General features: G+C 71.9%; 99 protein-coding genes and 1 riboswitch (2 of these 100 cut by a window edge). Of the genes, 35 read left to right on the top strand and 64 right to left on the bottom strand.

Annotation, left to right across the window (positions count from 1 at the left end; all coding sequences use genetic code 11):
- Together cimA and AC27IY_RS46955 are read right to left on the bottom strand one after the other, a co-directional pair.
- Positions 1 to 794, bottom strand: partial view of a citramalate synthase gene (gene cimA / locus AC27IY_RS46960; protein ID WP_344206469.1) — the 5' portion only. 781 nt of this gene lie to the left of the window's left edge; 794 of the gene's 1575 nt are visible here — the first part of the coding sequence; its start codon is at positions 792 to 794; its stop codon lies beyond the left edge, outside the window.
- A gap of 188 nt (positions 795 to 982) precedes the next feature.
- Complete coding sequence (locus AC27IY_RS46955) at positions 983 to 1627, bottom strand: DsbA family protein (protein ID WP_423475415.1); 645 nt, start codon at positions 1625 to 1627, stop codon at positions 983 to 985.
- 58 nt (positions 1628 to 1685) lie between these two features.
- Here AC27IY_RS46955 and AC27IY_RS46950 point away from each other — a divergent pair, with 58 nt between their 5' ends.
- Positions 1686 to 2330, top strand: a complete 645-nt coding sequence (locus AC27IY_RS46950) for an O-methyltransferase (RefSeq protein ID WP_487181897.1) — start codon at positions 1686 to 1688, stop codon at positions 2328 to 2330.
- 21 nt (positions 2331 to 2351) lie between these two features.
- Here AC27IY_RS46950 and AC27IY_RS46945 read toward each other — a convergent pair whose 3' ends face one another.
- Positions 2352 to 3449, bottom strand: coding sequence for a branched-chain amino acid aminotransferase (locus AC27IY_RS46945; RefSeq protein ID WP_344206466.1), 1098 nt, complete (start codon positions 3447 to 3449; stop codon positions 2352 to 2354).
- Positions 3450 to 3672: 223 nt separating this feature from the next.
- Positions 3673 to 4719: a 3-isopropylmalate dehydrogenase gene (locus tag AC27IY_RS46940; protein ID WP_423446441.1), complete on the bottom strand. Its 1047-nt coding sequence runs from the start codon at positions 4717 to 4719 to the stop codon at positions 3673 to 3675.
- A gap of 112 nt (positions 4720 to 4831) precedes the next feature.
- Positions 4832 to 4973, top strand: a riboswitch (cyclic di-AMP (ydaO/yuaA leader).
- 24 nt (positions 4974 to 4997) lie between these two features.
- Here AC27IY_RS46940 and AC27IY_RS46935 point away from each other — a divergent pair.
- Complete coding sequence (locus AC27IY_RS46935; RefSeq protein WP_449953469.1) at positions 4998 to 5597, top strand: C40 family peptidase; 600 nt, start codon at positions 4998 to 5000, stop codon at positions 5595 to 5597.
- Positions 5598 to 6011: 414 nt separating this feature from the next.
- Here AC27IY_RS46935 and serA read toward each other — a convergent pair whose 3' ends face one another.
- Positions 6012 to 7601 carry a phosphoglycerate dehydrogenase gene (gene serA / locus AC27IY_RS46930; protein ID WP_344206463.1) on the bottom strand — a complete coding sequence of 530 codons (1590 nt, stop codon included), beginning with the start codon at positions 7599 to 7601 and terminating at the stop codon, positions 6012 to 6014.
- A gap of 242 nt (positions 7602 to 7843) precedes the next feature.
- Here serA and AC27IY_RS46925 point away from each other — a divergent pair, with 242 nt between their 5' ends.
- The 4 genes from AC27IY_RS46925 to dacB all read left to right on the top strand — a co-directional run bounded on the left by AC27IY_RS46925 (position 7844) and on the right by dacB (position 12512).
- Positions 7844 to 8698, top strand: coding sequence for a hypothetical protein (locus tag AC27IY_RS46925; RefSeq protein WP_344206462.1), 855 nt, complete (start codon positions 7844 to 7846; stop codon positions 8696 to 8698).
- A 188-nt stretch (positions 8699 to 8886) separates the two neighbouring features.
- Entirely contained in the window at positions 8887 to 10236 is a 1350-nt protein-coding gene (locus AC27IY_RS46920) for an MFS transporter (RefSeq protein WP_487181896.1), read from the top strand.
- Positions 10237 to 10303: 67 nt separating this feature from the next.
- The gene (locus AC27IY_RS46915) at positions 10304 to 10855 is read left to right on the top strand and encodes an FHA domain-containing protein (protein WP_423446448.1); all 552 of its coding nucleotides are present in this window, start codon (positions 10304 to 10306) and stop codon (positions 10853 to 10855) included.
- 112 nt (positions 10856 to 10967) lie between these two features.
- Positions 10968 to 12512, top strand: coding sequence for a D-alanyl-D-alanine carboxypeptidase/D-alanyl-D-alanine endopeptidase (dacB, locus tag AC27IY_RS46910; protein ID WP_487181895.1), 1545 nt, complete (start codon positions 10968 to 10970; stop codon positions 12510 to 12512).
- A gap of 312 nt (positions 12513 to 12824) precedes the next feature.
- Here dacB and AC27IY_RS46905 read toward each other — a convergent pair whose 3' ends face one another.
- From AC27IY_RS46905 to AC27IY_RS46885, 5 genes are all read right to left on the bottom strand, one after another.
- Entirely contained in the window at positions 12825 to 13046 is a 222-nt protein-coding gene (locus AC27IY_RS46905) for a hypothetical protein (RefSeq protein ID WP_329590521.1), read from the bottom strand.
- A gap of 202 nt (positions 13047 to 13248) precedes the next feature.
- Positions 13249 to 14016, bottom strand: a complete 768-nt coding sequence (gene map, locus AC27IY_RS46900) for a type I methionyl aminopeptidase (RefSeq protein WP_344206458.1) — start codon at positions 14014 to 14016, stop codon at positions 13249 to 13251.
- Between the two features lie 77 nt (positions 14017 to 14093).
- The gene (locus tag AC27IY_RS46895) at positions 14094 to 14828 is read right to left on the bottom strand and encodes a siderophore-interacting protein (RefSeq protein WP_487181894.1); all 735 of its coding nucleotides are present in this window, start codon (positions 14826 to 14828) and stop codon (positions 14094 to 14096) included.
- Positions 14825 to 15349 (bottom strand): PadR family transcriptional regulator, encoded by a 525-nt coding sequence (locus tag AC27IY_RS46890; protein WP_344206456.1) that lies wholly within the window; start codon positions 15347 to 15349, stop codon positions 14825 to 14827. The genes AC27IY_RS46895 and AC27IY_RS46890 overlap by 4 nt, the downstream gene beginning before the upstream one ends.
- A 60-nt stretch (positions 15350 to 15409) precedes the next feature.
- Positions 15410 to 16345: a LysR family transcriptional regulator gene (locus AC27IY_RS46885; RefSeq protein ID WP_487181893.1), complete on the bottom strand. Its 936-nt coding sequence runs from the start codon at positions 16343 to 16345 to the stop codon at positions 15410 to 15412.
- Between the two features lie 88 nt (positions 16346 to 16433).
- Here AC27IY_RS46885 and AC27IY_RS46880 point away from each other — a divergent pair, with 88 nt between their 5' ends.
- Complete coding sequence (locus tag AC27IY_RS46880; protein WP_487181892.1) at positions 16434 to 17129, top strand: MBL fold metallo-hydrolase; 696 nt, start codon at positions 16434 to 16436, stop codon at positions 17127 to 17129.
- Positions 17130 to 17136: 7 nt separating this feature from the next.
- Here the strand turns inward: AC27IY_RS46880 and AC27IY_RS46875 are convergent, their stop codons facing one another.
- The 7 genes from AC27IY_RS46875 to AC27IY_RS46845 form a co-directional block, all read right to left on the bottom strand.
- A complete protein-coding gene (locus AC27IY_RS46875) occupies positions 17137 to 17976 on the bottom strand; it encodes a hypothetical protein (RefSeq protein ID WP_487181891.1) in 840 nt (279 codons plus the stop codon).
- Between the two features lie 123 nt (positions 17977 to 18099).
- On the bottom strand, positions 18100 to 18474 hold the full coding sequence (locus AC27IY_RS46870; protein WP_364454059.1) for a VOC family protein: 375 nt from the start codon (positions 18472 to 18474) through the stop codon (positions 18100 to 18102).
- 72 nt (positions 18475 to 18546) lie between these two features.
- Positions 18547 to 19530: a ketol-acid reductoisomerase gene (gene ilvC / locus AC27IY_RS46865; RefSeq protein ID WP_344207143.1), complete on the bottom strand. Its 984-nt coding sequence runs from the start codon at positions 19528 to 19530 to the stop codon at positions 18547 to 18549.
- A 34-nt stretch (positions 19531 to 19564) separates the two neighbouring features.
- On the bottom strand, positions 19565 to 20089 hold the full coding sequence (gene ilvN / locus AC27IY_RS46860; RefSeq protein WP_329590504.1) for an acetolactate synthase small subunit: 525 nt from the start codon (positions 20087 to 20089) through the stop codon (positions 19565 to 19567).
- Positions 20082 to 21821 (bottom strand): acetolactate synthase large subunit, encoded by a 1740-nt coding sequence (locus AC27IY_RS46855; protein WP_371251590.1) that lies wholly within the window; start codon positions 21819 to 21821, stop codon positions 20082 to 20084. The genes ilvN and AC27IY_RS46855 overlap by 8 nt, the downstream gene beginning before the upstream one ends.
- A gap of 205 nt (positions 21822 to 22026) precedes the next feature.
- Positions 22027 to 24642: a putative bifunctional diguanylate cyclase/phosphodiesterase gene (locus AC27IY_RS46850; RefSeq protein ID WP_364454065.1), complete on the bottom strand. Its 2616-nt coding sequence runs from the start codon at positions 24640 to 24642 to the stop codon at positions 22027 to 22029.
- 251 nt (positions 24643 to 24893) lie between these two features.
- Complete coding sequence (locus AC27IY_RS46845) at positions 24894 to 25802, bottom strand: 2-hydroxyacid dehydrogenase (protein ID WP_449953439.1); 909 nt, start codon at positions 25800 to 25802, stop codon at positions 24894 to 24896.
- Positions 25803 to 25840: 38 nt separating this feature from the next.
- On the opposite strand from AC27IY_RS46845, the gene AC27IY_RS46840 reads away from it, so the two are divergent.
- Complete coding sequence (locus AC27IY_RS46840; RefSeq protein ID WP_449953436.1) at positions 25841 to 26932, top strand: PQQ-dependent sugar dehydrogenase; 1092 nt, start codon at positions 25841 to 25843, stop codon at positions 26930 to 26932.
- Positions 26933 to 26936: 4 nt separating this feature from the next.
- Here the strand turns inward: AC27IY_RS46840 and AC27IY_RS46835 are convergent, their stop codons facing one another.
- The 3 genes from AC27IY_RS46835 to AC27IY_RS46825 form a co-directional block, all read right to left on the bottom strand.
- Entirely contained in the window at positions 26937 to 28928 is a 1992-nt protein-coding gene (locus AC27IY_RS46835; protein ID WP_423475437.1) for a VanW family protein, read from the bottom strand.
- Between the two features lie 93 nt (positions 28929 to 29021).
- A complete protein-coding gene (locus AC27IY_RS46830; protein WP_487181890.1) occupies positions 29022 to 29684 on the bottom strand; it encodes a response regulator in 663 nt (220 codons plus the stop codon).
- On the bottom strand, positions 29681 to 31270 hold the full coding sequence (locus AC27IY_RS46825; RefSeq protein ID WP_487181889.1) for an ATP-binding protein: 1590 nt from the start codon (positions 31268 to 31270) through the stop codon (positions 29681 to 29683). Before AC27IY_RS46825 ends, AC27IY_RS46830 begins: the two co-directional genes overlap by 4 nt.
- Positions 31271 to 31397: 127 nt before the next feature.
- Here AC27IY_RS46825 and AC27IY_RS46820 point away from each other — a divergent pair, with 127 nt between their 5' ends.
- The 3 genes from AC27IY_RS46820 to AC27IY_RS46810 are packed head-to-tail and all read left to right on the top strand — an operon-like array spanning position 31398 to position 34388.
- The gene (locus AC27IY_RS46820) at positions 31398 to 32369 is read left to right on the top strand and encodes a tripartite tricarboxylate transporter substrate binding protein (protein ID WP_487181888.1); all 972 of its coding nucleotides are present in this window, start codon (positions 31398 to 31400) and stop codon (positions 32367 to 32369) included.
- Entirely contained in the window at positions 32369 to 32863 is a 495-nt protein-coding gene (locus AC27IY_RS46815; protein WP_449953423.1) for a tripartite tricarboxylate transporter TctB family protein, read from the top strand. The genes AC27IY_RS46820 and AC27IY_RS46815 overlap by 1 nt, the downstream gene beginning before the upstream one ends.
- 1 nt (position 32864) lies before the next feature.
- Positions 32865 to 34388, top strand: coding sequence for a tripartite tricarboxylate transporter permease (locus AC27IY_RS46810; protein WP_423446476.1), 1524 nt, complete (start codon positions 32865 to 32867; stop codon positions 34386 to 34388).
- On the opposite strand, the gene AC27IY_RS46805 is transcribed toward AC27IY_RS46810, so the two are convergent.
- From AC27IY_RS46805 to AC27IY_RS46775, 7 genes are all read right to left on the bottom strand, one after another.
- A complete protein-coding gene (locus AC27IY_RS46805; protein ID WP_487181887.1) occupies positions 34361 to 35743 on the bottom strand; it encodes an MFS transporter in 1383 nt (460 codons plus the stop codon). The genes AC27IY_RS46810 and AC27IY_RS46805 overlap by 28 nt on opposite strands.
- Positions 35744 to 35888: 145 nt before the next feature.
- On the bottom strand, positions 35889 to 37394 hold the full coding sequence (gatB, locus tag AC27IY_RS46800; RefSeq protein WP_423446480.1) for an Asp-tRNA(Asn)/Glu-tRNA(Gln) amidotransferase subunit GatB: 1506 nt from the start codon (positions 37392 to 37394) through the stop codon (positions 35889 to 35891).
- Between the two features lie 328 nt (positions 37395 to 37722).
- Positions 37723 to 39213: an Asp-tRNA(Asn)/Glu-tRNA(Gln) amidotransferase subunit GatA gene (gatA, locus tag AC27IY_RS46795; RefSeq protein WP_487181886.1), complete on the bottom strand. Its 1491-nt coding sequence runs from the start codon at positions 39211 to 39213 to the stop codon at positions 37723 to 37725.
- Positions 39210 to 39509, bottom strand: a complete 300-nt coding sequence (gatC, locus tag AC27IY_RS46790) for an Asp-tRNA(Asn)/Glu-tRNA(Gln) amidotransferase subunit GatC (protein WP_242373478.1) — start codon at positions 39507 to 39509, stop codon at positions 39210 to 39212. Before gatC ends, gatA begins: the two co-directional genes overlap by 4 nt.
- Positions 39510 to 39652: 143 nt before the next feature.
- Positions 39653 to 41722 (bottom strand): putative bifunctional diguanylate cyclase/phosphodiesterase, encoded by a 2070-nt coding sequence (locus AC27IY_RS46785; RefSeq protein ID WP_423475446.1) that lies wholly within the window; start codon positions 41720 to 41722, stop codon positions 39653 to 39655.
- A gap of 166 nt (positions 41723 to 41888) precedes the next feature.
- Positions 41889 to 44078, bottom strand: a complete 2190-nt coding sequence (ligA, locus tag AC27IY_RS46780; protein WP_344217458.1) for an NAD-dependent DNA ligase LigA — start codon at positions 44076 to 44078, stop codon at positions 41889 to 41891.
- Between the two features lie 80 nt (positions 44079 to 44158).
- On the bottom strand, positions 44159 to 45145 hold the full coding sequence (locus AC27IY_RS46775; protein WP_487181885.1) for a methionine synthase: 987 nt from the start codon (positions 45143 to 45145) through the stop codon (positions 44159 to 44161).
- A gap of 23 nt (positions 45146 to 45168) precedes the next feature.
- Here AC27IY_RS46775 and AC27IY_RS46770 point away from each other — a divergent pair, with 23 nt between their 5' ends.
- A complete protein-coding gene (locus AC27IY_RS46770) occupies positions 45169 to 45798 on the top strand; it encodes an MBL fold metallo-hydrolase (protein ID WP_487181884.1) in 630 nt (209 codons plus the stop codon).
- Between the two features lie 13 nt (positions 45799 to 45811).
- Here AC27IY_RS46770 and mnmA read toward each other — a convergent pair whose 3' ends face one another.
- Entirely contained in the window at positions 45812 to 46885 is a 1074-nt protein-coding gene (gene mnmA / locus AC27IY_RS46765) for a tRNA 2-thiouridine(34) synthase MnmA (protein WP_344217464.1), read from the bottom strand.
- Positions 46886 to 47042: 157 nt separating this feature from the next.
- On the opposite strand from mnmA, the gene AC27IY_RS46760 reads away from it, so the two are divergent.
- Complete coding sequence (locus AC27IY_RS46760; protein ID WP_344217466.1) at positions 47043 to 48098, top strand: DUF695 domain-containing protein; 1056 nt, start codon at positions 47043 to 47045, stop codon at positions 48096 to 48098.
- 120 nt (positions 48099 to 48218) lie between these two features.
- Here the strand turns inward: AC27IY_RS46760 and AC27IY_RS46755 are convergent, their stop codons facing one another.
- Positions 48219 to 49382 (bottom strand): cysteine desulfurase family protein, encoded by a 1164-nt coding sequence (locus AC27IY_RS46755; RefSeq protein WP_423446490.1) that lies wholly within the window; start codon positions 49380 to 49382, stop codon positions 48219 to 48221.
- 53 nt (positions 49383 to 49435) lie between these two features.
- Between AC27IY_RS46755 and AC27IY_RS46750 the strand changes: the two genes are divergently transcribed.
- Together AC27IY_RS46750 and AC27IY_RS46745 are read left to right on the top strand one after the other, a co-directional pair.
- Positions 49436 to 49945 (top strand): TetR/AcrR family transcriptional regulator, encoded by a 510-nt coding sequence (locus AC27IY_RS46750; RefSeq protein WP_487181883.1) that lies wholly within the window; start codon positions 49436 to 49438, stop codon positions 49943 to 49945.
- A gap of 271 nt (positions 49946 to 50216) precedes the next feature.
- On the top strand, positions 50217 to 51410 hold the full coding sequence (locus tag AC27IY_RS46745) for an MFS transporter (protein WP_487181882.1): 1194 nt from the start codon (positions 50217 to 50219) through the stop codon (positions 51408 to 51410).
- A gap of 9 nt (positions 51411 to 51419) precedes the next feature.
- On the opposite strand, the gene AC27IY_RS46740 is transcribed toward AC27IY_RS46745, so the two are convergent.
- The 12 genes from AC27IY_RS46740 to AC27IY_RS46685 form a co-directional block, all read right to left on the bottom strand.
- Positions 51420 to 51674, bottom strand: a complete 255-nt coding sequence (locus tag AC27IY_RS46740) for a hypothetical protein (protein WP_487181881.1) — start codon at positions 51672 to 51674, stop codon at positions 51420 to 51422.
- Positions 51675 to 51903: 229 nt separating this feature from the next.
- Positions 51904 to 52857, bottom strand: a complete 954-nt coding sequence (locus tag AC27IY_RS46735; RefSeq protein ID WP_344217476.1) for an electron transfer flavoprotein subunit alpha/FixB family protein — start codon at positions 52855 to 52857, stop codon at positions 51904 to 51906.
- An 18-nt stretch (positions 52858 to 52875) separates the two neighbouring features.
- The gene (locus AC27IY_RS46730) at positions 52876 to 53655 is read right to left on the bottom strand and encodes an electron transfer flavoprotein subunit beta/FixA family protein (RefSeq protein ID WP_364454124.1); all 780 of its coding nucleotides are present in this window, start codon (positions 53653 to 53655) and stop codon (positions 52876 to 52878) included.
- A gap of 245 nt (positions 53656 to 53900) precedes the next feature.
- On the bottom strand, positions 53901 to 55109 hold the full coding sequence (locus AC27IY_RS46725; RefSeq protein ID WP_423446500.1) for a serine/threonine-protein kinase: 1209 nt from the start codon (positions 55107 to 55109) through the stop codon (positions 53901 to 53903).
- Between the two features lie 54 nt (positions 55110 to 55163).
- The gene (locus AC27IY_RS46720; protein WP_423446502.1) at positions 55164 to 56984 is read right to left on the bottom strand and encodes a serine/threonine-protein kinase; all 1821 of its coding nucleotides are present in this window, start codon (positions 56982 to 56984) and stop codon (positions 55164 to 55166) included.
- 16 nt (positions 56985 to 57000) lie between these two features.
- Positions 57001 to 59172: a serine/threonine-protein kinase gene (locus tag AC27IY_RS46715; RefSeq protein ID WP_487181880.1), complete on the bottom strand. Its 2172-nt coding sequence runs from the start codon at positions 59170 to 59172 to the stop codon at positions 57001 to 57003.
- A gap of 134 nt (positions 59173 to 59306) precedes the next feature.
- Positions 59307 to 59819, bottom strand: a complete 513-nt coding sequence (locus AC27IY_RS46710; RefSeq protein ID WP_423446506.1) for a YbaK/EbsC family protein — start codon at positions 59817 to 59819, stop codon at positions 59307 to 59309.
- 78 nt (positions 59820 to 59897) lie between these two features.
- Positions 59898 to 61445, bottom strand: a complete 1548-nt coding sequence (locus tag AC27IY_RS46705) for a flavin monoamine oxidase family protein (RefSeq protein ID WP_423446508.1) — start codon at positions 61443 to 61445, stop codon at positions 59898 to 59900.
- A 10-nt stretch (positions 61446 to 61455) separates the two neighbouring features.
- Positions 61456 to 62298: a M55 family metallopeptidase gene (locus AC27IY_RS46700; protein WP_364454142.1), complete on the bottom strand. Its 843-nt coding sequence runs from the start codon at positions 62296 to 62298 to the stop codon at positions 61456 to 61458.
- 2 nt (positions 62299 to 62300) lie between these two features.
- Positions 62301 to 63506, bottom strand: a complete 1206-nt coding sequence (locus tag AC27IY_RS46695) for a DUF6395 domain-containing protein (protein WP_423446510.1) — start codon at positions 63504 to 63506, stop codon at positions 62301 to 62303.
- Entirely contained in the window at positions 63497 to 63895 is a 399-nt protein-coding gene (locus AC27IY_RS46690; RefSeq protein ID WP_487181879.1) for a hypothetical protein, read from the bottom strand. Before AC27IY_RS46690 ends, AC27IY_RS46695 begins: the two co-directional genes overlap by 10 nt.
- Positions 63896 to 64006: 111 nt before the next feature.
- On the bottom strand, positions 64007 to 64780 hold the full coding sequence (locus AC27IY_RS46685) for an enoyl-CoA hydratase/isomerase family protein (protein WP_344217496.1): 774 nt from the start codon (positions 64778 to 64780) through the stop codon (positions 64007 to 64009).
- A gap of 126 nt (positions 64781 to 64906) precedes the next feature.
- Here AC27IY_RS46685 and AC27IY_RS46680 point away from each other — a divergent pair, with 126 nt between their 5' ends.
- From AC27IY_RS46680 to AC27IY_RS46670, 3 genes are all read left to right on the top strand, one after another.
- Positions 64907 to 65191: a HesB/IscA family protein gene (locus tag AC27IY_RS46680; protein ID WP_423475463.1), complete on the top strand. Its 285-nt coding sequence runs from the start codon at positions 64907 to 64909 to the stop codon at positions 65189 to 65191.
- Between the two features lie 97 nt (positions 65192 to 65288).
- On the top strand, positions 65289 to 67307 hold the full coding sequence (locus AC27IY_RS46675; protein WP_487181878.1) for a CehA/McbA family metallohydrolase: 2019 nt from the start codon (positions 65289 to 65291) through the stop codon (positions 67305 to 67307).
- Between the two features lie 89 nt (positions 67308 to 67396).
- Entirely contained in the window at positions 67397 to 69313 is a 1917-nt protein-coding gene (locus tag AC27IY_RS46670) for an N-acetylmuramoyl-L-alanine amidase (RefSeq protein WP_487181877.1), read from the top strand.
- Here AC27IY_RS46670 and AC27IY_RS46665 read toward each other — a convergent pair.
- Together AC27IY_RS46665 and glgP are read right to left on the bottom strand one after the other, a co-directional pair.
- Entirely contained in the window at positions 69276 to 70172 is an 897-nt protein-coding gene (locus AC27IY_RS46665; protein WP_329590423.1) for a MurR/RpiR family transcriptional regulator, read from the bottom strand. The genes AC27IY_RS46670 and AC27IY_RS46665 overlap by 38 nt on opposite strands.
- Positions 70173 to 70192: 20 nt before the next feature.
- Complete coding sequence (gene glgP, locus AC27IY_RS46660; protein ID WP_487181876.1) at positions 70193 to 72781, bottom strand: alpha-glucan family phosphorylase; 2589 nt, start codon at positions 72779 to 72781, stop codon at positions 70193 to 70195.
- A 243-nt stretch (positions 72782 to 73024) separates the two neighbouring features.
- Between glgP and AC27IY_RS46655 the strand changes: the two genes are divergently transcribed.
- From AC27IY_RS46655 to AC27IY_RS46645, 3 genes are all read left to right on the top strand, one after another.
- Positions 73025 to 75127: an alpha-1,4-glucan--maltose-1-phosphate maltosyltransferase gene (locus AC27IY_RS46655; RefSeq protein ID WP_487181875.1), complete on the top strand. Its 2103-nt coding sequence runs from the start codon at positions 73025 to 73027 to the stop codon at positions 75125 to 75127.
- A gap of 71 nt (positions 75128 to 75198) precedes the next feature.
- Positions 75199 to 76899, top strand: coding sequence for a maltose alpha-D-glucosyltransferase (gene treS / locus AC27IY_RS46650; RefSeq protein ID WP_344217509.1), 1701 nt, complete (start codon positions 75199 to 75201; stop codon positions 76897 to 76899).
- A gap of 3 nt (positions 76900 to 76902) precedes the next feature.
- Positions 76903 to 78228, top strand: coding sequence for a maltokinase N-terminal cap-like domain-containing protein (locus AC27IY_RS46645; protein WP_423475472.1), 1326 nt, complete (start codon positions 76903 to 76905; stop codon positions 78226 to 78228).
- 4 nt (positions 78229 to 78232) lie between these two features.
- Here AC27IY_RS46645 and AC27IY_RS46640 read toward each other — a convergent pair whose 3' ends face one another.
- Positions 78233 to 78856: a DUF4328 domain-containing protein gene (locus AC27IY_RS46640; protein WP_487181874.1), complete on the bottom strand. Its 624-nt coding sequence runs from the start codon at positions 78854 to 78856 to the stop codon at positions 78233 to 78235.
- 287 nt (positions 78857 to 79143) lie between these two features.
- Here AC27IY_RS46640 and glgB point away from each other — a divergent pair, with 287 nt between their 5' ends.
- The 3 genes from glgB to AC27IY_RS46625 all read left to right on the top strand — a co-directional run bounded on the left by glgB (position 79144) and on the right by AC27IY_RS46625 (position 84897).
- Positions 79144 to 81309, top strand: a complete 2166-nt coding sequence (gene glgB / locus AC27IY_RS46635) for a 1,4-alpha-glucan branching protein GlgB (protein ID WP_487181873.1) — start codon at positions 79144 to 79146, stop codon at positions 81307 to 81309.
- 108 nt (positions 81310 to 81417) lie between these two features.
- Positions 81418 to 83349 carry a S8 family peptidase gene (locus AC27IY_RS46630; protein ID WP_487181872.1) on the top strand — a complete coding sequence of 644 codons (1932 nt, stop codon included), beginning with the start codon at positions 81418 to 81420 and terminating at the stop codon, positions 83347 to 83349.
- A 72-nt stretch (positions 83350 to 83421) separates the two neighbouring features.
- Positions 83422 to 84897, top strand: a complete 1476-nt coding sequence (locus AC27IY_RS46625; protein WP_487181871.1) for a S8 family peptidase — start codon at positions 83422 to 83424, stop codon at positions 84895 to 84897.
- A gap of 27 nt (positions 84898 to 84924) precedes the next feature.
- On the opposite strand, the gene AC27IY_RS46620 is transcribed toward AC27IY_RS46625, so the two are convergent.
- Both AC27IY_RS46620 and AC27IY_RS46615 read right to left on the bottom strand, forming a co-directional pair.
- Complete coding sequence (locus tag AC27IY_RS46620) at positions 84925 to 86364, bottom strand: ATP-binding protein (RefSeq protein WP_487181870.1); 1440 nt, start codon at positions 86362 to 86364, stop codon at positions 84925 to 84927.
- A gap of 45 nt (positions 86365 to 86409) precedes the next feature.
- Positions 86410 to 87090: a nucleoside/nucleotide kinase family protein gene (locus tag AC27IY_RS46615; protein ID WP_487181869.1), complete on the bottom strand. Its 681-nt coding sequence runs from the start codon at positions 87088 to 87090 to the stop codon at positions 86410 to 86412.
- Between the two features lie 85 nt (positions 87091 to 87175).
- Here AC27IY_RS46615 and sppA point away from each other — a divergent pair, with 85 nt between their 5' ends.
- On the top strand, positions 87176 to 88873 hold the full coding sequence (sppA, locus tag AC27IY_RS46610; protein ID WP_487181868.1) for a signal peptide peptidase SppA: 1698 nt from the start codon (positions 87176 to 87178) through the stop codon (positions 88871 to 88873).
- Between the two features lie 59 nt (positions 88874 to 88932).
- On the opposite strand, the gene AC27IY_RS46605 is transcribed toward sppA, so the two are convergent.
- The 5 genes from AC27IY_RS46605 to AC27IY_RS46585 are packed head-to-tail and all read right to left on the bottom strand — an operon-like array spanning position 88933 to position 92836.
- Positions 88933 to 89388, bottom strand: a complete 456-nt coding sequence (locus AC27IY_RS46605) for a flavin reductase family protein (RefSeq protein ID WP_371251673.1) — start codon at positions 89386 to 89388, stop codon at positions 88933 to 88935.
- A 49-nt stretch (positions 89389 to 89437) separates the two neighbouring features.
- Positions 89438 to 90376 (bottom strand): ABC transporter substrate-binding protein, encoded by a 939-nt coding sequence (locus tag AC27IY_RS46600; RefSeq protein ID WP_364454185.1) that lies wholly within the window; start codon positions 90374 to 90376, stop codon positions 89438 to 89440.
- A gap of 39 nt (positions 90377 to 90415) precedes the next feature.
- Positions 90416 to 91108 (bottom strand): ABC transporter permease, encoded by a 693-nt coding sequence (locus AC27IY_RS46595; RefSeq protein WP_344217531.1) that lies wholly within the window; start codon positions 91106 to 91108, stop codon positions 90416 to 90418.
- Entirely contained in the window at positions 91105 to 91785 is a 681-nt protein-coding gene (locus AC27IY_RS46590) for an ABC transporter permease (RefSeq protein ID WP_487181867.1), read from the bottom strand. Before AC27IY_RS46590 ends, AC27IY_RS46595 begins: the two co-directional genes overlap by 4 nt.
- The gene (locus AC27IY_RS46585; protein WP_487181866.1) at positions 91778 to 92836 is read right to left on the bottom strand and encodes an ABC transporter ATP-binding protein; all 1059 of its coding nucleotides are present in this window, start codon (positions 92834 to 92836) and stop codon (positions 91778 to 91780) included. The genes AC27IY_RS46590 and AC27IY_RS46585 overlap by 8 nt, the downstream gene beginning before the upstream one ends.
- A 259-nt stretch (positions 92837 to 93095) precedes the next feature.
- On the opposite strand from AC27IY_RS46585, the gene AC27IY_RS46580 reads away from it, so the two are divergent.
- Positions 93096 to 94613, top strand: coding sequence for an RNA polymerase sigma factor (locus tag AC27IY_RS46580; RefSeq protein ID WP_487181865.1), 1518 nt, complete (start codon positions 93096 to 93098; stop codon positions 94611 to 94613).
- 11 nt (positions 94614 to 94624) lie between these two features.
- Here AC27IY_RS46580 and AC27IY_RS46575 read toward each other — a convergent pair whose 3' ends face one another.
- On the bottom strand, positions 94625 to 95494 hold the full coding sequence (locus AC27IY_RS46575) for a sigma-70 family RNA polymerase sigma factor (RefSeq protein ID WP_423475486.1): 870 nt from the start codon (positions 95492 to 95494) through the stop codon (positions 94625 to 94627).
- A gap of 326 nt (positions 95495 to 95820) precedes the next feature.
- Between AC27IY_RS46575 and AC27IY_RS46570 the strand changes: the two genes are divergently transcribed.
- Positions 95821 to 97161, top strand: a complete 1341-nt coding sequence (locus AC27IY_RS46570) for an RNA-guided endonuclease InsQ/TnpB family protein (protein ID WP_487181864.1) — start codon at positions 95821 to 95823, stop codon at positions 97159 to 97161.
- A gap of 43 nt (positions 97162 to 97204) precedes the next feature.
- A complete protein-coding gene (locus tag AC27IY_RS46565) occupies positions 97205 to 97372 on the top strand; it encodes a hypothetical protein (RefSeq protein ID WP_487181863.1) in 168 nt (55 codons plus the stop codon).
- A gap of 8 nt (positions 97373 to 97380) precedes the next feature.
- Here the strand turns inward: AC27IY_RS46565 and AC27IY_RS46560 are convergent, their stop codons facing one another.
- Genes AC27IY_RS46560 through AC27IY_RS46535 form a run of 6 tightly spaced genes read right to left on the bottom strand, consistent with a single transcriptional unit; the run spans position 97381 to position 103569 of the window.
- Positions 97381 to 98544 carry a lipid-transfer protein gene (locus tag AC27IY_RS46560; protein ID WP_487181914.1) on the bottom strand — a complete coding sequence of 388 codons (1164 nt, stop codon included), beginning with the start codon at positions 98542 to 98544 and terminating at the stop codon, positions 97381 to 97383.
- A complete protein-coding gene (locus tag AC27IY_RS46555; protein ID WP_487181862.1) occupies positions 98541 to 98942 on the bottom strand; it encodes a MaoC family dehydratase in 402 nt (133 codons plus the stop codon). The genes AC27IY_RS46560 and AC27IY_RS46555 overlap by 4 nt, the downstream gene beginning before the upstream one ends.
- On the bottom strand, positions 98939 to 99850 hold the full coding sequence (locus tag AC27IY_RS46550; RefSeq protein WP_364454201.1) for a Zn-ribbon domain-containing OB-fold protein: 912 nt from the start codon (positions 99848 to 99850) through the stop codon (positions 98939 to 98941). The genes AC27IY_RS46555 and AC27IY_RS46550 overlap by 4 nt, the downstream gene beginning before the upstream one ends.
- A complete protein-coding gene (locus tag AC27IY_RS46545) occupies positions 99847 to 101001 on the bottom strand; it encodes an acyl-CoA dehydrogenase family protein (protein ID WP_449953338.1) in 1155 nt (384 codons plus the stop codon). Before AC27IY_RS46545 ends, AC27IY_RS46550 begins: the two co-directional genes overlap by 4 nt.
- Positions 101001 to 101972, bottom strand: a complete 972-nt coding sequence (locus AC27IY_RS46540; RefSeq protein ID WP_487181861.1) for an acyl-CoA dehydrogenase family protein — start codon at positions 101970 to 101972, stop codon at positions 101001 to 101003. The genes AC27IY_RS46545 and AC27IY_RS46540 overlap by 1 nt, the downstream gene beginning before the upstream one ends.
- 10 nt (positions 101973 to 101982) lie before the next feature.
- Positions 101983 to 103569: an AMP-binding protein gene (locus AC27IY_RS46535; protein WP_487181860.1), complete on the bottom strand. Its 1587-nt coding sequence runs from the start codon at positions 103567 to 103569 to the stop codon at positions 101983 to 101985.
- 188 nt (positions 103570 to 103757) lie between these two features.
- Here AC27IY_RS46535 and AC27IY_RS46530 point away from each other — a divergent pair, with 188 nt between their 5' ends.
- From AC27IY_RS46530 to AC27IY_RS46500, 7 genes are all read left to right on the top strand, one after another.
- Positions 103758 to 104372: a TetR family transcriptional regulator gene (locus AC27IY_RS46530; RefSeq protein ID WP_487181859.1), complete on the top strand. Its 615-nt coding sequence runs from the start codon at positions 103758 to 103760 to the stop codon at positions 104370 to 104372.
- A gap of 44 nt (positions 104373 to 104416) precedes the next feature.
- Positions 104417 to 105412 carry a sigma-70 family RNA polymerase sigma factor gene (locus tag AC27IY_RS46525; RefSeq protein WP_344217557.1) on the top strand — a complete coding sequence of 332 codons (996 nt, stop codon included), beginning with the start codon at positions 104417 to 104419 and terminating at the stop codon, positions 105410 to 105412.
- 42 nt (positions 105413 to 105454) lie between these two features.
- Positions 105455 to 106570 carry a steroid 3-ketoacyl-CoA thiolase gene (locus tag AC27IY_RS46520; RefSeq protein ID WP_487181858.1) on the top strand — a complete coding sequence of 372 codons (1116 nt, stop codon included), beginning with the start codon at positions 105455 to 105457 and terminating at the stop codon, positions 106568 to 106570.
- Between the two features lie 51 nt (positions 106571 to 106621).
- Positions 106622 to 107644: an MBL fold metallo-hydrolase gene (locus AC27IY_RS46515; protein WP_487181857.1), complete on the top strand. Its 1023-nt coding sequence runs from the start codon at positions 106622 to 106624 to the stop codon at positions 107642 to 107644.
- A 25-nt stretch (positions 107645 to 107669) separates the two neighbouring features.
- Positions 107670 to 108350, top strand: a complete 681-nt coding sequence (locus AC27IY_RS46510) for a FadR/GntR family transcriptional regulator (RefSeq protein WP_344217564.1) — start codon at positions 107670 to 107672, stop codon at positions 108348 to 108350.
- 62 nt (positions 108351 to 108412) lie between these two features.
- A complete protein-coding gene (locus AC27IY_RS46505; protein ID WP_364454219.1) occupies positions 108413 to 109360 on the top strand; it encodes a DNA polymerase ligase N-terminal domain-containing protein in 948 nt (315 codons plus the stop codon).
- A gap of 25 nt (positions 109361 to 109385) precedes the next feature.
- A complete protein-coding gene (locus tag AC27IY_RS46500) occupies positions 109386 to 109838 on the top strand; it encodes a GNAT family N-acetyltransferase (protein ID WP_344217568.1) in 453 nt (150 codons plus the stop codon).
- Here the strand turns inward: AC27IY_RS46500 and AC27IY_RS46495 are convergent.
- The 6 genes in view from AC27IY_RS46495 to AC27IY_RS46470 are tightly spaced (at most 33 nt apart) and all read right to left on the bottom strand, a layout consistent with a single transcriptional unit that may run on beyond the window.
- Entirely contained in the window at positions 109831 to 110751 is a 921-nt protein-coding gene (locus AC27IY_RS46495) for an aldo/keto reductase (protein WP_487181856.1), read from the bottom strand. The genes AC27IY_RS46500 and AC27IY_RS46495 overlap by 8 nt on opposite strands.
- 14 nt (positions 110752 to 110765) lie before the next feature.
- Positions 110766 to 111755 (bottom strand): ABC transporter permease, encoded by a 990-nt coding sequence (locus tag AC27IY_RS46490; RefSeq protein ID WP_423446567.1) that lies wholly within the window; start codon positions 111753 to 111755, stop codon positions 110766 to 110768.
- Positions 111752 to 113233, bottom strand: coding sequence for a sugar ABC transporter ATP-binding protein (locus AC27IY_RS46485; protein ID WP_449953317.1), 1482 nt, complete (start codon positions 113231 to 113233; stop codon positions 111752 to 111754). The genes AC27IY_RS46490 and AC27IY_RS46485 overlap by 4 nt, the downstream gene beginning before the upstream one ends.
- Positions 113233 to 114258: a sugar ABC transporter substrate-binding protein gene (locus AC27IY_RS46480; protein ID WP_344217576.1), complete on the bottom strand. Its 1026-nt coding sequence runs from the start codon at positions 114256 to 114258 to the stop codon at positions 113233 to 113235. The genes AC27IY_RS46485 and AC27IY_RS46480 overlap by 1 nt, the downstream gene beginning before the upstream one ends.
- A 33-nt stretch (positions 114259 to 114291) precedes the next feature.
- Positions 114292 to 115044, bottom strand: coding sequence for an SDR family NAD(P)-dependent oxidoreductase (locus tag AC27IY_RS46475; protein ID WP_364454235.1), 753 nt, complete (start codon positions 115042 to 115044; stop codon positions 114292 to 114294).
- Positions 115041 to 115343: the 3' end of an L-fuconate dehydratase gene (locus tag AC27IY_RS46470; protein WP_449953312.1), read on the bottom strand. It continues 1020 nt past the right edge of the window; only the last 303 of its 1323 coding nucleotides appear in the window; the start codon falls outside the window, past its right edge — the gene reads right to left on this strand; it ends in the stop codon at positions 115041 to 115043. The genes AC27IY_RS46475 and AC27IY_RS46470 overlap by 4 nt, the downstream gene beginning before the upstream one ends.

Below are 115343 nucleotides of genomic sequence, written 5' to 3'. Positions count from 1 at the left end.
GCCTGCGGCACCAGGTCGAAGCCGCGCTTGAGCTGCAGGTTGGCGACGACGGTGAAGAGGTTGGCGTTGCCCGAGCGCTCGCCGTAGCCGTTGGCGCAGCCCTGCACGTGGGTGGCGCCGGCGCGGACCGCGGCGAGGGTGTTGGCGACCGCGCAGCCGGTGTCGTCGTGGCAGTGGATGCCGACCCTGGCCCCGGCCTGGACGGCCTCGTGGACGATGTCGGCCAGCTCGTCGGGGAGCATGCCGCCGTTGGTGTCGCACAGCGCGATGACGTCGGCGCCCGCCTCGGCGGCGGTGCGCAGCACCTCCAGCGCGTACGCGGGGTTGGACTTGTAGCCGTCGAAGAAGTGCTCGGCGTCCAGGAAGACCCGCTGGCCCTCCGCACGCAGGTGGGAGACCGTGTCGCGGATCATCGCGAGGTTCTCCTCCAGCGTGGTGCGGAGGGCCAGTTCGACATGCCGGTCGTGACTCTTGGCGACAAGGGTCACGACGGGCGCGCCGGATTCGCGCAATGCGGCCACCAAGGGGTCGTCGGCGGCCTTCACCCCGGCCCGGCGGGTCGCGCCGAACGCGGCGAGCTGCGCGTGCTTCAGGTCGAGCTCGGTGCGAGCACGCCTGAAGAACTCGGTGTCCTTGGGATTGGCTCCGGGCCAGCCGCCCTCGATGAAACCGACGCCCAGTCCGTCCAGGTGACGCGCGACGGCGAGCTTGTCGGCGACGGTCAGGTTGAGCCCTTCCTGCTGCGCGCCGTCACGCAGTGTCGTGTCATATACGTGGAACCGGTCATCGGCCATGAGCTTCTTCCTTCTGGAGATCCCTGGAAAACAAAAAGACCCCTCACGGACGTGAGAGGTCTGCGCGCTGGCGGTGTCCCTGTGTCAGCCAGCGCGCCTGCCGATAATGAGCAGACCGTAGAACATGGTGCTCATCAGTCTGCCATACGTTTCCACCATTCGGCACAAGGATCTCACTGCTCGGACGCCTACACGGTGACGCCGCCACCGCCCGTGACGGCATGCTCCAGGGCCTGCGGGTCGAACGCCTCGCCACCCAGCAGCTTGCCGTCCAGCAGCAGCGTGGGGGTGCCCTCCAACCGGACCTTCGCGGTCTCGGCCAGGTGCGCGTCGGCGTACGACTGGTCGCGTACGCAGCTGTCCACCTGCGCGCCCGCCTTCCTCGCCGCCCCGACCAGCTCCTCGACGGTGAAGCCCGAGGCCACGCCGTGCGGGGCCGGCTGGATCGCGTACAGCTCGTCGCGGAAGGCCAGCCAGCTCGACTCGGGGACGCAGCGCGCGGCCGCGGCGGCGCGGATGGAGTTGGAGCGCATGGGCTCGTCGCGGAAGATGGTCACGGCGTGGAAGACGACCTTGACCTTGCCCTCACGCGCCAGCCGCTGGATCGTCGGATCGACCTTGGCGTGCATGTCCTTGCAGACCGGGCAGTCAAAATCCTCGTAGACATCCAGGACGGGAGCATCGCCGCCGCGGTCCGCCAGCACCATGGACCCGTCGAGCTGACGGGTCAGCCGCACCTCGGCCGAGCTCTCGCCCGGCTCGGAGAACGCCAGCACACCGAGCACCGCGATCACCGCGCACGCGACCGCGACCGCCACCAACCGCTTCATCATTCGCCCACTCTCAGCTTGTCGATCGCGCAGACCCTACCGGAACGGAAACAATGGCCGTATGAAGGCAGACCTCCTGACCCCAGCCGTGGCGCGTTACGTGTACGAGCACTCGACCAAGCCCGACCCCCTGCTGGAGCGACTGGCCCAGGAGACCATGGAGGTCACGGGCGACAGCGCGGGGATGCAGATCTCCCCCGACCAGGGCACGTTCCTCACGATGATCACCCAGCTCATGGCCCCGCAGGTGGCCGTGGAGGTGGGCACGTTCACCGGCTACTCGTCGATCTGCATCGCCCGGGGCCTGCGGGGCGGCCGGCTGCACTGCTTCGACGTGAGCGAGGAGTGGACCTCGATCGCGCGCCGCTACTGGGCGGAGGCCGGGGTGGCCGACCGGGTGACGCTCACCCTGGGCCCGGCGCTGGACACCCTCGCCGCTTTCGACCAGACCGTCGACCTGGCCTTCGTGGACGCCGACAAGGGCAACTACCCCGGCTACTACGAGCTGCTGATCGAGCGCATGCGGCCGGGCGGGCTGCTCATCGCCGACAACACGCTGCGCCGCGGGCACGTGGCCGACCCGTCCCACGACGAGCCGACCACGGTGGAGATCCGCCAGTTCAACGACCTGGTGATCGAGGACCCGCGGGTGAGCGTGCTCATGCTGCCGGTCGCCGACGGCATGACGCTGATCACCAAGCACTGAGACGGGCGCGGGTCCCCGAGGTCAGGCGATCTTGTGGACCCAGCCGTGCGCGTCGGGGCGGGCGCCGTACTGGATGCCGACCAGCTCCTCGCGCACCCGCATGGTCACCGGGCCGGGCGTGCCGTCGGCGACCGTCCAGGCCCGGTCTGCGCCCTTGACCGAGCCGACCGGGGTCACCACGGCGGCCGTGCCGCAGGCGAAGACCTCGGTCAGCTCGCCCGACTCGCACGCCGACTGCCACTCGTCGACCGAGATGAGCCGCTCCTCGGTCTCCAGGCCGAGGTCGCCGGCCAGCTCCAGGATCGACTCGCGGGTGATGCCGGGGAGCAGGGTGCCGGTCAGCGCGGGCGTGACGAGCTTGTTGCCGAAGACGAAGAACAGGTTCATCCCGCCCATCTCCTCGACGTACTCGTGGGACTGGGCGTCCAGCCACACGACCTGGTCGCAGCCGTTCTCGACGGCCTGGCGCTGGGCGACGAAGGCGGCGGCGTAGTTGCCGCCGCACTTGGCGAAGCCGGTGCCGCCGGGGGCGGCCCGGGTGTACTCGGTGGACAGCCACACCGAGACGGGCTTGACGCCGCCGCTGAAGTACGACGCCGCCGGCGAGGCGATGACCATGTACGAGTAGGTCCTGGACGGGTAGTTGACCCCGAGCCCCGCCTGCGTGGCGATCATGAAGGGCCGCAGGTAGAGGCTGTGCCCCTCGGTGGTCGGCACCCACTCCTCGTCGGTGCGGACGAGGAGTTCGAGCGACTCGACGAACGTCTCCTCGGGCAGCTCGGGCATGGCCATGCGGGCGGCCGAGCGGTTGAAGCGGGCGGCGTTGGCGTACGGGCGGAACATCACGATGGAGCCGTTGGCCTGCCGGTACGCCTTCAGGCCCTCGAACAGCTCCTGCGCGTAGTGGAAGACCGCGGTGGCCGGGTCGAGCGAGAGCGGCCCGTACGGCGCCAGCCGGGCGTCGTGCCAGCCGCGACCCTCGGTGTAGTCGATGATGATCATGTGGTCGGTGAAGGACTGCCCGAATCCGGGGTTCGTCAGTACCTGCTCCCGCTCGGCCGCGGTGCGAGCGTGGTCGGATAGCTGCACGTCGAAGCTGAGCTTCTGAGCGATGGTCATGACGATGGTCCTTCTCTCTGCGATTTCGCGAAAATCTACCGAATCCTGAGGGTCCGTGGACCCGCTACAGCGCGGCAGTGCTGCCCGAAGGCAGCTAGTACTTCCTATTGTCTCGCCATATGGGATGACAAGCTGCCGTTGGGCGATTCGGCCACTTCGGACAGCAAAAAGCGCCTGGCGATCCGGGTGCGGACCGCCAGGCGCGTGGGGAGGCTAGGCGGCCCTAGCCGGATACTCGCGCGGTGATGTCGTCGCCGATCTGCGAGGTGGTGCGGCCGGTCCAGCCGGTCAGCCGCTCGACGATGTCGTCGGCGACCGCCTGCTCGACCTTGGCCGCCTCGGCGCTCAGGCCGAGGTGGTCGAGGAGCATGGCGACCGACAGGATGGTGGCGGTCGGGTCGGCCTTGCCCTGGCCCGCGATGTCGGGGGCGCTGCCGTGCACCGGCTCGAACATGCTGGGCGCCGTGCGCTCGGGGTTGATGTTGCCGCTCGCGGCCAGGCCGATGCCGCCCGCGATGGCCGCGCCGAGGTCGGTGATGATGTCGCCGAACAGGTTGTCGGTGACGACGACGTCGAAGCGCCCCGGCTGCGTCACGAAGAACATCGACGCCGCGTCGATGTGGCAGTAGTCGGTGGTGACCTCGGGGTATTCCTCGGCCACCCGGTTGACCGTGCGCTGCCACAGGTCGCCGGCGAAGGTGAGGACGTTGGTCTTGTGGACCAGCGTCAGCTTCTTGCGCGGGCGGCTCTGGGCCTTGTCGAAGGCGTAGCGGACGACGCGCTCGACGCCGTGGGCGGTGTTGAGCGACTCCTGGGTGGCGATCTCGTGCGGCGTGCCGCGCCGCATGGCGCCGCCGGTGCCCGCGTAGAGGCCCTCGGTGCCCTCGCGGACCACGATCATGTCGATGTCCTCGGCCGTGGTGTCGGCCAGCGGGGTCTCGACGCCGGGGAAGAGTTTGACCGGGCGCAGGTTGACGTAGTGGTCGAACTCGAAGCGCAGCCGCAGCAGCAGGTCGCGCTCCAGGATGCCCGGCGGCACGCTGGGGTCGCCCACCGCGCCGAGCAGGATCGCGTCGTAGCCGCGCAGCTCCTGCAGCACCGAGTCGGGCAGCGTCTCGCCGGTGCGGTGGTATCGCGCCGCGCCCAGGTCGTAGTGCGTGGGCTCGATCTTCGTGCCGACGGCTTCGAGGACCTTGAGCCCTTCGGTGACGACCTCGGTGCCGATGCCATCGCCGGGGATGACGGCCAAGCGGATGTTACGCGACTCCATGCCGGTACCTTACCGGCTCGTCTCGCCTGACGAACACCCGGTCTCATTTCTCGGACTGTTCACGAGAAGTCCGATTTGTGAACATTTGCGATCTTTTGACCGATTCGTTAGCGTCCGTGCCCTGCCTAATCCACGCGGCGGTTCGCGTGGAGCCGGGGACCCACTCTCCCCCAGGGGCGAATCGGCATGCGCCGTAGGGCTGCTTCCAAGCCCGAGCCCGTCAGCTAACCCGGTCGGCCGTATGGAAGGACAGTCCCCTGTCTCGCATCGCCATTCTCGTGGCGGCGGGCGCGACCGGCCTCGCCGTGCTCGCCTCCCCCGCCCAGGCCTCCACCCCCGACGAGAACAACCCCGACCGCGCGCCCAAGGCCGAAACCCTCGACCAGCGCGCACTCACCACCACGCTCACCGGTCCGGAACTCAAGAAGATCCGGGACCGGCAGAGCAGGCCCGCCTGGAAGATCGCGCTGAACTTCGCCCTGAAAAAACAGGGCATCCCGTACCTATGGGGCGGGACCGGCAGGGGCGGGTACGACTGCTCGGGCCTCATGCTCCGGGCGTACCAGAAGGCGGGGATCCAGCTGCCCCGCGTCGCCGCCGACCAGTACGCGGCATTCGACAAGAAGGTCTCCTGGAACCACCTCAAGCCCGGCGACCTGGTCTTCTTCAGCAACCTCGGCCACGTCGGGATGATCTCCCGGCCCGGCTACATGGTGCACGCGCCCCGCACCGGCGACGTCATCAAGGAGGAAAAGCTGTCGAGCTGGCGCAGGAGCGTCTTCGTCGGCGGCGTCCGGCCCGACCGCAAGGGCGTACGGGAGTGGGCGGAGCGGCAGGAGGAGCCGGCACCGCCCATGCCCGTCGCGTCGGTGCTCTGACCGACGTCCCTGATGGGTGAGCCGGGGCCCTACCGGCCGGACTCCTGCGGGGCGCCGCCGTTGTCGCGGCGGTCCAGCGCGGTCTGCAGGGCCTCGGCGGCCTCGTCCTTGTGGTCTTCCGCACGGTTCCAGGCGTACATCTCGTACATGATCGTCAACTCGTTTCGCGAGGAGGCGTTACTGACGGGAGGGACTTACCGGCCGACGCGACGCCGTTCACCGCGGCGAGTCGCCGACCTGCCCTAACAGGCCTCGCCGCGGCAGGTAATGAGTACGAGCACCTGGCGCATGTGCTTCCACGTTAACCGAGGAATCTCGTTGGATGTCCTAGCATCCCGCATGCTGAGACAGCTGAGACGACGAAAAGGCCGCCGCCCGATCCGGGCGGCGGCCTTTCGCGCGAGGCGGGGAGTGTCAGTCCTCCAGGTCCACAGAACGGCCGCTCTCTGCGCCGATCTCGGCCACGATCTGGTCGACGATGTCGGCCGGGATCGCCGAGTCGACGGTCAGCGCGATGAGCGCCTTGCCGCCCTTGACGTCGCGGGCCACCTGCATGGAGGCGATGTTGACGCCGTGCTCGCCGAGCAGGCGGCCGACCACGCCGACGATGCCGGGACGGTCGGCGTAGGTGAAGAACGCGAGGTGCGCCGTCGGCTCGATCTCCATCTCGTAGCCGTTGACCTCGACGATCTTGGTGATCTGGCGGGGACCGGACAGCGTGCCCGACACCGAGACCTGGCGGCCGTCGGCCAGCACGCCGCGTACGGTCACCACGTTGCGCCAGTCGGGGCTCTCGGAGCTGGTGATCAGCTCGACGGCGACGCCGCGGTCCTTGGCCAGCAGCGGCGCGTTGACGTAGGTGACCTGCTCCTCGATGACGTCGGCGAAGACGCCCTTGAGCGCGGCCAGCTCGATGACCCGCACGTCCTGGGAGGCGATCTCGCCGCGCACCTCGACGTCGAGCTTGGTGGCGACCTCGCCGGCCAGCGCGGTGAACACCCGGCCCAGCTTCTCGGCCAGCGGCAGGCCCGGCTTGACGTCCTCGGCGACGGCGCCGCCCTGGACGTTGACCGCGTCCGGCACGAACTCGCCCGCGAGCGCCAGCTTCACGCTCCGCGCGACCTGGGTGCCGGCCTTCTCCTGGGCCTCGTGGGTGGAGGCGCCGAGGTGCGGCGTGACGACGACCTGGTCGAGCTCGAACAGCGGGCTGTCGGTGCAGGGCTCCTTGGCGAAGACGTCGAGGCCGGCGCCGGCGACGCGGCCCTCCTTGATCGCGGAGTAGAGCGCGGCCTCGTCCACGATGCCGCCGCGGGCGACGTTGACGATGCGCACGCTCGGCTTGACCTTGTGCAGCGCCTCGTCGCCGATGAGCCCGAGGGTCTCCTTGGTCTTCGGCAGGTGCACGGTGATGAAGTCGGCCTGCTTGAACACCTCGTCGAGGCTCACCAGCTTGACGCCGAGCTGCGCGGCGCGGGCCGGCGGCAGGTAGGGGTCGTAGGCGATGATCTCGACGCCGAACGGCGCCAGCCGCTGCGCCACGAGCTGGCCGATCTTGCCGAAGCCGAGGATGCCGACGACCTTCTCGTCCAGCTCGACGCCGGTGTACTTGGACCGCTTCCACTCCCCGTTCTTCAGCGCGGCGTGCGCCTGGGCGGTGTTGCGCGCGCTGGCCAGGATGAGGGCGACGGTCTGCTCGGCGGCGCTGGTGATGTTGGAGGTCGGCGCGTTGACGACCATGACACCGGCCTTGGTGGCCGCCTCGACGTCGACGTTGTCGAGCCCGACGCCCGCGCGGGCGACCACGCGCAGCTTGGGCGCCGCGGCGATGGCCTCGGCGTCGACCTGCGTCGCGGAGCGCACGATGAGGGCGTCCACGTCGGCGAGGGCGGGCAGGAGCTGGGAACGGTCGGCGCCGTCGGTGTGGCGGACCTCGAAATCGGCGCCGAGAACGGCGAGGCCGGCCTCGGACAGCTCCTCAGCGACCAGTACGACGGGCTTGTTCACAGGTGAATCCTTAGGGGCTTCCGGCGAGTCATGAGGGGGACACGTCCATGGATCCCCCGGCGGTCCTACCGAGTCTAACCGGCGCTTGTGAACGCATTCACGAGAGACCCACCATGTGAGACGGACGGGCGGCTACCCGGTAGAGGACAAAGTCACCCACTCCGGGGCCATCTTCGTCTTGATCGGGAGATTTATTCGCCATTAGCCTGATAAGCCGTGGCCGACTACCTATGGTTCGTCATATGAGCATCGGGAATCCTGCGCTTGCCGACGTTCTCGCCCAGCATGGCACGCCCCACCGGCTGCTGGGCGCCCTCGCCGACGGTGGCGTCCTGGTGGCAGTGCGCCCTGACCGTTCGGTCGTCCTCGGGACGACCCAGGCCGGCGACCGCGTGTTGCTCGGCTACACCAGCGCGACCACCTACGCCCGGCACCGTGGCAGCCATTCCCTGTCGGCGTGCGACGCCGACACCATCCTGGACATCCAGCGCGTCACGGGCGTGCGGGAGATCGTGATCGACGCGGCCGGACCAGCCGCCGCGGCCGTGCCCATCGACGATCTCCAGCGCTTCCTCACCACGACGCGGACCGGGCCCACGCCCGTCCTGTCCGGGGCGGCCCCCGCCGCCTACGCGACGGGCGCGATGGCCACCGTGTCGCGGGGTGCCGCGCTGGCCCAGGTCGCCCCGCCGGCTCCGCAGGCGCCGTCGTTCCCGTGGGTGCCCGCGCCGAGGCCGCACCTGTCGGGCCCGATGCAGCAGGTGGACCCCGGCTACCGCAGGTGCACCCATCCCATCCTGCCCGCGCTGCGGCAGGCGATCGCGCAGCTGCTCATGGACTTCCCGCTCGTGCACCACGTGTGGATCTCCGAGGCGAGCACCGCCTCCGGGGCCACCGGGATCATGCTGCACGTCAAGGTCCACATGTCGGCCGCCGAGGACGTCGTACGCGACCTGCACCGCCTGGTGCGGGCCCGGCTGCCGCAGTTCGCGGCCAGCGGCGCGCCCATCCTCATGGCCCGGGTGGCCGACGCGCGCAGCGAGCGCCGGATGATCGAGATCGGCGCGCACGTGGTGTGCGCCGACGTGCGCGACTGACCTGTGCGCGGCGACGTGCGCGACTGACCTGTGCGCGGCGACGCGCACGACTGACCTGTGCGCGCCGACGCGCACGACTGACCTGTGCGCGCCGACGCGCACGACTGACCTGCGGCGGCGGGATTCTCCTGCCGCCGCCGGCCGAATGGGTCTCCCCAAACAAGCCGTTGCTCGGCTCTAATGTGGGGATGATCACACCGGTCGCGGCCACGGTTCCCCGGGGCGTGCGCCTCGGCTACGGGGTCGGCTCCTTCTGCACGGCCACGGTCAACGCCGTGCCGGGGCTGCTGCTGCTCTACTACATGACCAACTTCCTGGCCGTGCCCGCGTGGCTGGCCGGCGTGGTGGTCACCGCGCCCAAGGTCTGGGACCTGGTCATCAACCCGCTGGTCGGGCGGTGGTCCGACCGGACCGTCTCGCGCTGGGGCCCGCGCCGGCCGTGGCTGCTCGCCGGGGCCTGCACGCTGCCGGTCGCGTTCTTCCTGGTCTTCGCGGGGCCGCCGCTGACGGGGGTGCCCGCCGCCGCCTACGTCGCGGTGTGCTTCCTCGCCACGGCGACGGCGTACGCGCTGTTCGAGGTGCCGTACAAGGCCATGCCCGGCGAGATGACGCACGACTACCACGAGCGCACCTCGCTGCTGCAGTGGCGCATGGTCTTCATCGGCGTGGCCACCGCGATCAGCGGCGTGCTCGCCCCCGCCATCGCCACCGGCGAGGGCGAGCACGGGACGCTGGGCAGCTACCGGACGATGGCGCTCACCATCGCGGTCATCCTGCTGCTCGCCATGCTCGGCTCCTTCTTCGGCACCGCCCGCGCCCCCATGACCGGCGCGCCGGAGGCCGACCGGGGCGACTGGCGCGAACAGCTCGCCGCGATCAAGGGCAATCGGCCGTTCCTCTGGCTGACCGTGCTGGCCTGCACGCAGATGCTGGCGGTGAGCATGATGCTGGCCGCCGCGCCGTACTTCGCCACGTACACGATCGGCGATCCGAAGGCCACGCAGACGCTCTTCGCCGCGCTCGTGGGCCCGATCCTGCTGACCATGCCGCTGTGGGTGCGCCTCGCCAGGCGCTTCGACAAGCGGGGGGCGATGGTGCTGGCGGCCTCGCTGTTCGCCGCGGGGACGGCGGCGGCCATGGCCACGCCGCTGTTCGGGGCGTTGTGGGCGCACGTGACGATCCTGTTCGTCGGCGTCGGGTACGCCGGGCTGCAGCTGCTGCAGTTCTCCATGCTGGCCGACGTCATCGCCGTGGACGCCGCCGAGACCGGCAAGCGGCGCGCGGGCGTGCTCACCGGGCTCTGGACGGCCATCGAGAGCGGCGTCAGCTCGTTCGGCGCGCTGATCTTCGGTGTCGTCCTGTCGATCGGCGGCTTCGTCGAGTCCCAGCCGGACACGCCCGTTCAGCAGCCGGACAGCGCCGTGACGGCCGTGCTGATCGGGCAGACCGCCATCCCCGCGCTGATCATCTTCGCGTCGGTGCTGGTGACGCTGAAGTACCGGCTCACGCCTCCCGTCGCGCCGCCCGCGGACGCGTGAACCCGAGCGCGGCACCCGATTCGGCGTATTCTGGACACGAACCGAGGTTGAGGCCGATACTCGCTACATGAGCTCGACCCATCCACCCTTCCGCGCCTCCGACGGGGAACGCGACCGTGCGATCGACGAGCTCAAGGTCCGCGCGGTGGAGGGCCGCATCTCCCACGACACCTTCGTCGGCCGCGTCGACCAGGCGCTGCGCGCCCGCAGTCAGCACGAGCTCGACGAGCTGGTGGCCGACCTGCCGAAGCGGCCCACGTTACGTCAGCGGCTGACCGACGCGGTGTCGTCGGTGTCGGAGTTCACCACCAAGCTGCAGTCCGCCTGGCGGCGGCCCCGGCTGCCCCGGCTCGCGCTGCCCGACGACGAGCGGGTGCGTTACGTCGTGGGGCGGGGCTCGGCCTGCGACCTCGTGCTGTCCGACCTGACCGTCTCCCGGGTCCACGCCGAGCTGCGGCGCGACGACGAGGGCCGGTGGGTGCTGGTCGACCTCGGGTCGCTGAACGGCACCCGGCTCAACGGCTGGCGGCTGGTGGGGCCGGCGCGGGTGACGCCGGGCGACGAGGTGTCCTTCGGGGACTGCGGTTTCCTGCTGACGTCCGGGGTGCCGAGCAGCTGACCGGCTTCCCGGCCGGCCGAGCCTGATCGATAAATACGGAATTTTGCGGATTACAGGCTGTCTGCGCTGATCCATGCTCTCAGGCGATCCCCCAGTCTTCTTTGGAGACCCCATGCGGCGCACCTCAGCCTCCCTCGTCGCGGGCGCGCTCGTCGCGTCCCTCGCGTGGGCGTCCAGCCCGTCCTCACCCGCCGTCGCCCTGGACCCCACGGCCGGCGTGGCCGACCTCACCCAGGACCTCAACCAGATACTCAGCGACTCCCGGCTCACCATCGCCCGCGCGGGCGTCGTGGTGAAGAGCGCCTCCACCGGCGAGGAGCTGTACGCCACCGACGCCGGCAAGCAGCTCATCCCGGCGTCCAACACCAAGCTGTTCACCTCGGCCGCCGCGGTGGAGACCCTCGGCCTCGACTACCGCTTCCCGACCACCGTGCTGAACACGGGCCGCAAGGCGGGCTCGGTCCTCGCCGGCGACCTCGTGCTGCGCGGCACCGGCGACCCGACCATGCTGGCCGAGGACTACGACGCTCTCGCCGCCAAGGTGGCCGCGGCCGGCGTCAAGGTCGTCACCGGCCGCCTCGTGGCCGACGACACCTGGTTCGACTCCCAGCGGCTCGGCAACGACTGGGCCTGGGACGACGAGACCGCCTACTACGCGGCCCCGATCTCCGCGCTGACCGCCTCGCCCGACCGCGACTACGACGCCGGATCGGTGATCGTCTCCGTGGCCGCCGACGGCGGCAAGGTCAAGGTCTCCACGACGCCCGAGACCGACTACCTGAAGATCGTCAACAAGGCCACGGCGGGCGCCGAGACCGACGTGCTCATCGAGCGCCAGCACGGCACCCGTACGGTCGTCATCACCGGCACGGTGGCGGACCCGTACCAGGAGTGGGTGGCCGTGGACGACCCGACCGCCTACGTCTCGACGCTGTTCCGCGCGTCGCTCGCCAAGCACGGCGTGAAGGTGCTCGGCGCGACCGCCACGGGGGCCGCGCCCGACGGGGCCAAGGAGCTGGCCCGGCACGAGTCGATGACGCTGGGCGAGCTGCTGGTGCCCTTCATGAAGCTGAGCAACAACATCCACGCCGAGATCCTCACCAAGGCCATGGGCCGCAAGGCCGCCGGCCAGGGCACGTGGTCGGCCGGGCTCAAGGTCGCCACCGACTTCGCCAAGGCGAACGGCGTGCAGGTCATCAACATGCGGGACGGCTCCGGGCTGTCGCGCCGCGACGGGTTCTCGCCCGGCTCGATCGTCCAGCTCCTGACCTCCGTACGCGGCAAGCCGTGGTTCCCCACCTGGTACGCGGCCCTGCCCATCGCCGGCGACGCCGACCGCTTCGTGGGCGGCACCCTGCGCAGCCGGATGCGGGGCACCCCCGCCGCGGGCAACGTGCACGCGAAGACCGGCTCCCTGACCGGCGTGACGTCCCTGTCGGGCTACGTCACCAGCGCCGACGGCGAGCCGCTGGTCTTCTCGATCATGCTGAACCAGTACCTGTCGGGCTCGCCGAAGGACATCGAGGACAAGATCGCGGTACGGCTCGCGCAGTTCACCCGCGCGGCCGCCGTCGACGCCCCGGCCCAGCTCCGCTCGGCGGCCGAGGGGCAGGCGGGCGACCTGGAGTGCTCGTGGCTGAAGCCCGTCCAGTGCTGATCCCCTGACGCCCAGGGGGGCGCGCGGGTTTACCTGGAGCTCCAGATATCGGCCGACTTTTCAGGACATGACCGACATCCGAGAACCAGAATCCCTTCTCAGGACAGCCCACCGAGGACCACGGGAGCGCCCGGGCCTTCACCGGCCTCACCCTTGAGCCGGTTACCCACCGCACGCCCACGGCGCTCCCCTCCCTGCGGGCTCGGCCGCGCCTCCCCCCGCATAGGACCGCGGCCGGGCCCGCCCACCGGCCCAGGACAAAGCGAAGGGGCCCATCCTCAGGATGGGCCCCTGCTTACGACTCGTAGGGCGTCAGCTGAGCGCCTGGCCCAGGAGGCCGTTCAGGAGGTCCAGGTCGAGGAGGTCACGGTCGTCGCCGAAGTTGTTGAACTGGCCGCTCTCCCACTCATAACTGGGGCCGTGGCCGGGGCCGTAGCCGCCGGGGCCATAGCCACTGGTTGCCGCCAGCGCGGAGCCGCCGAACACAACCATCCCGCCGACGAGGCCGGCAAGGACAAGTCCTGCTCTGTACATTTGTATCTCCTCTGATGCCTATCGACTACTCTCCGTAGCTGCCGGGAAGAGATCTGCCCTACGGCCTCTTGCACCAAACGCCAGCGATCTCACCCTTGACCAGGGTAAACACCCGCTCCGGGCGAAGCGATGCCGATCCCTGCCGTCCTTGACGCGACCATGCGCGCTACGGAGAGACATCAGGCCCTTCGCTGACCCCCGCTTAGGGAAGGGTCAGGACCACGGGCCCGTCGGCCGTCACGGCCACGGTGTGCTCCACGTGGACGCTGCGGCTGCCGTCCCCCGAGCACACCGACCAGCCGTCCTCGGCCATGTAGTAGTCGTCGCCGCCGCCCGCCATCAGGCTCGGCTCGATCGCGATCACCAGCCCCGGGCGCAGCCGCAGCCCCCGCCCGGCGCGGGCCTCGTTCGGCACGAACGGCGTCTCGTGCATGGCCCGGCCGATGCCGTGGCCGGCGAAGTCGTTCTGCATGCCGTAGCCGGCGCCGCGCCCGACGGTGGACATCGCGTGGCCGATGTCGCCCATCCGGCCGCCGGGCACGGCCGCCCTGATGCCGGCGGCCAGCGTCTCCTCGGCGACCTGGATGAGCTTGAGGTCCTCGGCGCGTGGCGTGCCGACGGTGAAGCTCACGGTGCCGTCGGCGTGCCAGCCGTCCACGATCGCGCCACAGTCCACGCTGATGAGGTCACCGTCGCGCAGCCGGTAGGCCGTCGGCAGCCCGTGCAGCATCGTCCCGTTGACCGAGGTGCAGATGACCCCCGGGTACGGCGTCGCGCCGAACGACGGGTGGTAGCCCAGGAACGACGCCCCGGCCTTGGCCTCCTCGATGACGGTCCGCGCCACCTCGTCGAGTCGCCTGAGCGTCACGCCCACGGCGGCCTGGTCGCGCACCGCCGCGTGCACGGCGGCCACCACCCGTCCCGCCTCGCGCATCGCGTCGATCTCCCCGGCGCTCTTCAGCTCGATCACGGCCCCTCCTCGTCGTTCACCGGTCGGCGTGGCGATAACTATACCGGTATTTTTATCGAGGAGAGCCAGGGGCGCCGTCAGTCGAGGCCGCGGCGGCCCGGCGTCCAGAACGGCTTCGTCCGCACGTCCCTGCGGCTCCAGCCGCGCTCGTCCACCAGATGGGCGCGGACCGCCTGGATCGTGCGGGCCTCCCCCGCCAGGTAGGCGAAGCCCGGCTCGTCCGGCAGGTCCAGCGCCCGTACGGCGTCGACCAGGACCCGCGAGCCGGCCGCAGACGCACCCTCGCGGCACACCCGGGTCAGCTCCCGCGGCAGGCCCAGGTGGTCGCCGGGCCGCTCGGCCTCCACGGCGCCGTACGCGGCCGCCTCCGGCGGCAGGGCCCGCAGCATCGCCCCGAACGCGACCGACGCCGTCTCCTCCCCCGCGAACAGGTGGTAGGGGGCGTCCTCGCGCAGCACGAAGCCGCCCTCGGGGCGCATGAAGACGACCTCCTGTCCCGGCGCGGCGTCGCGCACCCAGACGGCGCCGGGGGCGTCGCCGCCGTGGTCGAGCCCGATCAGGTCCAGGGCCTCCCAGCTCGGGTCGTACCACCACACCGAGTACGTCCGCAGCACCCCGCCCACCAGGCCGCCGCCGTCGCCGATGAGCACGCGCACGTGCTGGCCCGGCACGTACGCGAGGGCGGCCAGGCCCTCGCCGCCGATCCTGATCCGGCGCATGCGCGGGGCCACCTCCTCGACCTCCAGGATCTCGCCCTCCACGAACACGCGGCCGAGCAGCCGCCTGGCCACGCTCTTCCTGGCCGTGGTCATCGCCCCCTCCTCGGGTCCAGCTCCTCGACGCGGTGACGGGCCTCCACGAAGATCTGCTGGATGCGCTCGACCACCTGCGGATCGCCGTGGGTGTGGGCCAGCGCCTTGACCGCGGCCTTCACCAGGCGCAGGGCGGGGGCGACGATCTCGGCGGCCTGGGGGTCGCGGAACATGCCCCACTCGCCCCTGCTGGCCGCCCGGCCCCACAGCCGCTCGATCTCGTCGGCCTGCTCCTCGACGGCCCTGCGGCCGTCGTCGGTGACGTGGTGGACCTTGCGGCCCTCGTCCTGCTCGACGCGGACCAGGCCCTCGTCCTCCAGGAGCTGGAGCGTGGGGTAGATGGAGCCGGCGCTCGGCTCGTAGGTGCCGTTGAAGCGGTCGGACAGGCGGCTCATGACGTCGTAGCCGTGGCCGGGCCGCTCGGCGATCAGCGCGAGCACGGCGAGGCGCAGCTCGCCGGGTCCGAAGAAGCGCCCGGTGGGTCCGTACCCGCCGGAGGCGCGGCGCGCGTTCATCATCATGAGTCGGATGCTATATCGAACGATATATCTTCGTACAGAGAACGCCGGAGCCGACGGGCTTCAGCGCGCCAGGTCCGGCTCCGGCAGCCACACCTCCGGGTCGAGCCGCGCGGGCGGCGCGCACCCGCGCAGCTGCCGCAGCATCGCCCGCAGCAGGGGGCGCGGGTTGCGCCGGTGCCACACCACCGACCAGGGCATGAGCGGCGTCGGCTGGACGATCGGGATCCGGCGCAGCCCGCTGCCCGTCACGTCGATGGCGGCCTCCCCCAGCCCCACCGCCGCCTTCTCGGCCAGGAACTGCTCCACCAGGTGCCGTACGCCGATGGCGGGCGCGTTGAACCGCAGCGGCACGCCGAGCCGCGCGGCCAGCCGCTCCAGGTAGTCGCGCCACTCGGCCGCGCCCGCCGGGTCGGGCATCGCGATGCCGGCCTCCCGCAGATCGGCCGGGCGCAGCACGCCGAGGCCCGCCAGCCGGTGGTCCTCGGGCACGAACGCGTGCAGCGGCTCCAGGTGCACCAGCCGGTACGCCAGCTCCTCCGGCCACGGCCCCGGCGTCCCGTGCACCCGCCCGAACGCCGCGTCGATCTCCTGCCGCCGCAGCGCGGGCAGCGCCATCGAGAGCCCCTGGCGCATGCTCAGCTCGATGCGTACGCGCGGGTCGCGCTCGCTCGCCCCACGCACCAGCCGCAGCGGCGTGAACCGCTCGTCGTAGACGTCCACCCGCAGCGGCTCGTCCTCGGCGCGCACGGAGCGCACCGCCCGGTCGAACGCGGCGACCGCCTCGACCGCCTCCGGCAGCAGCCGCCGCCCCGCCTCGCTCAGCTCCACCGCCCGCGTCGTGCGCCGGAACAGCGGGGTGCCCAGCGCGTCCTCCAGCCGGCGGATCCGCTTCGACAACGCCTGCTGGGTGAGGAACAGCCGCGCGCCGGCCCGCCCGAAGTGCGACTCCTCGGCGGCGACGACGAACGCGCGCAGCCCCTCGATGTCCGGCTCCACGCGCCGAGCCTGCAGCGACAACCAGCAGTTGTCAATGCGCGGGAACCGTTGTTGGACGCCGCCGGCCCTGCCCCGGTTGGCTGGCGTCATGATGAGGATCGAGCGGCTCAGCTCCGAGCTGCACCTGCTGCTGCCGGACTTCGGCCAGGTCTACCTGTGGGACGACGGGGGCGAGCTGACCCTCGTCGACACCGGCGTCGCCACCTCCGCCGCCGCCGTCGCGACCGCGCTCCGCGACCTCGGCCACCGCACGGAGGACGTCAGGCGGGTGGTGCTCACCCACTTCCACGAGGACCACGCCGGAGGGGCGGCCGAGATCAGCGGATGGGGTGAGGTCACCGTGCTGGCCCACCGGCTGGAGGCGCCGGTGATCCGCGGCGAGCGGCCCGCGCCCCCGCCGCGGTTCACGGATCAGGAACGGGTCCTCCACCGGGAGCTGGGAGCCCACCTGCTGCCTCCCGCGCCCGCCTGCCGGGTGGACCGCGAGCTGGAGGACGGCGACGTGATCGACTTCGGCGGCGGCGCGCGGGTGATCCACACCCCGGGGCACACCGACGGCAGCATCGCCGTCCACCTGCCCGGCCCGGGGGTGCTGTTCACCGGCGACACGGTGGCGCACGTCGGCGGTCAGGTCATGCCGGGCGTGTTCAACCTCGACCGCGACGAGATGCTGCGGTCCTTCCGCAGGCTCGCCGAGATCGACGCCCGGCTCGCCTGCGTCGGCCACGGCGCGCCCGTCACGGACGCCCAGGCCGCACTCGCGGCGGCCGCCGCGGCGCTCTGACCGGGGATCAGCTCCAGAGGGCGGGGGCCTGCGCCGGCACCTCGTCCTTGACCTCCGGCTGGTCGATGACCTCGCCGCGCAGCGGCAGCAGGACCGTCACCTGGCGGCCCCACTCGGTGTAGGTCGTGTCCGACTGGACCCGCACCGAGCCCTTGTCGTAGGGCAGCTCACCCGTCACCGACACGCGCTCCACCCGGCCGCCCGCGCTGAGGCGCAGCGCGTAGGAGATCCTGCCGGGACGGCTCTTCATCCACTGCTCGCCGTAGCGGGCGACGAACGAGGCCGACGCCCTGGCCAGCTCGTGCGGCTTGATCGTGCCCTTCACCACGCCGCCGCTCCAGGACGCGCGGTGGTCCATGAGCGCCTTGAGCGTGGCGGGCTCGAAGACGTCGAGCAGCAGGTTGCCGGACGGGACGTCGGTGCCGCCGTAGCGCACCCAGCTCGTCCCCTCGGGCAGGGCGTCCTGGACCACCGCGCCGGAGACGTAGCTGACCCGGCCGGAGGAGAGCACCCGCACCGGCGAGTGCTGCAGCGTCTCGATCTCGCGCGGGCTCACCTTCGCCATCTTGGCGAGCAGGCTCTTGCTGTAGCTCAGGTTCTGGCTCGTGTCGGCCGCCCGCGCGCCGCGCGCGTCGAACTCGACGGTCCCGTCGAGCGTCGAGGAGATGTACTCGCCCGCCGAGTACGTCACCCTCGCCGTGGCCCGTACGTTGACGCCCTTGCCCCGCGCCAGCTCGGACTTGAGCACCTTCACCGGATCGATGTTCTGCGCCGCCTGCGCGGGCGCGGCGACGGCGAGCTGCAGCGCACCGGCGACCACGGCGACACCGACGATGGTTCGCTTCATGGGTTGATGGTTTCCTTGAGGGGGGATTTTCCGGGAACGCGAACAATCTGGTGCATGCAAGATCACCAGTCAAGTCGGTTCACTGCATGGTTATGCAGCTCGCCGGCCCCTTGACCCCGGCCCTCAGCTCAGGCGGGCGCGCAGCAGGCAGAACTCGTTGCCCTCGGGGTCGGCCAGGACGTGCCAGGACTCCTCGCCGGTCTGGCCGACGTCGGCCGGGCGCGCGCCGAGGCTCAGCAGGCGTTCGAGCTCGGCGTCCTGGTCGCGGTCGGTGGCGTTGACGTCGAAGTGCATCCGCAGCGGGCCGGTCTTGGGCTCGGTGGTGGGGCTGAAGATCAGGGTCGGCTGCAGCCCGCCGAACCCTTCCCGCGGGCCGATCTCCACCGAGCCGTCGTCCTCGGTGTCGAGCACCACGAAGTCCAGCACCTCACACCAGAACGCGGCCAGCCCGTTCGCGTCCTGACAAGGAATGATCAATTCGGATATGCGACTTGCCATGATCGGCATCCTACGCACGAGACGCCCCCGGCGAAGACCGCTTCGCCGGGGGCGTCTCACGCCGGAGGGAGCTCAGCCCTTGAGCCAGCTCATCATCGGACGGAGCTTGGCGCCCGTCTTCTCGATGGCGTCCTCGGCCAGCTCGTCGCGGTACTGCTGGAACTTCTTCTGCCCGCTGTCGAACTCCTCGACCAGCTCGCGCGCGAACGACCCGTCCTGGATCTCGCCGAGGATGCGGCGCATCTCCTGCCGGGTCTCCTCGGTGACGACGCGCGGGCCGCGGGTGTAGCCGCCGTACTCGGCGGTGTCGGAGACCGACCAGTACATCTTGGAGACGCCGCCCTCGTACATGAGGTCGACGATGAGCTTCATCTCGTGCAGGCACTCGAAGTAGGCGACCTCGGGCTGGTAGCCCGCCTCGATGAGGGTGTCGAAGCCCGCCTTGATGAGCTCGGACACGCCGCCGCAGAGCACGGCCTGCTCGCCGAACAGGTCGGTCTCCGTCTCCTCCTTGAACGTGGTGCGCAGCGCGCCGGCGCGGGTGCCGCCGATGCCCTTGGCGTACGACAGCGCCAGGTCCAGCGCCTTGCCGGAGGCGTCCTTCTCGACGGCGACGAGACAGGGCACGCCGCGGCCGGCCTCGAACTGGCGGCGCACCAGGTGACCCGGGCCCTTGGGGGCGACCATGCAGACGTCGACGCCCTCGGGGGCCTCGATGAGGCCGTAGCGGATGTTGAGGCCGTGGCCGAAGAAGAGGGCGTCGCCCTCGACCAGGTTGGGGGCCACGTGCTGGGCGTAGAGGTCGCGCTGGATGTGGTCCGGCGCGAGGATCATCGTGAGGTTGGCCTCCTCGACGGCCTCGGCCGGGGTGAGGACGCGCAGGCCGTCGTTCTCCGCCTTCTCGCGGCTCTTGGAGCCCTCGGGCAGGCCGACGCGCACGTCGACGCCGGAGTCACGCAGGGAGAGCGCGTGGGCGTGGCCCTGGCTGCCGTACCCCAGCACGGCCACGTGGCGTCCCTGGATGATCGACAGGTCGGCCTGGTCGTCGTAGTAGATCTCGGTCACTTGCTTAGAACCTTTCAGGCGGAATTCAGGCGGTACGGTCCAGTGCCCTGAGGGACCGGTCGGTGATGGAACGGGCACCGCGGCCAACAGCCACCATGCCCGACTGGACGAGTTCTTTGATCCCGAACGGCTCAAGGACCTTCACGAAGGCGTCGAGCTTGTCGGGAGTGCCGGTGACCTCGATCGTCACCGCGTCGGCGGCCACGTCCACGCAGCGGGCACGGAAGAGCTGGACGAGCTCCAGCACGTGCGAGCGGCTCTCGGCGTCGGCCTTGACCTTGATGAGCGTCAGCTCGCGCTGCACGGACTGCGACGGGTCCAGCTCGACGATCTTGAGCACGTTGACGAGCTTGTTGAGCTGCTTGGTGACCTGTTCGAGCGGCAGCTCCTCGACGCTCACGACGATGGTCATGCGTGAGATGTCGTTGTGCTCGGTGGGCCCGACGGCCAGCGAGTCGATGTTGAAGCCGCGCCGGCTGAACAACGCGGACACGCGCGCCAGCACGCCCGGCTTGTTCTCGACGAGCACGGACAGCGTGTGCCTACTCATCTTCGTTCTCCCACTTCGGCGCCATGTCCCGGGCGATCTTGATGTCGTCGTTGCTGGTGCCCGCAGCGACCATGGGCCAGACCATCGCGTCCTGGTGGACGACGAAGTCGATCACGACGGGCACGTCGTTGATCTCCATGGCCTTCTTGATCACGGCGTCCACGTCCTCCGGACGCTCGCACCTGAGACCAACACAACCATAGGCGTCCGCCAGTTTGACGAAGTCCGGGATGCGGCGCGTCGCCTGCAGGTCGGTGTTGGAGTAACGCTGGTCGTAGAAGAGCGTCTGCCACTGGCGGACCATGCCGAGGTTGCCGTTGTTGATGACGGCGACCTTGATCGGCACACCTTCCAGGGCACAGGTGGCGAGCTCCTGGTTGGTCATCTGGAAGCAGCCGTCGCCGTCGATGGCCCAGACCGTGCTCTCCGGGCGGCCCATCTTCGCGCCCATCGCGGCCGGGACGGCGAAGCCCATCGTGCCGGCGCCGCCGGAGTTGATGAACGTGCCGGGGTTCTCGTAGTCGATGAACTGCGAGGCCCACATCTGGTGCTGGCCGACGCCGGCCACGTAGTAGGCGTCAGGACCGACGATCGCGCTCAGCCGCTCCATGACGTACTGCGGGGCGAGCGAGCCGTCCTCGAACTGCTCGTAACCCAGCGGGTAGGTCCGCTTGTAGCCGTTGAGCAGCCGCCACCACTCGTCGTAGTCGCCCTTCTGCCCGCCGGCCTGGACGGCCGCGATGAGGTCGGTGAGGACCTCCTTGCAGTCACCGACGATCGGCACGTCGGCGTGGCGGTTCTTGGAGATCTCGGCCGGGTCGATGTCGGCGTGCACGATCTTCGCGTACGGCGCGAACGTCGACAGGTCGCCGGTCACCCGGTCGTCGAACCGCACGCCCAGCCCGATGATCAGATCGGACTGCTGCAGCGCGCCGACCGCCGAGACGGTGCCGTGCATGCCGGGCATGCCCATGTGCTGCGGATGGCCGTCGGGGAACGTGCCGCGGGCCATCAGGGTGGTGACGACGGGGATGTTCGTCAGCTCGGCGAGCTGCAGCAGCTCGGCGGAGGCGTGCGCCTTGTGGACGCCGCCCCCCACGTAGAGGACCGGCCGCCGGGACTCGGCGATCAGCTTGGCCGCCTCGCGGATCTGCTTGGAGTGCGGCCGCGTCACCGGGCGGTAGCCGGGCAACTGCATGACCGGCGGCCACGAGAACGTGGTCTCGGCCTGCAGCGCGTCCTTCGAGATGTCGACGAGCACCGGCCCGGGACGCCCGGTCGAGGCGATGTGGAACGCCTCCATGATCGTACGGGCGATGTCGGCGGGATCGGTCACCAGGAAGTTGTGCTTGGTGATCGGCATGGTGATGCCGGAGATGTCCGCCTCCTGGAAGGCGTCCGTGCCGATCATCGGCGAGGCCACCTGCCCCGTGATCGCCACGATCGGCACGGAGTCCATGAACGCGTCGGCCAGCGGCGTCACCAGGTTCGTCGCACCCGGGCCGCTGGTCGCCATGCACACGCCCACCTTGCCGGTGGCCTGCGCGTAACCTTCGGCCGCGTGCCCGGCGCCCTGCTCGTGCCGTACAAGCACGTGCCGCACCTTGACCGAGTCGTAGAGGGGATCGTAGGCGGGCAGGATGGCGCCGCCGGGGATCCCGAACACGGTGTCGACCCCCACGTGCTCCAGCGCCCTGACCAGGGCCTGTGCACCTGTCATGCGTTCGGTCATCGGCTCGTTCCTTGCGTGGCTACTCGCTTAGGACATAAAAAATGCCCCTTCCCACCTGGGACGGCGGGACTGGGGCGGCGCGCAGGTCGTCGTGCTTCGCTATCGGCCTGCGCGCCGGCGAAGTACTACGAGAATCTCACTGCGAAGCATGTCGTCCACGATATCCGCTCCGAGAGCCCTGGTGTCAACTTGGTGGACACAAGTCTCAAACAGTGAGACTTGTCCGCATCAGCGAGTCGACGCCCCGCGCCGCCATCGGCCGGGCCACGAGGAAGCCCTGACCTCGGGTGCAGCCCATCTCGCGGAGGAGTTCGAGCTGCTCGGGACGTTCGATGCCCTCCGCCACCACGATGAGCCCGAGATCGTGGCCGAGCCGCACGATCGTACGGGTGAGCAGCGTCAGGGTGTCGTCCCTGCCGAGCCCCGCCACGAACGACGGATCGATCTTGATCATGTCGACGGGGAGCTGCCGCAGGAACGCCAGCGAGGCGTAGCCGGTGCCGAAGTCGTCGATGGCCAGCCGCACGCCGAGCGCGCGCAGCTCCGACAGCCGCTTGATCGTCTCCTCGGCGTCCTCGACCAGCATCTCCTCGATGACCTCCAGGGTCAGCGCGGAGGCGGGCAACCCGCTCTCGGCCAGCGCCTCCTCGACGGTCTCGACGAAGCGCGGCGCGGTGATCTGGCGGGCCGACAGGTTGAGCGACAGGCCGATGTCCCAGGAGGAGGCCCGCCAGGCGGCCACCTCGCGGCACGCCTCGCGCAGGATCCACTCGCCGAGCGGCACGATCAGGCCGGTGTCCTCGGCCGGGCCGAGGAACTGCTCGGGCGGCACGAACACCGACCCGCGCCACCAGCGCACCAGCGCCTCCACGGCGGTGACGCGCGAGGTGGCGAGGTCCACGACCGGTTGGTACTCGATGGCGAACTGGTGCTCGATGAGCGCCCGCTGCAGGTCGGCGGCGAGCTCCAGGCGTCGTACGACGTCGGCGTGCATCTGCGCCGCGAACACCTCCACGCGCCGCCCGCCCAGCTCCTTCGAGCGGGCCATGGCCACGTCGGCGTTGCGGATGAGGTCGCCGGCGGGGATGTCGTCCTCGGCGAAGGCCACGCCCACGCTCGCGGTGAGCGCCACGTCGCGGTCGGCGACACGGAACGGCTCCTGCGACACCGCGCGGACCAGCCGCTCGGCCAGGTCGACCGCCACCTGCGCGTCGCCGCCCGTCTCCACCAGCACCGCGAACTCGTCGCCGCCCCACCGGGCGAGCGTGTCGTCGGCGCGTACGGCCCCGCGCAGCCGCCGGGCCGCCTGCCCGAGCAGGTAGTCGCCGCTCGCGTGGCCGACCGAGTCGTTGACCGAGGTGAACCCGTCGAGATCGAGGAAGATCACCGCGACGTTGCCCACCGCGCGGCCGGAGAGCACCTCGCGGGTGCGCTCCTCGAAGTAGGCGCGGTTGGGCAGGCCGGTGACGCCGTCGTGGAAGGTCAGGTGGGCGACCTGGTTGCGCAGCGCCTCCTCGTCGCTGACGTCCCTGGTGGTGACCAGCATCAGCTCGTCGCCGCCGACGTGGCGGGTGGCGACGGACTCGGTGGGCCGCCAGGTGCCGTCGGCGGCGCGCACCCGGCAGGCGATGAGGCAGGCGCCGGCGACGGCGGTCTCCTCGTCGAGGCCCATGGCGCGCAGCGCGGCCTGGATGCCGGGGACGTCCTCGGGGTGGATGTAGTCGAAGATCGAGCCGCCGACCACCTCGTCGGGCGCGTAACCGTAGGTGACCTCGACGCCCGCGCCGATCTCGCGCACCACGCCCTCGTAGTCGCACAGGAAGACCACGTCGCCGGTGCTCTCGGCCAGCTCCCTGAGCTGCCGCTCGCCGAGCCTGACCAGGCCGCGCAGGCGTACGTTGACCGCCGACACCACGACCAGCCGGACCAGCAGGAGCAGCACGACGCTGACCGCGACCACCACGACACCGGTCACCGGCCGCCCGGCGTTGCCGCCGGCCACGTGGACCAGCAGTGTGCAGGCGGCCACGGCGACCAGGCCCAGCGGGACCATCGCGACGAGGCTCTTCGCCGTGGGCCCGCCGCCGTGACCGGGCCACTGGATCCAGGGCACGGCGGCCAGCAGCAGGAACACCACCGGGGCCGGCAGCACCGCCCAGGCGGACGGCGCGCCGTCGTCGAGACGGGCCACGGCGACGGCGAGGCCCGCCACGTTCATGGCGACGAGCGCGCCGGCCCCGGCCAGGCTCAGCGTCCACGACCGCGCCCTGCTCATCGCCACCGACGGGAGCACCGCGCAGGTCACCAGCAGGCCCATCATGGGCGGCAGCATGACCAGGGTGAACGTCGGCGGGTCGGCGGTGGCGTCGTAGACGTGCCTGAGCTGCACCACCCATCCGACGAGGAAGATCGAGGCCGCGCACAGGTAGGCGTCGGTGATGTGCCGTAACACCGACCTGGCCGGCAGCTTGCGGTCGGCGGCGATCAGCGCGCCACCCGCGGTGACCACCGTGCCGAGCAGGAGGAACAGGTCGGCGAAGCCGGCGACGAAGCCTCCGTCGACCGGCCGCAGCGCCAGCCCGGCGCCCCAGATGACGGCGCCGCCGCCCATCCAGCGGGCTCCCATCGCGGTGGGGCGGTGCCCGCCCGACCGCAGCGAGGCCACCACCAGGGAGGCGGCGGCCGCGAGCGCGGCGATCCCTCCGATGACCGCTCCGGCGACAAGGACCTGATCGTCGTTCAGGAACGCGGCGGCGAGCACCACCACACCTGCCGCGATCACGGCGGTCAGCGGCGCACGCGGATCACGCCAGCGGATCACAGTCGTTGCCCATCCCGTCTCGAACTCGGCGTCTCGCGACCGCCGAAGCCCGGCGATCACCTCGCCAGTGTGTGCGGTCGCGGGCGCCCGGGTGGTGACAACGCCGATGTCGTCACCGATCTGATAACCACACGGACCAATTGCCGCCAAGAGATCCTTGACAGCGAGTCAGGAGCTCCCTGCAAACGTAACGGTACGCACCCCAGGTCACGGACCAGCCACGTTCCGGAATCCTCTCAGTACGCGTCCCTTCAGTAGGAAGCGGTGATGACGTTGTCCAGCTCCTCGCCCGCGCGGTAGCGCCCGAGCTGGGCCCTGATCAGCCGCAGCATCCGCCGCTCCGAGGCGGGGGTGCTGCCCGCCACGTGCGGGGTGATGAACACGCCCGGCGCGCTCCACAGGGGGTGCCCCTCGGGCAGCGGCTCGGGCGCGGTCACGTCCAGCGCGGCCCGCAGCCTGCCGGTACGCAGCTCCGCGACCAGGGCGTCGGTGTCGACGACGCTGCCGCGCGCGGCGTTGACCAGCACGGCGCCGTCGCGCATCCGGCCGAGGAAGGCGGCGTCCACCATGCCGGCGGTGTCCGGCGTGGACGGGACGAGCAGCACCACGACGTCCGCCTCCGGGAGCAGGGCGGGCAGCTCGGCCATGCCGTGCACGCCCTCGCGGGCCGTGCGCGCCACCCGTACGACCTCGACCTCGAAGCCCTCCAGCCGGCGTTCGAGCGCCGCGCCGATGGAGCCGTAACCGATGATCAGCACGGTGGAGTCGGCCAGCACGCCGGTGTGGTGGTAGGTCCACTCGCCGCGCCGCTGGGCGTCGGCGAACCCGGGGAACTCCCGCAGCACCGCGATCATCGCGCCGACCGCCCACTCGGCGGTGCCGGCGTCGTGCACGCCGCGCGCGTTGCAGAGCAGCGCGCCCGCGGGCATGTGCGGCCGGTACGGGTCCACGCCCGCGGTGACGGTCTGCACCAGCCGCAGCGAGGTCATCTTGGCCAGCGTGCCGGGCACGTCGGGCACCGGGATGAGCGGCGGGACCCAGACCTCCACCTCCTCGATCCCCTCCGGCATGGGGGTCGAGGAGTTGTAGACGGCACATTCCACGCCCGGGAGGTCGGACAGGACTTCGGCTACCGATGCGGACGGAACCCAGGTCTTCATGCCCAGAACCTTACGGCGCGCGGGTAAGTATGGAACACATGAGGAAGCTCTGGACGCTCGTGCTCCTGGCCGCGCTGACCGCCTGCTCCCCCGGCGCCCCCGAGGCCGGTCCCCGGGAGGCCCCGGCAACCCCGCAGGCCGCCGCCACCCCGGCGGCCTCGGTGACCGCCGCCGTCAGCCCCGGCACGCCCAAGGACGTCGCCACGGGCCTCGCCGTGCCCTGGGGCATCGCGTTCCTGCCGGACGGCGGCGCTTTGGTGACCGAGCGGGACACCGCCCGGCTGCTCAGGATCAGCGCGTCCGGGCAGGTCAGCGAGGTGGCGAAGATCGCCGAGGCGCGCCCCGACGGCGAGGGCGGCCTGATGGGCGTGGCGGTCAAGGACGACCGGGTCTTCCTCTACTACACCGCCGAGCGGGACAACCGCGTCGTCGGCTACGCCTTCGACGGCAACCGGCTGGGCGCGGCGAAGGTCCTCGTCGAGGGCATCCCGAAGGGCGGCATCCACAACGGCGGCCGGCTCGCCTTCGGCCCCGACGGCTACCTCTACGCCACCACCGGCGAGACCGGCGACCGCCCGTTGGCGCAGGACCGCGCCTCGCTGGCCGGCAAGATCCTGCGCATGACCACCGAGGGCGCGCCCGCGCCCGGCAACCCGTTCGGCACGCTCGTCTACAGCTACGGCCACCGCAACGTGCAGGGTCTCGCGTGGGACCAGGAGGGCCGCCTGTACGCCAGCGAGTTCGGCCAGAGCACCTGGGACGAGGTCAACCTCATCAAGCCGGGCGGCAACTACGGCTGGCCCGAGGTCGAGGGGCGCGGCGACGACCCCCGCTACGTGAACCCGATCGTCACCTGGCCCACCTCCGACGCCTCGCCGTCCGGCATGGCCTACGCCGGCGGCTCGCTGTGGGTGGGCGCGCTGCGCGGCGAGCGGCTGTGGCAGGTCCCGCTGGCGGCCGACGGCACGGCCGGCGAGCCGGTCGCCCGGTTCGAGGGCCGCTACGGCCGGCTGCGCGCCGTCGCGGCCATGCCGGACGGCTCCGCGCTCTGGGTCGGCACCAGCAACAAGGACGGCCGCGGCTCGCCGCGCGCGGGCGACGACCGCGTGCTGTCCGTCCCGATCTCCTGACCCGCTACTGGCCGCTGCCGGCGCAGGTGATCTGCGCCTGCGGCCGGTACTCGGTGGTCAGCTTCGGGTCCCGCTTGACGACCTTGCCGCCCTGGTGGAAGACCCGGGTGACGTCCACGGTGAAGCCCTCCTGCCCGAGGGTGGGCAGGCAGCCGGGCTCGGAGCTGACCTCCGTGCGGAAGGCGACGACGTCCCGCCGCTCCGACGTGATCGCCTCGATCTTGTCGTAGCGCTTGGTGCTCCAGAGCGTCACCGTCACGGAGGTGTCCGTGGAGGCGGTCTTCACCAGCACCCCGAACTCGGAGTCGTTGCGCCACTTGAGGTCGGTCTCGGGGTAGAGCAGCGCGACGTCGCGGCCGGCCGGGTAGCGCGGCGCGTAGTAGTCCATGGGCTGGTGCTCGACGTCCTCGAAGCCGCCGAAGAAGGCCGCGTTGTACATGGTCGTGGCGAACTGCGAGACGCCGCCGCCGACCAGGCTCACCATGCGTCCGCCGACGATCTGCCCGGCCATGACGTAGCCGTCCTCGACGGTCCGCTCGCCGACGACCTCGTTGATGGAGAACGTCTCCCCCGGCTTCACCACATGGCCGTCGAGCTGCTGCGCCATGCGCCTGATGTTGGTGACGCGGGTCTGGCAGCACTCGAAGGACGTGGTGAAGGTGGCCACCTGCTCCTTGATCCCGAGGCCGCGGATCTGCTGGGTGGTGACGGCCGGCTCGACCGTGCCCAGCCGTACGGGGACGACGCGGGCGCCGCCGGCGTCGAAGACCTTCTCCGCGTCCCTGGCGAGCAGCTTGTCGTTCACGCCCCGGCCGGTGCGCGAGGGCACCAGGACCGGCGCGTCGTTCACGATCTGGTACGTCGCGTCGCGCGGCTGCTGGGCGGCGTCGACCAGGGTGCTCTCCAGCCCGGCGAGCGCCGCCTTGGCGTCGAACTGGGCCACCAGCGTGCCGTCGCCGTCCGGCACGTACGCCAGGTTCGCCGCGATCATCGCGGGCGTGACCTGCGCCTGCCTGCCGTCCGCGGTGAGCGTCAGCGGCGCGGACACGGCCTGGCGCGCCTTGGTCACGGCCGCCTCCACCGCCTCGGGGGTGGTGACGGGCTTGGCGGGCCGCAGGGTGAGGACGACGTTGCCGCCGCCGCGCAGGAAGGTGTCGCCGATGCGGCGTACGGCGTCCTCGCGGTCGAGCACCACGCCGTCGGCGGGCTGACGGGCCTTGGGCTCCAGCCCGGCGAACGTGACGCGCCCTTCGACCGCGGGCTTGTCCACGGTCTCGGCCAGGCCGTCCACGGTCCTGGCGAGCTGGGAGGAGTCGATGTTGATCTTCGGCTGGAGCTCGGTGGTGCCGGTCAGACCCCGCCAGACCTCCACGGGGCTGGGGAAGCCGCTGGGCGCCTGGCCGATGGTGCCGACCACGTCCAGCTCCAGCCCGGCCTCGTCGGCCTGGACGGTGTCCTTCTTGTCGCCGATCTCGACCGTGACCGGCCTGCTGAGCTTGGCGCCCAGCTCGTCGCGGAGCTTGTCGGCCGCCTGCGTGACGGTCAGGCCGCCGATGTCCACCCCCGCCACGCGGGTGCCGCGTAACACCGAGCCGGACATGAAGACGGCGGGCACCACGTACGCCAGGGCGGCGAGCACCACGACGAGCAGCGCGAGGCCGGGCAGCAGGCGGCGGCGCCGGGGCGGCTCGGGGTCGGCGGCGAAGGATGGCCGCTCGCCGGGCCCGGACCCGAACACGGGTGCGGGCTCCTTCTCCTTCATCGGCCACGGCTGGGCCGGCGGCGTCGCGGGCGGCAGCGTGCCGGCCGCGGGACCGCCCGGCGCGCCGGGGCCCTGAGCCGGCCGGCTGTCCTGGCGGTCCGGCGGGCCGAAGATGTCGCGGGAGACGCCCGGCGGCAGTCCTTCGATGCGCGGCTTCCTGGAGACGCTCGACGAGGGCAAAGGCACCGAGGCGAACGGGTCGGTCGGTGATTCGATCGGTCCGGCGTCGCGCACGCCCTCAGTCTCCTCCCGGTCCGCAGCCAAGTCTCAGGCAACAGTAAGGCACGACGATCCGCATATGTCACGGGAAATGGATACGGAAGTGTGTCAACCTAGCCACCGGTAGCGGTGCTCCGGCCGGCCGGCGGTGCCGTACCGTGGCCGCGACTCGGCCCGGCCCACCGTGCTCAGGTGGTCGAGGTAGCGGCGGGCGCTCACCCGCGACAGGCCCGTGAGCTCGGCGGTCTCGGCCGCGGACAGGTCGCGGCCCGCCTCCCTGAGCGTGTCCGCGACCAGCGCGCACGTGGCCGCCGACAGCCCTTTCGGCAGGGGCGTGGTGGCGGCGGGCGCGCCGAAGAGCCGGTCCACGTCGTCCTGGCGGACCTCGGCGCCGATGGCGGTCAGACGGCGGCGGGTGTCGGCGTAGTGCCGGAGGCGTTCGGCCAGGGCGGCGGCGGTGAACGGCTTGATCAGATAGTTCACCGCGCCGCCGCGCATGGCCTCCTGGACCGTGGGCACGTCGCGGGCGGCGCTGATCATGATGACGTCCACGTCGTGGAGCGCCTTCAGCACCTCCAGCCCCGACATGTCGGGCAGGTAGATGTCGAGCAGCACGAGGTCGGGCCGCGACTCGGCCGCCGCGGCGAGGGCGCCCGCCCCCGTGTGGGCCGTGGACACCACCTGGAAGCCGGGCACGCGGGCGACGTAGCCGCCGTGGATGCGGGCCACCATGAAATCGTCGTCCACGACGAGCACCCGTACGTCGTTCATCGCGTCCCACCTTGCGTGAGGGCCGGCAGGAGGGCCGTGAAGACCGCGCCGCCGGCGTTGCCCACGCGCACCCAGCCGCCCCGGCGCAGGCACGCCTGCCGGGTCAGGGCCAGGCCGAGGCCGCGCGGCCCCGAGTGGGCGGCCTTGGTGGTGAAGCCCTCCCTGAACACCTCCTCGACCAGGTCGGGGGCGATGCCGGGGCCGGAGTCGCCGACCCGTACGCGCAGGCCGCCCGCGTCGGAGCGCACCGAGACCTCGATCGTGCCCGGCGCGCCGTCGAGCGCGTCGATCGCGTTGGCCACCAGGTTGCCGACGACGAGGACCGCGTCCTGCGGATCGCCGAGCGTGCCCTCGGGCACCCGGGAGTCCTCCGACAGCACGAGCGTCGCGCCGCGCTCGGCGGCCTCGGCGGACTTGGCCAGCAGCAGCGCGGCCAGCGTGGGGTCCTGGACGCGTTTGCGCAGGTCGCTGGCGTACGTGCCGCGCGTCGTCCGGGTGATGAAGCCGATCGCGGCCTCGTGCTCGCCCAGCTCCAGCAGCCCGACGACGGTGTGCATGCGGTTGGCGAACTCGTGGGCCTGCGCGCGCAGCGCGTCGGTGGCGCTGCTGGCGTCGTCCAGCTCGCGGGCCAGGCGGATCAGCTCGGTGCGGTCCCTGAGGGTGACGACCCAGCCGAGCTGGCGGCCGCGTACGGACACGGGGGTGCGGTTGAGCACCAGCACCCGCTCGCCGTGCAGCACGACGCGGTCCTCGCCGGGGTCGGCGCCGCCGAGCACGTCGCGCAGGCGCTCGGAGACCGGCAGCCTGGTCAGGTCCTCGCCCTCGGCGACCGCGCCGAGCAGGTCGCGGGCGGCGTCGTTGACCAGCGTCACGCGGCCGTCGAGGTCGAGCGCGAGCACGCCCTCCTTCACGCCGTGCAGCACGCCCTCGCGCTGCTCCAGCAGCGCCGCGATCTCCCTCGGCTCCAGGCCGAAGGTCTGCCTGCGCACCCGGGCGGTGACGAGCGCGGCCAGCGCCAGCCCGGCCAGCATGACCGCGAGCGCGGTCCACACCAGCGGCGGCAGCGCCCCGCCGAGCTGGTTCATGACCGTCGTCTCCAGGACGCCGACGGAGACCAGGCCGATGACGGCGCCGTACTCGTCGCGGATCGGGGTCTTGCCGCGGACCGTGGTGCCGAGCGTGCCGGTCTCGGTGCCGACCCAGCTCCGGCCGGTACGCAGCACCACCGTGCCGTCGGTGGACAGCCGCTTGCCGATGAGCGAGGCGTTGGGGTGGGCGTAGCGGCGCTGCTGGGCGTCGGCGATGACGACGTAGTCGGCGCCGGTCTCCTGCTGGACGCCCAGCGCGAGCGGCTGCAGCACGCTCTCCGGATCGGGCCGCCTGAACGCGTCGCGGACCTGCGGGAGCGCGGCCACCGACTGGGCGATGGCGAGCGCCCGCTGCTGGTGCAGCGCGTCGAGCTGCTCGCGGGTGTGCCCCGCCCACACTGCGGCGGTGCCGCCGGCGGCCATCAGCACGATCACCATCTGGAGCACGAAGAGCTGGGTGCCCAGCGGGGCCTCACGCACCCGTCTCGTGAGCCACATACGCCTTCACCCAGGTCACGACCAATACGACCACTATGACGGCAAGCATGCAAAGCCTCGACGCGGATCGGAAGGGGATTCACCATCCCAGTTTCATAACCGTGAACTCTCTTTCCTGGAGTCGATCATGCGTCTGCGCATATTCGCCACGCTCGCGGCGTTCTCCTTGGCCGCCCTGAGCGGCTGCGGCGGGCAGGGCGGCGGGACCAGCGCCTCGGGCACGCTGCGGATCATGGCCCCGGCCGCGCCCGGCGGCGGCTGGGACCAGACCTCCCGCACCGCCGAGCAGGCGTTCAAGAGCGCCGCGCCGGACCGCAAGGTCGAGGTGTACAACGTGCCGGGCGCGGGCGGCACGATCGGCCTGGCGCAGCTGGCCGGCGAGAAGGGCAACGGCAACCTGCTCATGACGATGGGCCTGGTCATGGTGGGCGCCATCGAGCAGAACAAGTCGAAGGTCACGCTGGCGGAGACCACGCCGATCGCCAAGCTGACCGAGGAGTACGAGATCGTCGTGGTCCCGGCCTCCTCGCCGCACAAGACGCTGGCCGACCTGGTGGCGGCGTGGAAGGCCGACCCGGCGAAGGTGTCGATCTCCGGCGGCTCGGCGGGCGGCACCGACCACATCGTGGCCGGGCTCATGGCCAAGGCCGCGGGCGTGGACCCCAAGCAGGTCAACTACATCGCGCACTCCGGCGGCGGCGAGGCGCTGAACGAGCTCCTCGGCGGCAAGGTCACCGCGGGCGTCTCGGGCGTCTCCGAGTTCGCCGAGCACGTCCGGTCGGGCAAGCTGCGCGCCCTCGGCGTCACCTCCGGCGAGCGCCTGGCCGACCTGGACGCGCCCACGCTCAAGGAGGGCGGCCTGGACGTGGAGCTGGCCAACTGGCGCGGCTTCGTCGCCCCCGCCGGCCTGTCCGAGGCCGACAAGACCGCGCTGACCGACCTGGTCACCAAGATGCACGACGCGCAGCCGTGGAAGGACGCCGTGGCCAAGAACGGCTGGATCGACTCCTTCCAGACCGGTCAGCAGTTCGCCGACTTCCTGAGCGCCGAGCAGGCCCGGGTCAAGGGCATCATCGCCGAGATGGGGCTCGTGTCCTGATGACGCGCCTGCGTTCGTGGTGGCGGCCCGAGCTCGGGCTCGCGCTCGTGGTGCTCGGGCTGGGGGTCTTCGTGATCGCCGGGACGCTCGACGTCTCGGCGGCGGCCTCCCGGCTCGGCCCCGGGCCGCGGTTCTTCCCCGTGCTGGTCGGCGGGGCCATGGTGGTGATCGGCCTGTTCTACGTGCTCGACGTGCTGCGCGGCGGGCACGGCGACCCCGAGGAGAGCGAGGACGTGGACGCCGCCGCCCCCGCCGACCTGCGCGGCCTGCTGCTGGTGAGCGGCATCTTCCTGACCTTCGCGGCGCTGCTCGACCTGCTCGGCTGGATCATCGGCGCGAGCCTGCTGTTCTTCGGGCTGTCGGTGGCGCTCGGGGCCGAGCACAAGGCGCGGGCGGCCGTGGTCGCCGTGGTCATGGGCGTGCTCACGTACGTGCTGTTCGTCAACGGGCTCGGCGTGCGGCTGCCGGACGGGCCGCTCGCGGGGGTGCTGTGAGATGACCTCCCTGGAGCTGCTGCTGGACGGCTTCGCCGCCGCGCTCACCCCCGTCAACCTCATGTACGCGCTCATCGGCGTCACCCTCGGCACCCTGGTCGGCGTGCTGCCCGGCATCGGGCCGGCCATGACGGTCGCGCTGCTGCTGCCGGTCACGTTCACGGTGCCGCCGACCGCCGCGTTCATCATGTTCGCCGGCATCTACTACGGCGGCATGTACGGCGGCTCGACCACGTCCATCCTGCTCAACACGCCCGGCGAGTCCTCCTCCATGATCACCGCGCTGGAGGGCAACAAGATGGCCAGGCGCGGGCGGGCGGCGCAGGCCCTCGCCACGGCGGCCATCGGTTCCTTCGTGGCCGGGACCATCGCCACCGCGCTGCTGGTCGTGGCGGCCCCCGCGGTGGTGGCGTTCGCGATCTCGTTCGGGCCGGAGGACTACTTCGCGCTGGCCGTCCTCGCGTTCATCGCGGTGTCGTCGGTGCTGTCGCGCTCGGTCGTACGCGGCCTCGCCTCGCTCGGCCTCGGCCTGGTGATCGGGCTGATCGGCATCGACCAGCAGACCGGGCAGGCGCGGCTCACGCTCGGCGTCCCGCAGCTCCTCGACGGCATCGACGTGGTGATCGTCGCGGTCGGCCTGTTCGCGCTCGGCGAGGCCCTGTACGTGGCCTCTCGGCTGCGCCACTCCCCGCCCTCCGTGGTGCCCGTCGGCCGGGCGTGGATGGGGCGCGCGGACTGGCGGCGCTCCTGGGGGCCGTGGCTGCGCGGCACGGCGCTGGGGTTCCCCTTCGGGGCGCTGCCGGGCGGCGGGGCCGAGATCCCGACGTTCCTGTCGTACGCGGCCGAGCGGCGCCTGGCCCGCGGCGTGGCCCGCGAGGAGTACGGCAAGGGCGCCATCGAGGGCGTCGCCGGGCCGGAGGCGGCCAACAACGCCTCCGCCGCCGGCACCCTGGTGCCCCTGCTCACGCTGGGCCTGCCCACCTCCGCGACCGCCGCGATCATGCTGGCCGCCTTCCAGCAGTACGGCCTGCAGCCCGGCCCGCAGCTCTTCGACCACAACCCGGCGCTGGTCTGGGCCATGATCGCCTCGCTGTTCATCGGCAACGCGATGCTGCTGGTGCTCAACCTGCCACTGGCCCCGGTGTGGGCGCGGGTGCTGCGGGTGCCCAGGCCGTACCTGTACGCCGGGATCGTGCTGTTCGCCGCCCTCGGCGTGTACGCGCTGAACGGCACCGTCGTGGACCTGTTCGTGCTGTACGTCCTCGGCCTGCTCGGCTACGCCATGCGCCGCTTCGGCCTGCCGATCGCCCCCGCGGTGATCGGCATGATCCTGGGGCCGATGGCGGAGATCCAGCTCCGCCGGGCGCTGGCGATCGGCGCGGGCGACGTCAGCGTGCTGGTGCGCAGCCCGGTCGCGGCGGCGCTGCTGGCGCTGGCGGCGCTGGCGCTGCTGACGCCGCTCGCCAGGCGGCTGGCGGCCCGGCGCCGCGCGACTTCTTATGCGGAGCCAGCCGCCGAAGACTGACCCGCCGCCGCCCCGGCCTGGGCCTGGCCGCCCTCGCCGTCCCCGGGTGCTCCGGTGGCCTTCGGGCCGCCGAACGCCCTGGGGGCGACGGCCAGCCCCGCCACCGCCATCACCAGCGTCGCCGCGAACACCACCCAGTACTCCCGCCCCGCCGACAGGAACAGCGCCCCCGTGACCGCCACCGACACCACCGAGAACACCGACTCCCCCACCTGCAGCGCCGAGCTGTTCTCTCCCTGCTCGCCGGGCGCCGACAGCTCCAGCGTGAGCACCGACAGCGTCGGATAGATCAGCCCGATCCCGAACCCGGTGACGATCCACGCCGGATACGCCACCGCCAGCGGCACCGACGGGATCGTGACCGCCCCCATGACCACGATGCCCAGCGCGATCATCGCCGAGCCGAGCCGCAGGTTGGTCCGCTGCCCGAAGACCTCCCGCCCCTGCAGCCACGACGCGAACGACCAGCTCAGCGCGCCACCGGTGAGCACCAGCCCGGCCGCCGTCGTGGACAGCTCCCGCTCCTCGCGCAGCATGAGCGGCACCATGACCTCGGCCGCGAAGAACGCCCCGGCGGCCAGCCCGCGCAGCCCCACCACGGACGGCAGCCCGCGGGCCGCCCGCAGCGTCCCGGCCGGCAGCAGCCTGGGCAGCGCCACGGCCAGCACCACGAGCCCGATGATCAGCAGGGGCAGCCGCCCGTCCGTGCTGCCGTACTGCATGAGCGCGGCCCCGACGGCGGTCACCGCCGCCCACGTGATCTTCGCCGGCAGGCCGGGGGCGGGCCCCCGCTGCCCGCCGCGCACCGGCTGTCCCGCCAGCCCGCGCAGCAGCAGCAACCCGGCGACCACGGTCAGGAACGGCACCAGCAGGAACACCGACCGCCAGCCGAGCGTGTCGGTCAGCACGCCCACGATCACCGGGCCCACCATCGACGGCACCACCCACGCCGTCGCGAACAACGAGAAGATCCGCGGATGCAGCTCCTCGGGATAGACCCGGGCCACCAGCACGTACAGCGCCACGCTGACCAGCGCCCCGCCGAACCCCTGGACGAAGCGGCCCGCGATCAGCACCTCCATGCTCGGCGCGAGACCCGCCACGGCCAGCCCGGCCCCGAACCCGGCCACGCCCGTCCACAGCGGCGCCATGGGCCCGCGCAGGTCGGCCCACCGGCCGCCGAGCACCGTGCCGACCACGCTCGCCGCCATCGCGCCGCTGAAGGCCAGCCCGTACAGCTCCAGCCCGCCCAGTTCCTCGGCCACGACCGGCATCGCGATCGCGACCGCCATGTACTCGAAGGCCACCAGTGACATCAGCGCCACCAGGCCGGCCGTCAACGCTCTTCTCGGCATGCCGCAGAACCTACGGCCTGCCGGCGCGCCGCACCTCCGGCGGGGGTGCCGGTCCGCCTCGGCAATCGGTCCTAGGACCGGCCCTCACCACGTACGAGGGCCCCGCCGCCGTAGCGACGAGGCCCCTGACCACACGTCCGTACGGTTACTCGGACACGCCCAGCTTCTCCAGGATGAGCTGGCGGGCGCGGGCGGCGTCCGCCTTGCCCTTGCTCGCCCGCATGACGCCGCCGACCAGCGCGCCGGCGGCGGCGATCTTTCCTGCGCGTACCTTGTCGGCCGCGTCGGCGTTGTCGGCCAGCACCTGGTCGATGATCGCCGACAGCTCGCCCTCGTCGTTGACGATCTTCAGCCCGCGCGCCTCTACGACCGCGTCAGGGTCGCCCTCGCCGCCGAGCACGCCCTCCAGCACCTCGCGCGCCAGCTTGTCGTTGAGCGCGCCGGAGGCGACCAGCTCGGTCACCCGCGCGACCTGCGCCGGCGTGATGGCCAGCTCGGCCAGCGGCACGCCGGTCTCGTTGGCGCGGCGGGCCAGCTCGCCCATCCACCACTTGCGCGCGTCGGCCGCCGGCGCGCCGGCCGCCACCGTCGCCTCGACCAGGTCGAACGCGTCGGCGTTGTGCATGGCCTGCATGTCGAGGTCGGACAGCCCCCACTCGGCCTGCAGCCGCTTGCGCCGCACCGACGGCAGCTCGGGCAGCGCCGCCTTCAGCTCGGCCACCCACGCGGGGTCGGGCGCGATCGGCACCAGGTCGGGCTCGGGGAAGTAGCGGTAGTCCTGCGCCTCCTCCTTGGAACGGCCGGACGTGGTGGTGCCGGTGTCCTCGTGGAAGTGCCGCGTCTCCTGGACGATCGTGCCGCCGTCGGCGAGGACGGCGGCCTGCCGCTCGATCTCGCTGCGCACGGCCCGCTCGACGCTGCGCAGGGAGTTGACGTTCTTGGTCTCGGTGCGGGTGCCCCACTCCGACGCGCCGCGCGGCATCAGCGAGACGTTGACGTCACAGCGCAGCGAGCCCTCCTCCATGCGCACGTCGGAGACGCCGAGCGAGCGCATGATCTCGCGCAGCTCGGTGACGTACGCGCGGGCGACCTCGGGCGCGAGCCGGTCGGTGCCGGGGATGGGCTTGGTGACGATCTCGACCAGCGGGATGCCCGCCCGGTTGTAGTCGACGATCGAGTGGTCGGCCCCGTGGATGCGCCCGGTCGCGCCGCCCACGTGGGTGGACTTGCCGGTGTCCTCCTCCAGGTGCACCCGCTCGATGCCGATGCGCACGGTCTCCCCGTTCACCTCGACGTCGAGGTAGCCGTCGAAGCAGAGCGGCTCGTCGTACTGGGAGATCTGGTAGTTCTTCGGCATGTCCGGATAGAAGTAGTTCTTCCGGGCGAAGCGGCACCACTCGGCGATCGAGCAGTTGAGCGCCAGGCCGATGCGGATCGTCGACTCGATCGCCATGGCGTTGGCCACCGGCAGCGAGCCCGGCAGCGCCAGGCAGGTCGGGCAGACCTGCGTGTTGGGCGGAGCGCCGAAGGTGGTCTTGCAGCCGCAGAACATCTTCGACCTGGTGCCCAGCTCGACGTGCGTCTCCAGCCCGAGCACCGGCTCGAACCGCTCCAGCGCTTCGTCGTACGGCATGAGCGTACCGGCAGTCATGATGAGGTCCTTAGTTCAGATCGTTGCTTTTCAGCTATCGCGTGGGCGGTCGGAGGAAGCGGCTTCGAGCCGGCACCGGCTCTGCGACGAGCTGCATCGTGAACCGCGGCAGCGGACCCTGTCCCACCGGCCGGTGGGACAACTCCTGCGGTCCGCCTCTCCTCGCAGTGAGCAGCGGGCCCTCTTCGACGAGCGCCATGCTCGCGTGGGGACGGCGGCACGTCGAGGGCGCAGTCCAGGAAGGACGTGAACCCGTCGATCTCGATGCGCGTGAGCATGCCGCCGTCTCCTCCCTCGTCCTGCAGTCCGCGTCTGACAGCCCGCAGTCCTACAGCTCCGGGGCCTGGGCCAGGAGGCTGCCGCCCCAGCGGCTTTCCAGGGCGTGCTCGATGGCGGCGCCGACGCGGTAGCAGCGGTCGTCGGCGAGCACCGGGGCCATGATCTGGAGGCCGACCGGCAGGCCGTCCTCGTCGGCGAGGCCGCACGGCACCGACATGGCGGCGTTGCCCGCGAGGTTGGACGGGATGGTGCACAGGTCGGCGAGGTACATCGCCATCGGGTCGTCGGCGCGCTCGCCGATCGGGAACGCCGTGGTCGGCGTGGTCGGCGAGACCAGGACGTCGACCTGCTGGTAGGCGGCCTCGAACTCGCGCGCGATGACGGTGCGGACCTTCTGCGCCTGGCCGTAGTAGGCGTCGTAGTAGCCGCTGGACAGCGCGTACGTGCCCAGCATGATCCGCCGCTTGACCTCCGGGCCGAAGCCGGCGGCGCGGGTCAGCGCCATGACCTCCTCGGCGCTGCGTCCGCCGTCGTCGCCGACGCGCAGGCCGTAGCGCATGGCGTCGAAGCGGGCCAGGTTGGACGAGCACTCCGACGGCGCGATCAGGTAGTAGGCCGGCAGCGCCGTGGTGAACGACGGGCAGGAGACCTCGACCACGGTGGCGCCCAGCGACTCCAGCAGCTTGACGGCCTCGTGGTAGCGGGCCAGCACGCCGGTCTGGTAGCCCTCGCCGGAGAACTCCTTGACGACGCCGACGCGCAGGCCGGCGATGTCGGGGTTGCGGGCCGCCTCGACCACGCTCGGGACCGGCGCGTCGATGGAGGTGGAGTCCATCGGGTCGTGGCCGGAGAACGCCTCGTGCAGCAGCGCCGCGTCGAGCACGTTGCGGGCGAAGGGGCCCGGCGTGTCGAGCGAGCTGGCGAAGGCGATAAGGCCGTAGCGGGACGAGCCGCCGTAGGTCGGCTTCATGCCCACGATGCCGGTGACCGAGGCCGGCTGCCGGATCGAGCCGCCGGTGTCGGTGCCGGTGGACAGCGGCGCCTCGTAGGCCGCCACCGCGGCGCTGGAGCCGCCGGAGGAGCCGCCGGGCACCCGCGTCAGGTCCCACGGGTTGCGGGTGACGTGGTAGGCGGAGTTCTCCGTCGAGGAGCCCATGGCGAACTCGTCGAGGTTGGTCTTGCCGAGGATGACCAGCCCGGCCTCGCGCAGCCGGGCGGTGACGGTCGCGTCGTAGGGGGGCCGCCAGCCCTCCAGGATCTTGGACGCGGCCGTGGTCGGCATGTCGCGGGTGGTGAAGATGTCCTTGTGCGCGATCGGCACGCCGGCCAGCGGGCCCAGCTTCTCGCCCGCGCGCAGCCGGGCGTCGATGGCCCGCGCCTGCTCCAGCGTCACCTCGCGGTCGACGTGCAGGAACGCCTGGACCTTGGGCTCCACCTCGGCCATGCGGTCGAGGTGCGCCTCGGCCACCTCGACGGCCGACACCTCGCCCGCGGCGATCATCGAGCCCAGCTCGGCGGCGGTCTTGCGGATGAGACTCATGCCTCCTCCCCGAGGATGCGCGGCACCTGGAAGCGGTCGTCCTCGACGGCGGGCGCGCCGGAGAGCGCCTGCTCGGGGGTCAGGGACGGCCGCACCTCGTCGGCACGGAAGACATTGGTGAGCGGAAGCGCGTGCGACGAAGGCGGAACGTCCTCGGCCGCGACCTCGGCCACCTTCGCGACCGACTCGATGATGGCATCGAGCTGGGTGGCGTAGTGGTCGAGCTCGTCGTCCGTGAGCGCCAGCCTGGACAACCGGGCCAGGTGTGCGACCTCGTCGCGGGTTATGGCGGACATGAGTCGTTTAACCCGTTTCGTGGATGGAGTCTTTGGACACTGCCATCCTAGGGGGCTTGACGCAGCGCACCCGAACGATTAACCCCCTGGCAACATCCGCGCGGCGATCCGTGGAAGCGCTCCCACGAAGCACGGCGGCATGGTCAGGCGGTGTGGGTCACCTCGGGCTGGTAGCCGTACTCGGCGGACAGGGCCCCGGCGCGCTCGCGCAGCCAGGCCGTCATCTCCGCGGCCGGCATCGGCTCGCCGAACAGCCACCCCTGCCCCACGTCGCAGCCCATCTCGGCCAGCCGCATGGCGACGTCGTCCGACTCGACGCCCTCGGCGACCGAGCGCAGCCCCAAGGAGCGCACCAGGTCGACGATCGAGCGGACGATCCGGTCGTCGTCCTCGGACTCGGCGATCCTGCGGACGAACGAGGCGTCGATCTTGACCTCGGACACCGCCAGCCGCTGCAGCCGGATGAGCGAGGAGTAGCCGGTGCCGAAGTCGTCCAGCGACAGCGGCACGCCCAGCGTGACGAGCGCCTTGATGGTCTCCTGCGTGTAGGCCTGGTCGCCGGTCAGTATGCGCTCGGTCACCTCCAGCTGGATGGCCGAGGGCGGCAGCCCGTAGCGGGCCAGCCCCACCTCCAGCTGCTCGGGCAGCGCGGAGTCGAGCAGGTCGCGGGCCGAGATGTTGACCGAGACCGGCACCCGCAGCCCGCCGTGCCACCAGCACGCGGCCTGCGCCAGCGCCTGCTCGATCACGTACGCCGTGAGCTGCCGCATCAGGTAGGACTGCTCCGCCAGCGGCACGAACTCCGACGGCGGGATCATCCCGTGCACCGGGTGCCGCCAGCGCAGCAGCGCCTCCACGCCCCGCACCGCGCCGCTGCCCAGCCCGACCTCGGGCTGGTAGTGCAGCCGCAGCTCGCCACCGTCGATGGCGCGTCGCAGGTCACCCAGTAACGTCAGCCGTTCGGGCGAGTTGCGGTCCTTGTCCGGCTGGTAGAGCTCGACGCCGGTGCGTCCCTCCTTGGCGAGGTACATCGCCACGTCGGCGCGCTGGAGCAGCAGCTCGAAGTCGGGGGCGTGGTCCGGGTAGAGCGCGATGCCGACCGAGGCGTCCACGTCGAACGTCATGCCCTCCAGCCGCACCGGCTCGGTCAGCGCCGCGCGCAGCCGGGCCGCGACCTCGCGGGCCGCGTGGATGTCGCGGATCGAGGGCAGCAGCACGGCGAACTCGTCGCCGCCCAGCCGGGCCACCACGTCGCCGGGCCGCACGGAGTGGGTCAGGCGGTGGGCGACCATCTGCAGCAGCCGGTCGCCCACCGGGTGGCCCATCGTGTCGTTGACCTCCTTGAACCGGTCGAGGTCGAGCAGGAACAGGCCGACCCGCTCGTCGTGGCGGGCCTCGGCCAGCGCCTCCTCGGTGCTCACGATGAGCATCTTGCGGTTGGGCAGGCCGGTCAGCTCGTCGTGCATCGCCTGGTGGTCGCGGCGCATGGACAGGGTGGCGGTGAAGTAGACGGCCGCGAGCGGCGCGACGAACAGCGGGACGAGGCCGGGCGTGTGGTTCATGACCACGACGACCAGCGGCGCCATGCCGAGCAGCGCGACGTAGACGAGGCTCTGGGGCCCCACGGTGACCCGCAGCACCCGGACGATCGAACGCCGCTCGTGCAGCGCGACCGCGCCGCAGACGAGGGTGGCGCGGGTGGCGAAGTAGGCGATCCCGGCCAGCGCGATCGGCACCAGGCCGGGCACGTCGGGCTCCCAGGGCACGGACGGACTCGGCGCGATGCCGAACGCCCCGAGGACCACGGCCGCGGCGGTGAGCGCGAGGGTGGACTGCGCGATGTTGAACATGACCCGGTGCCACGCCTTGCGTGTCAGCACGCCGTTGAGCGCGACCGCGACGGCCTGCAGCAGCACCGCGACCGGCAGCCCGTAGTGCAGCAGCACGGCGAAGGTGAACATGGTGGACGGGTAGGTGCCGCCCACCGAGGCGGCGGAGGACACCATCACGGGCCGCAGCTCGCCGAGGATCACGAGGACCACCAGCACCCAGAACAGTGCGGTGCGGGCCAGCGCGGTGAGCCCCGTGGCGTCGAGCCTGAGCATGGCCACGAGCAGAGCGGTGAAGCCGATCACCGTGATGCCGGCGAGGAACGCCCAGAGCGGCGTGCCGACGCGTGGTCCGGTGTCGCGGGTGTCGGTTGGGTCAGTCATCGATAACAGAACCCCCATGAGGTCACTATGGGAGGGTACGACCTTCAGCCCACTTCGCGAAACCAAGCGCGTACGGTCCGTAATTCTCCTTTCCGACATATACCCAAAAACCACCGTACGTAGCAAATCCTGCTCGGTGCGTACCGGCCCTCCCGGTACAGGCAGGTCACTCCTCCGGCTTGACCGCCGCCGCGGCCGCCGCCTCCGGCCCTTCCTCCAGCAGCACCGCGAACCCGGCCCCGTCCAGGATCGGCACCCCGAGCGTCACCGCCTTGTCGTACTTGGACCCCGCGTTGTCCCCCGCGATCAGGAACGACGTCTTCTTCGACACCGACGAGGCCACCTTGCCGCCCCGCGCGGCGATCGCGTCGGAGGCCGAGTCGCGCGTGTAGCCCTCCAGGGTGCCCGTCACCACGAACGTCAGCCCTTCGAGCGTCTGCGGCCCCTTCTCCGGCGCGGGCTCATCCTCCATCCGCACCCCGGCGGCCCGCCACCGCTCGATGATCTCCCGGTGCCAGTCGACCTCGAACCACTCCTTGATCGTCGCCGCCACCCGCGGCCCGATGCCCTCGATCGCGGCCAGCTCCTCCTCGGACGCGTTCATGATCGCGTCGATCGAGCGCAGGGCGCCCGCGAGGTCGCGCGCCGTGGGCGGCCCGACGTGCCGGATCGACAGCGCCACCAGGAGCTGCGCGAGCGGAACCTGCTTGGCCCGCTCCAGCTCCTCGATGAGCAGCCGGGCCCCGGCGCTGGGCTCGCCGTTCTGGTTGGAGAAGAGGGTGACGACCTTCTCCTCGCCGGTCTTCGGGTCGATCTTGGGCAGGCCGGAGTCGGGGTCGCGGACCACGGACCTGATGGGCAGCAGCTGCTCCAGCGTGAGGTCGAACAGGTCGGCCTCGGTGCGCACCACCGGCTCCTGCGGCGGCAGCGGCTGGGAGAGCGCGGTGGCCGCGACGTAGCCGAGCCCGTCGATGTCGAGCGCCCGCCGCCCGGCCGCGAAGTAGACGCGCTCGCGGATCTGCGCGGGGCAGGCCCGCGCGTTGGGGCAGCGCAGGTCGGCGTCGCCCTCCTTCTCGTACGCGAGCCGCGTGCCGCACTCGGGGCAGTGCGTCGGCATGACGAACTCCCGCTCGGACCCGTCGCGCAGCGCCGTCACCGGGCCCACGACCTCGGGGATGACGTCGCCCGCCTTGCGCAGCACGACCGTGTCGCCGATGAGCACGCCCTTCTTCTGCACGATCGCGGCGTTGTGCAGCGTGGCCCGCTCGACCGTGGACCCGGACACCACCACCGGCTCCATCACCGCGAACGGCGTCACCCGCCCGGTGCGCCCCACCCCCACCTGGATGTCGAGGAGCTTGGTGTTGACCTCCTCGGGCGGGTATTTGAAGGCCATCGCCCAGCGCGGCGCCCGGGAGGTCGAGCCCAGCTCGCGCTGCGTGCGCAGGTCGTCGACCTTGACCACGACCCCGTCGATCTCGTACGCCGGGTCGTGCCGGTGCACCCGGTAGTGCTCGATGAACTCGTTGACCTCGGTGAGCGTCGGCACCACCTGGTAGAGGTCGCTGACCGGCAGCCCGAACTCGCGCAGCCGCGCGTAGGTCTCCGACTGCGTGCGCGGCGCGGCCGCCCCCTCCCAGACGCCGACGCCGTGCACCAGCATCCGCAGCGGCCGCTGCGCGGTGACGCGCGGGTCCTTCTGGCGGAGGGTGCCCGCGGCGGAGTTGCGCGGGTTGGCGAAGGGCGGCTTGCCCTGCTCGACGAGCTGCTCGTTGAGCCGTTTGAAGCCCTCGACCGGGATGTAGACCTCGCCGCGCACCTCGACCAGGCTCGGCACGTCGTCGCCGGTGAGCCGGTGGGGCACGCCCTGGATCGTGCGCACGTTGTCGGTCACGTCGTCGCCGGTGCGCCCGTCGCCGCGGGTGGCGCCCCGCTCCAGCCTGCCGTCACGGTAGACCAGCGCGATGGCCAGGCCGTCGATCTTGAGCTCGCAGAGGTAGGGCCCCGGATCGCCCTCGGCCAGCCGCTCGGCGCGGGCCTGCCAGGCCGCCATGTCCTCGGGGGTGAACGCGTTGTCGAGGCTCTCCATCCTGGCCAGGTGCTGGACCTTGGCGAAGTCGCCCGAGGGCGGCGCGCCCACCTTCTGGGTCGGCGAGTCGGGCGTCTGCAACGACGGATGGGCCTCCTCCAGGGCCAGCAGCTCCCTGAACCACGCGTCGAACTGCGCGTCACTGACCGTCGGCTGGTCGAGCACGTAGTAGCGCCAGCGGGCGTCCTCGACCAGATCGCTCAGCTCGGCGTGCCGCTTGAGCGCGGCCACGGGCACGCCCTGGACCTCGGTGCTTGACTCGCTCACGCGGGCTCTCCTTCCGTACGGCAACCTGAGCAAACGCTACCGCTGAGCACCGACAACACCGTGCTCACGAAGGCGTGCCGCTAGCCCTCGCCGCCCGCCGGATCGTCCTTGAGCACCCGGGCGGCCTTGCGGCAGGCGGCCAGCGTCGCCCGCGCGTACGCGGGCGAGGCCCCGGCCAGCCCGCACGCGGGCGTGAGCACGACCCGCCCGGCCAGCTCGTCCGGCGCGAACCCGAGCCGCCGCCACAGCTCCACGGCCGGTCTGGCGATCGCCCCGAGGTCCGGCAGCCGGCTCCCGGCGCCAGGCACGACCCCCAGGAACAGCGTCATCCCGGCCTCGACCAGCTCGCCCAGCTCTTCCTCGTCCCGCCGCCGCAGCAGGGAGGCGTCGACGGAGACCCCGCGCGCCTTGGCCCGCCGCAGCAGCGCGAACGGCACCGCGGGCGCGCAGCAGTGCACCACCGGCTCGCCGAACAGCCCCAGCGACTCCTCCACCCGCCACTCCTCCACGGCGGCCAGCCGCCCGAACCCGGACGCCGTCGGCACCGTGCCCGCCAGCGCCCCCGGCAGGCCGGGCTCGTCGAGCTGCAGCACGATCTCCGTCACGCCGGGCAGCCGCCGCCGCACCTCGGCGCAGTGGTCGGCCACGCCCTGCGCCAGCGAGGCCGTCAGGTCGCGTACGGCCCCCGCGTCGGCGAGCATCTTGTCGCCGTGCCGCAGCTCGATCGCCCCGGCCAGCGTCCACGGCCCGCACACCTGCACCTTGAGCGGCCCCTCGTAGTCGTGGCCGATCTCCTCCAGCCCGTCGAGGTCGCGCCGCAGGTGGTCGACGGCCCGCTGATGGTCGCGGCCGGGCCGGTCGGCGATCCGCCAGCCCGACGGCTGCACCTCGACGGGCATGTCGACCAGCAGCGAGGCCGTCCGGCCGATCAGGTCGGCGCCGACGCCTCGCGCGGGCAGCTCGGGCAGATAGGGCAGTCCGGGCACCTCGCCGAACACGACCCGGATCGCCTCAAGATGATCGTCGCCCGGGTGCGAGCCGACCCCGGTGGCTTCCCACGTTGACATGGCACAAGCGTAGGCTCTTCGCCATGGAGCTCACGAAATACGGTCACGCCTGCGTCCGCCTTGAGAAGGACGGCAAGGTCCTCGTCATCGACCCGGGCTCGTTCACCAGGGACCCGGTGCTGGACGGCGCCGACACCGTGCTGATCACGCATGAGCACTTCGACCACGTGGACGTGGCGAAGCTGCGGGATTCCTCGCCCGGCCTGGAGGTCTTCACGTGCGAGGGCGTGGCGGCCCAGTTGTCCGAGGTGCCGGCCAAGGTGCAGGTGGTGCGCGACGGCGACGCCTTCGAGACGGCCGGTTTCCGGGTCCGGGTGTTCGGCGAGCGGCACGCGCCCAACCATCCCGACATGGAGATCGTCCAGAACGTCGGCTTCCTGGTGGACGACGAGGTCTTCTACCCCGGCGACGCCCTGACCGTGCCCTCGGCCGAGGTGCCCACGCTGCTGGTGCCGACCGGCGGGCCGTGGCTGAGGCTGGCGGAGATGGTGAACTATCTCCGCACGGTGCGGCCGGCGCGGGCGTACTCGACGCACGACGCCCTCTACAGCGACATCGGGCTCGCGCTGGTGGACGGCTGGCTGAAGATGGAGGCCGACAAGCAGGGCGCCGACATCCGCCGCCTCGCGGTCGGCGAGTCGGTGACCCTCTAGGGTCGGTGACCCGCTAGCCGAGCTGGTCCCTGCTCGCCGACCTGATCGTGGCCGAGCCGATGACCGTGTCGCCGGAGTAGAGCACGGCCGCCTGGCCCGCCGCCACCCCGGTGGCCGGGCGGTCGAGGTCGATGCGCAGGCCGCCCGCGACCTCCGCGAACCGGCAGCCGTAGACCTCGCCGTGGGCGCGGAGCTGGACGGTCAGGTCGTCGCGCCGGTCGGGGCCGTTCCAGACGGGCGGGCCGCAGTGGATCGTGGTGACCTCCAGCGCCGAACGCGGCCCGACCGTGACGGTGTTGCTCACCGGCTCGATGGACAGCACGTAGCGCGGCCGGCCGTCGGGCGCGGGCCGGTCGATGCGCAGGCCCTTGCGCTGCCCGACGGTGAACCCGTGGGCGCCCTGGTGGCTGCCGACGACCGCGCCCTCCTCGTCCACGATGGGGCCCTCGGCCGCGCCCAGCCGGTCGGCAAGGAAGCCGCGCGTGTCGCCGTCGGCGATGAAGCAGATGTCGTGGCTGTCGGGCTTGTCGGCGACCGTCAGCCCGCGCCGGGCCGCCTCGGCGCGCACCTCGGCCTTGGTCGAGTCGCCGAGCGGGAAGATCGCGTGGGCGAGCTGCTCGCGGGTGAGCACGCCCAGCACGTACGACTGGTCCTTGCCCTGGTCGGGGCTCCTGGACAGCACGCCGTCGGTCAGCCTGGCGTGGTGGCCGGTGGCCACGGCGTCGAACCCGAGCGCCAGCGCCCGGTCGAGCACCGCCGCGAACTTGATCTTCTCGTTGCAGCGCAGGCACGGGTTGGGCGTGCGGCCGGCGGCGTACTCGGCGACGAAGTCCTCGATCACGTCGCGCTGGAAACGCTCGGCCATGTCCCAGATGTAGAAGGGGATGCCGATCACGTCGGCCGCCCGGCGGGCGTCGCGGGAGTCCTCGATCGTGCAGCAGCCCCGGGCGCCCGTGCGATGGGATTGGGGGTTGGCCGACAGCGCGAGGTGCACACCGGTGACGTCGTGACCGGCCTCGGCGATGCGAGCGGCGGCCACGGCTGAGTCGACGCCGCCCGACATGGCGGCAAGCACACGCAGTCCCATGACCGTTCAAGCGTACTGTCCGGCACGGGGTGCGCGAGCGCGCCCCACGCAGACACAGGGTGCGCGAGCGCGCCCCACGCAGACACAGGGTGCGCGAGCGCGCCCCACGCAGACACAGGGTGCGCGAGCGCGCCCCACGTCTGCGAGGATTCAGCTCATGCGACTGTTCGGGCGCAAGGACGCCGAGGACCACGGCGGCGGGTCATCCGAGGACGGGCTCGCCGGATTCTGGACGTGGTGGGAGGAGACCAGGCCGGCCGTCGACGCGCTGGTGGCCGCGGGCGACACCGCCGGGCTCGAGGACCTGGTGGCGCCCGCCGTGGCGGCCGTGCACCCCGACCTGGTGTGGGAGATCGCGCCCGGCCGCAACGCCATGCACGCCCTGGTGGTGACCTCGGCGGGCGACGCCGAGCTGCGCCCGCTCGCGCATCGCTGGGCCAAGGCCGCGCCGCCGGCCGACCTGTTGTGGGAGTTCCATCCGTCGCGGCAGGCCAACCCGCAGGCGGCCGAGCTGACGCTGGACGTGGGCGGGTTCGACTTCGCGCTGGACAAGCTCGTGCTGGGCCTGCGGGTGCCGCGCAACCAGCCGCGCGTGGACGTCGCCGCCTACCACCCGATCTTCGCCGAGCTCGACGAGGACGTCAGGCTGGACGCCGCGCTGCTCGCCCTCGACTGGCTTCTCGGCGAGGACGAGGTGGCCCGGTGGGTGGGCGAGATCACGGCGGTGACGTTCGAGCCGATCGACGCCGTGGCCGCCCCGCACCTGCCCGCCGTGGTCGCCGACCTCGCCTCCGGCTACGACGAGGAGGAGTGGGTGCTGCTGGAGGGCCAGACGGCCGGCGGCGCGCCGCTGGTGGCCACCGCCCGCTACCCGCTGCGGCCGGTCGATCATCCGCTCTTCGACCAGCACATCGCGATCACGCTCCCGTACGCGCATCGCGACGAGGCCGGGCTGCCGATCGGCGAGTCGCTGGCCGCGCTGCGCGACTTCGAGGAGCGGCTGGCCGCCCGCCTGCTCAAGCTGCGCGACGACGCGGTGCTGGCCGCGCACCTGAGCGCGGAGGGACAACGGACCATCCACGTCTACGCCGATCCGACCGGTGACGCCGCGATCCACGCCAAGGAGCTGATCGTGAGCTGGGAGGAGGGCGAGCCCCGGGTGGACGTCGCCACCGATCCCGCCTGGACGGCCGTCTCGCCGTTCCTCAGCTAGCGCTCGGCAGCCTCCGGACGCGACGCTCAGCTCTCGGACGCGGCTCAGCCTCCGGACGCGGCGCTCAGCTCTCGGGCGCGGCTCAGCCTCCGGACGCGGCGCTCAGCCCTCGGGCGCGGCTCAGCTCAACCCGGCTCGGCGGGCGCGTTCGACGGCGGCGGGCAGCACCTCGATCAGGCGGTCGATGTCCTCCCTGGTCGAGGTGTGTCCGAGGGAGAAGCGCAGCGAGCCCCTGGCCGCGGCGGCGTCGGCCCCCATCGCCAGCAGCACGTGCGACGGCTGGGCCACGCCCGCCGAGCAGGCCGAGCCGGTCGAGCACTCCACTCCCTTGGCGTCGAGCAGCATGAGCAGCGCGTCGCCCTCGCAGCCGGGGAAGGAGAAGTGGGCGTTGCCGGGCAGCCGCTGGGTGGGATGCCCGTTGAGCACGACGCCGGGGACGGCCTGGCGGACGCGTTCGATGAGCTCGTCGCGCAGCGCGGTCAGGTGGCGGCTCGTCTCCTCCTGGTGCGCGACCGCGGTGCGGACCGCCGCCGCGAGCCCGGCGATGGCGGGGGCGTCGAGGGTGCCGGAGCGTACGTCGCGCTCCTGGCCGCCGCCGTGCTGCACCGGCACCGGCGTGAGGCCCCGGGCCAGCAGCAGCGCGCCGGCCCCCATCGGGCCGCCGACCTTGTGCCCGGTGAGCGTGAGCGCGTCGGCTCCCGACGCGGCGAACGACACCGGCAACTGCCCGACGGCCTGCACCGCGTCGGTGTGGAACGGGATGCCGTGGTCGTGGGCGATGGCCGCGAGCACGTGGAGCGGCTGGATGGTGCCGACCTCGTTGTTGGCCCACATCACGCTGATCACGGCGACGTCGTCGGGGTCGCGCTCGACGGCGGCCCGCAGCGTGTCGGGGTGCACCATGCCGTGCTCGTCGACCTCCAGCAGCTCGACCTCGGCGCCCTGGCTCTCGGCCAGCCAGTGGGCGGGGTCGAGCGCGGCGTGGTGCTCGATGGCGCTGAGCAGCACCCGCCGCCGGGGCCGGCGCGACCAGTAGAGGCCCTTGATCGCCAGATTGTCGGCCTCGGTGCCGCCGGAGGTGAACACGACCTCGCTGGGCCGGGCGCCGAGCGCGTCGGCGATGCTCTCGCGCGACTCCTCCACGACCCGGCGCGTCTGCCGGCCGGCCGCGTGCAGGGAGGAAGGGTTTCCGACCCGCCGGAGTTGCTCCGTCATGGCCTCGATCGCCTCGGGCAGCATGGGCGTGGTCGCGGCATGATCGAGATAGGCGGACGGTCTGGTCACCCGCTCAGGGTATCTCGTTTGCGACTGTACCGTCCGGCCGGTACAGTAGAGGCATGCGAAGGGACGAGCTTTTGGACGCGGCGGAGGAGATCCTCTGCGACCAGGGCTCGGCCGCGCTCACCCTCTCCGCGGTGGCCGACCGGGCCGGCGTCAGCAAGGGCGGGCTGCTCTACCACTTCAACTCGAAGGAAGCCCTGATCAAGGGCATGGTCGAGCGGCTGATCGAGGATTTCGACCAGCTCATGGCAGCCCAGCAGGACGACACCTACACCGAGCGCTACCTGAGGGCGACCCTGGCGGCGGTGCGCACGGGCCGGCTGCGACGCTGGGCCGTGGTGACGGGCGCGTCGGGAAACCTGTTCCTGCTCGCCCCGCTGCGCGAGGCGATGGCCCGCTGGCATCGCGAGGACCTGGAGGCCGAGCCCGACCCGGTGACGTCGCAGATCGTCCGGCTCGCCTGTGAAGGGTTGTGGGATGTCGCCAGCCACGCCCCGGAGCTGAACACCGAGTCCGACCTGCGGACCTTGGAGACGCGCCTGCGGGCGCTGCTCGCGCCCGCCTGACGTCCGGCTCCGCCGCCCCTCACGGCTCCCCCTCCAGGCCCCGCCGGTTCCTGGAATTTTCTCCCTCCTCATCCTGTTCCACCCTCCTGTCTCGCCCTTTCCGTCCCATCTGTCCCATACGTCCCGTCGCCAGTGCTCGTCCGGCGTCGGGGGCTTGGTGTGCCCTCTCCCCCTGCGCGAACGTACGCGCGGCACGCCCGCCCTCGCCTCGTCGGCCGCTGCCCGCCCGAAATATCCCCATAAGTAACTGTTCTGTGGAAGGTGTTGCCGTATGACCCGCGCCCTGAGGAGTGCCCGCTACGGGGCGGTCCTCACTTTCGTCCTTGCCGGCCTGATGGTGGGCACGATGACCGTGCGCATCCCGGCGCTGACCGACAAACTCGGGCTGTCCGAGTCCATGGTCGGCACCGTGCTGCTGGTCTGGGGCGTCGGCGCCCTGGTGACCATGCAGAGCATGCGCCGTGTCATGGCCCGGCTGGGCAGCAGGACGGTCCTGCGGGTCGGCGGCCCCCTGACCGCGCTCTCCCTCGTCGCCGTGGCCTTCGCCCCCGACCTGCCGCTGCTCATGGTGGCCGTGGCGTTCTTCGGGATGGCGTTCGGCATGGTGGACGTCGCCATGAACGCCCAGGGCTCCACCGTCGAGCAGGCGTACGGACGGCCGCTCATGAACGGCATGCACGCGGGCTGGTGCGTCGGCGCGATCACGGCGGGCGGCGTCGGCAGCCTGTCCATCGCCGTCGGCCTGTCGTTCACCGCCAACGTGGCGCTGATCGGCCTGGTCGCGCTCCCGCTCATGATCGCGGTCGGCCGTACGCACCTGCCCGAGGCCCCCGCCTCCGAGCGCTCCGTCGCCGCCGGCCGCCGGCGCCTACCGCCGATCATCTACCTGCTCGGCGCGATCATGTTCTTCGCCTTCATGGTGGAGGGCACCGTCGCCGACTGGAACGGCCTCTACATGCGCGACGAGCTCGGCGCCCCCGAGGCCGTGGCCGCGCTCGGCTACCCGGTCTTCGAGGCGGGCATGCTCATCGCCCGGCTGACCGGCGACCGCCTGCGCGTCAGGTACGGCGTGCGCGGCATGCTGACCGTCTCCGGCGTGGCCACGGCCGGTTTCTTCGGGATCGTGCTGCTCGCCCCGGCGGCGCTGGTGGCGGTGGGCGCGATGTTCTTCGTCGGCCTCGGCGTGGCGACGATCTCGCCGCTCACGCTGTCCCTGGCCGGAACGGCGACCGCCACCCCCGGCCCGGCGATCGCCCAGGCGGGCGCGATGGGGTACGCGGGCCTGCTGCTGGGCCCGGTGGTGATCGGCTTCCTGTCGGACGCCACCACGCTGCGTACCGCGCTCGGCATCGGCGTCGTGCTCGGCGTGCTGATCGCGCTGGCCAGCCGCCTGCTCCCGAGCCGCGAACCGGCCGCGGTGAGCACGCTCCCCGTCACCAGGGAGCGCGAGCCCGCCGCCGCCTGACCTCCGCGCCTAGCTGCCCTCCCGGCGTGCCGGGAGGGCGGCGGCGACGCAGTCGAGGACGCGCCGGAGCCCGTGCCGGAGCTGCTCGTCGCGGCTCAGGCGCGGCTGGCGCGCCGCCGTCACGATGCTGGTGAACATCGGGTGGTCCCCGCTCTTCACCAGCCTGTCGACGTACGCGCCGCTCCGCGTCGTGCTGCGGTACGCGCTGAGCCGGGTGGGCGTCCACGTGGGCCTGGCCGTGAAGAACGAGCGGGTCGCTTCCATGAGTCAGAGTGTCGAACGGTCGCCGAAGTCCTGGCGTCGCCGTCTTCGAGGGTCATGCACGCCGTCACCCCACGCGCCGCCGCAGCGGCGAAGCGGGTTTCGAGTGGGGGTTCGGGGGCCGTGCCCCCCGAGGTCACAGCCTGAGCCCTCTGCGCGAAGCGCCCCTAGGGAGGTCCTTTGGGCGGCGGGCGCCGGGATGCGGGTTCATGCCGCATCCCGGCGTCGTACGTCACTTGCGCTTCTTGATCTCCTCGGTGAGCTGCGGCACGACCTGGTGCAGGTCGCCCACCACGCCGTAGTCGGCCAGCTCGAAGATCGGGGCCTCCGGGTCCTTGTTGATCGCGACGATCGTCTTCGCGGTCTGCATGCCCGCCCGGTGCTGGATGGCGCCGGAGATGCCGGCCGCGATGTAGAGCTGCGGCGAGACCGTCTTGCCGGTCTGGCCGACCTGGAACTGGTGCGGGTACCAGCCCGCGTCCGTCGCGGCGCGGGAGGCGCCCACGGCCGCGCCGAGCGCGTCGGCGAGACCCTCGATGACGCTGAAGTTCTCGGCCGAGCCGACGCCGCGGCCGCCGGAGACCACGATCGCGGCCTCCGTCAGCTCGGGGCGGGCGCCCTTCTCCTGCTTGACCCGCTCGACCACGCGCGTGGCCTTGGCGGCGTCGGACAGGGTGACCGCGATCTCCTCCTCGGCGCCGGCGCCGGCGGACGGGGCGGGAGCGGTGGAGTTGGGGCGTACGGCCACGATGGGCGTGCCCCTGCGGACCTTGGCGCGTACGTTGACGCCGCCGCCGAAGATGGACTGGTCGGCCACGAAGCCCTCGCCGAGGCCCACGGCGTCGGTGATGACGCCGGAGTCGGTCTTGACGGCCAGGCGACCGGCGATCTCCTTGCCCTCGGCCGTGGCGGCCACGAGCACGGCGGCGGGCGACTTGTCGGCCACGAGCTGGGCCAGCGCCTCGGCCTTGGGCGCCACCACGTACTGGACGAGCTCCTCGGAGCCGCCGACGTAGATCTTCTCGGCGCCGTACTCGGCCAGCTTGGCCTTGGCGTCGGCGGTGATGCCGGGGCCGAGCCAGACGGCGGCGGGCGTGCCGAGCGAGCGGGCCAGCGTGAGCAGCTCCAGCGTGACCTTCTTGACCTCGCCTTCGACCTGCTCGACGAGAACGAGAATCTCCGACATTTCAGTAAACCCCCGTTCTCAGATGAACTTCTTGGACGCGAGGAAGTCAGCGGCGTTCGCGCCGCCGTCGCCCTCGTCCTTGACGATCGTGCCGGCGGCGCGCGGCGGGGCCGCGGCGAAGTCGACGACCTCGGACCAGGCGGCGTCCAGGCCGACCTGCCCGGCGTCGATGGAGGCGTCGCCGATGGCGAGCGTCTCGACCGGCTTCTTCTTGGCCGCCATGATGCCCTTGAACGACGGGTAGCGCGGCTCGTTGATCTTCTCGACCACGGACACGACGGCGGGCAGCGCGGCCTCGATCTTGTCGAAGCCGTAGTCGGTGATGCGCTGGACGCGGATCGAGGTGCCCTCGACCTCGACCTTGTTGGCCAGCGTGAGCTGCGCGGCGCCGAGGCGCTCGGCCAGCATGGCGGCCAGCACGCCGGTGCGCGCGTCGGTCGACTCCGAGCCGAGGATCACCAGGTCGAAGCCGATCTTCTTGAGCACCTGCGCCATCGCGTACGAGGTGGAGAGCGCGTCGGAGCCGTGGAGCGCGTCGTCGCTCAGGTGCACGGCCTTATCGGCGCCCATGGCGAGGGCCTTGCGGATGGTCTCGGTGGCCTTGCCGGGGCCCATGGTCAGCACGGTGACCTCGCCACCGTGCGCTTCCTTGAGCTTCAGCGCCTCCTCGACCGCGTACTCGTCAAGCTCGTTGACCACGCCGTCGGCGGCGTCGCGGTCGAGCGTCTTGTCATCGGACCGCAGCTTGCGCTCGGTCGCCGTGTCGGGGACCTGCTTCACGCAGACGACGATGTTCATGGCCGGTGGCCGACCTCCCGTTTCGCGTGCGCCACCGCGTCGCTGCGGTGGGCGCCGGATGCAATGCTGTCCAGACTGCCAGGTGCCTGTCCGGCCTCCGGCAGAGGGTGGCTTGTCGCGGTCATGTTACCCATGAGTAGCTTACGCGCAAACCGTGCGGAAGCACGGTCGGCACGCCGGACTCTGCCCCTCCACCATACCGAACTTCATTCTGTTCGTGCCGCCCGCCCCCCGCAGTGGCCGGCTCAGGCCGACAGCAGGAACACGACCCCCACGACCAGCGCCGTTCCGGCGAACAGCGCCAGGGTGAAGGTGCTGAACACCGCCGCCAGCCCGAAGCAGAGGCCGACAACCCCTGCCACAGCGACCATATCGACGATCACACGGGACCGCCGGTACGGGCCACGCGTGAACAGCGCGACCCCGGCGTCCGAGACCACGCCCAGCGCGTACGCCGCCAGCAGGAACAACCCCACCTCCGGCAGCACCTTCCAGGCCGCGGCCGCCAGTAACGACACGAACAGCCCCGACCCGATCACCCACCGCCTGCGCACCTTCTCCCGGTGCCGCGCCCTCGACTCCTCGACCCTGCGGCGCCGCGGGTCCTCGCCCGGCCGCCACTCCATGGTCGCGGTGTCGTCGCCGGGCCGCGCGGGCACGGGACGGACGGCACGGGGAGCGGCGGGCACGTGCTCGACGCCCAGAAGGGCGCAGATCTGCGCCGCCGTCGGCCGCTTGGCGGGGTCGGTGGCCAGGCACTCGCGTAACAACGGCGCCAGCCACCCGGGCACGCCCTCCAGGTCGGGCGGATGGTGCACGACCCGGTAGGCGACCGCGGCGGCCGGGCCCTGCCCGTACGGCTGCCGCCCGGTGGCCGCGTACGCGAGGGTCGCGCCGAAGGAGAACACGTCGGCCTCCATGCCCGCCTGCCGCCCCTCCAGCACCTCGGGGGCCAGGTAGCCGGGCGTGCCCACCACCGCGCCCGAGGCGGTCACCGACAGCGAGTCCAGCGCGCTGGCGATGCCGAAGTCGATGACGACCGGGTCGCCCTCGGTCAGGATGACGTTGGCGGGCTTGAGGTCGCGGTGCACGACCCCGGCCTCGTGCATGGCGACCAGCGCGCCGGCCAGCCCGGCGGCCAGCCGCCGCAGGTCCTCGACCGGCGTGGGGACGGCGCTCAGCGGCCGGCCCTGCACGTAGCGGGTCACCAGATAGGGACGCCCGCCCTCCAGCGAGGCGTCCAGCACCTCGGCCACGTTGGGGCCGCCGACCCTGCGCATGGTCTCCACCTCGCGCGCCAGCCGGGCCAGCGCGGCGGCGTCGGCGGCGACGTGCGGGTGCAGCACCTTGACGGCGACCGTACGGCCCTCCGCGTCGAGCGCCAGGTGCACCTCGCCGAAGCCGCCCGACCCCAGGCGCGAGAGGAGTTCGTACGGGCCGAGGCGCTCGCTCATACCTCTACTCTCCCCAAGGGAGCGGCCGGAGACACGCCGGCACCCGTCGCCGGCTCAGAACCAGTTGGTCAGGAAGCCCAGGCCGAGGTCGTCGAGCAGGCTGCCGATGAGCCCGGTGATCAGCCCGGTCACCGTCTGGCTGGCCTGCGCGCTCAGCTCGTCGATGATCTTGCTGGGCGCGCGCCACGGCGTCCACACCGGGTCCTGCCCCAGCGCGAACATCACCGCGAACAGCGCCGCCGTGCCCACCACCACGACCGCGACCAGGGCCGCGCCCGGCGTGCGCAGGACGCCGGTGAGCGAGCGGGTGACCGCTTGGCGCGGCGCGCCGCCGCCGGGCAGCACGAACAGGCCGGCCGCCATGGCCCCGGCCCCGTACGCCGCCGCCTCGTTGAGATGCATGCCGCCCGCCCAGTGGAGCACGCCCCACACGCACACGCCGAACAGCAGCGCCAGCGGCACGTGCACCGCCGTCACCAGCGCCGACTTGATCAGCGCCCACGGCGTGCCGACCAGCGCGAGCAGCGGGTCGGCCGCGCTGCTGCCGCGCACCTGCCGCCGCTTGACCATGTCGCCGAACAGGTATTCGCCGAGGCGCAGCACCAGCGCCAGCGCGACCGCGATCGCGCCCGCCATGACGGGCAGCATCACGGTCACCGCCACCAGCGTGACCAGCAGCAGCAGCCCCGTGAGCTGGGCGCCGAACAGGTAGCGCTTGCGCTCGGCGGGCGGCTGGGTCTGCTGGCGCGGCGCGGGCGGCGGCGTGTAGGGCCGCACCTGCTGCTGCGGCGGCGGCGCGGGGTAACCGGCCACCCGCTGGTCGCCGTAGGGCGGGCGGGCCGGCACGTAGGGCGGCGGACGCTCGTCCTGCCGGGGCCGCTCCTCGTGGCGCGGACGCGGCGGCGCCTGCTCGCGCCGCTGCCTGGGCGGCGGGGGCGGCGGCGGCTGCGGCTTGGCGTACTCGACCGGCGGCAGCAGGTCGGAGTAGTCGCTCTGGCCCATCACGCGGGTGCCGCTGCCCATGCGCTTGGTGCCGGTCGGCCCGTCGAACGACGTCGTCTCGTTGAACGTCGTCACCGCCGGGTCCAGCGCCCTCGCCATGCGCAGCAGCTCCTGCGCGCTCGGCCGGGAGGCGGCCTCGACGTGCAGCGCGCGGCTCAGCCAGCCGCGCAGCCAGGCGGGCGCCTTGTCGAGCTGCGCCCGCCCTTCCATGATGTTGAAGCAGACCGACTCGAACGTCCCCGTGCCGAACGGCGGCGCCCCCGTGGCCGCGAAGAACACCGTCGAGGCCAGCGCGTGCACGTCGGCCGCCTGGGTGATCTCGGAGTCGCGGATGATCTCGGGCGCGAGGTAGCCGGGCGTGCCGACGAACATGCCGGTCTGCGTCAGCCGGGTCGCGTTGACCAGGTGGGCGATGCCGAAGTCGATGACCAGCGGCTCCCCGTCGACCAGCATGACGTTGGACGGCTTGAAGTCACGGTGGATCACGTCGGCCGCGTGGATGGCGACCAGCGCCTGGCACAGCCCCTGCGCCAGCTTGATCACCTCGCGCGCGGCGAGCGGCCCGTCGGCCAGGACGGTGTCCTCCAGCGTGCGGCCGGGCGCGAAGCGCGTCACCACGTAGGGCTGCCCGCCCACGAGCTCGGCGTCGATGACCTCGGCCACGAACGGGCTCCGCACCCGCCGCATGGTCTCCACCTCGCGGGTGAGCCGGTCGCGCGCCTTGAGGTCGGCGGCCACGTGCGGGTGCAGCACCTTGATCGCGACCTCGCGCCCCTCGCCGTCGAGGCCGAGGTGGACGACGCCCATGCCGCCCTCGCCGATCTTCCTGACCAGCCGGTACGGGCCCAGGCGTTCCGGTGCTTGAATGCTCATCGCCGCCCTTCCCGTGTCATCCCCCGGTGTTCACCCTCAAGCCGTCCAGTTGGTCCGTCACTGGCCCGACGTTCAGCGGAGTCCATCCAGCCCCCCTTGGCTTGTCCCCGAACGTGCTGATGGCGAGGATCAGCGAGAGCGCGGCGACCGCCGCCAGAACTCCCGCCATCACCATCGCCGCTGTCCTCGAGGGTACGAGCGATGCGAGTGTTCTGCGCATCTGCTTGCCGGGGCCCTCGACCCCGGGCCCCGCGCAGACCGTCCAGAGCGCGACCGCCGCGCCCCAGGCCAGGGCGTTCGACGTGGTGGTGTCGGTGACCACCGTGAGCAGCAGCGTCACCGGCAGCCCCAGGATGAGCGCGTAGAGCGTGAGCGCGAGCGTGATGCCCGCCGACTTGGCCAGCGCCGCCGGGTAGGCGAAGACCCGCAGCACGTCGAGCGCCGCCGCCCCGGCCGGGCGCCTTCCGGCGAGCTGCGGCTGCGCGAGGTCGGCCGCGCGCAGCAGCACCGCGAACGGGACGGCCACGACCGCCACGAGCAGGGGCTCCAGCGCCGCCGCCACGACCATGATGACCAGCAGCATCCAGCCGGCCACGCCGTACGCCCTGGACCGCTGCAGCGGGTTGCCCGGGATCACGCCCGGCAGGTAAGGCTCCCGCTGCGTCGGGTCGTGATGGTAGTGCTGCTGCGCCGGGATGTAGGGCGGCGGCTGCATCGGCATGGGGCCGTGGCGGCCGTACTCGGGAACGTCGGGGGCCACGCGGCCCGCCGGGTCGTAGCCCGGGGCCATCCGGCCGGCGTCGGGCACGGGCCCGGCCACGCCGGGGGTGAGCCGCGCCGCGTCGAGCCCCTGCCCGTGCAGGTTGGGCCCGGAGAGATTGGGCCCGGAGAGGTTGGGGCCGGACAGGTTGGAGCGGCCCAGCTCCGGCGAACCGGGACGGACCCGGCGAGTGGGCACGTCCTCCTCGCCGGACGGCACCGGGTGCCCGCCGCTCTGCAGGCCGGGCCAGGGCTGCACGGGCTGCTGCACGGGCTGCTGCGGGGGCGCCGCCGCGGCGTTCTCGCGCTGGATGCGGCGCAGCTCCTCCGGCGTCACCCTGCGGGTGGGCCAGGGGTCGCCGCCGTCGCCGAGCAGGCTCTCCGCGGGCACGTTGGGGTGCGATCCGCCGGGCACGCCGGAACCCGGCGGGTTCGGGGCCTCCTGGCCGGGCAGCAGCGACACGTACGGCTGGTCCTGCGGCGGGATCGTCGGCTGCCGCTCCTGCCCGTCGAGCAGCCGCCGCGGCGTGACCGCCGGCGTGGAGATGTCGTAGGACGGCCGGTCGGCGAGGTGCGGCGGCGGGTTCTCCGGCGGGCGCGGCACCGTCGAGATCTCGTCGGGGACGCTGCCCGGCGGCGGCTGCGGCAGCATCCGGGCGGTCTGCTCGGCCAGCTCGGCCGCCTTGGGCCGCTTGGCCGGGTTGCGCTGGAAGGCCGCCTTGAGCAGCGGCTGCAACGTCGCGGGAGCCGCGCTCACGTCGGCCTTGCCCGCGGTGATGTTGTAGAAGATCATCTCCAGCGTGCCCTTGCCGAAGGGCGGCTGGCCGGTCGCGGCGTAGAGCAGCGTGCCCGCCCAGGCGTGCACGTCGACCTCGGGGCCCGCCTCCTGGCCCTCGATGATCTCGGGGGCGAGGTAGCCGGGCGTACCGATGAACATGCCAGTCTGCGTCAGCCGGGTCGCGTCGACCGCCTGCGCGATGCCGAAGTCGATGAGAACGGGCTCGCCGTCCAGGATCAGCACGTTGCCCGGCTTGAGGTCGCGGTGGATCACGCCCACCGAGTGCACCGAGGCGAGCGCCGCCGCCACGCCGTGCGCCACCCGGACCAGCGCGGGCAGGTCGAGCGGCCCGTCGTCCTTGACGATCTCGTCGAGCGGACGTCCGGGCACGTAACGGGTGACGATGTAGGGGCGATGACCGGTCACATCGGCGTCGACCACTTCGGCGATGTATTTGCTGCGCACCCGGCGCATGGTCTCGACCTCGCGCGAAAGCCGCCGCCTGGCGACCTCGTCGCCCGCGACCTCGCCACGCAGGACCTTGACCGCCACCTGCCGCCCCTGCGGGTCGACAGCGAGGTGGACAACGCCCATCCCGCCTTCACCGAGCCGCCTGAGCAGCCGGTAAGGGCCTAGTCGGTCATCGTTCATGGCATGAAGCACCATACCGGCTTAATCCCCGCCCACGAGATGAACCATGAGGCCACATTCCCACCTCGTACAACGTCCGGAAGGGCCTCTCCGGTTTCCCGGACGTGGGTCTCGAATCGGCCTCGATTTCTCCTTCAGCCCGCCAGCGGCAGGACCTCGGCGCGCTTCAGCCCGGCGAGCGCCGCACCGGGCAGCGCCAGTTTCGAGCGGCGCAGCCCGCTGCCGATCACCACCCTCGCGTGCTCGGCGACGTGCGTGTCCACCAGGATCGGCCACTCCTCGGGCAGGCCGATCGGGGTGATGCCGCCGTATTCCATGCCGGTCAGCTCGACGGCCTCGGCCATCGGCGCGAAGCTCGCCTTGCGGGCTTCGAGATGCCGGCGCACCACGCCGTTGACGTCGGCCCGCATCGTCGCGAGCACCATGCAGGCGGCGTAGCGGGTCTCGCCGCCCCGTTTCGCGGCCACGATCACGCAGTTGGCGGACTCGTCGAGGCGTACGCCGTAACGGTCGCAGAACGCCGCGGTGTCGGCCAGGTCGGGGTCGATCTCGGTCACCTCGACGCCGTCGACCGCCGTCACGGCCCGTGCCACCGGGCCGGCCAGCAGGTCGGCTCGTCCGGTGGCGGGCTCCCAGTGCAAGCTCATGCCATCTCCTTGTTCGCCTCTCCCGGAAACCCTACGGCGGTCCGGGGAGTGGCGGGGTTCAGGGGACGGCCGGTGCCGTCAGGCCGACCGCACCGCGCGCTGGTGCAGCTGGGTGACGGCGGCGCGGGCGGACTCCATGGCCCCCGCCTGCCAGGCGATCAGCTGGGTGAGCCAGTCGCCCGCGAAGTAAACCCTTCCGGCGGGGCGTTGCAGAAGAGTGAAGGACGAATCAAAGACCGGCCAGCGCACCCACGCCCCCTCGATGTGCGGCTGGCGGTGCCAGGCGATCGAGACGTCGGCCAGCACGCCCTGGCGGTACTTCTCGCCGTGGATCTTCTTGCCCTGGGTGAGCGCGCGGCGCCGGCGGTCCTCCGGGGAGAGCGCGCCGTACAGCTCGGCGTCGCGCTCGGTGTTGTAGTAGCCGACGAGCACGCCGCGGCCGGAGTGGTAGCCGTGCGAGGGATACCAGATGTGGGTGATGTCGAGGTCGGTCTCGGTGACGCCGCCGTAGATGCGGTCCTCGCTCTCCCACCAGCGCCGGTCGTACTCCAGGCCGATCTTGCCGGCGGCGACCGGGACCGGGGTCTTCAGCGCGGCCGTGACCTCCGCGCCGAGGTTGTGCGGGATCTTGGCCATGACGTGCGGCGGGAGCGCGGCCACGCAGTAGTCGGCCTTGATCGAGCCGCCGTCCCAGACGACCTCGACGCCGTCGGCCAGCGTCGTGATCCCGGTGACCTTGGCCCCGGTCCTGATCCGGTCGGCGCCGACGGCCTCGACGAGCTTGACGACGATCGCGTCCATGCCGCCGACCGGCTGGAACATGGGGGTGGCCATGTCGTGGCCGAAGTCGTTCAGCACCAGCCGGCCGGTGCCGGCGGCCAGCACGTCGGTGAGGGAGAGGGGCGCGTCGAGCGTGCCCGCGTCGACCCCCGGGTACGTCGCGAAGCCGCGGCGCGCGGAGCCGTCGTACTCCATCTTCGGGCCGAGGTCGCCGAAGCGGCGCAGGAAGTCGAGCAGCCGCTCCCGGTCCTGCGCGGAGACGGCCCGGTCGAGCGCGCCGCGGTCGGTGGCCTTGGCCAGCAGCTCGGCGACGTAGCCGTACAGGTCGGCGCGGGCGGCGCGGACCCGCATGGTCCGCCCGCCGGTGTGGACGTAGGCCATGGCGTTGTGGTTGACGAACACCTCGACGGGGACGCCCAGCTCGCGGCAGTAGTCCAGGGTCAGCATCCAGGGCGCGATGCGGCCGGGGCCGGCGTTGAAGTACTGGCCCTCGCCGAACGCGGCCTGCTGCACCGGGCCGTTCAGCTCCGGCAGGCGGTCGCCGCCGCGCAGCGTCAGGTTCCGGCCGCCCGCCTTCTCCCTGGCCTCCAGCACGGTGCAGTCGTAGCCGGCCTTGCCCAGCTCGTACGCCGCCGTCAGCCCCGCCACCCCGGCCCCCAGGATCACGACCTTGGCCGAGCCCTTGCCGCGCAGCGTGAAGTCGCCCTGCCGGGGTGGGGTGAACGCCTTGTCCTGCTCCGACGGCGCCAGGCCGAGGGCGCCCATGGCCGCGTACATGGCGCCCGCGCCGCCCGCCGCGCCGATCCCGATGAGCAGCCCTCGCCGCGTCAGCGCCGCCCGTTCCACGTCCCGCTCCTCATCCGTACGGGCCGCTGCCGCACGCTATCTGGCCGCCGATCGTGGCGAAGATGCCGAACAGAGCCATGATCTGGGTGAAGTCGTCCGTGGTGAACTCGGTGTGCCGCGAGCCCACCTGCTTCACACCCGGCACGAGCGCCACGGCGGCCGCGATGGCCGTCGAGTTCCACTCCACCCCCAAGGTGTACGGCGCCTCCACCCGGTACGGAGTGAAATCGCCGAGCCGCCCCAGCGCGCGGGCCGCCGCCTCGCGGATGCGGGCCTGGGCCACGCTCGGCGGCAGCAGCTCGGCCGAGAACTTGTCGATGCCCTTCTTGACCGCCACCGTCTCGACGTCGCCGAGGACCTCGCGGGCCTCCTCGCCGACGGCCTCGTCGCCGGTGACCAGCACGACGGGCACCCCGTGGTAGCCGGCGCAGGCCGCCACCAGCCGGGTCTCGCCGCACGGCTCGCCGTTGAGCTGGACGTTCTGGATCTCCTTGCCCATCCACGTGTGGTTGAGCACGCCGTCCTGGACGCCCGCCCGCGCGTGGTAGCCCACGAAGCACGCCGCCGCGAACGACCCGTCGAGGCCCTGCGCCATCCGCTGCGCCTTGCCGGGGCCGCGGATCAGGCTGGCCCGCGGGTCCAGCAGGTCGATGCGGAGGTTCTTGGTGGAGCCGTGGGCGTCGTTGACCAGCACGGTGCCCGCGCCCGCGTCGAACGCGCCCGCGACCGCGGCGTTGGCGTCGGCGGTCATCAGCTCGCAGCCGCGCTCGTAGCCGCGCCCGCCGGTGTGCATCTCCTCGGGATCGGTGAGGCCGGTCACGCCCTCCATGTCCACCGACAGATAAACCTTCACGGTCAGTTCCCCCAGTTCTCCACGCGCCGAGTCTCGGCCTCGGTCATCATCCCGACGTTCTCCGTCATGAACGCGGCCGCCTGCGCCCGCCACGCCTCCGGGATCTCCTCGATCGCGGGCGGGTAGCAGTGGTCGAGCCAGCTCGTGGACTCCTCCGTCGCCTCGAAGAAGTCGAGCGCCGGGCCGAAGAGCGTGTTCTCGATGCCCGGGACGCGGGCCAGGCCGTACTCGATCATCTCCTGGCCGCCGTAGGGCGGCTTGCGCAGCCACTTGCGGGCGAACGGGCGATCGGCGGTGACGGGCGTGTTCAGCGGGCGGCGCTCGACGGCGGCCTGGATGAGCTCCTTGTAGAGGCACTTGCCGCAGTCGCGGCACGGGCCGTCGGTGCCGCGCAGGCACCAGCGGACCTGTTCGCGCAGGTCGGAGTTCAGGGCGAGGCGCATCGTGGTCGCCTCGCTGACGCCGCCGACCGGCAGCACCAGGTGGACGCCGGCGGCGGCGAACAGCCGGCCCCACTTGCCGTGCGGCGACCACATGGGGTTGTCGGGGGTGTAGCGGTGCAGGTAGCGGCCGCCGCCGAGCCAGCGTGAGCCCATCTCGTAGCCGAAGCCGAGGCCGCCGAGGCCGAGCTGGTCGGCGAGGAGCAGCGCCCCGGCGGCGACCGCGTGGTGCTCGGGGTAGCCGGGGCGGGGCTCGGCGAGGGTGTACTCCAGGTCGGAGGTGACGGTGGTGACCTCGCGCCCGGTCTTCGCGGCGAGCTTGGCCAGCACGTCGGAGCGGTAGTGCGGCCACCGGTTGGGAATGCGCCGGTGCGGCACCCGGCGGAAGTGCAGGAAGGGCGACTCGGGGAAGATCGTGGCCGCGGCCACGGAGTCGGCGCCGCCGCTGTAGGAGATCCCGAGCGTCGGCCCCGGCCGCCGCGGCTCGGCGCCGACCGGCCCGGCCTCGACGCCCCAGCCGTCGTGCAGCGCGGCGGCGACCTCGGCCGAGATGGCCCGGTCGAAGAGCACCCGCCTGCGCGTCCAAGGGGCGACGACGGTCCAGGCCGCGACGGCGAACAGGTCGGGATGCGCGTCCCCGGGGACGCCGCCGATCGTGCAGGAGTTGATGGCGAGCTTGACGGGGTGCTCGTCGGAGGCCCTGCCGGTGATCTCGTCCTCGGCGTCGAGGCGGAAGCTCAGGTCGCCGCCGGTCCAGGTCACGCGCATGGGCGTTCCTCTCCGGAGCTCTGGCCGGGCACGGGCGTGCTCTGCCGGGCGCGCAGGTCGTCGATGGCCTGCCAGACCAGGACCTCGTTCTGCAGCACGCCGTCCAGCGCCTTGGCCGTCTCCTGCGCCAGCCGGTGGGCGTCGTCCAGCCGCGCCTTGTCCGTCGCCGCCTTCTTGTCCGCCCCCGCGGGGCGCGGCGCGGGCTTCGCCACGGCCTTGCGCAGCCGCTCGACCTCGGCCTGGAGCCCGGTCACCTCGCGCCGGAGCGTCTGGACCTCCCAGAGCGCGTCCCTGATGTCCTGCCGGTGGTCGGCGACGGAGATGTACCGGGAGTCGAACCATGTGCGCACGGCCTTCCGGAGCCGCGCGGGGACCAGGGTGCGCATCATGAGACGTCACGATACTGCTAAAGGCAGAGTAAAAAGTGCGCCAGCGATAACAGGTACAGCTCTGTATGGACCGCCCCCCGGAGCCGGGGAGCGGCCTGTGTAATCAACTGTTTACCGGCCGGTGAACTTGGGCTTGGCCTTCTCCGCGAACGCGCGCATGCCGATCTTGGCGTCGTCGGTCGCGAACAGGCCGGAGAACTGCAGCCGCTCGATCTCAAGCCCGGTGTCGAGATCGACCTCCAGGCCCTGGTCGACGGCCTGCTTGGCGGCGCGCACCGCGATCGACGGGCCGCCCACGAACGTCGCGGCCCACTCCAGCGCCGCCGTGTAGACCTGCTCGTCCGGCACCACCCGGTCGACCAGGCCGATCTCCAGGGCCTCGGCCGCGGACACGTGCCGGCCGGTGAAGATCAGGTCCTTGGCGCGGGCCGGGCCCACCAGGCGCGGCAGGCGCTGGGTTCCGCCCGCGCCGGGGATGATGCCGAGCAGGATCTCCGGCTGGCCCAGCTTGGCCGACTCGCCCGCCACCCGGAAGTCGGCGCACAGGGCGAGCTCGCAGCCGCCGCCCAGCGCGTAGCCGGTGATGGCGGCGATGACCGGCTTGCCGATGCGGGCCACCGTCGTGAAGCACGCCTGCAACGTGCTGGAGTGAGCGGACATGTCCGCGTAGGACATGTCGGCCATCTCCTTGATGTCGGCACCCGCCGCGAAGACCCGCTCGCCGCCGTAGAGGATGACCGCCTGCACCTGCGGGTCCTCGTCCACGATGCGGGCCGCTTCGGCGATCTCTCGTTGGACCTGGCCGTTGAGCGCGTTCATCTTGGGACGGTCGAGACGGATCGTGGCGATCTGGTCGGCCACTTCGACGCTCACAAACTCACCCATGGTCCGAACCTAACAGGCCGCTCCCCCGCCGCCCGGCCGGGCTCGGGCGCGTCGGCGTTTGCTCCTCCGGCTGGCGGGGAGGCGAAGGTCTTCCCGCAGGTCTTCCCGCAGGTGAGGAGGTCGGACGTGCTGACTGTGACCGACAAAGCCGTGGACGCGATCCGCGACCTGATGGACGGCGAGGACGTGCCGCCCCACGCCGGCCTGCGCATCGCCGCCATTCCGGACAGGGCGGGCACGCTGGAGCTGTCTCTGGCGAGCACGCCGGAGGCCGGGGACCAGGTGATCGAGAAGGGGGACGTGCGGGTCTTCGTGGCCGAGGACACCGTGGCGGTCCTGGACGACAAGTCGCTCGACGCCCGGCCGGGGAGCCCGGGGCAGCCGACGTTCCACCTGGACCGGCGGCCCTAGCCTTGGCGGATTTGTCACTACGTACCCACTGATATCGGTCGCACGGCGGCAGATCCCGTGTCACGATGACGGCGCGTCCGATCTCAAGGAGTGCCCGATGTGTCACGATCCGTTGTTACCGGAAGCCGTCGCCCGCGCCGTGGCCCACTACCGCTCGCTCCGCGACGAGCACGGGGTCACCTGGGGCGAGCCGTCCCTCTCCTACGTCACGCAGGCCCGCGCCACGGTCTTCCTCGACCTCAGGCACCGCTTCTGGGGCCCGGCCATGAGCCTGCTCGCCGCCCGCCACCCCGGACTGTCCGACGGGGAGCTGGAGGACCGCCTCGGCGAGGTGGACGTCGACCTCGTGGTACGCGACGCCCTCGGCGACGAGGTCGCCGACAACCTGCCCGCGCTGCGCCTGACCCCGTCCGGGGCGGCGCTGGAGGCCGTCGGGCGCGTGCTGCTCGACGGCGCGCCGCTGCGCACCGCGCTGCTGCTGGACTCGCGCACGGACGACCCGGTCGAGGTGGTCGTGGACGGTGTGCCACACGTGGTGCCGCCGCGCGGCGCCGAGATCGTCGAGGTGACGGGTGAGGTGGTCGTCGCGGGCCGGGCCGTGGACCTGTCGCCGCTGGCCCGGCGGGCCGGCGCGGCGGCGCTCCGGCTGCGGGCCGGGTTCCCGTGCCGGTGGAGCGTGACCGGCGCGAACGGCCAGGGCTGGTATCCCGAGGGCGTCCCGTCCAAGGTGGACGCGCACGGGAGGCCGTACTTCCATGGCGACGACCTGGTGGTGGCCGTGCCCGCCGAGCCGCTGACCGTGACCGTGACCAGGGGCATGGAGTACGCCTCCGCCGAGACCGCGGTGACCCCCGTCCAGGGCGGCGAGACGCTGGTCGAGCTGACCCCCGAACGCCTCTACGACGCCGCGGCCCGCGGCTGGTACGGCGGCGACCTGCACGTCCACCTCAACTGGATGGGCGAGGAGCCGGCCGCGCCCGAGCTGGCCGCCGCCGCGCAGCACGGCGAGGACCTGCACGTGCTCAACCTGGTCGCCGGCAACGTGGCGGCCGAGCGGGTCTACGACGCCGAGGCGCTGGAGCACTGGGCGGGCCGCGACCTGCCGTGGTCGGACGGGCGCCACCTCGCCAGGTTCGGCGTCGAGTACCGCAACGACCTCGTCGGGCACGCGACCGCGTTCGGGCTGCGCGCCGCGCCGGAGCGGCGGCACTCGGGCTTTCTCGGCACGGCCGACTGGCCGCCGAACGCGGTGGCGCTGGAGGAGCTGAGAGAGCTCGGCGGCGTGACCGGCTACGGGCACCCGTTCCACACGCCCTTCGGCGACGACGACCCGCCCGACGTGGTGCTGAGCCGCGGGCGGAACTGCTCGGCCAGGGAGATCGTGGCCGACGCCGCGCTCGGCCTGGTGGACTGCCTGGACGTGCTCAACCACTCCTCGGTCGCCGCCACCGCCGCCGTCTACCGGCGGCTGATCGGCGCGGGCAACCGGCTCGCCGTCACCGCGGGCACCGACGCGGTGCTGTCGTTCTGCCGGCGCGGCACGGCGTCCTCGCCGCCGGGCTGGGAGCGCGTGTACGCGCACGTCGGCGGGCCGCTGACCGCCGAGTCCTACGCCGAGGCGCTCCTGCTGGGCCGCACGTTCGCGACCTCCGGGCCGTGGCTGGAGCTCACGGTGGACGGCCACGGTCCTGGCGACACGCTGGACCTGCCGGTCGGGGCCCGGGTGGAGATCGCCGTGAGCTCGGTGGGGCCCGAGGTCGAGTCGCTGGAGATCCGCACCGCGGACGGCGTGCTGGCGCAGGGCCCGCCGGGGCGGCTCGCGGCCTCGCTGGTGGTCGGCGAGCCCACGTACGTGGTGGCCGTGGCCACGGGCGGGCCGCACCCGCGCGCCTTCCACCCGTCCGGCGCCTACGCCCACACCAGCCCCGTCTACCTGGACGTGGCCGGCGAGCACGTGGCCAGGCGGGCGGACGTGCGCTGGTGCCTCGCCTGGCTGGACCGGCTGACGGAGCTCCTGCACGAGCACGGCTCCTTCGAGACCGAAGAGCAACTGGCCGACCACCTGCACCTGTACGAGCGCGCCAGAGCGGTCTACGGGGGACGCCTGACCCCATGACTGAAAAAAGTCTTCGCAAAGATCTCGCCTACGAAGGAAATTGTTGAGACGCTGAACGCGCACCGCACCCCCAGTCCCGAGGAGTGTCCATGCGCAGACTTCTGGCGCTCGGCGTGGCCGTCCTGTTGCCGTTAACCCTCGCCCCCACCGCCCAGGCCCAGGACGCCGCCGACCGGCAGCGGGCCTTCGCCGCCGCCGCGGCCGAGTACCAGGTGCCCGAGAGCGTGCTGCTCGGCGTCTCCTACCTGGAGTCGCGGTGGGACGCCCACGCGGGCAGGCCCTCCAGCGACGCCGGCTTCGGCCCCATGCACCTCACGGACGCCGCCGCCTACACCGGCTCCAACCACCACGACGCGGGCGAGGAGGACGCCCGCGGCGACGACGCCCGGCCCCTGCCCGCGCCCGCCGAGCGGCCCGCCCCCGCGGAGATCCCGGCCCGGCTGCGCACCATGGAACGCGCCGCGGCGCTCACCGGCGAGAGCCACGAGCGCCTGCGCTCCGACGACGCCGCCAACATCCGCGGCGGCGCGGCCCTGCTGGCCGACTACCAGAAGTCCCTCGGCGCGCCACTGAGCGACGACCCCGGCGAGTGGTACGGCGCCGTCGCCAAGTACTCGGGCGCCGAGGAGGCCGGGGCCGCCAAGTTCTTCGCCGACGAGGTCTACTCGGTGATCGCGGAGGGCGCCCAGCGCACCACCGACGACGGCGAGCAGGTCCGGCTGCCGGCCGTGACCGGCCTGCGCAAGATCGAGAAGTGGCTGGAGAAGCTGGGCCTGCGACCCCCGGTCCGCCCCGACGGCGTCGAGTGCCCGGCCTCGATCTCCTGCGAGTGGATCCCGGCGGCCTACCAGGAGCTGCCGCCGGACGACTACGGCCACTACGACCTGGCGAACCGTCCGGTGAGCCAGAAGGTGGACTACATCATCATCCACGACATGGAGGGCTACTTCCTGCCGTCCATCCGGCTCAACCAGGACCCCAACTACGGGGCGAGCTGGCACTACTCCGTCCGCTCCGCCGACGGTCACATCGCCCAGCACATCAAGACCAAGGACGTCGGCTGGCAGGCCGGCAACTGGTACATCAACGCCAAGTCCATCGGCATCGAGCACGAGGGCTTCCTGGCCGAGGGCAGCACCTGGTACACCGAGGCGATGTACCGCTCGTCCGCCCGCCTGGTCCGCTACCTGGCGCTGCGGCACGGCGTGCCGCTCGACCGCGCGCACATCCTGGGCCACGACAACGTCCCCGGCACGCTGCCGACGACCGTGCGCACCATGCACGAGGACCCGGGCCCGTTCTGGGACTGGGCGCACTACTTCCAGCTCATGGGCGCGCCGCTGCACCAGCTCGGCGGGCCGCGCTCCGGCAGCGTCATGATCAAGCCGGACTTCGCTACGAACAAGCCCTACTTCTACGGCTGCGACCGCAAGAACCCCGAGGCCGCCTGCCCGCCGCTGCCCGCCCACACGGTGTGGCTGCGCACCGAGCCGCGCGCCGACGCCCCGCTGGTCAAGGACATCGGCAAGCACCCTACGGGCGAGTCGCTCTACAGCGTCTACGATCACAGCGCCCGCGCCAGCACCGGCCAGCGCTTCGCCGTCGCCGACCGCCAGGGCGACTGGACGGCCATCTGGTATCTCGGCCAGAAGGCGTGGTTCCACAACCCGGCCTCGGCGCCGACCGCCGTCCCGTCAGCCGGCCTGGTGGTGACGCCGAAGCCGGGCCTCGCCACGGTCCCGGTGTACGGGCGGGCGTACCCGGAGCAGGAGGCGTACCCGGCGGGCATCCCGTACCAGGCGGTGACGCCGCTGCAGTACACGTTCTCGGCGGGCGAGAAGTACACCCTCGCCGGACCGGCGGCCACCGAGTACTACCGGGCGGTCACCTTCAACCTGGAGGACCACAAGGTGGTGCGCGGCAAGACCAAGTATCTGCAGATCCAGTTCGGTCACCGGGTGATGTTCGTCAAGGCTGACGACGTGCGGGTGTCGTTCTCCGGGTGAACTCGCTGACGGCCCTGCGGGTGCTGGCCAGCGCCTCCTGCGAGGAGTCGTAGGTGCGCTGCGCCACCCCGACGAACAGGCAGTCGACGACGAGGAGCTGGCTGATCCTGCTGGCCAGGGCGCCGGGACGGAACTCCGTCTCGCGCCCGGCCGAGATGAGCACGTGCTCGGCCAGCTCCGCGATCGACGAGCGCGGGTTGTTGGTGATCGCCACGGTGGTGGCGCCCGCCTCCTTGGCCCGCGTCAGCGGCTCGATCACGTCGGGGGTCTCGCCCGAGGTGCTGATGCCGATCGCCACGTCGCCGGGCCGCAGCAGCACGGCGCTGGTGAGCGCGAGGTGGGCGTCCTGGAAGGCGTGGCTGGACAGGCCGATGCGCAGCAGCTTCTGCGCGACGTCCCCGGCCACCAGGCCGGAGGCGCTGACGCCGTAGGCGTCGATCCTGCGGGCCCCGACGATGGCGTCCACGACCAGGCCCAGCCGCTCGCTGGTGAGCTGGGCGACCGTGTCGTTGATCGCCTCGGACTCGGCCCGCGCGACCTTCTGGATCACCGCCGACAGCGGGTCGTCGGGGGCGAGGTCGCCGGGCACGAGCCGGTCGGGCTGCGCGGCCGCGGCCGCCAGCGCCAGCCTGAGCTGCGGGTAGCCGGCGAACCCCAGCAGCCGCGCGGTCCGCACGATCGTGGCCTCGCTGGTGCCCGAGGCGGCGGACAGCTCGGTGATGGTGCTCCGCGCCACCGTCGCCGGGTCCTCCAGGATGAGGCGGGCCACGGTCTGGGCGGCCGGCGTCAGGGACGGCAGCACACCTCGGACCGTGGCCACCAGAGTGTCGGCCCGCAGGCCGTTGGCACTGTCGTCCACCCCCCGATTATGCCTGGGCTTTAACGCAATGTGCCGTTCGTCATGCCCACGGGTTCCTCGGGGACCGCGATGAGGCCGAGCTCGGCCGTCGTCGCGACCAGCGGGTGATCCGGGACGACCCGGACGGTGTAGCCGAAAGCACCCGTGCGGTCGAGCGGCACCACGCCCGTGTAGTGGGCGCGGCCGTCGTCGTCCACCGACTGGCAGGCCATCTTCGCGTACGACGGGTGGACCAGCTCGTCGTGCGGCCCGACCTTGCCGTACGCGGCCTGGACCAGCACGTCGCCGGGCTCCAGGTCACCGAGCGCCACCGTGGCGTGCACCTCGATCGCGGCCCCCACCTCGGGGGCGTCCGTGTCGCCCGCGCCCGACGCCTCCACGTGCTCCACCCGCACCCCCGGCCAGGCCCGGGTGACCCGGACCCGCCAGGCGGCGAACGCCTTGGCCGGGGCGTGGGCGTCGGCCGCCAGCGCCCGCGCGGACTTGGCGGCCGGGGTGTAGAGGTCCACGACGTAGTCGCGCAGCATGCGCCCGGCCAGCACCTTCGGCCCGAGCGAGGCGAGGGTGTGCTTGACCATCTCCAGCCAGCGGCGGGGCAGGCCGTCGAAGGCCCGGTCGTAGAAGCGGTCGGACACCTCGTGCTCGATGAGGTCGTAGAGGGCGGCGGCCTCCAGCTCGTCACGCCGGTCGGGGTCGGTGACGCCGTCGGCGGTGGGGATCGCCCAGCCGTTGGTGCCGTCGTACCACTCGTCCCACCAGCCGTCGCGGATCGACAGGTTGAGCCCGCCGTTGAGCGCGGACTTCATGCCCGAGGTGCCGGACGCCTCCAGCGGGCGCAGCGGGTTGTTGAGCCACACGTCGCAGCCCTGGGTCATGAGCTGGCCGAGCGCCATGTCGTAGTCGGGCAGGAAGACGATCCGGTGGCGCACGTCGGCCTGGTCGGCGAACTTGACGATCTGCTGGATGAGCTTCTTGCCGCCCTCGTCGGCGGGGTGCGCCTTGCCGGCGATGACGATCTGCACCGGCTTGTCCGGGTCGAGCAGCAGCTCGGTGAGCCGCCGCTGGTCGCGCAGCATGAGCGTGAGCCGCTTGTACGACGGCACCCGCCGGGCGAAGCCGATGGTCAGCACGTCGGGGTCGAGCGCGTCGTCGATCCATCCCAGCTCGGCGTCGGAGGCCCCGCGCTCGCGCCAGGACCGGCGCAGGCGCGCGCGGGCGCCCTCGACCAGGCGGCGGCGCAGCACGCCGCGGATCTCCCACAGGTCGGCGTCGGAGAGCTTCTGGATGCCCTCCCAGCCGCGGGCGCGCTCCAGCAGCGCGGGCAGCTCGCGCCCGGCCAGCTCCATCAGCTCGCGGCCCACCCAGGTCGGGGCGTGCACGCCGTTGGTGATGGAGCCGATCGGCACCTCGTCGAGGTCGAAGCCCGGCCAGAGATCCTTGAACATCTCGCGGCTGACCTCGCCGTGGAGCTGCGAGACGCCGTTGACCCGCTGGGCCAGGCGCATGCCCATGACGGCCATGTTGAACCGCCCGGGGTCGGACTCCGCGCCCAGGGCGAGGATGCGCTCGACGGGCACGGTCGGCCAGGACGCCGAGCCGCCGAAGTGGCGCTCGATCAGCTCGACGGGGAAGCGGTCGATGCCCGCGGGCACCGGCGTGTGCGTGGTGAACACGGTGCCGGCGCGTACGGCCTCCAGCGCCTCGTCGAAGGTGAGCCTCGCCTCGGTCAGCTCGCGGATGCGCTCCAGGCCGAGGAAGCCGGCGTGGCCCTCGTTGGTGTGGAAGACCTCGGGCTCGGGGTGCCCGGTGACCCGGCAGTAGGCCCGGATCGCGCGCACGCCGCCGACGCCGAGCAGCAGCTCCTGCATGAGCCGGTGGTCGGTGCCGCCGCCGTAGAGGCGGTCGGTGATGTCACGGGCGGCGTTGTCGTTGTCGGCGACGTCGGAGTCGAGCAGCAGCAGCGGCACCCGGCCGACCTGCGCCACCCAGACCTGGGCGTGCAGCACGCGCTCGTCGGGCAGCCCCAGACGGATCTTGACGGGGGTGCCGTCGGCCTCCTTCAGCAGGGACAGCGGCAGGCCGCCCGGGTCGAGCGAGGGATAGTGCTCAAGCTGCCAGCCCTCGGGCGACAGCGACTGCGTGAAGTAGCCGTGCCGGTAGAGCAGGCCGACCGCGAGGATCGGCACGCCGAGGTCGCTGGCGGCCTTGAGGTGGTCGCCGGCCAGGATGCCGAGCCCGCCGGAGTATTGCGGCAGGGCGGCGGCGATGCCGAACTCGGGCGAGAAGTAGGCGATGGCCCGCGCGCCGTCGGGCAGCGTCTGGTACCAGCGCGGCGAGGTGATGTATTCGCGCAGGTCGTCGGCGGCGTCGGCGAGCCGCCGCAGGAAGCGGCGGTCGGCGGCCAGCTCGGCGAGCCGTGCGGGCGTGACGGCCCCCAGCAGGGCCACGGGATCGTGTCCGACCTGCTCCCAGAGATCGGCGTCGACCTCGGCGAACAGGTCCAGCGTCTCCGGGTGCCAGGACCAGCGGAGATTGTGTACGAGCTCGCCGAGGGCGGCCAGCTCCGTGGGCAGGACGGTGCGGACGGTAAACCGACGGATAGCTCTCACGTTGTGCACCCTACGGGCTAGGAGGGACCTCTCGTTCCTTCACCCCCATCAGAGCCCTTCAAACCACTTCCGAAGACAAGCATGAAGAGGGCGCAATGGGGCAACTTTCCCTAATGTTGGGTTCTCCCGCGAACTTCTGCGGGAGGTCTATCCGCTGCTGTCCAGAAATAACGTGCGAGGATCGTTCCTGCCACGGAAAACCTCCGGCGGCACCGAGTGTGCCGTCGCAAACCCTTGATTGCGATGATCGGACGAATTCCCATCACGGACATCTCCCCCGTCGTCGACTGCGGGCAGCGGCCCGCCAAGGCGGTCGCCGGCGAGACCTTCGAGGTCTCCGCGACCGTCTTCAGAGAGGGCCATGACGCCGTGGCCGCGGGCGTGGTGCTCACCTCGCCCGATGGGCAGCGTGGCCGGTTGAGACCGATGCGCGAGCTGGGTCCGGGCACCGACCGCTGGGCCACCGAGGTGTGCCTGCCCGCCGAGGGCGACTGGCTCTACCGCGTGGAGGCCTGGAGCGACCCGATCAGCACCTGGCTGCACGACGCCGAGATCAAGATCCCGCGTGGCATGGACGTCGACCTCATGTGCGAGGAGGGCGCCCGGCTGTTCGAGCGGGCGGCCAGGGCCGTGCGCGCGGCCGACTGCCCCTCCGTGCCCACGGGCCAGAACGGCGGCGCCAACGCCACCGGCAGGGCGGGCGGCAACGGCAGGGCCGGCGGCAACGGCGAGCCCTCGTGCGGGCACCGGGCGGCGCTGCTGTCGGTCGCGGCCACGCTGCGCGACGACAACCTCGACCCGCGGGCCCGGCTGTCGATCGCGCAGCTCCCCGACACGGCCGCGCTGCTGGAGGCCCACCCGTTCCGCGAGCTGGTGACCAGGTCGAAGTCGTTCAAGATCCGGGTGGACCGGCGCCGGGCGCTCTACGGCTCCTGGTACGAGTTCTTCCCGCGTTCCGAGGGCGCGGTCGTCAGCGCCGGCGGCATGTCGAAGTCCGGCACCTTCCAGACTGCCGCCAAGCGGCTGCCCGCGATCGCCAAGATGGGCTTCGACGTCGTCTACCTGCCGCCGGTCCACCCCATCGGCACGACCTTCCGCAAGGGCCGCAACAACACCCTGAGCCCCGAGCCCGACGACCCGGGCTCGCCGTGGGCGATCGGCTCCGAGGACGGCGGCCACGACGCGATCCACCCCGACCTCGGCACCATCGAGGACTTCGACGAGTTCGTGACGCGCACCCGCGAGCTGGGCATGGAGGTCGCGATCGACCTCGCGCTCCAGTGCTCGCCGGACCACCCGTGGGTCAAGGAGCACCCCGAGTGGTTCACGATCAGGGCCGACGGCTCGATCGCCTACGCCGAGAACCCGCCGAAGAAATACCAGGACATCTACCCGCTCAACTTCGACCGGGACCCCGAAGGCATCTACGCCGAGGTCCGCCGGGTGGTGCGGCACTGGATGGACCACGGGGTGCGCATCTTCCGGGTGGACAACCCGCACACCAAGCCGGTGAACTTCTGGGAGCGGCTGCTGGCCGACATCCACACCACCGACCCGGACGTGCTGTTCCTGTCGGAGGCGTTCACCCGGCCGGCGATGATGCGGGCGCTCGCGAAGGTGGGCTTCCACCAGTCGTACACGTACTACACCTGGAAGAACTCCAAGTACGACGTCGAGACCTACCTGTCGGAGCTGGCCAGGGAGACCTCGTCCTACCTGCGGCCCAACCTGTTCGTCAACACGCCGGACATCCTGCACGAGTACCTGCAGCACGGCGGGATGCCGGCGTTCAAGATCCGGGCGGTGCTGGCCGCGCTCGCCTCGCCGACTTGGGGGGTTTATTCCGGATATGAACTTGGGGAAAATATCCCAGTCCGTCCGGGCAGTGAAGAATACCTCGATAGTGAGAAATATCAGTACAAGCCTCGCGATTGGATGACCGCCGAACGCGAGGGACACAGCCTGGCTCCCTTCATCACTCATCTGAATTTGTTTCGAAGAGCGCATCCGGCACTGCAGGAATTGCGTAACCTACGATTTCACCGGGTCGACCAGCCGGACATCGTCTGCTTCTCGAAGCGTCTGCCGGGGGCCTACGACCCGGCCACCAGGCGGCACGGGCTGGGCGACGTCGTTCTCGCGGTCGTCAACCTGGATCCGCACCACACCCATGAGGCAACCGTTGATCTTGACCTGCCCGCCCTCGGGCTCGACTGGAACGCCGAGTTCGTCGTGGACGACGAACTGTCCGGCGAGTCCTACCGCTGGCGTCAGAGCAACTACGTGCGCCTCGACCCTCACATCCAGCCTGCCCACATTCTCACCGTACGAGCCGCGCCACGGTAGAACTGAATTCAGCGGGGAGTCTTCAACGTGTGTGTCAGCGCCTCCCTCATGAGCCTCCGGCGAGGGCGCTCATGAGCTCCACACCCATTCCCAACACCTTCGACGAGGAAAAGCCGCGCGATCCCTACTGGTACAAGCGCGCCGTCTTCTACGAGGTCCTCATCCGGGGCTTCGCCGATTCCAACGGCGACGGCACCGGCGACATCAAGGGACTGATCAGCAAACTCGACTATCTCCAGTGGCTGGGCGTCGACTGCCTGTGGCTGCTCCCGCTGTACGAGTCGCCCCTGCGTGACGGCGGCTACGACATCGCCGACTTCATGAAGATCCTCCCCGAGTTCGGGGACCTGGGCGACTTCGTGAAGCTCGTCGAGGAGGCGCACCGGCGGGGCATGCGCGTCATCGCCGACCTCGTCATGAACCACACCAGCGACGCCCATCCCTGGTTCCAGGCCTCCCGGCACGACCCCGAGGGGCCGTTCGGCGACTTCTACGTGTGGTCGGACACCGACGAGACGTACCAGGACGCCCGGATCATCTTCATCGACACCGAGACCTCCAACTGGACCTACGACCCGGTCCGCGGCCAGTACTACTGGCACCGCTTCTTCCACCACCAGCCGGACCTCAACTACGAGAACCCGGCGGTGCAGGACGCGATGCTGGAGGTGCTGCGCTTCTGGCTGGACCTCGGCATCGACGGGTTCCGGCTGGACGCGGTGCCCTACCTCTTCGAGGAGGAGGGCACCAACTGCGAGAACCTGCCGAGGACGCACCAGTACCTCAAGCGCATCCGGGCCGAGGTGGACCGGCTCTACCCCGACCGGGTCCTGCTGGCCGAGGCCAACCAGTGGCCGTCGGACGTGGTGGAGTACTTCGGCGACCCGGTGGGCGGCGGCGACGAGTGCCACATGGCCTTCCACTTCCCGCTGATGCCGCGCATCTTCATGGCCGTGCGCAGGGAGAGCCGCTACCCGATCTCCGAGATCCTGGCCCAGACGCCGAAGATCCCCGAGCACTGCCAGTGGGGCATCTTCCTCCGCAACCACGACGAGCTGACGCTCGAGATGGTCACGGACGAGGAACGCGACTACATGTACACCGAGTACGCCAAGGACCCCCGCATGCGGGCCAACGTCGGCATCCGCCGCCGCCTGGCCCCGCTGCTGGAGAACGACCGCAACCAGATCGAGCTGTTCACCGCGCTGCTGCTGTCGCTGCCCGGCTCCCCCGTGCTCTACTACGGCGACGAGATCGGCATGGGCGACAACATCTGGCTCGGCGACCGCGACGGCGTGCGCACCCCGATGCAGTGGGATCCCGACCGCAACGCCGGCTTCTCCGACTGCGATCCCGGGCGGCTCTACCTGCCCGTGATCATGGACCCGATCTACGGCTACCAGGCCATCAACGTCGAGGCCCAGCAGAAGAACGCCGGTTCGCTGCTGCACTGGACCAGGCGCATGATCGAGATCCGCAAGCGGCACCCGGTCTTCGGCCTGGGCGAGTACGCCGAGCTCAACTCCTCCAACCCGAGCGTCCTGGCCTTCGTCAGGGAGCTGGGCGACGACCGGATGCTGTGCGTGAACAACCTGTCACGCTTCCCGCAGCCGGTCGAGCTCGACCTGCGCAGGTTCGTCGGCGTCTCCCCCGTGGAAACCATGGGAGGCGTGCCATTTCCGGCAATTGGCGAACTACCGTATCTTTTGACGCTTCCTGGGCATGGGTTCTACTGGTTCACACTCCCGCCGGCCGTCATCCAGGAGGAGTAGGACGTGCTGAATGAGCTCCTTGCCGCATGGATCAGCCGCCAACGTTGGTTCGGCGGCAAGGGGCGCCCGATCGACGAGCTGTCGATCGACGCGGACGTCGTGCTGACGCCCGGACTCCGACATCTGATCGTCGCCGTGTGGCAGGACGGCTGCCGCGACCGCTACCAGCTCCTGCTGGGCGAGCGCCACGACCTGCCCGACCGGCTCGCCCACGCCCTGATCGGCTCGATCGACGGCGTGTGCCTCTACGACGCCACCCACGACCCCGAGCGCACCGCGTGGCTGCTCGACGGCATGGCGCGCGACGAGACCCGCAGCGGCCTGCGCATGCGGCACGTCGAGGGGGCCGAGATCGACTCCTCGCCGCGCAGCATGGTGCTCGGGGCCGAGCAGTCCAACACCTCGCTCGTCTACGGCGACGCCTACATCTGCAAGCTCTTCCGCCGCCTCATCCCCGGCGTGAACCCGGAGCTGGAGATCGTCACGGCCCTCGCGGAGCGGAAGGCGCCGCACATCGCGCAGCCGTACGGGTGGATCGAGGCCGACCTGGACGGCACCGGGACCACGCTGGCGATCATGCAGGAGTACCTGTCGAACGCCAACGACGGCTGGGACCTCGCGCTGACCAGCGTCCGCGACCTCTACGCCAGCCCGCCCGAGACCAGCGCCGCCGAGGCGGGCGGCGACTTCGCGGGCGAGGCGCGGCGGCTCGGCGTCGCCACCGCCCGCGTGCACGAGGAGCTGGCCGCGGCCTTCCCCACGGCGACGATCGAGACGTACGAGATCAAGCGCATGGCGGAGGCGTTCCGCCGCAGGCTCGTCCGGGCCGTGGTCGACGTGCCCGAGCTGCGGCCGCACGTGGGCGCGCTAGAAGAGGCCTACCACGAGGTGGAGCTGCTCACCGGCGCGGTGCCCGTGCAGCGGGTTCACGGCGACTACCACCTGGGCCAGGTCATGCGCACGCCGACGGACTGGGTCGTCCTCGACTTCGAGGGCGAGCCAGGACAGCCGCTGGCCGAGCGGCGGGCGCTGTCGTCGCCGCTGCGGGACGTGGCGGGCATGCTGCGCTCGTTCGACTACGCGGCCCGCCACCTGCTGGCCGGCCGCGCCGAGGCGGCCGACCTGGAGGAGCGGGCGCAGGAGTGGGCCGACCGCAACCGCGCCGCCTTCCTGGAGGGCTACCGCGAGGGCGGCGGCGTGATCGGCCGGGCCGACGCGGTGCTGCTGCGGGCGTTCGAGCTGTCCAAGGCCGTGTACGAGGTCGGCTACGAGGCCAGGAACCGCCCGACCTGGCTCCCCATCCCGCTGGCCGCCTTCCGGCCCCGCTGAGCGGTCACGCCCAGCGGGAGGCGCCAGGATGGAGGACGGGAGCGGCCTCCATCCGCCGTGCCTCCTGCTCGCCGGTGATCCGCAGCACCACGAGGATCGCGAACACCGCGGCCACCAGCATCAGCGCGATGCTCACCACGTCGAAGCGGGCCGCCGTGGCGAGGGCGTCCGCCTCCTCGGCGTTGAACAGCAGGCGCGCGGCGACGTTCGACACCCAGGCGCCCACGAGCCAGGCCGCCCACCAGGCGTGGAGCAGCCCTTTGCGGGACGACCACGAGCGGGCGGAGGCGTCCCAGATGTCGTCCACGATCTGCTTGGGGAACCAGAGCGAGACGATCGGGACGATCCAGCCGAGGATCAGCCAGGGACGCGAGCGCCGGTGCCCGTGCGGGGCGAGGAGCTCGGCGTTGGCCCGCACCCGGAACAGCCAGACCAGGAACGCCACGATCGCGGCGAGGTAGGCGACGGCCTCCACGACGCCCGAGAAGGCGTAGACGAGGTCCGCGGTGTCGATCTCCGCGTCGGTCACGGAGGTCACGTCGGCGATGATCCGGTCCACGACGTCGGCGTACCAGAGGTCGATGACCGCCGCGACGACGCCGACCAGCGAGTCGGCGACGAGCGCCACGACCGCGAGGATCGCCGGTCCGCGGACCGGGCGTAAGAGCGGAGGAGGCGGAGGATATGACGGATGTGTGGGGGAAGCAGGTGGCGGGTACATTGCTGCAACCTTTCTGGCTAGGTTGACGAGCGGCGCACCAGTATGTCGAGCCAGATAGCGGTAAAGGATGGGTTATCCCATCCCGGCACGGTCTTGTGATGAACCCGGGATTTTGCACTTTCTGTGATTGTGTCGGGTATGCGGGCAGAGCCTGGGATGGACGGTCGTCTTAAGGCAGTGTTGGGAGCATGCCGATGAGGAACGAGCTCGACCGCCTCGCGGGTGGGGCGCACCACGATCCGCACTCCGTGCTCGGAGCGCACCCCACTGCCGGCGGGGTGGTCTTCCGCGCGCTGCGCCCGCTGGCCGAGCGGGTCACAGTGGTGCTGGACGACGACGGCACCACCTTTGACATGAAACACCAGGCACACGGGGTGTTCGAAGTGCTGGTTCCCGGGCTCGACAAGGTGCCCGGCTACGCGTTGCAGGTGAAGTACGCGGGCGGCGAGCCGTTCACCGTGCGCGACCCCTACCGGCATTGGCCCACCCTGGGCGAGGTGGACCTGCATCTCATCGGCGAGGGACGGCACGAGCGGCTGTGGGAGGCGCTGGGCGCCCGCGTGATGGAGCACGAGGACACCGAGGGGGTGGCGTTCTCCGTCTGGGCGCCGAACGCGCGCGGCATCCGCGTCATCGGCGACTTCAACCACTGGGACGGCACCGCCTACCCCATGCGGTCGCTCGGCCGCTCGGGCGTGTGGGAGCTGTTCGTGCCGGGCCTGGGGGCCGGCGAGCGGTACAAGTACCAGGTCCTGGGCGCGGACGGCATCTGGCGGGAGAAGGCCGACCCCATGGCGCGGCGCACCGAGGTGCCGCCGATGACGGCCTCCGTGGTGGACAAGTCCGACTACAGCTGGCAGGACGACGCCTGGCTCGTCGAGCGGCGCGAGTCGCACGCGCAGGCCAGGCCCATGAGCATCTACGAGGTGCACCTGGGGTCGTGGCGGCCCGGCCTGTCGTACGTGGAGCTGGCCGAGGAGCTGTCCGCGTACGCCGACGACATGGGCTTCACCCACGTGGAGCTGCTGCCGGTGGCCGAGCACCCGTTCGGCGGGTCGTGGGGCTACCAGGTGACCTCCTACTACGCGCCGACGGCCCGCTTCGGCACCCCCGACGAGTTCCGCCACTTCGTGGACCGCATGCACCAGCGCGGCATCGGCGTGATCCTCGACTGGGTGCCCGCGCACTTCCCCATGGACGAGTGGGCGCTGGCCCGCTTCGACGGCACCCCGCTCTACGAGCACGCCGACCCGGCGCGCGGCGAGCACCCCGACTGGGGCACCTACGTCTTCGACTACGGCCGCCGCGAGGTGCGCAACTTCCTGGTCGCGAACGCGCTGTTCTGGCTGAAGGAGTTCCACATCGACGGCCTGCGCGTGGACGCCGTGGCCTCGATGCTCTACCTCGACTACTCGCGGCGCGAGGGCGAGTGGACGCCGAACGTCTACGGCGGCCGGGAGAACCTCGACGCCGTCGAGTTCCTCAAGGAGATGAACGCGGTCAGCTACCGGGAGGCGCCCGGCATCTCGACCGTGGCGGAGGAGTCGACGGCCTGGCCGGGCGTGTCGCGCCCGGTGCACCTGGGCGGGCTGGGCTTCGGCTTCAAATGGAACATGGGCTGGATGCACGACACGCTCGAATACCTGCGCCACGAGCCGGTCTTCCGCCAGTACCACCACCACCAGATGACGTTCTCGCTGCTCTACGCCTACTCCGAGAACTACGTGCTGCCGCTCTCGCACGACGAGGTGGTGCACGGCAAGGGCTCGCTGCTCGGCAAGATGCCCGGCGACGAGTGGCAGCGCTTCGCGCAGCTCCGGGCGCTGCTGGCGTTCATGTGGGCGCATCCGGGCAAGCAGCTGCTGTTCATGGGCGGCGAGTTCGGCCAGGGCTCGGAGTGGTCGGAGGAGCGCGGCCTCGACTGGTGGGTGCTGGAGTTCGACGGGCACCAGGGCGTGCAGCGGCTGGTCCGCGAGCTCAACCGGATCTACAAGGACACCCCGGCGCTGTGGGAGCAGGACACCTCGCCCGAGGGCTTCCGCTGGCTCGACGCCGACGACGCCTCGGGCAACACCTTCTCCTTCGTCCGCTACGCCAAGGACGGCTCGGCGGTGGCGTGCGTGGTCAACTTCAGCGGCGCGCCGCACGACGGCTACCGGCTGGGGCTGCCGTACGCGGGGCAGTGGCGCGAGGTGCTCAACACCGACGCCTACGACTACTGGGGCAGCGGCGTCGGCAACATGGGCGGGATCGAGGCGGTGGAGGAGCCGTGTCACGGGCTGCCGTACTCGACGACGCTGCGGGTGCCGCCGCTCGGCGCGGTGTGGTTCACGCACGAAGGGACGTCCGCGAACGGCTGAACGTCGAGGGTGAGGTCACTGAAAGTTCGGTGAGAACCGGACGGGGGGCCTGTGCCTGGTGGGGAAATCGCCCTAAACTCCGAGATCATCCCCTTCGGAGGAAGACGCGTGCGATTTCGCCACCTGATGGTCTGTTCGGCCGTTCTGGCGCTGATCCCGTTATCGGGCCCGGCCTACGCGGACGACCCCACCCCGACGCCGACCCCCGCCCCCACCGCGGTCCCCACGGGCGCCCCCTCACCCGCTCCCACCACTCCTGAGGAGAAGGTCGAGGACGGTCTGGGCGCCGGCGGCGGCACCGAACGGGCCATCGTCGAGCTGACCGACCCGGCGCAGAACGAGCCCGTGGCGAGCCAGGCGGCGGCCCAGAGCGTGGACGTGGTGCTCAAGCCCCAGAACGGGTCGTTCATGGTCGTGCAGGGCACCGCGGAGGAGCTGGCCGCGCTGGCCGCCGATCCGCGGGTCGCCTCGATCCATCGGGACCGGACGTACACGCCGGCCGACGTGGGCCCCAACCTCAAGCTCATCGGCGCCGACCAGGCGCACGCCAAGGGCCTCACGGGGACCGGCCAGGCGGTGGCGGTGCTGGACACCGGCATCGACCGCGACCACCCGTGGTTCAGCGGCCGGATCGTGGCCGAGGCGTGCTTCTCCGCCGTGGAGGCCGGCGTCGAGTCCCTGTGCCCCAACGGGCAGAGCGAGCAGATCGGCGAGGGCGCGGCCGACGCCATGACCGCCAAGTGCCTCGCCGGCGGCACGAACCTGTGCGACCACGGCAGCCACGTCGCGGGCATCGCGGCCGGCTCCGGCGGCGTCGCGCCGGGCGCGAGCATCGTCGCGGTGCAGGTGTTCAGCCGGGTCAACGACGAAGGGGTGTGCGGCGAGGCGTCGTGCGTGCTGGCGTTCGAGTCGTCGCTGCGCCTCGCCATGGACTACGTGGCCGGGCTGGACCAGCCGCTGGCGGCGGTCAACCTGAGCCTCGGCGGCGCGCTGTCGGAGACCGGCTGCGACGCGAGCGAGGAGGGCGCGATCTTCAAGCCGAAGATCGACGCGCTGCTGGCCAAGGGCGTCGCGACCGTGGTGGCCGCGGGCAACGAGTCCTTCGACGGGACGTCGTACCCGGCGTGTGTCTCCTCGGCGGTGGCGGTCGGGGCGAGCGACAACGCCGACGCCATCGCGGACTTCTCGAACCGGGGGGCGGCGCTGGACCTGTTCGCGCCGGGCGTGGACGTCGAGTCGGCGGTGCCGGACAACCAGACCGTGGTCTACAGCGGCACCTCGATGGCGACGCCGCACGTGGCGGGCGCGCTCGCGCTGATGAAGCAGGCCGAGCCGGAGACGCCGATCGGCGATCTGGTCGAGAAGTTGAAGAGGACGGGGCGGCCGTACACGTACGAGTCGAACGGCGCGCAGGTCACCACGCCGCGCCTGGACCTGGCGGCGGCCCTGGCCGGGGCGACGCCGCAGCCGACGATCTCGCAGTCGCCCGTCGCGCCCGACCCGGACCCGTCCGACGAGACCGCTCCGGCCCCCACGGACCCGCCGGCCGACGACCCGCCGGCCGACGACCCGCCTGAGTCGCCGGCCCCGCAGCCGACGACCTCCCCTGTGCCGCTGCCCACCGTGACGGTCACCGTGACGGTGACGCCCACCCCGGCCGCCACGGCCGCGGTCTGCACGCGCGGCACGGCGGCCAAGAAGCTGTCGGCCAAGAAGTGGGCCGTCGAGATCCACCGCAGCAGCGGCAAGCTGTCCGACGCCACGCTCACCTGCTATCTGAAGCTGATCGCGAAGTCGAGCAAGGTGTTCCCCGAGCTGACGAAGGCCTCGTCGCTGGGCAAGGCGTACCGGGTGCTCAAGAACGGCACGACCAACAAGGCCAAGCTGGACAGCGCCCTGCTGACCGCCTGGCTGAACTGGGCGCACGGCACGAACGGCACCACGGCCCTCACCGCCGCCGAGAAGGTGCGGATGGTGAGCAAGCCATCGGCGTCCGCGCTGAAGAAGGCGACAAAGAACGTTCTGAACACCGTCAAATAACTATCGTCACTCACATCGCACAAGACGCAGGCGGGGAGGAACCGGGCCGAACGCCGATTCCCGGAGGAACCCGTGAGGCTACGGTCCCTGCTCGCCTGCGTCGCCGCCCTGGCCGCCACGTCGGCGGCGCTCTGCGCGCCGCCCGCCCTGCACGCCGACACCCGGCCCGTCCGGGAGGCGCCCGTCCCGCGTGACGGCGCCGTGGCGCTGAACGCGCACTCCAGGGGCGCCAGCGGACCCGTCGTCAGCGACGAGCTGGTGGAGGAGATCCAGACGAGAAGCCGGGTCCGCTGCATCATCGAGCTCAAGCCGGACCAGAACGTCAAGGTCGTCGCGAACGACATCGAGAAGGCGTCCGAGAGCGGCCGGGTGCTCAAGGCGAACGGCTCCTCCACCTTCTTCGTCGCCGAGGTCGACCAGCGCACGCTCGACGAGCTGCGCAAGGACCCCCGCGTCCGGGCCGTCTACAAGGACGAGCTGAGCGCCGCGGCCCCGATCGGCGCGCCCGCCATGCCGCGGGGCCTCGACGTCAGCACCGACCTGATCGGCTCGAACCGGGCCAACGCCGCCGGCTGGACCGGCCGCGGCACGACGGTCGCCGTGCTCGACACGGGGATCGACCGCCGCCACCCCTTCTTCGCCGGCCGCGTCGTCGGCGAGGCCTGCTTCTCCTCCTCCGACGCCCGCAGCGGCACCGTCTCGCTCTGCCCGAACAAGCGGCCGAACCAGACCGGCGCCGGGGCGGCCGACGCGACCACGGCCCGGTGCGTCGTGGACGGCGCCAACGCCTGCTACCACGGCTCCCACGTGGCCGGGATCGTGGCCGGCCGCCTGGTCTCCGGCGCGCCGTCGAACGGAGTGGCCCCCGAGGCGGGCATCCTCGCCGTCCAGGTGTTCAGCCGGCTGGAGAATCCGCTGTCCTGCGCCTCCCTGGGGGCCAGCTCGCCCTGCCTGCTCAGCTACACCTCCGACCAGAAGCTGGCCCTGGAGTACGTGGCGCGGGTGGCGAGGGCCTACCGGGTCGCCGCGGCCAACCTGAGTCTCGGCGGCGGCGAGCCGTTCACCCGGGCCTGCGACGCCGACCCGGCCGCGTCGGCGCTCAAGCCCCAGTTCGACGCGCTGGAGAGGCTCGGGGTGGCCACCGTGGTGGCGGCGGGCAACGAGGGCTTCACCTCCGGCGTCACCTCCCCGGCCTGCATCTCCACGGCCGTCGCCGTGGGGGCCAGCGACGCCGCCGACGCGCTGACCTCGTTCACGAACCGGGGCCCGCTGGTGGACCTGTTCGCGCCGGGGGTGGCGATCCGCTCGGCGGTGCCCGGGGGCTCGTACGTGGCCATGACCGGCACCTCCATGGCCGCGCCGCACGTCGCCGGCGTGTTCGCGCTGATGCGGCAGGCGTACCCGCGCTTCTCGGTGGCGCAGGCCCTGCAGCGCCTGCAGGCCACGGGCCGGCGCCTGCGGTACAGCGCGGGCGGGACGTCGATCACCACCGCCCGCGTCGCCGCCGACCGCGCCACCGCCGCCGCCACCGCCCGCACCGCCGCCTGACCTCGGGGGCAAGGGGCGCCCCGCCCCTCACCCGTAGAGCTCCGGCAGGCCGATCAACCGCACGTCGCCGGGCATGTCCTGCTGGAAGCCCGCGCCGCCGTAGCAGGCCAGCACGGTGTCCCGGGTGTCGTACCCTTTGACCGCCAGCAGGTCGCGCGCCCTCCTCAGCCGGTCCGCGTGTCCCACCGTCAGCACCTTGTCCCATTTGACCTCCCCCAGGGACAGCACCCGGCGCGGCCGGCCGTGCTCCTCAGGAGCGAGGACCGCGACGTCCACCTCGATCTGGGTACGGTTGCCAGGATCTGCCACGGTGCCGGCGGCCACGGCTCCCGGCAGGTCACCGAAGACCTCGGGTCCGGCCAGCATCGCCCACTCGCGGCACAGACTCTCGAAGTGCGGCCCCACCACCTGGGACAGGAAGCGGGACCGGGAGTCGCGCCAGGCGGCCTCCGCTCTCCCTCGCTCCAGTCGCGGCCACTCGCTCCGCATCACAGCCTCGTAGAAGACGATCAATGGTTCGCGAATGCGGTAGTGCGTCCTGCCCTTCCTGAACGCGTCGGCCTCGCGGGCGATCAGGTGGGAGTCCTCCAGGACCGACAGCGGGTGACCGATGTCCGGCGACTTACGCCCCATGTGATCGGCGATGCCGCCGCGGGTGGCGTTTCCGGCGGCGATGGCGCCCAGAACCGCGTGATAGGTGACCATGTCGCGGATGTCGGTCTCCTCGGCCAGGAGGTACCTGGCCTCGCGGAACAGCGGCATCTGCCGGTTGAGCACGGTCCGCAGCACCCACCCGTCGAAGTCGACGAGGGAGGTGGGGGCGTCACCAGCCACGAACTCACGTCTGTAGGCCGGGGTGCCTCCCACGACAGAGTGCACCAGCACGGCGAGACGGGGGTCGGAGATGCCCCAGAAGTCGGCGGACGCCCGGTAGTCGAGGGGCCTGACGATCAGCTCCAGGCTCGCGCGTCCGCGCAGAGGCGCGTTGCCCGACAGGAGCCGGCCCATCACCTGCATGGCCGACCCGCACAGCAGCAGGCGGGCGTCGCTCTTCCGCGCATGTCCCCTCGGGTCCAGAGCGCGCTGGATCAGGGAGGGCAGTGACGGGGACGCCTTGGTCAGGTAGGGAAACTCGTCGATCACGATGAGACCCCGGGGGATGACTGCGAAGAGCCGCTCCAGCGCCTCGTCCCAGTCGGCGAAGGCGTATCGGCCACCGCCGGTCCGGGCGGCCAGTTCGCGGCCGAAGCGTGCCAGAGCCTGGTGCTCGGTCTCCTCTGCTGCCGTGAACATGAACCCGTCCATCGCCCCCACCAGGGCGTCCAGCAGGAACGTCTTGCCCTGCCGGTGCCGGCCGCTGACGATGCCCAGCCTTGCGTCCGGGCTCGGCGAGGTGGCGAACCGGACGAGACCGGCCCACTCCTCGTCGCGGTCGAACACATGACTCGGCTTGGAAACAGGCTCCATAGGAGAACCGTACAGCTAAGGTGTACGGAACTTAGCTGCATAGTTCTACATCGGTCGGGCGGTAAGCGGGAGGGCGGCGGTGTCGAGGACGAGGTCGGCGGTGTGGCGGGTGGCGCGGATGGCGGCGGCGTTGGGCTCGTCCACCTCCGCCACCCAGCGCTCGGCCGCCTCCGGGGCCTTGCCGAAGCGGATGTGGCGGCGGACGAGGCGGTCGAGGCGGACGCGGTCGGCGAGGTCGGCGTACCAGACCTCGGTCATGGCGGCGCGCACCAGCGGCCACGGGTCCTGCGGGAGGAGCAGGTAGTTGCCCTCGCTGACGACCACGCGGGCCTCGGGCGGGACGGGGATGGCGCCGGCGAGGGGCTGTTCGAGGTCGCGGTCGAAGGACGGGGCATAGATGACCGTGCCGGTCTCGGTGTGGAGGCGGCGCAGCAGGGCCAGGTAGCCGCGGGCGTCGAAGGTGTCGGGCGCGCCCTTGCGGTGCCGCCGGCCGAGGCGTTCCAGCTCGACGTCGGCGAGGTGGAAGCCGTCCATCGGCACCCACACGGCGGGCAGGCCGGTCGTGGTGAGCCGGTCGGCCAGCCAGTGGGCCAGGGTGGATTTGCCCGCTCCCGGGCAGCCCGCGATGCCGAGCACGACCCGCGGGCCGGCGGCGGCCAGGTCGTGGACGCGCTCGACCAGGGTGTCGGCGGGCGTGGGGCCGGCGTTGCCGGTGTTCGGTCGCACGGATCCATTGTTCCCGGCGGCCGAGTGTGGACTTCGTATGAACTGCCCAGACACGAACGGAAATGTGTCGCTTAGGGTGAGTTGTATGGACGCAGGCAAGGCGATCTTCGAAACCGTCGACAGGCTTCGCCAGCGGCGCACCGGCCCGCTGATCCTGGAGCTCGATCTCACCGAGGGCGTCACGGAAGGGCCGCCGACGGATCCGCTGGCCGCCGTGTTGTCCATGCGCAAGACGCGCCTCGCGGACGTCATCGGCGGGCTGCGGCGGGCGCGGCAGGACTCCCGGGTCAAGGGGCTGGTCGTCAAGATCGGCGGGCCGCCGCTGGGGCTCGCCATGGTGCAGGAGCTGCGCGAGGCCGTCCTCCACTTCCGGGCCAGCGGGAAGCTGACCGTCGCGTTCGCCGAGACGTTCGGCGAGTTCGCGGGCGGCACCGTGCCCTACTACCTGGCCAGCGCCTTCGAGCGGGTCTACCTGCAGCCGAGCGGGGACGTCGGGCTCACCGGCGTCGCCGTGGAGCAGCGCTTCCTCAAGGGCGCGCTGGGCAAGCTGGGCGTCGGCTACGAGGTCGGCCAGCGGCACGAGTACAAGACCGCGGCCAACACCTTCACCCAGGACCACATGACCGAGCCGCACCGGGAGTCGATCGGCCGGATCGTGGAGTCGATCACCGAGACGATGATCGACGGGATCGCGGACGGGCGGCGGCTGGACCCGGAGAAGGTGCGCGAGCTGATCGACCGGGGCCCGTTCACGGCCGGCGAGGCGCAGGAGGCCGGGCTGGTGGACGGGCTGGCGTACCGGGACGAGGTGTACGACGAGCTCAAGCGGGCCGCGGGCGCGGAGGCCAACCTGCTGTACGTCTCCCGCTACGCCCGCGCCGCCGCCGTCAGGAAGCTGCCGCACCCCGGGGCCGACGGGATCGCGCTGGTCCACGGCATCGGCATGATCAAGTCGGGCCGCAGCGGCCGGAGCCCGCTCGGCGGCGGCGGGGCCATGGGCTCCGACACGATCAGCGCCGCGCTGCGGGCGGCCCGCCGCGACGAGCACGTCAAGGCCGTGGTGTTCCGGGTGGACAGCCCCGGCGGCTCGTACGTGGCCTCCGACACGGTCTGGCGCGAGGTGGTGCTGACGCGGAAGGTCAAGCCGGTCATCGTCTCGATGGGCGACCTGGCGGCCTCCGGCGGCTACTTCGTGTCGATGGCCGCCGACGTGATCGTGGCCCAGCCGGGGACGCTGACCGGGTCGATCGGCGTGTACGGCGGCAAGCCCGTCTTCGCCGACCTTCTCCAGCGGATGGGGATAAGTACGGAAATGGTGGCCGAGGGGGCCAACGCCGGCATGTTCTCCCCCTCGCGCGCCTTCTCCCCCGAGCAGTGGGAGCGCGTCAACGCCTGGCTCGACCGCATCTACGACGACTTCGTGGGCAAGGTGGCGAGCAGCCGGGACCTCAGCAGGGAACGTACGCACGAGCTGGCCCGCGGCCGGGTGTGGACCGGCGCGGACGCGCGGGCCAACGGCCTGGTGGACGAGCTCGGCGGCCTGGAGGACGCCCTGGCCCTCGCCAGGAAGCGGGCCGGGCTGGGCGACAGCGCGCCGGTGCGGATGTACCCCAGGCTCAACCCGCTGGAGCGGCTGCGCGGCCCGGACTCCAGCGAGGACAAGTCCGCCGCCCTGGCCAGGATGCGGCTCGACGCCTGGGGGCCGCTGACCCGCCTGTCGGCCGAGCTGGGCCTGCCCGCCGCCGGCCCGCTGATCCTGCCCGAGTGGTACACGATCCGCTGACCGGCACGGGCCGCCGCCGGAGCCGCTGGCGGAGCCGCTGACGGAGCCGCCGCCGGCCCTCACACGGGGCGGTAGCGGCCCCGCAGGCGGACCAATGGCTGGAGCGACGGGTCGACGTAGGTCACGCCGAGCACGGCGGCGATGAAGAGTGTGTGGTCGCCGGCCGGGACCACCTTCGTGGTCTCGGCCTCCAGCGCGGCCACCCCGCCCTCCACCACCAGCGCCTCCGTGTGCGCCCCCCGATGGTGCGGCAGCCCCGCCACCAGCAGGCGGGCGCTGGGCCTGCCCGGGGTGGCGAAGCGGCTGGCGACGGCCGCCTGCCCCGCCGACAGCAGGGAGGCGGCCCAGCGGTCCCGCCGGAGCAGGACCTCGTGCAGATAGCCGCCGCCGGCCAGGCTGACGAGCACGAGCGGGGGCTCCAGCGACACCGACATCAGCCCCGACACGGTGGTGCCGAGGTCGTCGCGCCCGTCGCGTACGGTCACCACGGCGACCCCGCCGGCGAGCTGCGCCATCGCCTCCGTGAACTCGCCCGTGAACTCGCTCACCGCGCCAGCACGCCGATCAGCCCAGGCCGTTGGTGGTCAGCCATTCCTTGGCCACCGTGGCGGGCTCGTCCTTGTTGACGGAGATCTGCTGCATCATCTGGAGCAGCGAGTCGGTCGTCAGCTTGGCCGAGACGGAGTTGAGCGTGGTGCGGATCGTGTCGCTCGCGCCCGCCTTGAACAGCAGCGGCGTCACGTTCTGGGCCGGGAAGACGTTCTTGGTGTCCTGGAGCGGCACCAGGTTGTTGGCGGTCATCTTGGGGTCGGTGGTGAAGACGTTGCCGACCTGGATGGTGCCGTCCTTGAGCGCGTCCGCGGTGGTGGGGCCGGTCGGCTTCCACTCCTTGAACTCGATCCCGTAGACCTCCTTGAACCGGGCCTCCCAGCGCTTCTTGAACTCCGGCGGCCCGCCCACGACCAGGGTCTTGGAGACCTTGCCGAGGTCCTCCATCGTGGTCACGGACTGCTTGGCCTGGAAGTCCTTGGTGACCGACAGGCTGTCCTTGTCCTCGGCAGGCGAGGAGTCGAGCACCTCCAGCTCGGCGGGCAGCTTCTCCTTCAGCGCCGCGTTGACCTCGTCGGTCGTGGCGGCCGTGGCCTTGAGGTCGATGAAGGCGAGCAGGTTGCCGTTGTACTCGGGGACGATGGTCAGGCCACCGCTCTTGACCTGGTCGTAGACCGCCTCGCGGCTGCCGATGCGCGGCTTCTCCTCCACCTGCACGCCCTTGGACTCCAGGGCCTGGGCGTAGATCGAGGCGAGCAGCACGCTCTCGTCGAAGTCGAAGGAGCCGATGACGGCCTTGCCCGCGTCGGCGGCCCCGCCCGAGGCCGAGCCGCTGGGGGCCGCGCTGGAGGTGTCGAGCGGGTTGCCCGCGTTGCCGGACCCGCCGCCGCCACAGGCGGACAGCGCGAGCACCGCCGAGATCAGCACCCCCGCGATGCCGTACGTGCGTCTCATCTTGCTATTCCCTTCTAAAGCGGGCGGTAATACAGGAGACTATCGGATTTTCTGTCGCCGGCTCACCCCCGGCGAGACCGCCACCCTCTGCGCGAGCGCGAACAAGATCTGCACAACCAGCGCGAACAGCACAATCAGTACGGAACCCCCGACGACGCTCGCGTAATCCTTCGTCGCGAAACCGTCGATCACGTACCGCCCGAGCCCGCCCAGCCCCGTGTACGCCGCCACCGTCGTCGTGGCGACGACCTGGATCGCCGAGAGCCGACACCCGAGCAGGATCAGCGGCAGCGCCACCGGCACCAGGGCCCGCGTGAGCACCTGGCCGCCGCGCAGCCCCATCCCGTACGCCGCGTCACGCAGCTCCGGATCGACGCCTCTGATGCCCTCGTAGGTGTTGACCAGGATCGGCGGCACCGACAGCAGCACCAGCGGGATGATCACCGGCCAGATCGACGCCGTGCCCAGCAGCAGCACGAACATCACCAGCAGGCCCAGCGTCGGCAGCGCCCTGGCCAGGTTCGCCGAGACGACCACGATCACCTCGCCGCGCCCGGTGTGCCCGATGAGCAGCCCGACCGGCACCGCTATCACCACGGCCAGCGCCAGCGCCAGCGCCGAGAACTCCAGGTGCTCCAGCAGCCGCATGGGGATGCCGCCAGGGCCCGACCAGTTGGCGGCCGTGCCGAAGAACTCGCCCAGCCAGGAGAAGAAGCTCGTCAGCCAGCTCACGACGCCCTCCCCTTCCGCGCGCGCACCCAGGGGGTCAGCAGCCGCTGCGCCAGCACGATCAGCGCGTCGGCGACCAGCGCCAGCGCCACGATGAGCACGATGCCCACGATCACCGGCGGCATGAACGGGTTCTGGTAGGCCCGCGTGAACAGCCCGCCGAGCCCGCCCTGCCCGATCAGCGCGCCCACGCTGACCAGGCTGATGCTGGAGACCGCGACCACCCGCAGCCCGGCCAGCACCACGGGCACCGCGATCGGCAGCTCGACCCGCAGCAGCCGGCGCAGCGGCGTGAAGCCCATCGCGACCGCCGACTGCCGTACGTGGTCCGGCACCGAGCGCAGCCCGTCCACGACGGCCGGGATGAGCACGGCCATGCCGTAGAAGGTGAGCGGGATGATCACCGTGGTCTGCGAGAGCCCGGTCACCGAGATCAGCAGCATGAAGACCGGCAGCGACGGCAGCGCGTAGATCACGTTCATCAGGCCCGACGTGGGCTGGTAGAGCCAGCGCCAGCGCGCGCAGGCGAGGCCGAGCGGCAGCGCCAGCACCAGCGAGAGCACGATCGGCACCAGGGACATCGTGAGGTGGTCGGTCAGCAGGTTGCGGATGCTGTCGGCCCGGCCGGTGTCCCAGTTGCGGCCGATCCACTCCCAGATGGAGGGTGGGCCGTCAGACATCGGCGGCCTCCGCGAGCGCCTGGTCCAGGCTCTCCCTGGTGGCCACGCCGACCACCCTGCCCCCCTCGTCCACGGCCACCGCGCAGCCGGACGGCGACAGCAGCGCCGCGTCGAGGGCCGCGCGCATCGAGTCACGTCCGTGGACGTACGTGCCGTGGCGCTCCAGCTCGCCGGGACGCGCCCCGGAGGCCCAGCCGAGCGGCCGGCCCTCGCCGTCCACGACCAGCAGCCACGGCTCGGCGGCGCCGCGCTCGGCGCCCTCCGCCACGGTCAGGTCCGTACGCAGCCGCAGCCCGTCGGTAGGGACGAACTGCAGCCGCCGGATGCCCCGGTCGTGCCCCAGGAACTCGCGGACGAAGTCGTCGGCCGGCTCCGTGAGCAGCGTCTTGGGATCGGCGACCTGCGCCAGCCGCCCGCCCACGCGCAGCACCGCCACCCGGTCGCCGAGCTTGATGGCCTCGTCGATGTCGTGGGTGACGAAGACGATGGTCTTCCGCAGCTCCGACTGCAGCCGCAGCAGCTCCTCCTGGAGGCTCGTCCGCACGATCGGGTCCACGGCGCTGAACGGCTCGTCCATGAGCAGCACCGGCGGGTCGGCGGCCAGCGCCCGCGCCACGCCCACGCGCTGCTGCTGCCCGCCCGAGAGCTGGAACGGGTAGCGCCCCGCCAGCGACGGGTCCAGCCCGACGCGCTCCAGCAGCTCCATGGCACGGGAGCGGGCCTTCTTGCGGTCCCAGCCGAGCAGGTAGGGGACGGTGGCGACGTTGTCCACGATCTTGCGGTGGGGGAACAGGCCGGCCTGCTGGATGACGTAGCCGATGCCGCGCCGCAGCGTCGGCGGATCGATGCCCTGGACCGGTTTCCCGTCGAGGAGGATGCGGCCCTCGCTGGCCTCGATCATGCGGTTGATCATCCGCAGGGACGTCGTCTTCCCGCATCCGGAGGGGCCGACCAGGACGGTGATCTCCCCTGTGGGCGCCTCCAGGCTGAGGGAGTCAACCGCCACCGTGCCGTCCGGATAGCGTTTGGTGACAGCGTCGAATGTGATCACGCGTGACCTCTCGCTCGTGGCAGGGCCGCGACCCCCGTGCCACGACCGCCGCATGATCTCTCGTGCACGACAGACTACGGCGAGGACTACGGGCGTGTCGTGCCGGGCTGCGCTTAAGCGCTTCACTGACCAGCCTTATTTACTTAAATCTGGATCTGGTAGTGCGCCGAACCTGTCGGTGTTGGCATGATTACCTCCACAATCTCCCTGACGCGCACCCCTCACACCCGCAGCGTCCGCACCCAGAGGATCCGGCCCCGTGTCCCAGCCGCTCACCGATCAGCGCCCACGCGCCGAACTGATCGCAGAGCTCTACGACCGCCATGCCGCCGGGCTGTTCGCGTACTGCGCCGACCAGCTGGGCGACCTCGGTTCCGCCTCCGACGTCCTGCTGGCGGTGCTCAACGCCGTCCCGGCCGCGGAGCCGCCCCGCGCCGCTCTCTACGCCTTCGCCCGCCGCGAGCTCCACCGCCGCGACGTCGTCTACGCCCCGCCCGCCGTCGACCCCCTCATCGACCCGGCGACCGCTCTCGTCGAGCGCACCCTGCGCGAGCTGCGTCTCCACCAGCGAGAGGTGCTGGTGCTGTGCGCGGTCTGCGGCCTCAGCAAGGCCGAGCTGGCCTGGGTGCTCGACGTCGCCCCCGACACCGCCGAAGAGCTGGCCGTGGGAGCCGGGCACCGGTTCCGCCAGGCCCTCGGCACGGCGCTGGCCTCGATCGGCGCCCGCGTGCCCAAGCCCGTCGCCGACATCTACGGCGCGCTCGCCGTCGCGCCGCTCAAGGACGTGCTCGGCCGCCTGCCGTGGCCGCAGCCGCCCGGCGCGCTGCGCATCCACTTCGCCGGCTCGCGTACGGCCCAGCCCGCGCCGCTGTTCGTCAAGCCGCGCTGGCCGAGCCCGCCGGTCTGGCCGCAGCCGCTGGCCGACGCCGACCCCGCGACCAGCACCGTGATCTTCCCGGCGGAGCTGCTGTCGCCGCCGGCGGCCTCACGGGTGTCCGAGCACGAGGCCACCACGGCCCCGATGCCCCGGCTGCGCGGCCCGGTCGGTCCCCCGCTCGGGCCCCCTCCCGGCCTCACCCGGCCGCTCAGGGACCCGCTCGGGGCCTTCGACGACGGCCGGCGCGCCAGGCGCACGCCGGTCCCGCCGCTGCCACCGAGCGAGGAGCGGCCGTTCTTCATGGCCGCGCCGGCCGAGGACGGGCTGCAGCCCTTCGCCACCGGCGACGTGCTGCTGCCCAAGGACTCCCCCGAGCCGTACGCGACGGGCGACGTGCTGCTGCCGGGCGAGCCGCCGTTCACCCCGCCGGCACCGCCCGCTGGACGGGGCGGGCCGCGCCGGCCGGAGCCGGTGCGCCGCTCCCAGCCGACCCCCGCCGACGACGTGCTGGTGCACAAGGGCCCGGCCCGCCCGCTCCAGCCCGGCGACCCGCGGCAGGAGGAGGACGGACCCGCCAGGGAGACCGCGCCGCTGTTCCAGCCGCGCGCCAAGCCCGCGCCCGAGCCGGTCTACCGCCTGCCGTGGGAGGACGAGCCCGCGAGGAAGGACGAACCCGAGGGCAAGGACGCCCCGGCCCCGGCGCGGGACGCGCTGGAGCCGCGCCCGGTCCGCGCCCGGCCCGTCCCCAAACGCCGCCCCGAGCTGAAGCCGCGCCCGGAGAAGAAGCGCCGCCGCAAGGAGCGCCACTACGACTGGGTCTGGGAGCTGGTCGGCTTCCTGGTCTGCGTGGCGATCGCGATGATCGTCTTCTTCTCCGTGCCCACCATCTTCAACCCGTAGCCGAGGGCCGGCTACGCGCCCAGCAGCGCGGCCAGCCGGTCCTCGTCCTGGAGGATGTCGAGCGCGACCACCCTGCCGCCGGCCACGGTGAACGCCATGACCGACAGCGGCCGGCCCTCCGGCGCCGTGACCACCCCGGCCACGCCGTTGACCAGCACCGGCCGCACGTACGCGGCGAAGCGCCGGAACATGAACGCCCGCCCGGCCACCTCCAGCGCCCCGCGCACCTCCAGCCAGGTCCGCGGCGCGCCGCCCGCGTCGGCCCGCAGCACCACGTCCGGGTCGAGCACCGCGACCAGGGCGTCGAAGTCGCCGGCCCGCGAGGCGGCCATGAACGCGTCCACGACCTCGCGCTGCCTGGCCAGGTCGGGGTCCGGCGTGACGGCGCCGTCCCGCACCCGGCGGCGGGCGCGGCTGGCGAGCTGCCGGGTCGCGGCGGGGGTGCGGTCCACGATCGGCGCGATCTCGTCGAAGGGCACCGCGAACATGTCGTGCAGCACGAACGCCAGCCGCTCGGCCGGCTCCAGCGTCTGGAGCACCACGAGCAGCGCCAGCCCCACCGAGTCCGACAGCAGCGCCTCGTGCTCGGGGTCCACCCCCTCGGGCGAGGTCACCACGGGGTCCGGCATGGTCGGCTCCAGGGGCTCCTCACCCCGTGTACGGCGGGAGCGCAGCAGGTTGAGGCAGACCCGGCCCACGACCGTGGTGAGCCAGCCGCCCAGGTTCACCACGTCGCGGACGTCGGTCCGCTCCAGCCGCAGCCACGTCTCCTGCACCGCGTCGTCCGCCTCGCTGAGCGAGCCCAGCATCCGGTAAGCCACCGCGCGCAGATGATCCCGGTGCGCCTCGAACATGGCAATAAGTTCTTTTTCTTCGTTCATCGGTCACATTCTCCTTCGCCGCCGGTTCAGAGCGAGTGAGAGACCTCTCCAACCGGAGAACGTGGAGACCACCAATGGAAGCACGTATGGGCAACCCCGCCTTCGTCGTCCCCGGCGCGATGCAGGCGCTCCAGGCGCTCGGCAAGAGCGTGGCGGGGAGGTGAAGGCCCGCGCGAAAGTGCCCGCCAGGGCACGATCGTTCCTGAACGCCAGGCAGTGGGCCGGTCCTGGCGAACACGTACCGCGGGTATCCGGTCACGAACACCAGATGGACACCGAGTTCGATGTACGCAGTGGCGTCCCCTGCGTAAATCACAGGTTGGTCCGTGACACCGGACGATACGATCGCTGGTGTGGAGGGGGAGAAGCGGGTCCGGGCGCATGTTGCGCGGCTGGATCTGGACCGGGCGCAGAGTGCTGCCTTGGACCGTCAGGCGCACTGCGCGCGTGCCCTGTGGAACCTGCTGCATGAGTACACGACGTTCCGGCAGGGCCGCCTGGCGTCGCTGAAGGACTGCGACGAGGCGATCCGTGCGGCTCGCCGGGAGATCGCCTGGCTGAACGACCTGCCCGCTCAAGCCGCCCAGGCGGTGCTGAAGACCTACCGGCGGGCGTGGGCGAACTTCTTCGACCCCGAACACCCCGCCGCGCGGCCCACGTTCAAGAGCCGCGTGCGGTCGCGGATGGCCGTCGATGTCCCCCAAGCCCGCGACCTGCGCATCACCCGGATCAGCCGCAGGCAGGGCGCGGTGAACCTGCCCAAGATCGGCCGGGTCCGGTTCCGCTGGACCAAAGACCTGCCCGGCGTCACCAAGAGCTCACCCGCAGGGCGGATCACCGGGGCGCGGCTGGTCAAGGACGCCCTCGGCTGGCACATCGTCTTCCGCACCGAGCAGCATGTCCCGGTCCCGGCCCCGCACCGGGGACCGCAGGTGGGGATGGACCGGGGCATCGCTGTCCCCCTCGCCCTGTCCACGGGAGAGCACCTCACGCACGGGCCATGGCTCACCGACGCAGAGCAGGCCCGGCTGCTGCGTCTGGAACGCGCGAGCGCTCGCCGGCGCGCCCACCGTACGAAGGGCGCTCCGGCCTCGAACCGGGAGCGCCGCTCCTACGACCAGATCGCCAAGCTTCGCGCGAAAGCCAAGCGCCGGGCCCTCGACTGGCAGCACAAGGCCACCACGAGGCTGGCCGAGAGGTTCAGCGTGATCGTGGTGGAAGACCTCCGTATCGTGAACATGATGGCCTCGGCGGCGGGGACCGTGGAGGAACCCGGCCGGGGCGTCGCCCGGAAGCGGGGCCTAAACCGGGCCATCGCCGGGGAGGCGTGGGGCCGCACGGTGGATCTGCTGACCTACAAGACCGCCGATCGGGGCGGCCTGGTGGCCAAGGTCCCACCGCACGGCACCAGCCGCCAGTGCCACCGCTGCCACACCACCGTGCCGGGCTCGCGCGAGAGTCAGGCCCGGTTCGTGTGCAAGAACCCGGCGTGCGGATGGATCGGCAATGCCGACACCAACGCCGCCGGAAACCAGCTCCACCGGTACACCATTGCCGCCGGACGGGCGGTCACAGGGCGTGGAGACTCCGAGGTGTCGGGGTCTGTGAAGCGTCAAGCATCCTGTCCCGCAGTCTCGCCCGCTCCCGCGCCGCGAGCTGCTGCCTAGGCAGCACAGGAATCCTCCGCATTCATATGGAGGAGCACGTCAAATGCGCGCCAGCCAGAAGGGCGCGGTGTCCGACGAGATCTGGAACGAGGCCGCCGACCACTTCGACGAGCGGCAGCTCGGCGGCCTCGTCCTGGCGATCGCCTCGATCAACGTGTGGAACCGGCTCAACGCCTCCACCCGGCAGGTCGCGGGCGCCTGGACCCCCTGACCTGCCGACTAACTGGGCGACAGGATCAGGCCGCTGGTGGGCACGCCGGTGCCCGCCGTGACCAGGACGTTCGCGACGCCGCCGAGCTGGTTGGCGGCGGTGCCGCGGATCTGGCGGACCGCCTCGGCGATGCCGTTCATGCCGTGGATGTACGCCTCGCCGAGCTGCCCGCCGTGCGGGTTGACGGGGAGGCGGCCGTCCAGCTCGATGCCGCCGTCGGCGATGAAGGCGGGCGCCTCGCCCCGGCCGCAGAAGCCCAGCTCCTCCAACTGGGCCAGGACGAACGGGGTGAAGTGGTCGTACAGGATGGCGATCCTGATGTCGGACGGGGACAGGCCGGACATCTCCCAGAGCCGCCGTCCGACGACCCCCATCTCCGGCAGGCCGCTCATGTCGTCCCGGTAGTAGCTCGTCATCATCTGCTGCCCGGCCGCCGAGCCCTGGGCCGCGGCCTTGATGACGGCGGGCGACCTGCGCAGGTCGCGGGCGCGCTCGGCCGAGGTCACCACCAGGGCCACCGCGCCGTCGCTCTCCTGGCAGCAGTCGAGCAGGCGCAGCGGCTCCACGATCCAGCGCGACGCCTGGTGCTCCTCCAGGGTGATGGGCCGGCCGTGGAACCAGGCGGCGGGGTTGGTGGCGGCGTGCCTGCGCATGGCCACCGCGACCCGGCCGAAGTCCTCCGACGTCGCGCCGAAGGTGTGCATGTAGCGGCGCGCGAACATGGCGACCCAGGCCGCCGGCGTCATCAGCCCGAACGGCACGTGCCAGCTCATCTCCAGCCCCTGCGAGGTCGGCTGGCCGCCGAGGCGGGCGTCCGGCTGGCCGAAGCGGCGTCCCGAGCGCTCGTTGAAGGCTCGGTAGCAGACGACCGTGCGGGCCGTGCCGGTGGCCACGGCCATGGCCGCGTGCGCGACCGTCGCGCAGGCCGCGCCGCCGCCGTACTCGACCCGGGAGAAGTACGTGAGGTCGCCGACGCCGACCTCGCGGGCGACCGCGATCTCCTGGTTGGCGTCCTGGCTGAAGGTCACCATGCCGTCCACGTCGGCCGGCGACAGCCCGGCGTCGTCCAGCGCCGCGAGCACGGCCTCGGCGGCCAGCCGCAGCTCCGAACGCCCGGACTCCTTGCTGAACTCGGTGGCGCCGATCCCGGCGACCGCCGCGCGTCCGCTCAACACGGGTCCTCCCCCTCGGGCAGGGTCAGGGTGACGGTGCCGACCGCGTGGTCGCCCAGGCTGACCGCGCCGCGCACCTCGACCGTCAGCTCGCCGTCCGCGCGCGAGACGACGTTGCCGGTGAAGCTCAGCCGGTCCCCCGCGTACGCGGGGACGCCCAGCTTGACGTCGATGCGCCGGATGACCGCCGCCGGGCCCGCCCAGTCGGTGACGTACCGCTCGACCAGCCCCATCGTGGTCAGGATGTTGAGGAAGATGTCCTTCGAGCCCTGCGCGCGGGCCAGCGCCGGATCGTGGTGCACCGGCGTGGGGTCCATCGTGGCGAGGGCCGTGGCGATGACCAGGGTGGGCGTCAGGTCGATCGACAGCTCCGGCAGCACGTCCAGCTCCTCGCTCACGGCTCCCCCGGCGTCCACATCGGCAGGACGAGCTCGTCGTCCATCGACCGGTACGTCACCCGCAGCGGCATCCCCACCGCCACCTCCTCGATCGGGCAGTCCACGACGTTGCCCACGACCCTGACGCCCTCCGGCAGCTCCACCACGCCCACCACGAACGGCGTCTCCCGCCCCGGCACCGGCGGCCGGTGGTGCACGACGTAGCTGTAGAGGGTGCCGCGGCCGGACGCGACGGCGTACGAGCGGTTGGCCGAGCGGCACTGGGGGCACAGCGGGCCCGGCGGGTGGCGCAGCAGGCCGCAGTCGGCGCAGCTCTGGACGCGCAGCTCGCCCTGGCGTACGCCCTCCCAGAAGAAGGCGGTGTCCTGGTTGACGGCGGGCCGCAGCGGATAGGGCTCCCGCTTCGGTCGCTTCTCCCGTGGGCGGAACTTCAGTACGCGGAACAGCATCTCGGCCACCGGCTCGTCGTCGCCGGCGTACCAGGTGATGTTCCAGGTGGCGAAGAAGCCGACCCCGAGCGCGGTCCGTTTCGGGCCGGCCAGGCTGGTGAAGCGGGTGGCGGGGGTCAGGACCTCGCCCACGCGGGCGTAGCGGTGGTGGACCTGCTCGCAGTTCGTGGCGACGACGCCCGTGTAGCCGGAGGCGTTGAGCGCGGCCATGAGCTCGTCCACCGGCGAGCGGTCCTTGACGGCGCGGCGCAGGCCCGGCATGGTCCACACCTGCGCCATCGCGGGCGGGGCGAGGCCGCGCTCCAGGTAGACGGGGTTCTCGTCGCCCATGGCGGCGAGCCAGTGGCGGATCATCGGGACGTTCACGGGGTCGGCGGCGGGCGTGCCGCGCAGCTCGCCCAGCGCCGTCTGCTTGGCGGCCAGCTCGTGCAGCTCCTCGTCGGTCAGCGCGTCCGTCATCGGGGCGGCCTCGGCAGGCTCAGGCCGAGCATCGCGATCAGCTCCCGCTGCACCTCGTTGACGCCGCCGCCGAAGGTCAGCACGACCGCGCCCTTCGCCCCGAGGTCGGTCCGCTCGATGAGCTCGGCCGTCCCGGGGTCGGCGGGGTCGCCGTGGCGGGCCAGTACGTCGCCGACGATCCGACCGGCCTCCTGCATCCGCTCAGAGCCGTAGATCTTGGTGGCCGAGGCGTCGGGCGCGCCCAGCCAGCCGAGGTCCATGTTGGCCGCGACCTGCCAGTTGAGCAGCTCGTTCGTGCGCAGGGCCGCCCACAGGCGGGCGAGGGCGCGGCGCACGTCGGGCTCGCCGTCCAGGCCCGTACGGCGGGCCCAGTCGCGGAACCGGTCGTAGGTCTGGCCGAGGTTGCCGGCGGGGCCGAGCGTGACCCGCTCGTGGTTGAGCTGGTTGACGATCAGGTCCCAGCCCTTGTCCACCTCGCCGACCACCATGTCCGCCGGGACGCGGACGTCGGAGTAGTAGGTCGAGTTGGTGTGGTGGCGGCCGTCCATGGTGACGATCGGGGTCCAGGAGTAGCCGGGATCGTCCGTGGAGACGATCATCATGGTGATGCCCTTGTGCTTCTTGGCCTCGGGGTTCGTCCGGGCGGCCAGCCAGATGTACTGCGCGTAGTGCGCGCCGCTCGTGAAGATCTTCTGGCCGTTGACGACGTAGTGGTCGCCGTCGAGCACCGCCGTCGTCCGCAGGGACGCCAGGTCGGTGCCGGCCTCGGGCTCGCTGTAGCCGATCGCGAAGTGGCACTCCCCGGCGAGGATGCGCGGCAGGAAGAAGTCCTTCTGCTCGGGGGTGCCGTACTGCATGAGCGTCGGGCCCACCGTCTGCACCGTGATGATCGGGTACGGCACGCCCGCGCGGGCGATCTCGTTGGCGAAGATCTGCTGCTCCAGGGGGCCGTAGCCGGCGCCGCCGTACTCCTTGGGCCAGCCGAGGCCGAGCTTGCCGTCGCGGCCGAGACGGCGGCAGTGCTCCATGTACGTCTCGCCGAACGGGTCCTCGGCGATCGCGCGCCGGTCCTCCTCGGTCAGGCAGCCCTGGAAGTACGCGCGCAGCTCGTCGCGGAGCCTGCGCTGCTCCGGGGTGAGGTCGATGAGCATCAGACGAGCGCTCCGATCAGGTCGAGCTGGGCGTCGGCGCCGCCGAGCAGGTACGATAGGTGCTTGGCCTGGGCGAAGTAGCGGTGCAGCGGATAGGTGACGTCGAGGCCGAGTCCGCCGTGCAGGTGCTGGCAGGTGTGCAGGGCCTTGACCGCCTCGGCCGCGTGATAGGCGGCCAGCGCCAGGTCCTCCTCGGCCGGCAGGCCCTCTCCGAGCCGCCAGAGCGCCGACCACATGGCCACGTCGAGCGCCCGGCCCGCGATGTAGACGTCGGCGATCTGCATGGTCACGGCCTGGAACTCGGCCAGCGCGCGGCCGAACTGCCGCCGCGTCCTGATGTGGGCGGTGGTCAGCTCCAGCGCCCCGGCGAGCACGCCGCTCGCCTGCGCGACGATCGCGGCGGTGTAGAGGCGGCGGACGTCGGCGGCGGCCTCCGGCCCCGCCACCCGCTCGGCGGGGGCGCCGTCGAGCACGACGGTGGCGGCGGGCTCGCCGGTCGAGGTGCGCTCCGGGGCCGTGCCGGGGAGCTCGGCCAGGAACAGGCCCTCGCCGGCGGTCACCAGCGCCGCCGCGCCGGGGTACATGACGGTGACCTTGCGCCCGGTGAGCGTCCAGCCGCCGTCGTCGTGGGCGATGGTCTCCGGCGGGGCGGCCAGGGCGCGGCCGGGCTCCCGCACCGCGAGCGCGATGCCGTCCGCGTGCCGCCGCTGCTGCTCGGGCGTGCCGTGGCGGGCCAGGGCCAGGGTGCCCGCGAGCGCGGGCAGCCCGGGGAGCGCCGCCGCCTTCACGCCCACCTCCCGCAGCACCACGGCCATCTCCACCGGCCCGAGCCCGGCGCCGCCCGCCTCCTCGGGCACGCACAGGCCGAGCAGCCCGGCCTGCCGCAGCCGCTCCTCGTCCGCCTCCTTGGCCAGCACGTCGGCGGCCAGTCTCCGCACGTCCTGCTGGGTCTCGTCCAGGTTGAAGTCCACGTGTGTTCCCCTACGTCTCCAAGAGGTGCTGCCTGCCGTGCCGTACGAACTCCTCCTCGATGGCCTTCACGTCCGCGCCGGTGAGCGGGCGCAGCCCGGACCGGGTGCGCCACCACACCGGGTCATCGGTACGCCAGCCCTCGCGGGCGAGGACCCGTTTGACCACCTTGTGCGAGGGCGTCTGGGGCAGCCGGGCGGCCACGCGCACGTACCGGGGCAGGGACTTGGCGCCGAGGTCGGGCCGGGCGGCCAGGAAGGCCGTGAACGCCTCCGGGTCGAACCCGCCCGCCAGCACCAGCGCCGCCATCACCTGGTCGCCGGCTGCCGCGTCCGGCACCGGGTAGACCGCCGCCTCCACCACACCGGGGAACTCGCGCAGCGCGGCCTCGACGGGGGCGGCCGACAGGTTCTCGCCGTCCACGCGCAGGCGCTCGGTGCCGCGCCCGGCGAAGAACACGTGGCCGTCCGCGTCCCGCCAGGCGAGGTCGCCGGACCAGAACGCGCCGTCGCGCAGCCGCTCGGCGTCGGCCTCGGGGTCGTTGTAGTAGCCCTCGAACAGGCCGGGCCCGGCGGTGTTGACCAGCTCGCCGACGGCCTCGTCCGGGTTGAGCAGCCGGCCGTCCTCGACCCGTCCCGGCGGGCAGGGCTCGCCGGTGTACGGGTTCAGTATGGCCACACCCTCGGGCAGGCGGCCGAGGCTGCCGGGCGGGCCCGCCGGGTCGGGGCTGATCGAGACGGCGGTCTCGGTGGAGCCGAAGGCGTCGATGACGTGGCAGCCGTACCGCTCGCCGAAGCGCCTGATCGCGACCGCGCTGCCCTCGTTGCCGAAGGCCAGTCGGAGCGGGTTGTCGGCGTCGTCCGGGCGTTCGGGGGTGGCCAGGGCGTAGGAGAGCGCCTTGCCGACGTAGTGGAGGTACGTGCAGTCGTACCGGCGGAGGTCGGGCAGCAGGCCCGAGGCGGAGAAGCGACGGCGGAGCACCAGGGCGGCCCCGGAGGCGACGGCGGGCGCGTACGCGGCCATGAGGGCTCCGGAGTGGAACAGCGGCATCGAGCAGTAGACGACGTCGTCCGGGGTGAGCAGGGCGCCGAGGCTGGTGCCGGGGACGGCCAGCTTGCGCTGGGTGATCCGGACGGCGCGGGGGCGGCCCGAGGTGCCCGAGGTGAAGATCAGCAGCACCAGCTCGCCGGGGTCGGGCGTCCGCTCGGGGAGCGGGTCCTTGGCGGCGGCTTCGGAGAGCGGCCGGGCGGGCAGGCCCAGGGAACCCGCCAGTTCCTCGTACGGCGCGTCGAACAGGACGAGGCCCACGTCGGTCGCGCGGGCGTCGCGGCCCAGCTCGGCCGCCGACCGGGTGGGGTTCAGCGCGACGACCGGACGCCCGGTCAGCGCCGCGCCGCCCGCCAGGAAGAGCAGGCCGGGCACGTTGTCGCTGAGCACCCCGACATGCGAGCCGATGTCGCGGCCGGCCAGCCAGGAGCCCGCCGCGCGGCACGCCGCGACGTGCTCGCGCCAGGTCCAGGCCGTGTCCTCGAACAGCAGGCCAGGTCGTCCGTCCTCGGCCCGTGCGGTCAGCAGGGCCGCGAGGGTGTTCGCGGTCATGCCGCCTCCACACCAAGCGCTCGGTCAGCAAACCGCAAACTAGAACAGATTCTAGTTAATGTCCAGTGGCCAATCATCCCGAAAAATCGCGTTATATCCCCGTAACGCGAGGGACATGCGCTGATAGGGGTTCTTTGTGACCGCCGAGTAACAAGCCGCGGCACCGGTGCATCAGATAACGTGTTCTTATGCGCACCCCGTCCGCGACGGTCGCCACCTCCTCCGACGGCGAGGGGAGCGTCCGCAGCCGCAGCCAGACCCAGCGCCGCAAGCGCATCGTCCAGGCCGCCGCCGCCCTCGCCTCGCGCGGCGGGGTCGAGGCCATGCAGATGCGCACGGTGGCCGAGCGGGCCGGCGTCGCCCTCGGCACCCTCTACCGCTACTTCCCGTCCAAGATGGACCTCGTGGTGGCGGTGGTCGGCGAGGAGATCGACCTGCTGGAGAGCAGCATCGAGCGCCGCCCGCCGGGCGCGGCCACGCCCGAGGGCCGGGCCGTCGACGTGCTGATGCGCGCCACGCGCGGGCTCATGCGCGAGCCCGAGCTGGCCGACGCGCTCATCCGCTCGCTGATCATGGCCGAGGTGCAGACGCCGTTCGGCGACCGGATGGCCGGGCTGCTGCTGCGGGTCTCCGCCGAGGGGCTGAGCTTCGAGCAGGCGAGCGAGGAGCAGCGCGACCTCGCCGGGTCGCTGGCCGGCATCTGGGTGCACGAGCTGCTGGAGATGCTGCGCGGCCGGCGCACCTACGACCAGATCCAGCGCCGCATCGAGACCGCCGCCTCGCGCCTGCTCGCCGACATCTGATGCTGGGGCCGCGAATTGTCGGTGGCGGCGTCTATACATAGGGCATGAGCGACAAGCCGACGAATGAGGATTTCCTCCAGCAGGCGGATCCCATGCGACGCGAGCTGCTGGCGCACTGCTACCGCATGACGGGGTCGGTGCACGACGCCGAGGACCTCGTGCAGGAGACCTATCTGAAGGCGTGGCGGGCCTACGACGGCTTCGAGGGCCGCTCCTCGCTGCGCACGTGGATGTATCGCATCGCGACCACCACCTGCCTGACGGCGCTGGAGAGCCGCGGCCGGCGGCCGCTGCCGAGCGGCCTCGGCGCGCCCAGTTCCGAGGCGACCGCTCCCCTGGCCCAGGACAACGAGGTGCCGTGGCTGGAGCCGGTGCCCGACGCGCTCGCGGGCGTGGCGGGCGACGACCCGGCCACGATCGTGACGGCGCGCGAGAGCATCCGGCTCGCGCTGGTCGCCGCGTTGCAGCACCTGCCGCCCCGGCAGCGTGCGGTGCTCATCCTGCGCGACGTGCTCAGGTGGAAGGCCGCCGAGGTGGCCGAGGCCGTCGGCCTGTCCACCGCCGCCGTCAACAGCATCCTGCAGCGGGCGCGGGCCCAGCTCAGCGAGCGCTCGCCGAGCCTCGACGACCCGGTGGAGCCGCTCACCGACGAGCAGCGGGCCCTGCTCGACCGCTACGTCGCCGCGTTCGAGAACTACGACGTGGACGACCTCGTGCACCTGTTCACCGAGGACGCGATCTGGGAGATGCCGCCCTTCACGGGCTGGTACCAAGGCCCGCGGACCATCGCCGAGCTCACCAGGACGCAGTGCCCCGCGGAGCGCGCCGGCGATCTCAAGCTGGTGCCGGTCGCGGCCAACGGGCAGCCGGCGTTCGCGGTCTACTTCCGCGAGGACGGCGGCTACCGGCAGTTCGCGATCATGGTGCTGACCCTGTCCGGCGGCGCGGTCCGGCACGTGGGCATGTTCTTCGAGGAGGGGCTCTTCGAGACCTTCGGGCTGCCCACCGCTCTGACCCCCCAGGCTTCCGCGGCTAAGTAGAACGCGTTACTGTCTCTCCAGAGCATCGTTCTGGAGGCGACTGTGAGCACACCTGTGATCGTCGAAGCCGTCCGCACCCCCATCGGCAAGCGGGCCGGCTGGCTCGCCGAGCTCAAACCGCAACAGGTTCTCGCCGGCGCGCTCAACGGGCTGATCGAGCGGTCGGGCCTCGACCCCGCGGCCGTCGAGCAGGTGTTCGCCGGCTGCGTGACGCAGGCGGGCGAGCAGGGCGGGCACGTCGGCCGGGGCTCCTGGCTCTACGCCGGGCTGCCGCACCAGGCCGGCGTCACCACCGTCGACGCGCAGTGCGGCTCGTCGCAGCAGGCCGTCCACCTCGCCGCCGCCCTGATCGGCGCGGGCGTGATCGAGGTGGGCATCGGCTGCGGCGTCGAGGTGATGAGCCGCGCGCCGCTCGGCAGCAACGTGCTGCCCGCCAACCCGCGTCCCGACGACTGGGACCTCGACCTGCCCGACCAGTTCACCGCCGCCGAGCGCATCGCCGCGCGGCGCGGGCTCACCCGCGAGCGGCTCGACTGGTTCGGGGCGCGCTCGCAGCACCTGGCCGCCAAGGCGTGGGCCGACGGCCGCTTCGAGCGCGAGATCGTGCCGGTCGGCGACGTCCGCAGGGACCAGGGCCTGCGCGAGACCACCGTGGACGGGCTGGCCAAGCTCAAGCCGGTGATGGAGGGCGCGCTGCACACGGCGGGCACCTCGTCCCAGATCTCCGACGGCGCGGCCGCCGTGCTGGTCATGAGCGAGGAGGCGGCGCGGCGGCACGGCCTGCGCCCCCGGGCCCGCATCCGCGCGCAGGCGCTGGTCGGCGCGGAGCCCTACTACCACCTCGACGGGCCCGTGGACGCGACCGCCAAGGCGCTGGCCGACGCCGGGATGACGATCGGCGACATCGACCGGTTCGAGGTGAACGAGGCGTTCGCCTCCGTCGTGCTGTCGTGGGCGAGCGTGCACGAGCCCGACATGGACCGGGTCAACGTCAACGGCGGCGCGATCGCCCTCGGCCATCCGGTCGGCGCGACCGGCGCGCGGCTCATCACCACGGCGCTGCACGAGCTGGAACGCGCCGACGCGACGACCGCCCTCGTCACCATGTGCGCGGGCGGCGCGCTCGCCACCGCGACGATCCTCGAACGGATCAATTGAGCTGTATCACGTACCACCCATAGCACTAGGTAAGTAAGGAATCGGGGACGGATGAAGACCAGACGCAGGCCGTACGCGGAGCAGCGCCCGCAGGATCTCGGCGGCGGGGTGTGGAGCGTGCCTGTGCCGATCCCCGGCAACCCGCTCGGCTATACCCTCGTCTACGCCGTCGAGTCGCCGAAGGGCCCGGTCCTGATCGACGCCGGCTGGAACCATCCGGAGGCGTGGCAGGCGCTGAGCGGCGGTCTCGCGGCGCTCGGGATCGACGTGAGCACGGTGCGGGGGGTGGTCGTCACCCACTTCCACCCCGACCACGCCGGGCTCGCCGGGCAGGTCAGGGAGGCTTCCGGAGCCTGGATCGCGATGCACGAGAACGACGCGGCGATGGTCCGGCTCATGCACGACTTCGCCGGCGACGAGCACACGGCCTTCCAGTCCGACATGCTGCTCAGGGCCGGGGCCGATCCCAGCGAGGCCAGGGCGGCCTCGGGCGAGCGGCCGGCCCCGCCCGCGGTGCCCGACCGCGAGCTGCGCGACGGGGACCTCGTGGACCTGCCGGGGCGCAAGCTGCGGGCCGTCCACACGCCCGGCCACACCCCCGGGCACATCTGCCTGCACCTGGAGGACGCCGACCGGCTGTTCACCGGCGACCACGTCCTGCCCGACATCACCCCACACATCGGGATTTATCCGTACGATCGGGAGGACGTCGATCCGCTGGGCGACTTCCTGGAGTCGCTGGAGCGGGTGGGCGAGTTGGGGACGCTCGACGCCCTCCCCGCCCATGAGTGGATATTTCCGGATGTGGCGGCACGGGCCGCCGAGATCCGTCACCATCACGAGGAGAAGCTCGACTCGCTGCTCGCCCTCCTGGCCGGACAGCCCGAGCCGCAGACCATCTGGGAGGTCGCCGCGATGATGACGTGGAACAAACCGTGGGACACGTTGCCCCCCATGCTGCGGGGCATGGCCGCCGGGGAGGCGGCCGCCCATCTGCGCACCCTTGAGGCCCGCGGCCGGATCCGCCGCCTGCCCGGAGTCGAACTCGTCCGCTTCCAGGCCCTAGACTCCTAGACATCCGATGTCTAGGGGGAGAAGCGTGGCGGTCACCGACGCGGCCATCGACAAGATCAAGCAAATGATCGTCTCGGGGGAGCTCGCCCCGGGCGACCGGCTGCCGAAGGAGGCCGACCTGGCCGAACGGCTCGGCCTCTCGCGCAACTCGCTGCGGGAGGCCGTGCGCGCGCTGTCCCTCATCAACGTCCTCGACGTACGCCAGGGCGACGGCACCTACGTCACCAGCCTGGAGCCCGGTCTGCTCCTCGACACCCTGTCGTTCGTGCTCGACCTGCACCAGGACGACACGGTGCTGCAGTTCTTCGAGGTCCGCCGCATCCTGGAGCCGGCCGCCACCGCGATGGCGGCCGAGCTGATGAAGGACGACGAGATCGAGGAGCTGCGGGTCATCCTGGAGTCGCTGCCCGAGCGGCCCACGATCGAGGAGCTGGTGGCCAACGACCTGCGCTTCCACCAGCGCATCGCCCAGGGGTCGGGCAACAGCGTGCTGTGCTCGTTCATCGAGAGCCTGTCGGGCCCGACGAACCGGGCGCGGGTGTGGCGCGGGCTCACCCAGGAGGGCGCGCTGCAGAAGACCCGCGAGCAGCACATGGCGATCTACGAGGCGATCGCCGCCCGCCAGGCCGACATCGCCCGGTCCTGGGCCACGGTGCACGTGGCCGGCGTGGAGTCGTGGCTGCGCCGGGCGCTCGAACTCGACTGATCGCCGACACATCGGAGGATTGTTGATGATGAACGAAGGGAGCGGCGGGTAGAAGCCGGGGCGTGCCGGACAAACTTGAGCGATATCGCAGCAAGCGCGACGCCGCCCGCACCCCCGAGCCCGTCCCGGCCGAGCCCCCGGCCGCCGGGGACGGGCACGCGTTCGTCATCCAGGAGCACCACGCCCGGTCGCTGCACTGGGACCTGCGCCTGGAACGCGACGGCGTCCTCGTCTCCTGGGCCGTCCCCAAGGGCCTGCCCGCCGACCCCCGGACGAATCACCTGGCCGTCCACACCGAGGACCACCCCATGGAGTACCTCACCTTCCACGGCGAGATCCCCCAGGGCGAGTACGGCGGCGGCACCATGACCGTCTGGGACACCGGCACGTACGAGACGGAGAAGTGGTCCGACCGCGAGGTCAAGGTGGTGCTGCGCGGGGCACGCGCCTCCGGGCGGTTCGTGCTGTTCCGTACGCGGGGCAAGAACTGGATGATCCACCGCATGGACGAGGCGGTGCGCGACCCGTTCCCCGCGCTCGACCCGATGCTCCCTGCCGAACGCGCCCGCCCGCCCAGGGACGCCGCCTCCTACGCCTTCGAGTTCGCCTGGGGCGGCCGACGTCTCCTGGTGCCCGTCGACGGCGGCCGGACGGACGCCGCCCGCGAGCATCCCTGGCTGCGGCCCCTCGCCGAGTCGTTCGGCAGCCGGAGCGCCGTGCTGGACGGCGAGGTCGCCACGCTCGGCGGGGCCGAGCTCCTGATCCTCTACGACCTGCTGTACGACGACGGCCACGCCCTGCTCGACCGGCCGTACACCGAGCGCAGGGCCGCGCTGGAGGCGCTGGAGGTGTCGGGGACCCGCTGGCAGGTCGCGCCCTCGTGGCCCGGCGAGGCGGGGCCGGTGCGGCAGGCGGCCAGGGAGCAGGGGCTGCCGGGTGTGGTCGCCAAGCGGCTGGACTCGCCGTACGAGCCGGGTCCTTCGACGTCCTGGCTGTTCATTCCGTCCTGAGCGGGGGGTGCGGGATACTCGGGTGGTGATCATCAAGACGGTTTCGCCGCACGACGACCCGCTCGGGAGCGAGTTGCTGGCGATGCAGAAGGCGGCGTACGCGGTCGAGGCGGAGCTCATCGGCGACGACCGGATCCCGCCGCTGCACGAGAGCCTGGCCGAGCTGCGGGCGCGTGACCTGCTGTGGCTGGCGGCCTTCGACGGCGGCGCGCTGTCGGGAGCCGTGGCCTGGGCCGAGAGCGCGGACGAGCTCGACATCGACCGGCTCGTCGTGGCCCCGGCCATGGCCCGGCGCGGCATCGGCCGGGCGCTGGTCGAGGCGGTGCTGGCCCGAGCCGGCGGACGCCGCGTCGTCGTCTCCACCGGCCGCGACAACGTGCCGGCCCGCCGGCTGTACGAAGGGCTCGGCTTCACCCTGCTCGACGAGACCGAGGTCATCCCCAAGCTGTGGATCGCCGGCTACGCCCTCGTCAGATGAGTCCTGCGGACTCCAGGTCCTCCCACAGCGCGTCCGGCACCGGCCGCGACCACAGGGCCGCGTTGGCCGTGACCTCCTCCGGGGTCCGCGCCCCCAGGACGACGCCGGCGACCGCCGGATGCCGCAGCGGGAACGCCATCGCCGCCTGCGGCAGGCTCACGCCGTGCCGCTCGCACACCTCGGCGATCCGGGAGGCCCGCTCCACCAGCGGCGCAGGCGCCGGCTGGTAGTCGAAGGTGCCGCCCGGCCGTGACGTGGCCAGGATGCCGCTGTTGAAGACGCCGGCCGCCAGCACCCGCACCCCCCGCTCGGCGCACGCCTCCAGCAGGGGCAGGCCGGACTGGTCGAGCAGCGTGTAGCGCCCGGCCAGCATGACCACGTCGATGTCGGTCTCCTGGACGAAGCGCAGCGGCACCTGCCACTGGTTCATGCCGAGCCCGATCGCCCGCACCACGCCCTCGGCCCGCAGCTCGGCCAGCGCCGGGTACGCCTCGCCGAGCGCCTGCTCCACGTGCTCATCGGGGTCGTGGATGAGGGCGACGTGCACGGCCGGCAGCCCCAGGCGTTCGAGTGAGTCCTCCAGCGAGCGGCGTACGCCGTCGCGCGAGAAGTCCCACTTCCGCGTCAGCTCGCCAGGGACGTCGAAGATGTCGTCGTCGCGCCCCGACGGCGCCGGCGCGGGCACCAGCAGCCGCCCGACCTTGGTCGACAGGACATAGTCCGTACGCCCGGCGAGCGCCGCGCCGAGCCGGCGCTCGGACAGGCCGAGGCCATAGTGCGGCGCGGTGTCGTACAGCCGGACCCCGCTCTCCCAGGCGGCGTCCACCGTGGCCCGGGCCTCGGCGTCGGTGACCGCCTGGAAGAGGTTGCCGATGGGCGCACCGCCGAAGCCGTGACGCGGCAGCTCGATCACGCCGTGACTCCCATCTAATCCTGTGCCTTCCCGCCCGCGATCCGGCTGATCATCAGGGCGATGAGGATGATGCTGCCGTAGATGACGGGCTGCCAGAAGCCGGAGACGCCGATCAGCGTGAGGATGTTCTGCACCAGGCCGATCACCAGCACGCCGGTGAGCGCGCCGAGGATGGTGCCCTTGCCGCCGTCCATGCTGACGCCGCCGATGACGGCCGCGGCGAACACCATGAAGATCCAGCCGACGCCCATGCCGTTGCCGATCGCGCCGAGGCGGCCGGTCTCCAGGATGCCGGCCAGCGCCGCGAGGACGCCGCCGAGGATGAACACGCCGTAGAGCACCCGGTCCACCCGGATGCCCGCGGCGCGGGCGGCGTCGATGTTGCCGCCGATCGCGTAGAGCGAGCGGCCGATCCGCAGGTAGCCGAGGCCGAAGATGCCGACCGCGAACAGCAGCCCGGCGATCCAGATGGCCGCGGGCAGCCCGAGCCACAGGGCGCTGCCGAGGTAGAGGATCGACTCGGGGAGCTGGAACAGCGTCTTGCCCTCGGTCGGCCCCTGCAGGAAGCCGTGCACGATGATCAGCATGGCCAGCGTCACGATGAACGCGGACAGCTGGAACCTGATGATCAGGAATCCGTTGAAGGCGCCGATGGCGGCCCCGACGAGCAGCGCGAGCGGGATCACCAGCGTGCCGGGCAGCCCGAGCCCGAACCCGCCGGCCGCGGCCGGGATCACCAGCATCACGGCGATGGCGGGCGCGGTGCCGACCGTCGACTCCAGCGACAGGTCGAACTTCCCGGCGATCAGGATCATGGCCTCGGCCAGCACGAGGAGCGAGATCGCCGCCTGCTGCTGGAGGACGTTCGTGAGGTTGCCCGCCGTCAGGAAGGTCGGGTCCAGGAACGCGCCCACGACGAGCAGGAGCACGATCACCGGCACGAGCGTCAGGTCGCGGAACCTGGCCAGCCGTAGCCGCGGAGCCGGTGCGGTCAAAGTGGTCACTCTTGTACGCCTTCCATCACGGCCACGAGCTCGTGGTCCGTCCAGCCACGCGGTACGTCCTTGACGATCTCCCCGTGGAACATCACCAGCACCCGGTCGCAGATGCGCAGGTCGTCGAGCTCGTCGGAGACCACGACGGCCCCCGCGCCGCGCTCGGCGGCGTCCTCGACGGCGCCGAGCAGGGCCTGCTTGGCCTTGACGTCGACGCCGGCGGTGGGGTTGATGACGACCAGCACCGTGGGATCGTCCACGAGCGCCCGCGCGAACACGACCTTCTGCGCGTTGCCCCCGGACAGGTCGGCGACGGGCTGGTCGGGGCCCTCGGTCTTGATGTCCAGGGCGGTGATCATCTCCTTGGCCTTCTCCCGGCGGCGCGCCGGGGACACGACGCCGAAGCGGCCCAGCTTGCGGGCGATGGGGAACGTGGCGTTCTCCCCCACCGACAGCAACGGGACGAACCCCTCGTGATGGCGGTCCTCGGGCACGAACCCGAGCCCCGCCTTCATCGCGGCGGGCACGTCGCCGGGCTTCACCGTGGTGCCGTTGACCACGACCGTGCCGGTGTCGGCGCCGCGCAGCCCGACCAGGGTCTCGGCCAGGCCGACCTTGCCGCTGCTCGCCGACCCGGCGAGGCCGACCACCTCGCCGGCGCGGACGCTGATGTCCACGTTCCGGTAGCGGCCGGCCAGCGACAGCCCTTCGCCGGCGAGCACGACCCGCTCGCCGGGCGTGCGCTCCCTGGCGTGGTACGCGGACGTCGCCTCACCGGTCATGGCGTGCACCAGCTCGTCCTGCGGCAGCCCGTCCACCTGCCGGGTCATGATGTGCCGGGCGTCGCGGAAGACCGTGACGCTCTGGCAGATCTCGTACACCTCGTCCAGGTGGTGCGAGATGTACATCATCGTGACGCCCTGCTCGCGCAGCGAGCGCATGCGGGCGAACAAGCGCTCGATGGCCGGCCCGTCGAGCCGCGCCGTGGGCTCGTCGAGGATGATGAAGCGCGCGCCGAACGACAGCGCCCGCGCGATCTCCACGAGCTGGCGCTGCTCGACGCTGAGATCGCCGGCCAGCGCCTGCACGTCGACGTCCACCTCGTAGGTGTCGAGCAGCTCGCGCGCGCGGCCTCGCACCGTCCGCCAGTTGATGGGCCCGTGCCCGTCGCTCTGCCGGTTGAGGAAGAGGTTCTCGGCGACGGTGAGCGCCGGGATGATCGTGGACTTCTGGTAGACGCAGGCGACGCGCTGCCGCCAGGCGTCCCGGTCGCCGGGGGCGGGCGCCGGCTCTCCCGAGAACAGCACCTCGCCCTCGTCCGGCCGCTGCAGCCCGGTGAGGATCGACACGAGGGTGGACTTCCCCGCGCCGTTCCTGCCGAGGAGCGCGTGCGTCTCGCCTTCGGCGATCGCGATCTTCGCGCCGTTCAGCGCGACGGTCGGACCGAACCGCTTGACGACGTTGCGGGCTTCGACGTGAATGCTCATCAGCCGACCTGGTTGCCCCAGAGGTTCTTGTCGTCCACGTTCTCCTTGGTGACCAGAGGCGCGGGAAGCTGGTCCTCAAGACCGTTGGGGAGCTGGATGATGGTGCTGTCGTGGTCGGTCGGGCCCGGCTGGAACGTCTTGCCCTCCAGCGCGGCCTTCGCGTAGAAGAGCGCGTACTTCGCGTAGAGGTCGGCCGGCTGCGACATCGTGGCGTCGATCTCGCCCTTGCGGATGGCGTCGTACTCCTGCGGGATGCCGTCGTTGGAGACCACGAAGATGTGCTTGGGGTCGTCCGGCTGCACGAGCAGGCCCTTCTGCTTGAGCACCTGCAGCGTCGGCGCCAGGTGGACGCCGCCCGCGTGCATGTAGATGCCCTTGATGTCAGGGTTCTGCTCCAGGCGGGTCTGCAGCATGGACGCCGCCTTGCTGCCCTCCCACTCGGTCGGCTCGCTGAAGACCGTGATGTCGGGGAACTTCGTCTTCATGCACTCCAGGAACGCCTCCGACCGGTCACGGCCGTTGATCGAGCTGAGCGCGCCCTGGAGCTGGACGACCTTGCCCTTGCCGCCGAGCTTCTCGCCGAGGAACTCGCACGCCTTGGTGCCGTACGCGCGGTTGTCGGCGCGGACGACCATGTAGACCTTGCCCTTGTCCGGCCGGGTGTCGACGGAGACGACGGGGATTTTCTTGTTCTCCAGCTGCTGCAGCGTGTTGGCCACCGCGCCGGTGTCCTGGGGCGCCATGACGATGGCCTTGGCGCCCTGGCCGACCAGCGCCTGCACGTTGTTGACCAGCTTGGACACGTCGTTCTGCGAGTTCGTGGCGGGCATGAGGTCCACCTTGAGCTCGCTCGCCATCTGCGGCACGTACTTGATGTAGGAGTTCCAGAAGTCGGAGTCGGCCCGGGGGTGGTCGATGCCGACCTTCCCGCCGCCGCCGCTCGCGCCTTCCGTCGTGGTGCCTGAGCCGCACGCCGTGACGACCGCCAAGAGGGCGGCGCCCGTGATCACCCGTCCGAACTTCATAGGGGGGTACCTTCCTTCGTTTGACTGGTCGCTTCAGTTGGTGGGCCGCAGCCGCAGGCCCTGCATGCCGCCGTCGACCGCGATCGACGTGCCGGTGGTCGCGCCCGACTCGGGGCCGGCGAGGTAGGCGATCGCCGCGGCGACCTCCTCGGCCGTGACCAGGCGGCCCATGGGCTGTCTGGCGTTGAGCGCCGCCCGCTCCGCCTCCGGATCGGGGGCGGAGTCGAGCAGCCGGCCGACCCACGGGGTGTCGGCGGTGCCCGGGTTGACGCAGTTGACGCGGATGCCCTCGCGGATGTGGTCCGCGGCCATCGCCAGCGTCAGCGACAGGACCGCGCCCTTCGTCGCGCTGTAGAGCGCGCGCTGGGGCAGCCCGGCGGTGGCCGCGATGGAGCAGGTGTTGACGATCGAGGCGTGCTCCGACCTGCGCAGGTAGGGCAGCGCGGCGCGGGCGACCCGGACCATGCCGAACACGTTGACGTCGAAGACCCGCTGCCACTCGGAGTCGGGGTTGTCCTCGACCGTCCCCTGGGCGCCGATGCCGGCGTTGTTGACCAGCACGTCGATGCCGCCCAGCCGCTCGGCGGCCTCGGCCACCGCGGCGCGCACGCTCGCGTCGTCCGTCACGTCCGCCTTGATGCCCACGAAGGGCTCGCCCGGCGGGTTGAGGTCGAGGCAGGCCACCGTCATGCCGCGCTCGGCGAGCAGGGTGGCGGCCGCCAGGCCGATGCCGGAGCCGCCGCCGGTCACGACGGCCTTCAGACCTGCTGCGTTAGTCCGGCTCACGCGTCCCTCCAGACCGAACCGTTGGGGAAGGTGTGGGCGGCGATCGACTCCGCGTGCATCTGCGCGCTGAAGCCGGGACGCGACGGCGCGAGGTAGCGGCCGTCGCGGATCACCACCGGGTCGACGAAGTGCTCGTGCAGGTGGTCGACGTACTCGATGACCCGGCCGTCCATGGTGCCGGTGACCGCCACGTAGTCGAACATCGACAGGTGCTGCACCAGCTCGCACAGGCCGACGCCGCCGGCGTGCGGGCAGACCGGGACGCCGAACTTGGCCGCGAGCAGCAGGATCGCGATGTT

The organism is Nonomuraea sp. B208, from assembly GCF_057536035.1.
This window is presented reverse-complemented; position numbering and strand designations above follow the sequence as displayed.

Coding starts and splice junctions, on each gene's coding strand:
- AC27IY_RS46955 (WP_423475415.1), bottom strand. CDS start 1,627: ATGATGAAGCGGTTGGTGGCGGTCGCGGTCGCGTGCGCGGTGATCGCG.
- AC27IY_RS46950 (WP_487181897.1), top strand. CDS start 1,686: ATGAAGGCAGACCTCCTGACCCCAGCCGTGGCGCGTTACGTGTACGAG.
- AC27IY_RS46945 (WP_344206466.1), bottom strand. CDS start 3,449: ATGACCATCGCTCAGAAGCTCAGCTTCGACGTGCAGCTATCCGACCAC.
- AC27IY_RS46940 (WP_423446441.1), bottom strand. CDS start 4,719: ATGGAGTCGCGTAACATCCGCTTGGCCGTCATCCCCGGCGATGGCATC.
- AC27IY_RS46925 (WP_344206462.1), top strand. CDS start 7,844: ATGAGCATCGGGAATCCTGCGCTTGCCGACGTTCTCGCCCAGCATGGC.
- AC27IY_RS46920 (WP_487181896.1), top strand. CDS start 8,887: ATGATCACACCGGTCGCGGCCACGGTTCCCCGGGGCGTGCGCCTCGGC.
- AC27IY_RS46915 (WP_423446448.1), top strand. CDS start 10,304: ATGAGCTCGACCCATCCACCCTTCCGCGCCTCCGACGGGGAACGCGAC.
- dacB (WP_487181895.1), top strand. CDS start 10,968: ATGCGGCGCACCTCAGCCTCCCTCGTCGCGGGCGCGCTCGTCGCGTCC.
- AC27IY_RS46905 (WP_329590521.1), bottom strand. CDS start 13,046: ATGTACAGAGCAGGACTTGTCCTTGCCGGCCTCGTCGGCGGGATGGTT.
- AC27IY_RS46895 (WP_487181894.1), bottom strand. CDS start 14,828: ATGACCACGGCCAGGAAGAGCGTGGCCAGGCGGCTGCTCGGCCGCGTG.
- AC27IY_RS46890 (WP_344206456.1), bottom strand. CDS start 15,349: ATGATGATGAACGCGCGCCGCGCCTCCGGCGGGTACGGACCCACCGGG.
- AC27IY_RS46880 (WP_487181892.1), top strand. CDS start 16,434: ATGATGAGGATCGAGCGGCTCAGCTCCGAGCTGCACCTGCTGCTGCCG.
- AC27IY_RS46875 (WP_487181891.1), bottom strand. CDS start 17,976: ATGAAGCGAACCATCGTCGGTGTCGCCGTGGTCGCCGGTGCGCTGCAG.
- AC27IY_RS46870 (WP_364454059.1), bottom strand. CDS start 18,474: ATGGCAAGTCGCATATCCGAATTGATCATTCCTTGTCAGGACGCGAAC.
- ilvN (WP_329590504.1), bottom strand. CDS start 20,089: ATGAGTAGGCACACGCTGTCCGTGCTCGTCGAGAACAAGCCGGGCGTG.
- AC27IY_RS46855 (WP_371251590.1), bottom strand. CDS start 21,821: ATGACCGAACGCATGACAGGTGCACAGGCCCTGGTCAGGGCGCTGGAG.
- AC27IY_RS46845 (WP_449953439.1), bottom strand. CDS start 25,802: ATGAAGACCTGGGTTCCGTCCGCATCGGTAGCCGAAGTCCTGTCCGAC.
- AC27IY_RS46840 (WP_449953436.1), top strand. CDS start 25,841: ATGAGGAAGCTCTGGACGCTCGTGCTCCTGGCCGCGCTGACCGCCTGC.
- AC27IY_RS46830 (WP_487181890.1), bottom strand. CDS start 29,684: ATGAACGACGTACGGGTGCTCGTCGTGGACGACGATTTCATGGTGGCC.
- AC27IY_RS46825 (WP_487181889.1), bottom strand. CDS start 31,270: ATGTGGCTCACGAGACGGGTGCGTGAGGCCCCGCTGGGCACCCAGCTC.
- AC27IY_RS46820 (WP_487181888.1), top strand. CDS start 31,398: ATGCGTCTGCGCATATTCGCCACGCTCGCGGCGTTCTCCTTGGCCGCC.
- AC27IY_RS46815 (WP_449953423.1), top strand. CDS start 32,369: ATGACGCGCCTGCGTTCGTGGTGGCGGCCCGAGCTCGGGCTCGCGCTC.
- AC27IY_RS46810 (WP_423446476.1), top strand. CDS start 32,865: ATGACCTCCCTGGAGCTGCTGCTGGACGGCTTCGCCGCCGCGCTCACC.
- AC27IY_RS46805 (WP_487181887.1), bottom strand. CDS start 35,743: ATGCCGAGAAGAGCGTTGACGGCCGGCCTGGTGGCGCTGATGTCACTG.
- gatB (WP_423446480.1), bottom strand. CDS start 37,394: ATGACTGCCGGTACGCTCATGCCGTACGACGAAGCGCTGGAGCGGTTC.
- gatA (WP_487181886.1), bottom strand. CDS start 39,213: ATGAGTCTCATCCGCAAGACCGCCGCCGAGCTGGGCTCGATGATCGCC.
- gatC (WP_242373478.1), bottom strand. CDS start 39,509: ATGTCCGCCATAACCCGCGACGAGGTCGCACACCTGGCCCGGTTGTCC.
- AC27IY_RS46785 (WP_423475446.1), bottom strand. CDS start 41,722: ATGACTGACCCAACCGACACCCGCGACACCGGACCACGCGTCGGCACG.
- AC27IY_RS46775 (WP_487181885.1), bottom strand. CDS start 45,145: ATGTCAACGTGGGAAGCCACCGGGGTCGGCTCGCACCCGGGCGACGAT.
- AC27IY_RS46770 (WP_487181884.1), top strand. CDS start 45,169: ATGGAGCTCACGAAATACGGTCACGCCTGCGTCCGCCTTGAGAAGGAC.
- mnmA (WP_344217464.1), bottom strand. CDS start 46,885: ATGGGACTGCGTGTGCTTGCCGCCATGTCGGGCGGCGTCGACTCAGCC.
- AC27IY_RS46760 (WP_344217466.1), top strand. CDS start 47,043: ATGCGACTGTTCGGGCGCAAGGACGCCGAGGACCACGGCGGCGGGTCA.
- AC27IY_RS46750 (WP_487181883.1), top strand. CDS start 49,436: ATGCGAAGGGACGAGCTTTTGGACGCGGCGGAGGAGATCCTCTGCGAC.
- AC27IY_RS46745 (WP_487181882.1), top strand. CDS start 50,217: ATGACCCGCGCCCTGAGGAGTGCCCGCTACGGGGCGGTCCTCACTTTC.
- AC27IY_RS46740 (WP_487181881.1), bottom strand. CDS start 51,674: ATGGAAGCGACCCGCTCGTTCTTCACGGCCAGGCCCACGTGGACGCCC.
- AC27IY_RS46735 (WP_344217476.1), bottom strand. CDS start 52,857: ATGTCGGAGATTCTCGTTCTCGTCGAGCAGGTCGAAGGCGAGGTCAAG.
- AC27IY_RS46730 (WP_364454124.1), bottom strand. CDS start 53,655: ATGAACATCGTCGTCTGCGTGAAGCAGGTCCCCGACACGGCGACCGAG.
- AC27IY_RS46725 (WP_423446500.1), bottom strand. CDS start 55,109: ATGAGCGAGCGCCTCGGCCCGTACGAACTCCTCTCGCGCCTGGGGTCG.
- AC27IY_RS46720 (WP_423446502.1), bottom strand. CDS start 56,984: ATGAGCATTCAAGCACCGGAACGCCTGGGCCCGTACCGGCTGGTCAGG.
- AC27IY_RS46715 (WP_487181880.1), bottom strand. CDS start 59,172: ATGAACGATGACCGACTAGGCCCTTACCGGCTGCTCAGGCGGCTCGGT.
- AC27IY_RS46710 (WP_423446506.1), bottom strand. CDS start 59,819: ATGAGCTTGCACTGGGAGCCCGCCACCGGACGAGCCGACCTGCTGGCC.
- AC27IY_RS46695 (WP_423446510.1), bottom strand. CDS start 63,506: ATGCGCGTGACCTGGACCGGCGGCGACCTGAGCTTCCGCCTCGACGCC.
- AC27IY_RS46690 (WP_487181879.1), bottom strand. CDS start 63,895: ATGATGCGCACCCTGGTCCCCGCGCGGCTCCGGAAGGCCGTGCGCACA.
- AC27IY_RS46685 (WP_344217496.1), bottom strand. CDS start 64,780: ATGGGTGAGTTTGTGAGCGTCGAAGTGGCCGACCAGATCGCCACGATC.
- AC27IY_RS46675 (WP_487181878.1), top strand. CDS start 65,289: ATGTGTCACGATCCGTTGTTACCGGAAGCCGTCGCCCGCGCCGTGGCC.
- AC27IY_RS46670 (WP_487181877.1), top strand. CDS start 67,397: ATGCGCAGACTTCTGGCGCTCGGCGTGGCCGTCCTGTTGCCGTTAACC.
- AC27IY_RS46655 (WP_487181875.1), top strand. CDS start 73,025: ATGATCGGACGAATTCCCATCACGGACATCTCCCCCGTCGTCGACTGC.
- treS (WP_344217509.1), top strand. CDS start 75,199: ATGAGCTCCACACCCATTCCCAACACCTTCGACGAGGAAAAGCCGCGC.
- glgB (WP_487181873.1), top strand. CDS start 79,144: ATGAGGAACGAGCTCGACCGCCTCGCGGGTGGGGCGCACCACGATCCG.
- AC27IY_RS46620 (WP_487181870.1), bottom strand. CDS start 86,364: ATGGAGCCTGTTTCCAAGCCGAGTCATGTGTTCGACCGCGACGAGGAG.
- sppA (WP_487181868.1), top strand. CDS start 87,176: ATGGACGCAGGCAAGGCGATCTTCGAAACCGTCGACAGGCTTCGCCAG.
- AC27IY_RS46605 (WP_371251673.1), bottom strand. CDS start 89,388: ATGGCGCAGCTCGCCGGCGGGGTCGCCGTGGTGACCGTACGCGACGGG.
- AC27IY_RS46600 (WP_364454185.1), bottom strand. CDS start 90,376: ATGAGACGCACGTACGGCATCGCGGGGGTGCTGATCTCGGCGGTGCTC.
- AC27IY_RS46590 (WP_487181867.1), bottom strand. CDS start 91,785: ATGTCTGACGGCCCACCCTCCATCTGGGAGTGGATCGGCCGCAACTGG.
- AC27IY_RS46575 (WP_423475486.1), bottom strand. CDS start 95,494: ATGAACGAAGAAAAAGAACTTATTGCCATGTTCGAGGCGCACCGGGAT.
- AC27IY_RS46565 (WP_487181863.1), top strand. CDS start 97,205: ATGCGCGCCAGCCAGAAGGGCGCGGTGTCCGACGAGATCTGGAACGAG.
- AC27IY_RS46550 (WP_364454201.1), bottom strand. CDS start 99,850: ATGACGGACGCGCTGACCGACGAGGAGCTGCACGAGCTGGCCGCCAAG.
- AC27IY_RS46545 (WP_449953338.1), bottom strand. CDS start 101,001: ATGCTCATCGACCTCACCCCGGAGCAGCGCAGGCTCCGCGACGAGCTG.
- AC27IY_RS46535 (WP_487181860.1), bottom strand. CDS start 103,569: ATGACCGCGAACACCCTCGCGGCCCTGCTGACCGCACGGGCCGAGGAC.
- AC27IY_RS46530 (WP_487181859.1), top strand. CDS start 103,758: ATGCGCACCCCGTCCGCGACGGTCGCCACCTCCTCCGACGGCGAGGGG.
- AC27IY_RS46525 (WP_344217557.1), top strand. CDS start 104,417: ATGAGCGACAAGCCGACGAATGAGGATTTCCTCCAGCAGGCGGATCCC.
- AC27IY_RS46515 (WP_487181857.1), top strand. CDS start 106,622: ATGAAGACCAGACGCAGGCCGTACGCGGAGCAGCGCCCGCAGGATCTC.
- AC27IY_RS46485 (WP_449953317.1), bottom strand. CDS start 113,233: ATGAGCATTCACGTCGAAGCCCGCAACGTCGTCAAGCGGTTCGGTCCG.
- AC27IY_RS46480 (WP_344217576.1), bottom strand. CDS start 114,258: ATGAAGTTCGGACGGGTGATCACGGGCGCCGCCCTCTTGGCGGTCGTC.